102 protein-coding genes, 1 tRNA gene, 9 pseudogenes and 1 riboswitch (2 of these 113 running past the window's edge) are annotated in these 115,343 nt (G+C 66.3%); of the genes and pseudogenes, 57 read left to right on the top strand and 55 right to left on the bottom strand.

Translation table 11 applies throughout. From position 1 onward, the window contains the following. The 11 genes and pseudogenes from ACFQBT_RS04930 to rpmE all read right to left on the bottom strand — a co-directional run. Positions 1 to 430, bottom strand: partial view of a F0F1 ATP synthase subunit B gene (locus tag ACFQBT_RS04930; protein ID WP_377820828.1) — the 5' portion only. It extends 152 nt beyond the left edge of the window; the window shows 430 of its 582 coding nt (coding positions 1–430); the start codon lies at positions 428 to 430; its stop codon lies beyond the left edge, outside the window. Positions 431 to 479: 49 nt separating this feature from the next. After that, positions 480 to 689 carry an ATP synthase F0 subunit C gene (atpE, locus tag ACFQBT_RS04925; protein WP_109684011.1) on the bottom strand — a complete coding sequence of 70 codons (210 nt, stop codon included), beginning with the start codon at positions 687 to 689 and terminating at the stop codon, positions 480 to 482. A 70-nt stretch (positions 690 to 759) separates the two neighbouring features. After that, a pseudogene (gene atpB, locus ACFQBT_RS04920) lies at positions 760 to 1,436 on the bottom strand (F0F1 ATP synthase subunit A). 313 nt (positions 1,437 to 1,749) lie between these two features. After that, entirely contained in the window at positions 1,750 to 2,229 is a 480-nt protein-coding gene (locus tag ACFQBT_RS04915; protein WP_377820826.1) for a hypothetical protein, read from the bottom strand. 62 nt (positions 2,230 to 2,291) lie between these two features. Beyond that, positions 2,292 to 3,389 (bottom strand): glycosyltransferase family 4 protein, encoded by a 1,098-nt coding sequence (locus ACFQBT_RS04910; protein WP_377820824.1) that lies wholly within the window; start codon positions 3,387 to 3,389, stop codon positions 2,292 to 2,294. A gap of 20 nt (positions 3,390 to 3,409) precedes the next feature. Then, complete coding sequence (locus tag ACFQBT_RS04905; RefSeq protein WP_377820822.1) at positions 3,410 to 4,687, bottom strand: serine hydroxymethyltransferase; 1,278 nt, start codon at positions 4,685 to 4,687, stop codon at positions 3,410 to 3,412. Next, positions 4,684 to 5,568, bottom strand: a complete 885-nt coding sequence (locus tag ACFQBT_RS04900; RefSeq protein ID WP_377820820.1) for an L-threonylcarbamoyladenylate synthase — start codon at positions 5,566 to 5,568, stop codon at positions 4,684 to 4,686. Before ACFQBT_RS04900 ends, ACFQBT_RS04905 begins: the two co-directional genes overlap by 4 nt. Before the next feature lie 10 nt (positions 5,569 to 5,578). After that, on the bottom strand, positions 5,579 to 6,004 hold the full coding sequence (locus ACFQBT_RS04895; protein ID WP_377820818.1) for a class I SAM-dependent methyltransferase: 426 nt from the start codon (positions 6,002 to 6,004) through the stop codon (positions 5,579 to 5,581). Beyond that, positions 5,944 to 6,441: a N5-glutamine methyltransferase family protein gene (locus tag ACFQBT_RS04890; protein ID WP_377820816.1), complete on the bottom strand. Its 498-nt coding sequence runs from the start codon at positions 6,439 to 6,441 to the stop codon at positions 5,944 to 5,946. The genes ACFQBT_RS04895 and ACFQBT_RS04890 overlap by 61 nt, the downstream gene beginning before the upstream one ends. Next, a complete protein-coding gene (gene prfA, locus ACFQBT_RS04885) occupies positions 6,438 to 7,520 on the bottom strand; it encodes a peptide chain release factor 1 (protein WP_377820814.1) in 1,083 nt (360 codons plus the stop codon). Before prfA ends, ACFQBT_RS04890 begins: the two co-directional genes overlap by 4 nt. A 73-nt stretch (positions 7,521 to 7,593) precedes the next feature. Continuing rightward, entirely contained in the window at positions 7,594 to 7,812 is a 219-nt protein-coding gene (rpmE, locus tag ACFQBT_RS04880; RefSeq protein WP_377820812.1) for a 50S ribosomal protein L31, read from the bottom strand. A gap of 262 nt (positions 7,813 to 8,074) precedes the next feature. Here rpmE and ACFQBT_RS04875 point away from each other — a divergent pair, with 262 nt between their 5' ends. Together ACFQBT_RS04875 and ACFQBT_RS04870 are read left to right on the top strand one after the other, a co-directional pair. Further along, on the top strand, positions 8,075 to 9,976 hold the full coding sequence (locus ACFQBT_RS04875; protein WP_377820810.1) for an N-acetylmuramoyl-L-alanine amidase: 1,902 nt from the start codon (positions 8,075 to 8,077) through the stop codon (positions 9,974 to 9,976). 129 nt (positions 9,977 to 10,105) lie between these two features. Further along, a complete protein-coding gene (locus ACFQBT_RS04870; protein ID WP_377820808.1) occupies positions 10,106 to 10,552 on the top strand; it encodes a DUF4262 domain-containing protein in 447 nt (148 codons plus the stop codon). Positions 10,553 to 10,640: 88 nt separating this feature from the next. On the opposite strand, the gene rho is transcribed toward ACFQBT_RS04870, so the two are convergent. The 5 genes and pseudogenes from rho to lysA all read right to left on the bottom strand — a co-directional run bounded on the left by rho (position 10,641) and on the right by lysA (position 17,588). Further along, positions 10,641 to 12,635 (bottom strand): transcription termination factor Rho, encoded by a 1,995-nt coding sequence (gene rho / locus ACFQBT_RS04865; protein ID WP_377820806.1) that lies wholly within the window; start codon positions 12,633 to 12,635, stop codon positions 10,641 to 10,643. A 309-nt stretch (positions 12,636 to 12,944) separates the two neighbouring features. After that, complete coding sequence (gene thrB, locus ACFQBT_RS04860; RefSeq protein ID WP_377820804.1) at positions 12,945 to 13,850, bottom strand: homoserine kinase; 906 nt, start codon at positions 13,848 to 13,850, stop codon at positions 12,945 to 12,947. A gap of 1 nt (position 13,851) precedes the next feature. After that, positions 13,852 to 14,931: a threonine synthase gene (thrC, locus tag ACFQBT_RS04855; RefSeq protein ID WP_377825355.1), complete on the bottom strand. Its 1,080-nt coding sequence runs from the start codon at positions 14,929 to 14,931 to the stop codon at positions 13,852 to 13,854. A gap of 2 nt (positions 14,932 to 14,933) precedes the next feature. Next, a pseudogene (locus ACFQBT_RS04850) lies at positions 14,934 to 16,231 on the bottom strand (homoserine dehydrogenase). Next, complete coding sequence (gene lysA / locus ACFQBT_RS04845) at positions 16,152 to 17,588, bottom strand: diaminopimelate decarboxylase (RefSeq protein ID WP_377820803.1); 1,437 nt, start codon at positions 17,586 to 17,588, stop codon at positions 16,152 to 16,154. The pseudogene ACFQBT_RS04850 and the gene lysA overlap by 80 nt, the downstream one beginning before the upstream one ends. Before the next feature lie 134 nt (positions 17,589 to 17,722). On the opposite strand from lysA, the gene ACFQBT_RS04840 reads away from it, so the two are divergent. The 10 genes and pseudogenes from ACFQBT_RS04840 to ACFQBT_RS04795 all read left to right on the top strand — a co-directional run bounded on the left by ACFQBT_RS04840 (position 17,723) and on the right by ACFQBT_RS04795 (position 27,878). Then, positions 17,723 to 17,794, top strand: a tRNA-Arg gene (locus ACFQBT_RS04840). 137 nt (positions 17,795 to 17,931) lie between these two features. Then, complete coding sequence (locus ACFQBT_RS04835) at positions 17,932 to 18,204, top strand: acylphosphatase (RefSeq protein ID WP_377820801.1); 273 nt, start codon at positions 17,932 to 17,934, stop codon at positions 18,202 to 18,204. Between the two features lie 156 nt (positions 18,205 to 18,360). Next, positions 18,361 to 18,774: a phage holin family protein gene (locus tag ACFQBT_RS04830; protein WP_377820799.1), complete on the top strand. Its 414-nt coding sequence runs from the start codon at positions 18,361 to 18,363 to the stop codon at positions 18,772 to 18,774. A gap of 330 nt (positions 18,775 to 19,104) precedes the next feature. Then, a complete protein-coding gene (locus ACFQBT_RS04825; RefSeq protein WP_377825354.1) occupies positions 19,105 to 19,191 on the top strand; it encodes a potassium-transporting ATPase subunit F in 87 nt (28 codons plus the stop codon). Beyond that, positions 19,191 to 20,864, top strand: a complete 1,674-nt coding sequence (kdpA, locus tag ACFQBT_RS04820) for a potassium-transporting ATPase subunit KdpA (RefSeq protein ID WP_377820797.1) — start codon at positions 19,191 to 19,193, stop codon at positions 20,862 to 20,864. Before ACFQBT_RS04825 ends, kdpA begins: the two co-directional genes overlap by 1 nt. Position 20,865: 1 nt before the next feature. Next, positions 20,866 to 22,994: pseudogene (gene kdpB / locus ACFQBT_RS04815) on the top strand (potassium-transporting ATPase subunit KdpB). 14 nt (positions 22,995 to 23,008) lie between these two features. Continuing rightward, positions 23,009 to 23,608: a potassium-transporting ATPase subunit KdpC gene (kdpC, locus tag ACFQBT_RS04810; RefSeq protein WP_377820795.1), complete on the top strand. Its 600-nt coding sequence runs from the start codon at positions 23,009 to 23,011 to the stop codon at positions 23,606 to 23,608. A gap of 4 nt (positions 23,609 to 23,612) precedes the next feature. Continuing rightward, entirely contained in the window at positions 23,613 to 26,099 is a 2,487-nt protein-coding gene (locus ACFQBT_RS04805; protein ID WP_377820794.1) for a DUF4118 domain-containing protein, read from the top strand. Next, the gene (locus tag ACFQBT_RS04800; RefSeq protein WP_377820792.1) at positions 26,096 to 26,779 is read left to right on the top strand and encodes a response regulator; all 684 of its coding nucleotides are present in this window, start codon (positions 26,096 to 26,098) and stop codon (positions 26,777 to 26,779) included. Before ACFQBT_RS04805 ends, ACFQBT_RS04800 begins: the two co-directional genes overlap by 4 nt. Positions 26,780 to 26,978: 199 nt before the next feature. Continuing rightward, entirely contained in the window at positions 26,979 to 27,878 is a 900-nt protein-coding gene (locus ACFQBT_RS04795) for a hypothetical protein (protein ID WP_377820790.1), read from the top strand. A 125-nt stretch (positions 27,879 to 28,003) separates the two neighbouring features. Here ACFQBT_RS04795 and ACFQBT_RS04790 read toward each other — a convergent pair. The 3 genes and pseudogenes from ACFQBT_RS04790 to ACFQBT_RS04780 form a co-directional block, all read right to left on the bottom strand. Further along, positions 28,004 to 29,025 (bottom strand): annotated as a pseudogene (locus ACFQBT_RS04790) (hemolysin family protein). Beyond that, positions 29,022 to 30,050, bottom strand: coding sequence for a hemolysin family protein (locus tag ACFQBT_RS04785; protein WP_377820788.1), 1,029 nt, complete (start codon positions 30,048 to 30,050; stop codon positions 29,022 to 29,024). Before ACFQBT_RS04785 ends, ACFQBT_RS04790 begins: the two are co-directional and overlap by 4 nt. Then, a complete protein-coding gene (locus ACFQBT_RS04780; RefSeq protein WP_377820786.1) occupies positions 30,005 to 30,331 on the bottom strand; it encodes a CNNM domain-containing protein in 327 nt (108 codons plus the stop codon). The genes ACFQBT_RS04785 and ACFQBT_RS04780 overlap by 46 nt, the downstream gene beginning before the upstream one ends. Before the next feature lie 89 nt (positions 30,332 to 30,420). Here ACFQBT_RS04780 and ACFQBT_RS04775 point away from each other — a divergent pair, with 89 nt between their 5' ends. The 5 genes from ACFQBT_RS04775 to ACFQBT_RS04755 are packed head-to-tail and all read left to right on the top strand — an operon-like array spanning position 30,421 to position 33,559. Further along, complete coding sequence (locus ACFQBT_RS04775; protein ID WP_377820784.1) at positions 30,421 to 31,197, top strand: ABC transporter ATP-binding protein; 777 nt, start codon at positions 30,421 to 30,423, stop codon at positions 31,195 to 31,197. Then, entirely contained in the window at positions 31,194 to 31,349 is a 156-nt protein-coding gene (locus ACFQBT_RS04770) for a hypothetical protein (RefSeq protein ID WP_377820782.1), read from the top strand. Before ACFQBT_RS04775 ends, ACFQBT_RS04770 begins: the two co-directional genes overlap by 4 nt. Continuing rightward, positions 31,346 to 32,146 carry an ABC transporter permease gene (locus ACFQBT_RS04765; RefSeq protein ID WP_377820780.1) on the top strand — a complete coding sequence of 267 codons (801 nt, stop codon included), beginning with the start codon at positions 31,346 to 31,348 and terminating at the stop codon, positions 32,144 to 32,146. The genes ACFQBT_RS04770 and ACFQBT_RS04765 overlap by 4 nt, the downstream gene beginning before the upstream one ends. Then, entirely contained in the window at positions 32,136 to 32,798 is a 663-nt protein-coding gene (locus ACFQBT_RS04760) for a CYTH domain-containing protein (RefSeq protein WP_377820778.1), read from the top strand. Before ACFQBT_RS04765 ends, ACFQBT_RS04760 begins: the two co-directional genes overlap by 11 nt. Beyond that, entirely contained in the window at positions 32,777 to 33,559 is a 783-nt protein-coding gene (locus ACFQBT_RS04755; RefSeq protein ID WP_377820776.1) for a CHAD domain-containing protein, read from the top strand. The genes ACFQBT_RS04760 and ACFQBT_RS04755 overlap by 22 nt, the downstream gene beginning before the upstream one ends. Positions 33,560 to 33,587: 28 nt before the next feature. Here the strand turns inward: ACFQBT_RS04755 and ACFQBT_RS04750 are convergent, their stop codons facing one another. Beyond that, on the bottom strand, positions 33,588 to 34,889 hold the full coding sequence (locus tag ACFQBT_RS04750; RefSeq protein WP_377820775.1) for a hypothetical protein: 1,302 nt from the start codon (positions 34,887 to 34,889) through the stop codon (positions 33,588 to 33,590). Positions 34,890 to 35,153: 264 nt separating this feature from the next. Between ACFQBT_RS04750 and ACFQBT_RS04745 the strand changes: the two genes are divergently transcribed. The 3 genes from ACFQBT_RS04745 (at position 35,154) to ACFQBT_RS04735 (ending at position 39,995) form a co-directional block, all read left to right on the top strand. Further along, on the top strand, positions 35,154 to 39,086 hold the full coding sequence (locus ACFQBT_RS04745) for a multifunctional oxoglutarate decarboxylase/oxoglutarate dehydrogenase thiamine pyrophosphate-binding subunit/dihydrolipoyllysine-residue succinyltransferase subunit (protein WP_377820773.1): 3,933 nt from the start codon (positions 35,154 to 35,156) through the stop codon (positions 39,084 to 39,086). A gap of 66 nt (positions 39,087 to 39,152) precedes the next feature. Continuing rightward, positions 39,153 to 39,326: a DUF6104 family protein gene (locus ACFQBT_RS04740; protein ID WP_377820772.1), complete on the top strand. Its 174-nt coding sequence runs from the start codon at positions 39,153 to 39,155 to the stop codon at positions 39,324 to 39,326. A 99-nt stretch (positions 39,327 to 39,425) separates the two neighbouring features. Next, the gene (locus tag ACFQBT_RS04735) at positions 39,426 to 39,995 is read left to right on the top strand and encodes a GDSL-type esterase/lipase family protein (RefSeq protein WP_377825352.1); all 570 of its coding nucleotides are present in this window, start codon (positions 39,426 to 39,428) and stop codon (positions 39,993 to 39,995) included. Positions 39,996 to 40,007: 12 nt separating this feature from the next. Here the strand turns inward: ACFQBT_RS04735 and ACFQBT_RS04730 are convergent, their stop codons facing one another. The 5 genes from ACFQBT_RS04730 to rfbB all read right to left on the bottom strand — a co-directional run bounded on the left by ACFQBT_RS04730 (position 40,008) and on the right by rfbB (position 44,628). Then, positions 40,008 to 41,402 carry a sugar transferase gene (locus ACFQBT_RS04730; protein WP_377820771.1) on the bottom strand — a complete coding sequence of 465 codons (1,395 nt, stop codon included), beginning with the start codon at positions 41,400 to 41,402 and terminating at the stop codon, positions 40,008 to 40,010. 211 nt (positions 41,403 to 41,613) lie between these two features. Beyond that, positions 41,614 to 42,063 carry a glycosyltransferase gene (locus ACFQBT_RS04725; RefSeq protein ID WP_377820769.1) on the bottom strand — a complete coding sequence of 150 codons (450 nt, stop codon included), beginning with the start codon at positions 42,061 to 42,063 and terminating at the stop codon, positions 41,614 to 41,616. Between the two features lie 17 nt (positions 42,064 to 42,080). Continuing rightward, entirely contained in the window at positions 42,081 to 42,773 is a 693-nt protein-coding gene (locus ACFQBT_RS04720) for a DUF1972 domain-containing protein (RefSeq protein WP_377820768.1), read from the bottom strand. Then, positions 42,770 to 43,630 carry a dTDP-4-dehydrorhamnose reductase gene (rfbD, locus tag ACFQBT_RS04715; protein WP_377820766.1) on the bottom strand — a complete coding sequence of 287 codons (861 nt, stop codon included), beginning with the start codon at positions 43,628 to 43,630 and terminating at the stop codon, positions 42,770 to 42,772. Before rfbD ends, ACFQBT_RS04720 begins: the two co-directional genes overlap by 4 nt. After that, complete coding sequence (gene rfbB / locus ACFQBT_RS04710; RefSeq protein WP_377820764.1) at positions 43,630 to 44,628, bottom strand: dTDP-glucose 4,6-dehydratase; 999 nt, start codon at positions 44,626 to 44,628, stop codon at positions 43,630 to 43,632. The genes rfbD and rfbB overlap by 1 nt, the downstream gene beginning before the upstream one ends. Before the next feature lie 134 nt (positions 44,629 to 44,762). On the opposite strand from rfbB, the gene ACFQBT_RS04705 reads away from it, so the two are divergent. The 3 genes from ACFQBT_RS04705 to ACFQBT_RS04695 all read left to right on the top strand — a co-directional run bounded on the left by ACFQBT_RS04705 (position 44,763) and on the right by ACFQBT_RS04695 (position 48,789). Next, on the top strand, positions 44,763 to 45,365 hold the full coding sequence (locus tag ACFQBT_RS04705) for a glycosyltransferase family 2 protein (RefSeq protein WP_377820763.1): 603 nt from the start codon (positions 44,763 to 44,765) through the stop codon (positions 45,363 to 45,365). A gap of 398 nt (positions 45,366 to 45,763) precedes the next feature. Then, a complete protein-coding gene (locus tag ACFQBT_RS04700) occupies positions 45,764 to 47,104 on the top strand; it encodes an O-antigen ligase family protein (protein WP_377820762.1) in 1,341 nt (446 codons plus the stop codon). After that, a complete protein-coding gene (locus ACFQBT_RS04695; RefSeq protein ID WP_377820760.1) occupies positions 47,101 to 48,789 on the top strand; it encodes a lipopolysaccharide biosynthesis protein in 1,689 nt (562 codons plus the stop codon). The genes ACFQBT_RS04700 and ACFQBT_RS04695 overlap by 4 nt, the downstream gene beginning before the upstream one ends. A gap of 63 nt (positions 48,790 to 48,852) precedes the next feature. Here ACFQBT_RS04695 and ACFQBT_RS04690 read toward each other — a convergent pair. Beyond that, positions 48,853 to 49,494: pseudogene (locus tag ACFQBT_RS04690) on the bottom strand (glycosyltransferase); the annotation flags it as partial. Between the two features lie 193 nt (positions 49,495 to 49,687). Between ACFQBT_RS04690 and ACFQBT_RS04685 the strand changes: the two are divergent. The 8 genes from ACFQBT_RS04685 to ACFQBT_RS04650 all read left to right on the top strand — a co-directional run bounded on the left by ACFQBT_RS04685 (position 49,688) and on the right by ACFQBT_RS04650 (position 63,584). Continuing rightward, positions 49,688 to 50,167: a hypothetical protein gene (locus tag ACFQBT_RS04685; protein WP_377820758.1), complete on the top strand. Its 480-nt coding sequence runs from the start codon at positions 49,688 to 49,690 to the stop codon at positions 50,165 to 50,167. 596 nt (positions 50,168 to 50,763) lie between these two features. Then, positions 50,764 to 52,311: a tyrosine-protein kinase domain-containing protein gene (locus ACFQBT_RS04680; protein WP_377820757.1), complete on the top strand. Its 1,548-nt coding sequence runs from the start codon at positions 50,764 to 50,766 to the stop codon at positions 52,309 to 52,311. Positions 52,312 to 52,685: 374 nt separating this feature from the next. Next, complete coding sequence (locus ACFQBT_RS04675) at positions 52,686 to 53,030, top strand: hypothetical protein (protein WP_377820756.1); 345 nt, start codon at positions 52,686 to 52,688, stop codon at positions 53,028 to 53,030. Between the two features lie 317 nt (positions 53,031 to 53,347). Next, on the top strand, positions 53,348 to 58,492 hold the full coding sequence (locus ACFQBT_RS04670; RefSeq protein ID WP_377820755.1) for a PKD domain-containing protein: 5,145 nt from the start codon (positions 53,348 to 53,350) through the stop codon (positions 58,490 to 58,492). 391 nt (positions 58,493 to 58,883) lie between these two features. Further along, the gene (locus tag ACFQBT_RS04665) at positions 58,884 to 60,626 is read left to right on the top strand and encodes a right-handed parallel beta-helix repeat-containing protein (protein WP_377820754.1); all 1,743 of its coding nucleotides are present in this window, start codon (positions 58,884 to 58,886) and stop codon (positions 60,624 to 60,626) included. Continuing rightward, positions 60,623 to 61,219: a hypothetical protein gene (locus tag ACFQBT_RS04660; RefSeq protein WP_377820753.1), complete on the top strand. Its 597-nt coding sequence runs from the start codon at positions 60,623 to 60,625 to the stop codon at positions 61,217 to 61,219. Before ACFQBT_RS04665 ends, ACFQBT_RS04660 begins: the two co-directional genes overlap by 4 nt. A gap of 106 nt (positions 61,220 to 61,325) precedes the next feature. Next, positions 61,326 to 63,101: a right-handed parallel beta-helix repeat-containing protein gene (locus tag ACFQBT_RS04655; RefSeq protein ID WP_377820751.1), complete on the top strand. Its 1,776-nt coding sequence runs from the start codon at positions 61,326 to 61,328 to the stop codon at positions 63,099 to 63,101. Between the two features lie 51 nt (positions 63,102 to 63,152). Continuing rightward, positions 63,153 to 63,584 (top strand): FAD synthase family protein, encoded by a 432-nt coding sequence (locus ACFQBT_RS04650; protein WP_377820750.1) that lies wholly within the window; start codon positions 63,153 to 63,155, stop codon positions 63,582 to 63,584. Between the two features lie 5 nt (positions 63,585 to 63,589). On the opposite strand, the gene ACFQBT_RS04645 is transcribed toward ACFQBT_RS04650, so the two are convergent. Continuing rightward, positions 63,590 to 64,339 (bottom strand): CDP-alcohol phosphatidyltransferase family protein, encoded by a 750-nt coding sequence (locus tag ACFQBT_RS04645; protein ID WP_377820748.1) that lies wholly within the window; start codon positions 64,337 to 64,339, stop codon positions 63,590 to 63,592. Positions 64,340 to 64,516: 177 nt separating this feature from the next. Between ACFQBT_RS04645 and ACFQBT_RS04640 the strand changes: the two genes are divergently transcribed. The 3 genes and pseudogenes from ACFQBT_RS04640 to ACFQBT_RS04630 all read left to right on the top strand — a co-directional run bounded on the left by ACFQBT_RS04640 (position 64,517) and on the right by ACFQBT_RS04630 (position 67,225). Next, complete coding sequence (locus ACFQBT_RS04640; protein ID WP_377820747.1) at positions 64,517 to 65,704, top strand: glycosyltransferase family 4 protein; 1,188 nt, start codon at positions 64,517 to 64,519, stop codon at positions 65,702 to 65,704. Positions 65,705 to 65,745: 41 nt separating this feature from the next. After that, a complete protein-coding gene (rfbA, locus tag ACFQBT_RS04635) occupies positions 65,746 to 66,630 on the top strand; it encodes a glucose-1-phosphate thymidylyltransferase RfbA (protein ID WP_377820746.1) in 885 nt (294 codons plus the stop codon). Beyond that, a pseudogene (locus ACFQBT_RS04630) lies at positions 66,627 to 67,225 on the top strand (dTDP-4-dehydrorhamnose 3,5-epimerase family protein). Before rfbA ends, ACFQBT_RS04630 begins: the two are co-directional and overlap by 4 nt. On the opposite strand, the gene ACFQBT_RS04625 reads toward ACFQBT_RS04630, so the two are convergent. Genes ACFQBT_RS04625 through ACFQBT_RS04615 form a run of 3 tightly spaced genes read right to left on the bottom strand, consistent with a single transcriptional unit; the run spans position 67,211 to position 68,991 of the window. Further along, complete coding sequence (locus ACFQBT_RS04625; RefSeq protein ID WP_377820744.1) at positions 67,211 to 67,675, bottom strand: PTS sugar transporter subunit IIA; 465 nt, start codon at positions 67,673 to 67,675, stop codon at positions 67,211 to 67,213. The pseudogene ACFQBT_RS04630 and the gene ACFQBT_RS04625 sit on opposite strands and share 15 nt — an antisense overlap. Next, a complete protein-coding gene (locus tag ACFQBT_RS04620) occupies positions 67,672 to 67,902 on the bottom strand; it encodes a PTS sugar transporter subunit IIB (protein ID WP_377820742.1) in 231 nt (76 codons plus the stop codon). Before ACFQBT_RS04620 ends, ACFQBT_RS04625 begins: the two co-directional genes overlap by 4 nt. A 42-nt stretch (positions 67,903 to 67,944) precedes the next feature. After that, complete coding sequence (locus tag ACFQBT_RS04615; protein ID WP_377820740.1) at positions 67,945 to 68,991, bottom strand: SIS domain-containing protein; 1,047 nt, start codon at positions 68,989 to 68,991, stop codon at positions 67,945 to 67,947. A gap of 134 nt (positions 68,992 to 69,125) precedes the next feature. On the opposite strand from ACFQBT_RS04615, the gene ACFQBT_RS04610 reads away from it, so the two are divergent. Genes ACFQBT_RS04610 through nagA form a run of 3 tightly spaced genes read left to right on the top strand, consistent with a single transcriptional unit; the run spans position 69,126 to position 72,252 of the window. Further along, on the top strand, positions 69,126 to 69,872 hold the full coding sequence (locus tag ACFQBT_RS04610; protein ID WP_377820739.1) for a GntR family transcriptional regulator: 747 nt from the start codon (positions 69,126 to 69,128) through the stop codon (positions 69,870 to 69,872). After that, positions 69,872 to 71,134: a PTS transporter subunit EIIC gene (locus ACFQBT_RS04605; protein ID WP_377820737.1), complete on the top strand. Its 1,263-nt coding sequence runs from the start codon at positions 69,872 to 69,874 to the stop codon at positions 71,132 to 71,134. Before ACFQBT_RS04610 ends, ACFQBT_RS04605 begins: the two co-directional genes overlap by 1 nt. Next, positions 71,131 to 72,252, top strand: coding sequence for an N-acetylglucosamine-6-phosphate deacetylase (nagA, locus tag ACFQBT_RS04600; protein ID WP_377820736.1), 1,122 nt, complete (start codon positions 71,131 to 71,133; stop codon positions 72,250 to 72,252). The genes ACFQBT_RS04605 and nagA overlap by 4 nt, the downstream gene beginning before the upstream one ends. Before the next feature lie 66 nt (positions 72,253 to 72,318). On the opposite strand, the gene ACFQBT_RS04595 is transcribed toward nagA, so the two are convergent. From ACFQBT_RS04595 to ACFQBT_RS04575, 5 genes are all read right to left on the bottom strand, one after another. After that, entirely contained in the window at positions 72,319 to 73,089 is a 771-nt protein-coding gene (locus ACFQBT_RS04595; protein ID WP_377820735.1) for a class I SAM-dependent methyltransferase, read from the bottom strand. Positions 73,090 to 73,127: 38 nt separating this feature from the next. Continuing rightward, on the bottom strand, positions 73,128 to 74,357 hold the full coding sequence (locus ACFQBT_RS04590; RefSeq protein WP_377820733.1) for a polysaccharide biosynthesis protein: 1,230 nt from the start codon (positions 74,355 to 74,357) through the stop codon (positions 73,128 to 73,130). Positions 74,358 to 74,420: 63 nt separating this feature from the next. Further along, the gene (locus ACFQBT_RS04585; protein ID WP_377820731.1) at positions 74,421 to 75,614 is read right to left on the bottom strand and encodes an Nramp family divalent metal transporter; all 1,194 of its coding nucleotides are present in this window, start codon (positions 75,612 to 75,614) and stop codon (positions 74,421 to 74,423) included. Further along, positions 75,611 to 76,594 carry a ribonucleotide-diphosphate reductase subunit beta gene (locus ACFQBT_RS04580; RefSeq protein WP_377820730.1) on the bottom strand — a complete coding sequence of 328 codons (984 nt, stop codon included), beginning with the start codon at positions 76,592 to 76,594 and terminating at the stop codon, positions 75,611 to 75,613. Before ACFQBT_RS04580 ends, ACFQBT_RS04585 begins: the two co-directional genes overlap by 4 nt. A gap of 58 nt (positions 76,595 to 76,652) precedes the next feature. Further along, on the bottom strand, positions 76,653 to 79,124 hold the full coding sequence (locus tag ACFQBT_RS04575; protein ID WP_377820729.1) for a ribonucleoside-diphosphate reductase subunit alpha: 2,472 nt from the start codon (positions 79,122 to 79,124) through the stop codon (positions 76,653 to 76,655). 125 nt (positions 79,125 to 79,249) lie between these two features. Further along, positions 79,250 to 79,458: riboswitch (cobalamin riboswitch) on the bottom strand. A gap of 279 nt (positions 79,459 to 79,737) precedes the next feature. Between ACFQBT_RS04575 and ACFQBT_RS04570 the strand changes: the two genes are divergently transcribed. The 8 genes from ACFQBT_RS04570 to mctP all read left to right on the top strand — a co-directional run bounded on the left by ACFQBT_RS04570 (position 79,738) and on the right by mctP (position 86,527). Further along, positions 79,738 to 80,562 carry a DUF559 domain-containing protein gene (locus ACFQBT_RS04570; RefSeq protein WP_377820727.1) on the top strand — a complete coding sequence of 275 codons (825 nt, stop codon included), beginning with the start codon at positions 79,738 to 79,740 and terminating at the stop codon, positions 80,560 to 80,562. Between the two features lie 253 nt (positions 80,563 to 80,815). Continuing rightward, on the top strand, positions 80,816 to 81,736 hold the full coding sequence (locus ACFQBT_RS04565; RefSeq protein ID WP_377820725.1) for an ABC transporter substrate-binding protein: 921 nt from the start codon (positions 80,816 to 80,818) through the stop codon (positions 81,734 to 81,736). Between the two features lie 4 nt (positions 81,737 to 81,740). Continuing rightward, a complete protein-coding gene (locus ACFQBT_RS04560; RefSeq protein ID WP_377820723.1) occupies positions 81,741 to 82,682 on the top strand; it encodes an amino acid ABC transporter permease in 942 nt (313 codons plus the stop codon). Between the two features lies 1 nt (position 82,683). Then, a complete protein-coding gene (locus ACFQBT_RS04555; RefSeq protein ID WP_377820721.1) occupies positions 82,684 to 83,508 on the top strand; it encodes an amino acid ABC transporter ATP-binding protein in 825 nt (274 codons plus the stop codon). Continuing rightward, positions 83,505 to 83,819: a S24/S26 family peptidase gene (locus ACFQBT_RS04550; RefSeq protein WP_377820719.1), complete on the top strand. Its 315-nt coding sequence runs from the start codon at positions 83,505 to 83,507 to the stop codon at positions 83,817 to 83,819. The genes ACFQBT_RS04555 and ACFQBT_RS04550 overlap by 4 nt, the downstream gene beginning before the upstream one ends. A 110-nt stretch (positions 83,820 to 83,929) precedes the next feature. Beyond that, complete coding sequence (gene sodN / locus ACFQBT_RS04545; RefSeq protein ID WP_291520309.1) at positions 83,930 to 84,331, top strand: superoxide dismutase, Ni; 402 nt, start codon at positions 83,930 to 83,932, stop codon at positions 84,329 to 84,331. Positions 84,332 to 84,524: 193 nt separating this feature from the next. Further along, positions 84,525 to 84,836, top strand: coding sequence for a DUF3311 domain-containing protein (locus ACFQBT_RS04540; RefSeq protein ID WP_377820717.1), 312 nt, complete (start codon positions 84,525 to 84,527; stop codon positions 84,834 to 84,836). Then, positions 84,833 to 86,527, top strand: a complete 1,695-nt coding sequence (gene mctP, locus ACFQBT_RS04535; RefSeq protein WP_377820715.1) for a monocarboxylate uptake permease MctP — start codon at positions 84,833 to 84,835, stop codon at positions 86,525 to 86,527. The genes ACFQBT_RS04540 and mctP overlap by 4 nt, the downstream gene beginning before the upstream one ends. A gap of 31 nt (positions 86,528 to 86,558) precedes the next feature. Here mctP and ACFQBT_RS04530 read toward each other — a convergent pair whose 3' ends face one another. From ACFQBT_RS04530 to ACFQBT_RS04520, 3 genes and pseudogenes are all read right to left on the bottom strand, one after another. Further along, a complete protein-coding gene (locus ACFQBT_RS04530) occupies positions 86,559 to 87,836 on the bottom strand; it encodes an HD-GYP domain-containing protein (RefSeq protein WP_377820713.1) in 1,278 nt (425 codons plus the stop codon). A gap of 5 nt (positions 87,837 to 87,841) precedes the next feature. Beyond that, complete coding sequence (locus ACFQBT_RS04525) at positions 87,842 to 87,988, bottom strand: hypothetical protein (RefSeq protein WP_377825582.1); 147 nt, start codon at positions 87,986 to 87,988, stop codon at positions 87,842 to 87,844. An 84-nt stretch (positions 87,989 to 88,072) separates the two neighbouring features. Beyond that, positions 88,073 to 88,246, bottom strand: a pseudogene (locus ACFQBT_RS04520) (HD-GYP domain-containing protein); the annotation flags it as partial. Between the two features lie 1,411 nt (positions 88,247 to 89,657). Between ACFQBT_RS04520 and ACFQBT_RS04515 the strand changes: the two are divergent. After that, positions 89,658 to 89,732, top strand: a complete 75-nt coding sequence (locus ACFQBT_RS04515) for a 50S ribosomal protein bL37 (RefSeq protein WP_371327687.1) — start codon at positions 89,658 to 89,660, stop codon at positions 89,730 to 89,732. A 59-nt stretch (positions 89,733 to 89,791) separates the two neighbouring features. Here the strand turns inward: ACFQBT_RS04515 and rsrA are convergent, their stop codons facing one another. Together rsrA and ACFQBT_RS04505 are read right to left on the bottom strand one after the other, a co-directional pair. Continuing rightward, the gene (rsrA, locus tag ACFQBT_RS04510; protein ID WP_377820711.1) at positions 89,792 to 90,079 is read right to left on the bottom strand and encodes a mycothiol system anti-sigma-R factor; all 288 of its coding nucleotides are present in this window, start codon (positions 90,077 to 90,079) and stop codon (positions 89,792 to 89,794) included. Continuing rightward, the gene (locus ACFQBT_RS04505; RefSeq protein WP_377820710.1) at positions 90,076 to 90,816 is read right to left on the bottom strand and encodes a sigma-70 family RNA polymerase sigma factor; all 741 of its coding nucleotides are present in this window, start codon (positions 90,814 to 90,816) and stop codon (positions 90,076 to 90,078) included. The genes rsrA and ACFQBT_RS04505 overlap by 4 nt, the downstream gene beginning before the upstream one ends. A gap of 95 nt (positions 90,817 to 90,911) precedes the next feature. On the opposite strand from ACFQBT_RS04505, the gene ACFQBT_RS04500 reads away from it, so the two are divergent. Next, a complete protein-coding gene (locus tag ACFQBT_RS04500; protein WP_377820708.1) occupies positions 90,912 to 91,460 on the top strand; it encodes a ferritin in 549 nt (182 codons plus the stop codon). Here the strand turns inward: ACFQBT_RS04500 and ACFQBT_RS04495 are convergent. Further along, positions 91,428 to 92,054 carry an alpha/beta hydrolase family protein gene (locus tag ACFQBT_RS04495; protein ID WP_377820706.1) on the bottom strand — a complete coding sequence of 209 codons (627 nt, stop codon included), beginning with the start codon at positions 92,052 to 92,054 and terminating at the stop codon, positions 91,428 to 91,430. The two genes, ACFQBT_RS04500 and ACFQBT_RS04495, sit on opposite strands and share 33 nt — an antisense overlap. After that, the gene (locus ACFQBT_RS04490; RefSeq protein ID WP_377820704.1) at positions 92,051 to 92,869 is read right to left on the bottom strand and encodes an SOS response-associated peptidase; all 819 of its coding nucleotides are present in this window, start codon (positions 92,867 to 92,869) and stop codon (positions 92,051 to 92,053) included. The genes ACFQBT_RS04495 and ACFQBT_RS04490 overlap by 4 nt, the downstream gene beginning before the upstream one ends. Positions 92,870 to 92,914: 45 nt before the next feature. Here ACFQBT_RS04490 and aroA point away from each other — a divergent pair, with 45 nt between their 5' ends. From aroA to ACFQBT_RS04455, 7 genes and pseudogenes are all read left to right on the top strand, one after another. Then, on the top strand, positions 92,915 to 94,213 hold the full coding sequence (aroA, locus tag ACFQBT_RS04485) for a 3-phosphoshikimate 1-carboxyvinyltransferase (RefSeq protein WP_377820703.1): 1,299 nt from the start codon (positions 92,915 to 92,917) through the stop codon (positions 94,211 to 94,213). A gap of 4 nt (positions 94,214 to 94,217) precedes the next feature. Further along, positions 94,218 to 95,246 (top strand): ribosome small subunit-dependent GTPase A, encoded by a 1,029-nt coding sequence (rsgA, locus tag ACFQBT_RS04480; RefSeq protein ID WP_377820701.1) that lies wholly within the window; start codon positions 94,218 to 94,220, stop codon positions 95,244 to 95,246. A 3-nt stretch (positions 95,247 to 95,249) separates the two neighbouring features. Then, on the top strand, positions 95,250 to 96,983 hold the full coding sequence (locus ACFQBT_RS04475; protein ID WP_377820699.1) for an FUSC family protein: 1,734 nt from the start codon (positions 95,250 to 95,252) through the stop codon (positions 96,981 to 96,983). Positions 96,984 to 97,007: 24 nt separating this feature from the next. After that, positions 97,008 to 97,801, top strand: a pseudogene (locus ACFQBT_RS04470) (inositol monophosphatase family protein). 81 nt (positions 97,802 to 97,882) lie between these two features. Beyond that, positions 97,883 to 99,226 carry a 4-aminobutyrate--2-oxoglutarate transaminase gene (gene gabT / locus ACFQBT_RS04465; protein ID WP_377820697.1) on the top strand — a complete coding sequence of 448 codons (1,344 nt, stop codon included), beginning with the start codon at positions 97,883 to 97,885 and terminating at the stop codon, positions 99,224 to 99,226. A gap of 9 nt (positions 99,227 to 99,235) precedes the next feature. Continuing rightward, entirely contained in the window at positions 99,236 to 99,787 is a 552-nt protein-coding gene (locus tag ACFQBT_RS04460) for a phosphotransferase-like protein (protein ID WP_377820696.1), read from the top strand. A 143-nt stretch (positions 99,788 to 99,930) separates the two neighbouring features. After that, positions 99,931 to 101,499: an HNH endonuclease signature motif containing protein gene (locus ACFQBT_RS04455; protein ID WP_377820695.1), complete on the top strand. Its 1,569-nt coding sequence runs from the start codon at positions 99,931 to 99,933 to the stop codon at positions 101,497 to 101,499. Positions 101,500 to 101,554: 55 nt separating this feature from the next. On the opposite strand, the gene ACFQBT_RS04450 is transcribed toward ACFQBT_RS04455, so the two are convergent. The 3 genes from ACFQBT_RS04450 to ACFQBT_RS04440 all read right to left on the bottom strand — a co-directional run bounded on the left by ACFQBT_RS04450 (position 101,555) and on the right by ACFQBT_RS04440 (position 105,937). Next, positions 101,555 to 102,859 carry a M16 family metallopeptidase gene (locus ACFQBT_RS04450; protein ID WP_377820693.1) on the bottom strand — a complete coding sequence of 435 codons (1,305 nt, stop codon included), beginning with the start codon at positions 102,857 to 102,859 and terminating at the stop codon, positions 101,555 to 101,557. Further along, entirely contained in the window at positions 102,856 to 104,121 is a 1,266-nt protein-coding gene (locus ACFQBT_RS04445) for a M16 family metallopeptidase (RefSeq protein WP_377820692.1), read from the bottom strand. Before ACFQBT_RS04445 ends, ACFQBT_RS04450 begins: the two co-directional genes overlap by 4 nt. Positions 104,122 to 104,467: 346 nt before the next feature. Next, positions 104,468 to 105,937: an NAD(P)/FAD-dependent oxidoreductase gene (locus ACFQBT_RS04440; protein ID WP_377820690.1), complete on the bottom strand. Its 1,470-nt coding sequence runs from the start codon at positions 105,935 to 105,937 to the stop codon at positions 104,468 to 104,470. Positions 105,938 to 106,047: 110 nt separating this feature from the next. Here ACFQBT_RS04440 and ACFQBT_RS04435 point away from each other — a divergent pair, with 110 nt between their 5' ends. After that, positions 106,048 to 106,668, top strand: a complete 621-nt coding sequence (locus ACFQBT_RS04435) for an FHA domain-containing protein (RefSeq protein WP_377820689.1) — start codon at positions 106,048 to 106,050, stop codon at positions 106,666 to 106,668. Between the two features lie 5 nt (positions 106,669 to 106,673). Here ACFQBT_RS04435 and smpB read toward each other — a convergent pair whose 3' ends face one another. From smpB to ftsE, 4 genes and pseudogenes are all read right to left on the bottom strand, one after another. After that, the gene (gene smpB / locus ACFQBT_RS04430) at positions 106,674 to 107,159 is read right to left on the bottom strand and encodes an SsrA-binding protein SmpB (protein ID WP_377820688.1); all 486 of its coding nucleotides are present in this window, start codon (positions 107,157 to 107,159) and stop codon (positions 106,674 to 106,676) included. Between the two features lie 40 nt (positions 107,160 to 107,199). Next, a complete protein-coding gene (locus ACFQBT_RS04425; RefSeq protein ID WP_377820686.1) occupies positions 107,200 to 108,516 on the bottom strand; it encodes a peptidoglycan DD-metalloendopeptidase family protein in 1,317 nt (438 codons plus the stop codon). Next, positions 108,513 to 109,430 (bottom strand): permease-like cell division protein FtsX, encoded by a 918-nt coding sequence (ftsX, locus tag ACFQBT_RS04420; protein WP_377820684.1) that lies wholly within the window; start codon positions 109,428 to 109,430, stop codon positions 108,513 to 108,515. The genes ACFQBT_RS04425 and ftsX overlap by 4 nt, the downstream gene beginning before the upstream one ends. 124 nt (positions 109,431 to 109,554) lie before the next feature. Continuing rightward, positions 109,555 to 110,118: pseudogene (gene ftsE, locus ACFQBT_RS04415) on the bottom strand (cell division ATP-binding protein FtsE); the annotation flags it as partial. A gap of 166 nt (positions 110,119 to 110,284) precedes the next feature. Between ftsE and prfB the strand changes: the two are divergent. Both prfB and ACFQBT_RS04405 read left to right on the top strand, forming a co-directional pair. After that, positions 110,285 to 111,391, top strand: a complete 1,107-nt coding sequence (gene prfB, locus ACFQBT_RS04410) for a peptide chain release factor 2 (protein WP_377820682.1) — start codon at positions 110,285 to 110,287, stop codon at positions 111,389 to 111,391. A 16-nt stretch (positions 111,392 to 111,407) separates the two neighbouring features. Beyond that, on the top strand, positions 111,408 to 111,866 hold the full coding sequence (locus ACFQBT_RS04405) for a TspO/MBR family protein (RefSeq protein WP_377820681.1): 459 nt from the start codon (positions 111,408 to 111,410) through the stop codon (positions 111,864 to 111,866). Here ACFQBT_RS04405 and ACFQBT_RS04400 read toward each other — a convergent pair. The 6 genes in view from ACFQBT_RS04400 to ACFQBT_RS04375 are tightly spaced (at most 42 nt apart) and all read right to left on the bottom strand, a layout consistent with a single transcriptional unit that may run on beyond the window. Next, a complete protein-coding gene (locus ACFQBT_RS04400; RefSeq protein WP_377820679.1) occupies positions 111,863 to 113,143 on the bottom strand; it encodes an LCP family protein in 1,281 nt (426 codons plus the stop codon). The two genes, ACFQBT_RS04405 and ACFQBT_RS04400, sit on opposite strands and share 4 nt — an antisense overlap. Positions 113,144 to 113,174: 31 nt before the next feature. After that, the gene (locus ACFQBT_RS04395; protein ID WP_377820677.1) at positions 113,175 to 113,660 is read right to left on the bottom strand and encodes a pilus assembly protein TadG-related protein; all 486 of its coding nucleotides are present in this window, start codon (positions 113,658 to 113,660) and stop codon (positions 113,175 to 113,177) included. Next, on the bottom strand, positions 113,657 to 114,097 hold the full coding sequence (locus tag ACFQBT_RS04390; RefSeq protein WP_377820675.1) for a pilus assembly protein: 441 nt from the start codon (positions 114,095 to 114,097) through the stop codon (positions 113,657 to 113,659). Before ACFQBT_RS04390 ends, ACFQBT_RS04395 begins: the two co-directional genes overlap by 4 nt. Further along, entirely contained in the window at positions 114,094 to 114,480 is a 387-nt protein-coding gene (locus ACFQBT_RS04385) for a TadE family protein (RefSeq protein ID WP_377820674.1), read from the bottom strand. Before ACFQBT_RS04385 ends, ACFQBT_RS04390 begins: the two co-directional genes overlap by 4 nt. Further along, positions 114,473 to 114,685 (bottom strand): hypothetical protein, encoded by a 213-nt coding sequence (locus ACFQBT_RS04380; RefSeq protein WP_377825580.1) that lies wholly within the window; start codon positions 114,683 to 114,685, stop codon positions 114,473 to 114,475. The genes ACFQBT_RS04385 and ACFQBT_RS04380 overlap by 8 nt, the downstream gene beginning before the upstream one ends. A 42-nt stretch (positions 114,686 to 114,727) precedes the next feature. Beyond that, positions 114,728 to 115,343, bottom strand: partial view of a type II secretion system F family protein gene (locus ACFQBT_RS04375; RefSeq protein ID WP_377820673.1) — the 3' portion only. 308 nt of this gene lie beyond the right edge of the window; only the last 616 of its 924 coding nucleotides appear in the window; the start codon falls outside the window, past its right edge — the gene reads right to left on this strand; the stop codon is at positions 114,728 to 114,730.

Below are 115,343 nucleotides of genomic sequence, written 5' to 3'. Positions count from 1 at the left end.
CTTCACCGCGCAGCTGCACGCTGGCCTGCTGACGCTCGGCCTCGATCTGCTTGTGTGCCGAATCAATCAGACGGGCACCTTCCTCGTTGGCCCTGGCGCGCGCCTCTTCGACGATCTGCGCACCCTGACCGCGAGCTTCTTCACGGATCTGAGCCGCTTCGGCGCGCGCGTCCTGCAACTGGGCCTCGTACTTCGCCTTGGCCTCGTCGGCTTCGTGCTGCGCCTGGGCGGCGTGCTCGATGCCGCCTTCGATCGCGGCACGGCGCTTGTCGTACAGCGTCTCGAGGCGAGGCACGACGTACTTGGAGTAGACCCAGTAGAGGATGGCGAAGGACACCAGTCCGACGATCATCTCCATCGGGTGCGGCAGCAGCGGGAATCCCGAGGGGAAACCGACCTCGTCAGCGGCGGCTAGGGATGCAACCGTCACGGTGCTTCCTTATCTCTTGCAGGGAATGGGGTTTCGCGGAGGGGCTGGGTCAGCCCTTGAAGACGAACGCGAACACCAGACCCAGGATGGCGAGGGCCTCGGTGAGGGCCATACCGGTGAAGGCGATGGTCTGCAGCATGCCGCGGGTCTCCGGCTGGCGGGCGACACCGTTGATGTAGGCGGCGAAGATCAGGCCGATACCGATGCCGGGGCCGATGGCGGCGAGACCGTAGCCGAGGAATGCGATGGAGCCAGTCATTTTTAACTTTCCTTCTGTGTGTTCCCCGGTGCGGTCGCCCCAGGGGTCGTGCAATGGGCGGGTTTACAAATCAGTGGCCGTCGGAGACCGCGTCGGCGATGTAGAGAGCGGCCAGCAAGGTGAAGATGAAGGCCTGCAGGAACTGGATCAGCAGCTCGAAGAAGCTCATGACCACGGCGAAGAGCAGCGACAGGACACCGGCACCCTTGATGCCGAAGTTGTCCACGTGCAGCAGGAGGTACTGACCGCCCACGATGAACACCAGCAGCATCAGGTGGCCGGCCATCATGTTGCCGAAGAGTCGCAGGGCCAGCGTCAGCGGCCGGATGAAGAAGTAAGTCAGGAACTCCAACACCCACATGATGGGGACCAGCCAGCCGGGCAGACCGGGGGCGTCAGAGAACCGAGGTACTTGCCGAAGCCACCCTTATGCCGCACCGCCGTCACGTGGTAGACGAGGTAGACCACCAACGTCAGCACGATCGGGATTCCGATGCGGCTGGTCGAGGGGAACTGGATGAACGGGATGAAGCCGGCGAAGTTGTTCAGGAAGATCAGCGTGAACAGCGTGAACAGCAGCGGCAGGAACGGCTTGAAGTTCTTGGTACCGATGACGTCACGAGCGATGGTGTTGCGTACGAAGTCGTAGGACTGCTCCAGCAGGAACTGCCCCTTGCTCGGGACCAGCTTGAGGTTCTTGGTGCCGGCCAGGTAGACCCAGGCCAGCACCGCAACGGACACCAGCATGACCAGAGCCGGGCGGGTGAGTGCCCACGGGCTGTCGCTGTGGAACGGGATGATCGGCCACCAGAAGTCACCGGTGCCGGGCGACACGAATTCATCGCTGGGCAGGGCCGCAAGCAAACTCACACAAACTCCTCAGTCAACATCCAGTTTGACGGTCGAACCTGGGATCGGGCGCCCCTACCCATCACGCACCGCCGGGACAGAAAAGACTGTGCCGAGACTGCGGGGAAGGCACCGGATTCCGGTGAAGTCACTGCGAACTCTACCCGACAGAGGACGCTCTCCCGGCCACGGGACGAGCGCCGCAGGCGCCTCATGCCGCCTCATTCCGGTCCGTCCCGACGGTATCGGAGACCGCGGGGTCATAGATCGGTTGGCGGGAGCGACGGAAACCGATCACCTGGAACACCTGCCAGGCGATGACGACCACGACCACGGCGATCGCGGTTGCCGGACCGTCGAGCGATTCGATCTGTACGGCACCGGCCAGGATCAGTCCCAGCACGAGCACCTGGCCGAAGAACACCGCGAGTCCGGCGGCCATCAGCAGCGCCGGATCGAGATTGCGCAGACGCATCAGTACCAGCAGGCCGCTCATGAAGAAGGCCAGGGCCAGCGCCGCTCCGAACAGGCCCGACAGGCCGCCGGCAGGTCCGCGCGCGATCCACAACACGATCGCGGTGATCACTCCGCAGACGGCCGCGGGGACGAAGGCAGCTCGCAGAAGGGGCGCGAAAGGCGACTGCGCCAGCGGCACGGGTGTGCTCACCTCGGTGTCGCGTGAGTCGGTCATTGACTCTCTCCAGGCCGGTCGTGGGCGTCTTTCGGGCGTCGCGCGAGCGCTTGTGAAAACTATCACAAGCTCCGGGTGCGCCTCCACTTGGGCAGTCCCCAGGTGAGCGCCAGCGACGCGGTCAGCATGACCGCGAGCAGTGCGAGTGCCACCGCGGCGGGCAGATACGCAAGGGCGAGAATGCCCAGCGCACCAGCCGCCGACCACAGATAGAGCAGCAACACCGCTTCGCGATGCGGGTGGCCCATCTGCAGCATGCGGTGATGCAAGTGTTTCGAATCGGCGGCCCAGAACTTCCCGCGTCGTCGCACCACCGCCCACACCACGTCGATGATCGGCAGCGCCAGGATCAGCATCGGCAGCGCGATCGGCAGCCACGAGGCGTAGGTAGCCGACTGCCCCGTCGATCCGGCGGGGTCGAAGTTGCCGGTGAAGGAGATGGTCGCGGCCGACAGCAGCAGCCCCAGCAGCAATGCCCCCGCGTCCCCCATGAAGAGCCGGGCCGGGTGGAAGTTGTGCGGTAGGAACCCCAGGCAGACTCCCACCAGGGCCGCCGCGATGAAGGCGGCCGAGGAGAACACGCTGCGCGGTACGTCGCGTGAGGCCAACGAGTAGGTCCACAGGAAGAACGTCGTCCCGGCGATCGCGACGATCCCGGCCGCCAAACCGTCCAGACCGTCCACGAAGTTCACGGCAGTCGTCGTGGCCACCACGATCAGCACGGTGATCGCGGCCAGGATCGGCGTGGGCAGGATGGTCTGCCCGCCCAGCGGGATGTTGACCATCGTCACCCCGGCGTAGGCCATCACACCGGCCGCGATCATCTGCCCGGCGAATTTCGTGATCGGGTCCAACTCCCGGAAGTCGTCGATCGCGCCCAGTGCCGTGATGAGCGTCGCAGCGACCAGGACGCCGATCAGTTGGCCGAAATTCCCCGAAACCGTTTGGGACAGATAGGGCAGGTGGTCAGCGACGAGCAGCGCTGCCGCGAAACCCACCAGCATCCCGACACCACCGAGCCGGGGCACGGGGGTCGTGTGCACGTCGCGTCCGCGCACGGGTGTGAACGCCCCGAAGCGGATCGCCAGCCAACGCACCGCCGGGGTGATCACGAAGGTGATCACCCCGGCGATGACGGCGACTAGGACGTATTCGCGCACAGATCAGGCGATGGCGCGGATCAACGCGGGTAGGCCGGGAACTGCCCGACCAGCTCGTGCACCTGGGCGCGGACTTCCTTCGAGACCGCATTGTCCGGATCGGCGTCACCCTTGGTCACAGCCGTCGCGATGAGGTCGGCGATGGTCTTCATCTGCTCGGGCCCCATGCCCTGGGTGGTGACACTCGGCGTACCCACCCGGATGCCGGAGGCGATGTTCGGCTTGGCCGGGTCGAAGGGAATGGCGTTCTTGTTCAACACGATTCCCGCCGCGTCGGCGCGGGCCTCGGCGTCGGCGCCGGTGACGCCCACGGCCTGCAGGTCGTGCAGCGACAGGTGGGTGTCGGTGCCGCCGGTGGTCGGACGGATGCCGTGCGCATCGAGTCCGGCAGCCAGCGCCTGGGAGTTGACGATGACCTGCTTGACGTACGCCGCGTACTCGGGTGTCGCGCACTCCTTGAAGTTGACCGCCTTGGCGGCGATGGTGTGCATCTGCGGGCCGCCCTGCATCATCGGGAAGACCGCCTTGTCCAGCTTGGCGGCGTGCTCGGCCTTGCAGACCAGCGCCCCGGACCGGGGACCGCGCAGCACCTTGTGGGTGGTGAAGGTGACCACGTCGGCGTAGGGCACCGGCGACGGGATCGCCTTGCCGGCGACCAGGCCGATGAAGTGCGCCGCGTCGACCCAGAAGATCGCCCCGATCTCATCGGCCAGGTTGCGGAAGAACTCGAAGTCGATCAACCGCGGGATCGCCGAGCCGCCGGCCAGGATGACCTTCGGCTTGTGCTCCCGGGCCAGTTCGGCGACCTGGTCGTAATCGATGTCCTCGCTTCGCTTGTCCACGCCGTAGTGGACCGCGTTGAACCACTTGCCGGAGAAGGACACCTTGGTGCCGTGGGTGAGGTGCCCGCCCATCGGCAGCGCCATCCCCAGGATCGTGTCGCCCGGTGACATGAACGCGCCGTAGACGGCCTGGTTGGCGCTGGCGCCGGAATGCGGTTGCACGTTGGCGTGGTCGGCGCCGAACAGGTCCTTGCAACGTTCGATCGCGAGGTTCTCGGCCTTGTCGACCTCGGAGCAGCCGCCGTAGTAGCGCCGGCCGGGGTATCCCTCGGCGTACTTGTTGGACAGCGTCGAACCCAGCGCGGTCAGCACCGCCGGGGAGGACATGTTTTCGCTGGCGATCAGCTGCAGACCCCCGCGCAGACGCTCCAACTCCGAGAGCAGGACACCGGCGATGTCCGGGTCGAAGGCGGCGAGTGCGTCGTAGTCGGAGCCGTAGAAGGGGGTAGTGCTCACGGGTTCACCTCGGGTCGGTCGGTGGCGGCTTCATCGGTAACGGATGTGTTTTCGACGTCCCAGTGCTCACCGATCGACTCCGGCGCCGGTGGGGCGTCGGCGGAATCGAAGACGGTTTCGTCATCCGGGAGATGGGGCGGCGTCTGGTCCGGGTGCGGCTCCTCGTCACCGGGAGCGACGGCGAAAGTCTCGCCCATCGGCTCCGGATCGCCGGGGTCGACGCTGACGCCGAGTCCGGTGATCAACTCGACCGGGCCGAGAACCTCGCGCAACGCATCCAGGCTCACCGCACCTTCGCGCAGTACGACGGGGTCGGCCTTGGTGCAGTCCAGGATCGTAGAGGGTTGCGTGTCGGACCGGGTGCCGCCGTCGAGGAACACCTCGACGAAGCCGCCCAGAGCGAACCCGGCCTCGGTGATCGTGGTGGCCGCGGGCCGGCCCGTCTTGTTCGCCGAACTCACCGCAAGCGGCCCGGTCAACGACAACAGCTCACGGGCGATCTCGTCGTCGGGAACCCGCAGGCCGACGGTGCCGTTGGTGTCTCCCAGGTCCCAGGCCAACGACGGCTGCGACCGGAAGATCAGCGTCAGACCGCCGGGCCAGAACGCATCCATCAACCGGCCCGCGTAGGACGGAACGTCCATGGCCAGGCCCGGGACGGTGTCGCGGCCGGGGATCAGGACCGGTGGCGGCATCTCGCGGCCGCGGCCCTTGGCCGACAACAGTGTCTGGACGGCGACCGGGCTGAACGCGTCCGCGCCGATGCCGTAGACGGTGTCGGTCGGCAGCACGATGCATTCGCCGTTCTCGATGGCGGTGCGGGCTGCAGTCAGACCCTCGGAGCGCTGATCCGCGTCGGAGCAATCGAAGATCTCACTCACGCTCGCGATCCTATCGGTCGCAGCGCACGGCCCGGACCGCGCGCGGACGGCCGGTCAGGTCGACCTGGTCGACGACGTCGCGCCACCGACCGTCGTCTTGTAACGCAACCGGCAGTGAGTCGCCCTGGCTGTCGGCGTGCTCCATGATCAGCATTCCCCCGTCGCGCAAGAGCGCGGCGGCCCGGGCAGCGACGGCCAGCGGGATGCGCAGGCCATCCGCGCTCCCGCCGTAGAGGGCGATCCGGGGATCGTGGTCGCGCACCTCGGGGTCGACCGGCTCCATGCCGACCGGAATGTACGGCGGGTTGCTGACCACCACGTCGACCTCGCCGTCCAGCTCGGGAAGGGCCACGGTGGCGTCCGCGAGGCTCAGGTTCACCTCGAGGCCGAGGGTTTGCGCATTGCGGGCCGCCCAGGCGAACGCCAGCTCGTCCACTTCGACGGCCGACACCTGCAGGTCGGGTCGCTCCCCTTGATCGCAAGGGCGATGGCCCCGGATCCGGTGCACAGATCGACCACCGCGGCGTTCTGCCCCGCGGACTCGATGACCAGGTCGACGAGCATCTCGGTCTCGGGGCGCGGAATGAAAACCCCTGGCCCCACGGACAGTTCGAGGTGCCGGAAGGGTGCGCGGCCGGTGAGGTGCTGCAGCGGGACCCGGCGACTGCGTTCGCCGACGAGTTCGTCCAACGCCGCGAGTTGCTGCTGGTCCGGTTGCCGGCCCAGCAGCAGGTCACGTCGGGCCTCGGAGGGGCTACGACCCCAGACGTGGGCGACCAGAGCCAACCCATCGGCGTACGCCGAGGGCACGCCGGCCTGCGCCAGACGTTCGGTGACCGTCCGCAACAGGTCCGCACTCCGGGGCGCGCTCACTGCCCCGCGGCCGCCATCCGGGCTGCTTCGTCCATCGTCACGGCGGAGTCGATGACGGGGTCGAGGTCGCCGTTGAGCACGGCGTCGAGGTTGTAGGACTTGAACCCGGTGCGGTGGTCGGCGATCCGGTTCTCGGGGAAGTTGTAGGTGCGGATGCGTTCGCTCCGGTCCACGGTACGCACCTGCGAGCGCCGCGCCGCACTGGCCTCGGCGTCGCGCTCCTCCTGTTGCTGCTGACGCAGGCGTGCCTTGAGGACGCGCAGCGCAGCCTCTTTGTTCTGCAGCTGGGACTTCTCGTTCTGGCACGAGACGACCAGACCGGTCGGCAGGTGGGTGATGCGGACCGCCGAGTCGGTGGTGTTGACGCTCTGCCCGCCGGGGCCGGAGGACCGGTAGACGTCGATCTTCAGGTCGTTGGGCCCGAAGGTGATCTCCTCGTCGTCGCCGTCGTCGAGATCGGGCATGACCAGTACGCCGGCCGCGGACGTGTGGATGCGACCCTGGCTCTCGGTGACGGGTACCCGCTGCACGCGGTGCACCCCGCCCTCGTACTTCAGCCGCGCCCAGGGGGCGCTGCCGGGCTCGGGGGTTCCCTTGGCCCGCAACTGCAGCCGGACGTCCTTGTATCCACCCAGGTCGGACTCGGTGGCGTCGGTGATCTCCGCCTTCCAGTGATGCTTCTCGGCGTAGCGCAGGTACATCCGCACCAGGTCACCGGCGAACAACGCCGATTCCTCGCCGCCCTCACCCGCCTTGACCTCCAGGATCACGTCCCGGTCGTCGTCCTCGTCGCGGGGTAGCAGGAGCGTGCGCAACGTGCCTTCGGCGCGCTCGACGGCCTCCCGCAACGCGGGCAGCTCCGCCGCGAAGGCCGCGTCCTCCCCGGCCAGTTCCTCACCGGCCGCGAGATCCTCGGCGGCCTGCTTCAGCCCGTGGTAGGCGGCGACGGTCGGCGCCAACGCGGCGTACCGCTTGTTGAGTTTGCGGGACAGTTTCTGGTCGCCCAGCGTCGCGGGGTCGGCCAGTTGCCGCTCCAGATCGGCGTACTCCGCCACGATCGGTTCAGCGGACTCCAACATGCGGTTGCCTCCTGCGGCACAAAGAAACCGCCGCCCCGCACCCTGGTCAGGGTGCGGGGCGGCGGCGGGAAAGTTACTTGGCGTCGGCCTTCTTGCCGTAACGCTCCTGGAAGCGGGCCACGCGACCACCGGTGTCGAGGATCTTCTGCTTGCCCGTGTAGAACGGGTGGCATTGCGAGCAGACCTCGGCGTTGATCTTGCCGTCGGTCTTGGTGCTGCGGGTCTCGAACTGGGCGCCGCACGTGCACGTCACCAGGGTGTTGACGTACTCCGGGTGCAGGTTCTTCTTCACTGCGGGATCTCCTTGGTATCGAAGGGTCCGGGTCGCCTGCGCGGATGCAACGGGCGTGAACCGGAAGCCAGCAGCCAATTCTGCCAGATCCGCGACCTGAGACCGAATCGGCTGCACCAGCACCAACGCCCGCAGCCGTCCGCGCATTCCGGGCGGTGACGCAAATCCTGCGGAGAAAGTTTTACATTGCGTAAACACTTTTCGTTCCGCAGCTGTGACACGGTAACGATTGTCCGATTTCTGCTCACCCTCGGAGAGTCGTATGCCATCCGTTTCACGGCGCAACTTCCTCATCGCCTCCCTCACCGTGCCGCTCGCGGCGGCCGCCTCCCCGGCCCTCGCCGTCGAAAGCACCGACCAGTTCACCGCTGCCGCCCAGAAGTACGCCGTGCCGGTGGCCGTCCTCGCGGCCGTCTCCTACGGCCAGACCCGCTGGGAGGACCACGCCGGCCGCCCGTCAACCAGCGGCGGTTACGGCCCGATGCACCTCATCGACGGTGCCGCCGTGGCCGCCGTCCGCGCCAACCGCGCCGGCAAGCCGGACAGCGCGCCGGTCATCGACACACTGGGTCAGGCCGCGCAACTCAGCGGCTACTCCCCCAGCGCACTGAAGAACGACCCGGCCGCCAACATCATGGGTGCGGCCGCAATCCTGGCCAGCACGCAGAAGTCCCTGGGTCACCCGGTGGGCACCAGCACCGACCCGGCCACCTGGTACGAAGCGATCGCCGCCGTCAGCGGTCTCACGTCCGCCTCCGGCCAGCAGACCTTCGCCGACGGGGTGCTGGCCGACCTTCAGTCCGGTGCCGTGAAGGCAACCGCCGGAGGCACGCTGAGCATGAAGGCCCGCGCAGTGGGCTCGCCGGGTGCGCAACGGCAGGTCATCGCCGATCGCGTTGCCGTGGCCAAGGCGGCACGACCGCGCGGTCCCGTCGACGCTCCGGCCGGCCTGGACGTCGAGTGGATCCCCGCGCCGTACGAGCAGTACGGGCCCAACCCGGGTGATTACGGCAACCACGACCTCGGCTTCCGGCCGAAGTCGCCCGCCCTGAACCAGATCGTGATTCACGACATGGACGGCTATTACGACGCGTCCATCACCTTGGTAAAGGACCCGACCTACCTGGCCTGGAACTACTCGATCCGCTCGGCGGACGGCCACATCGCCCAGCACCTGGAGACCAAGGACATCGGCTGGCACGCCGGCAACTGGTACATCAACGGGCACGCGCTGGGTATCGAGCACGAAGGCTTCGCCGCCGACGGAAGTTGGTACACCGAGGTGATGTACCGCACCTCGGCCAAGCTGGTGAAGTACCTGGCCCGCAAGTACGACATTCCGGTGGACCGCAGCCACATCCTCGGCCACGACCAGGTGCCGGCGACGACCGCGGCCGGTATCCCGTCGATGCACTGGGATCCGGGTCCGTTCTGGGACTGGGAGCACTACTTCACGCTGCTGGGCGCCAACCTGCGCAAGGGCACGTCCACGGCGCGGCCCAAGTCCGGTCAGGTGGTGCGGATCCTGCCGGGGTTCGAGAACAACTTCCAGCCGCTGACCGGCTACCAGAACAGCTCGAGCACGCCGTACCCCGACCTGCCGACCAACTTCGTCACGCTGCGCACGCAGCCGGACTGGGGTGCCCCGGTCTACACCGACAAGGGTCTGCACCAGAACGGCACACCCGGCTCGACGTACGTCTCGGACATGGGTGCCCGCGCGGCCGCCGGCTGCGATTACGTCGTGGCCGAAGTGATCGGCGACTGGACGGCCATCTGGTTCCTCGGTGACAAGGTGTGGTTCTACAACCCGCGCAAGAACCCCACGGCCCGCGTGCTGCTGGGCGCCAGGGTGGTCACCCCGAAGGCCGGCAAGACCACCATCCCGGTCTACGGTCGAGCACTGCCGGAGCCGTCGGCGTACTCCGACCCGGCCGATGTGGTCGCCTGGGCGCCGCTGACCTATCAGCTGGGTTCGGCGCAGTCCTACGCGCTGGTCGACGAGAAGCCCCCGACGGACTACTACAAGGCCAACACGTACGACATCGACACCCCCGGCGATCACGTCGACATCAAGGGCAAGACGAAGTACTACATGATCAGCGTCGGCCACCGGATCGGTTTCGTCCTCGCCGACGACGTCCAGGCCTCACGCGCCTGGTGATCTGAGGTAGCGCTGCGCAGATCCCGTCGCCGGTCCGCCGGTGGCGGGATCTGCTGCCTCCCGCCGTTGTCCACAGGTGGGCCCGTCCGGTACGGCGCGTGGGCACCGGATCGTCCTACCGTGCCCGGCATGGCGAGGATGACACGTGAGTCGTGGCGCAGGCGGCGTGACTCGGACCTGCGAGCCAAGATCCGCACGTTCGGGTTTCACGGTGCTGCATATCGGTGGGGGTGCGATGATCCGACGTGCACCGAGCCGCATTCGCCGGTCCCGGAGCAGTTCGCGTACACGATCGGCCTGACCGAGCGAGGCCATCCGGAGTTGCTGGTCGTCGGACTGGTCTGCGGCGACAGTGTCGCCGTCTTGAACCACCTCGGACACGGCGTCGCGGCGCACGGCGATCGATTGGCCGCCGGCGAATTCATCGATCTCGGGGCATTCGGCACCGGCGCCCTCATCGATGTCGTGGATTCCTCGCAGCAACTGCGGGTGGCCAACGAGTTCTATCGCCTGCCGTATCTGCCGCCGGTCCGCGCACTGCAACTGGTCGTCGCAGGCTCTGATCGTTTCAACTAGGAACGCGTGCGGTGCAGCGGTTCTCGCCGTGGGCGCGGGTACGGGAAGGGCCGGGAGACATCGTCCCCCGGCCCTTCCCACTGACTGATCAGTCTTCGTCGTCCAGCTTGATCGAGCTGGTCTGCTGGACCTGCATCAGGAACTCGACGTTCGACTTGGTCTTCTTCAACCGGTCGAGCAGGAGTTCCAGGGACTGCTGCTGGTCCAGGGCGGCCAACACGCGGCGCAGCTTCCACATGATCTTCAACTCGTCGGCGCCCAGGAGGATCTCCTCACGGCGGGTACCCGAGGCGTTGACGTCGACCGCCGGGAAGATCCGGCGCTCGGCGAGCTGGCGCGAGAGACGCAGCTCCATGTTGCCGGTGCCCTTGAACTCCTCGAAGATGACCTCGTCCATCCGCGAGCCGGTCTCGATGAGGGCCGTCGCGAGGATGGTCAGCGAACCGCCGTGCTCGATGTTGCGCGCCGCACCGAAGAACTTCTTCGGCGGGTAGAGCGCGCTGGAGTCGACACCACCGGACATGATCCGGCCGCTGGCGGGGGCCGCCAGGTTGTAGGCGCGGCCCAGCTTGGTGATCGAATCCAGCAGGATCACGACGTCGGAGCCGGCCTCGACGAGTCGCTTGGCGCGCTCGACCGCGAGCTCGGCGACCGTGGTGTGGTCGTCGGCCGGCCGGTCGAAGGTGGAGGCGATGACCTCACCCTTGACCGCGCGCTGCATGTCGGTGACCTCCTCAGGGCGCTCGTCGACGAGCACGACCATGAGGTGGCATTCGGGGTTGTTAGTGCTGATCGCGTTGGCGATGGCCTGCATGATCATCGTCTTACCGGCCTTGGCCGGCGCCACGATCAGACCGCGCTGGCCCTTGCCGATCGGCGCGACCAGGTCGATCATCCGGGTCGTCAGCACGTTCGGCTCGGTCTCCAACCGCAGGCGCTCCTGCGGGTAGAGCGGCGTGAGCTTGCCGAATTCCGGACGCTGCTTGGCCTTCTCCGGGTCCAGCCCGTTGACCGTGTCCAGTCGCACCAGCGCGTTGAACTTCTGGCGGTTGGACTGTTGCTGCTGGTCGTTGTCACGCGGCGCCCGCACCGCGCCGGTGACCGCGTCACCCTTGCGCAGGCCGTTGCGCTTGATCATGCCCATCGGCACGTACACGTCGTTCGGGCCCGGCAGGTATCCGCTGGTGCGCACGAACGCGTAGTTGTCGAACACGTCAACAATCCCCGCGACGGGAATCAGGACGTCGTCCTCGCGGATCTGGGTGTCGACGTCACCGAAATCCTCGCGTCCACCCCGGCCGCGCTTGCGGTCGCGGCCCCGCTGGCGACGACGGGAGTTGGGACCCTCGTTGTTCCAGTTGTCGTTGTTGCGGTCGGTGTTGTTGCCGCGGTCGTTGTTGTTGCGGTCGTTGCTGCCCCGGTCGTTGGTGTTCTGCGACCGGTCGTTACCGCCCTGGGCGCGATCGCCCCGGTTGTTGTTCTGCTGGCGATTGCCGCGGTTGTTGCGGTTTCCGTCGCCCTGGTTGCCGTTGTTCTGGTTGCCGGTGTTCTGGCGGTCCCCAGTGTTGCGGTCCCGGCGCTGACCGCGCTCGGTGTTGCTGCGCTCGGTGTTGCTGCGGTCGTCGCCGTTGCTGCGGTCGTCGCCGTTGCCCCGGTCATCGCCGTTGCCCCGGTCATCGCCGTTGCTGCGGTCCTCGCCGTTGCCACGGTCCTCGCCGCGGGCGTCGGAGTGCCGCGCCGGAGTGGACTCGGAGCGCCGGTCGCGCTGCTGCGCGCCCGTCTCCGTGGTGCTCACCGCAGACTCGTTCGGCTGCTCGGCAGAGCGCTCGGACGCGGCCGGCGGCGCCTGAACGGCCGGGGCGCTCGGCGCCTGCGCAGCCGGCTCGGCGGCGGGAGCGGTGGTGGGGGCAGTCGCCCGGCGCGAGCCGCCGTCACGACCGGCACGAATGGCCTCGAGCAGATCGCTCTTGCGCATTTTGGAGGTGCCGCTGATGCCCATGGTCGACGCGAGTTGCTTGAGTTCGTCGAGCTTCAAAGTGCTCAGCGAACCGCGAGCCGTGACCCGCTCGGAGGTTTCAGTCACGAAGAATTTTTCCTTCCCCTCATCCAGCCGATCGGCTCTGCGAATGAGGCGTCCTTGTGAGGTACGACCCCGGCATACTGCCTGGAGTCACGACCGCCGTGCTGACCACCCGCGAGCAGGTAGAGCAAGAACAGTCAAAGGGTGGCACCGCTGGGCAGCCGTCGGGGGTTTCCGATCAAGCGTCAGGGAGAAATCGCTGAGCGAGTGATTCACAGAGCGCTTCCGTCGGCGCGGCCACCGAGATCTCGGTGCTGGGACAACCGTACACCGACGGCCCGCGAAAACGTGAAATCGGCGACATGTCGCGCGTCAGATCCGGTGTACGCCGATCGCGGCGATGCCAGGGCGGACCTGCTCCCACCCGGCGGGCGGGCTGAAGGTCGTCGCGGCGTCCGTGGCCAGCACCAGCACCGTCGGGCCGGCCCCGGAGATCACGGCGGCATGCCCACCGGCGCGCAGCGTGTCGACCAGTGCCATCGATTCCGGGTAGGCCGGGCGGCGCGCTTCCTGGTGCAGCCAGTCGCGGGTCGCCGGTAGCAACAGGTCCGGTCGCTGCGACAGAGCAAGTGTGAGGAGCGCTGTCCGGCCGGCCCCGCTGGCGGCATCGGCGAGCGGCACGGTCGGTGCGAGAGCGGCCCGCGCCTTCTGCGTCGACAACGTCGCCTCCGGGATGAAGATCACCGGAATCACGTTGTCGTGCAACGGGATCGACGCGGTGTCCCAGCCTTCGCGACCGGACGCGCGCCACGAAACGGTGGCACCGCCGTACACACTGGCCGATGCGTTGTCCGGGTGTCCCTCGAGGTCGCCGGCGACGTCGTTGACCAGGGCCAGAGCCTGCGGGTCGCTCAACGGCACACCGGTCAACGCAAGGGCAACCGCGACACCGGCGACGATGGCGGCGGCGGAGGACCCCACGCCGCGGGCGTGCGGGATCTCGTTGCGAGCATGAAGCCGCAGACCGGGCGGCGGCAGGACCCCGAGCCGCTTCCAGAGCGCATGCATCGATTGCACGACCAGGTGGCCCTCGTCGCGGCGTACGGAGTCCGAGCCTTCACCCTCGATATCGATGACCAGGTCAGCGTCGGTGACGGTTGCGGTGACCTCGTCGTAGATGCCCAGCGCCAGCCCCAGCGAGTCGAAACCGGGGCCGAGGTTGGCCGAGGACGCCGGAACCCGGACCGTGACCGACTCGCCGGGTACGAGCGACGTCATCTCAGCCCTCGAGGCCGAGGGCGCTGGCGACGGTGAAGGCATCGACCGGGACGCGCGTGGGGTTCACGCCCGAGCCGTCGGCTTCCTTCAGCGCCCAGTCGGGGTCCTTCAGGCCGTGGCCGGTGACGGTACACACGATGGTCGCGCCGGCCGGGATCGCGCCCCGCTCGTGCTGCTGCAGCAGACCCGCGATGGAGGCCGCGCTGCCCGGTTCGACGAAGATCCCCTCAGTGGACGACAGCAACCGGTGCGCAGCCAGGATTCGCTCGTCGGTGACCGAGTCGATGATGCCGCCGGATTCCTCACGGGCCGCGATCGCCTGCCTCCAGGAGGCGGGATTACCGATCCGGATCGCCGTGGCGACGGTCTCGGGCTGGTCGACCGGGTGGCCGAGCACGATCGGCGCGGCGCCGGCCGCCTGGAAGCCCCACATCGCGGGCCGTTTGGTGGCTATCGCGTCGGCGCCGTCGGCGGCCTCACGGTAGCCCTTCCAATACGCCGTGATGTTGCCGGCGTTGCCGACCGGCAAGCAGTGGATGTCCGGGGCGTCGCCCAGGACGTCGACGATCTCGAAGGACGCCGTCTTCTGACCCTCGATGCGGGCCGGGTTGACCGAGTTCACCAATTCCACCGGGTAGGCCTCGCCGAGTTTGCGAGCCAGGGTGAGACAGTCGTCGAAGTTGCCCTCCACCTGCAGCAGTTGGGCGCCGTGCGCGATCGCCTGGGACAGCTTGCTCATCGCGATCTTGCCGTCGGGCACCAGCACCCCGCAGGTCATCCCCGCCTTGGTCGCGTACGCCGCGGCCGAGGCCGAGGTGTTGCCGGTCGAGGCGCAGATGACCGCTTTGGCGCCGTTCTTGGCAGCCATCGAGATGGCAGTCGTCATGCCGCGATCCTTGAAAGAGCCGGTGGGGTTGAGGCCCTCGAACTTCACGTAGACGTTCGCGCCCACCAGGTCACTCAGCTTCTCCGCCGGGATCAGCGGGGTGCCGCCCTCGCCCAGGGTGATCACGGGGGCGCCGTCCAGCATCGGCAACCGATCGGCGTACTCGCGGATGACCCCGCGCCATTGGTGAGCCACGCTCACAGCCCTTCCACTCGCATGACGGAGTCGACCGAGTCGACTTCGTCCAGACCTTGCAATTGCTCGACCGTTTCAGCCAACGCGCCCTCCTGCGCCCGATGCGTGACCAGGTGCAAGGAGGCAAGCTCCGGGTCAGCGCGGTCCTTGTTCTGGCGCATACTCTCGATCGAAACACCCTGCGCCGCAAAGGCATTGGACACTGCAGCGAGGACACCGGGACGGTCCCTTACGCGCAGGCGGATGAAGTACGCCGTGTGCGCCGCTGCGATGGTCTGAACCGGGAGCGCGGCGTAGGCCAGCTCCCCGGGCCGGCCCGTCCGACCAGCCGGTTGCGGGCGGCCTGGACCAGGTCGCCCAGCACCGCCGAGGCCGTCGGCTCGCCACCGGCGCCACGACCGTAGAACATCAACTCACCGGCCAACTGAGTCTCCACGAAGACCGCGTTGAACGCCTCGCGGACGCTGGCCAGCGGATGCGAGCGCGGCAGCAGAGCGGGGTGGACCCGGGCACTGATGGCCGCGCCGCCCTCTTCGTCGGTGACCCGCTCACAGATCGCCAGCAGCTTGATGACCATGCCGGCCTTGCGCGCCGCGCGGATGTCGTCGGCCGTAATGGCGGAGATGCCCTGACAGTAGACCTCCGCCGAAGAGACTCGGGTGTGAAAGGCCAGCGAGGCCAGGATCGCCGCCTTGGCGCGGGCGTCGTATCCCTCGACGTCGGCGGTCGGGTCGGCCTCGGCGTACCCCAACTCCTGGGCCTCGGCCAGCACGCTGGCGAAGTCGGCGCCGGTGCGGTCCATCTTGTCGAGGATGAAGTTGGTGGTGCCGTTGACGATGCCCATGACCCGGTGCACATCGTCACCGGCCAGCGAGACCCGCAACGGGCGGATCAGCGGAATGGCACCGGCGACCGCGGCTTCGAAGGAGAAATCGACGTTCGCCTCGGCCGCGGCAGCGTAGAGCGAAGGGCCGTCCTCGCCCAGGAGCGCCTTGTTGGCGGTGACGACGCTGGCGCCGTGTTCGATTGCCCCGAGGAGCAGGGTGCGGGCCGGTTCGATGCCGCCCATCAACTCCACGACGACGTCGGCCCGAGTGACCAGGTCGTCGGCGTTGTCGGTGAAAAGCTCTGCGGGAACGCCGGATTCGGGCCGGGGCTTGGAAACGTCGCGTACGGCGACCCCCACCAGCTCGAGCCGGTCACCCACTCGCTCGGCCAACTCATCGGAGTGCTCCATCAGCCGCTTCGCAACCGCCGAACCGACCACGCCGCAGCCCAACAGGGCAATTCGCACGCTCATTCCTCCCCTCCAGGGCCAGTAGATCGCCGATGGTCTCCCGCCGGATCCACACGCTGCTGCCGCCGTCGCGCAGGGCGATCACCGGCGGCCGCGGCACGTGGTTGTACTGGGAGGACAGCGAACGACAGTAGGCACCGGTCGCCGGCACGGCCAGCAGGTCACCGGCCCGGACGTCACCGGGAAGTTGCACGTCGCGGACGACGATATCGCCGCTCTCGCAGTGCTTCCCGACGACGCGGGCGGTGACGGGTGCCGCCTCGCTCGCGCGACCTGCCAGCTGCGCGGTGTAGTCGGCTTCGTACAGCGCCGGGCGCGGGTTGTCGCTCATGCCGCCGTCGACCGAGACGTAGTAGCGGGTCAGTTCATCTCTTACCTGCACCGGCTTGACCGTCCCCACCTCGTAGAGCGTGACGCCCGAGGGCCCGACGATCGCGCGGCCGGGCTCAATGCTGATGTGTGGGACCGGGTGGCCCACCGCGTCACAGGCGCGCTGCACGATCTGCGCCAGTTGCCCGGCCATCTGAGGTGCGGACAGCGGGGTGTCCCGATCGGTGTAGGCGATGCCGAAACCACCGCCGAGATCGAGCTCGGGCAGCACGATGCCGTGCTCGCGGGCCACCTGCAACTGCACGTTGATGAGCCGCTCGGCGGCGACGGCGAAGCCCTCGGACTCGAAGATCTGCGAGCCGATGTGCGAGTGAAATCCCAACAGGCGCAGGGAATCCGGGTGTTCCAAGATCCGCCCGACGGCGTCCATCAACTGCCCGTCGGCCAGGCTGAAACCGAACTTCTGGTCCTCGTGCGCGGTGGCGATGAACTCGTGGGTGTGTGCCTCGACACCGGTCTTCACCCGCAGCATCACCCCCTGGACGACGCCGTGCGCCGCCGCCACATGGGCCACCCGCTCGATCTCCTCGAAGGAGTCGACGATCAGCCGCCCCACGCCGTACGTGATCGCATCCTCGATCTCCGCCACCGACTTGTTGTTGCCGTGCATCCCGATCCTGTCGCCGGGGAAACCCGCTTTGCGGGCGACCGCCAGCTCACCGCCGGTGCAGACGTCCAGACTCAGTCCTTCATCGAGCAGGAGGCGGGCCATCGGCGTACACAGGAACGCTTTGCCCGCGTAGAAGACGTCGGCCTGGGTGCCGATCGCGCCGAAGGCCTCGGTGAACGCCTCTTTGAAGGCGCGTGCCCGGGTCCGGATGTCCGCCTCGTCCAAGAGGTACGCCGGGGTGCCGTACTGCGCGGCGACATCCCGCAGGTCGTGTCCGGCGACCCGCAGGGCGCCATCCGGGGTGCGCTCGGCGCCCATCGGCCAGACGGCGGACAGGGTGGCGGCAGGTGAGGCGTCCATCACCGGCCAAAATACCGGCGTCCCGGTGATCGCAGCGCATCCCGTCTGGTCCGTGGACGCCGGGCGGTGGTCGGGAGCATCACCCGGTCGGTGTTAGCCTTGCGTGTCGCAGTCACCGCTCGCGGTGCATGCGCGCCCCCGTAGCTCAGGGGATAGAGCACCGCCCTCCGGAGGCGGGAGCGCAGGTTCGAATCCTGCCGGGGGCACCGTTGTGATGTCTCGGGACATCGGAATAGTCCGAACCTACGATTTGTAGGTTCGGACTATTCGTTTCTACGGTTCGGACTGCCTGGCAGCCGCACGCGGACCGGCTCGGCGCGATGGTCTGGGGCACGATGGATCCATGCGTCGGGTTGGAGTGGTCGTGACCGGAATGGTCCAAGGAGTCGGCTTCCGATGGAGCACGCGGACCCTCGCCGACAAGTACGACCTCTCCGGCTGGGTCCGCAACCGTAGCGACGGAGCGGTCGAGGCGGAGCTGGAAGGCACTCCGCACGCGGTGGATTCGATGCTCGCGTGGCTGCGCAAGGGGCCGCCGTCGGCGTCGGTCAGCCACGTGGAGGTCGTGGAACTGCCGGCCACCGGCGAGACCGGCTTCGAAGTCGAGCCGCGCTGACGCCGGTCGGTCGATCGGCCTCAGCGCAGCGGGTGACCGGACTCGGGGTGCGCTGCGTGAACTTTCCATAACGCCCGCGCGATCTGCGCAACGCGAGTGGCACCTGTGAGTAGGTTGACATCAAGTCACAACGCGTCGTTCGAGTGGAGGCAGCTCATGGTCCGGTTTCTGTGGAATGTCGGCGTTTCGCTGGTGTCGTCCGCGATCGCGTTCTTGGTGGCCTCGTTGTTGTTGAGCGATTTCCACCTGTCCTGGGGCGGCTTCATCGTCGCGGTGGTCGTCTTCGTGCTGGCCCAGGCGCTCCTTTCTCCCTTCGTCTTCAACGTTGCCCGCAAATACGCCTCGCCGGTACTCGGCGGCATCGGCATCGTCTCGACGTTGTTGGCCCTGTGGGTGGCCACGCTGTTCAGCGATGGAATCCGGATCAACGGCGCGGGCACGTGGGTGCTCGCGGCGCTGATCGTGTGGGTCATCACCGCGCTCGGCGGTTGGCTGCTGTTGTGGTTGATCAGCAAGAAGTACGTCAGCGCTCGCCGGCGCAGCAACGAGCCGTTGGACGGCATCGTCTGAGGTTTCTGGCGACCACGAGCCACCACTCGACGAGAAAAAGACCGCCAGCCGGTCCTTTCGGTGACCGTTAGCCACCACTCGACGAAGAACGGACGCCGGGCACACCGTTAGGGAGCCGTACGGAAACCGTTAGGGCGTTAGGACCCCACGTGCTCACCGGAGTCTGATCGGAAACGGCCCGCAGACGCGCGGCCCCCGCACCTGCCGACGACGGCGGTCGGGTAACTGCTCAGACGTGGGGTTCTTCGTGCTTGACGTGGCTTACATCGCCTTGATGATCGCGGTCTTCGCGCTCGTCGCGGTGATTGCGTGGGGGGTCGAGAAGCTGTGATGGTTTTCAACGCCATCGCCGCCGTCCTCGGCGTGCTGGCGATCGTCTACCTGGTGATCGCCCTAGTGAAACCGGAGCGGTTCTGATGACCGCGTGGCTCGCGGTCGCCCAGGCCGCGGTGCTGATCCTGATGCTGGCGGTCTGCTACCGCCCGCTCGGGGACTACATGGCCCGGGTGTTCACGACCGACAAGGACTGGCGGGTCGAGAAGGCGACCTACAAGGTCCTTGGTGTCGACAGCAAACGGGAACAGACCTGGCAGGCCTACCTGCGTAGCGTCCTGGCCTTCTCGTTGAGCAGCGTGGCCTTCCTCTACCTGCTGCAGCGCATCCAGCACTGGCTGCCCTACAGCCTCGGATTGCCGAACGTGCCTCAGGGCCTGTCCTTCAACACGGCTGCATCCTTCGTGTCGAACACCAACTGGCAGAGCTACTCGCCTGAGGCCACCATGGGCTTCACCGTGCAAGCTGCCGGGCTGGCGGTGCAGAACTTCGTGTCCGCCGCCGTGGGCATCGCCGTCGCGATCGCCCTGGTGCGCGGACTGGCCCGGCGCAAGACCGGGATGCTCGGCAATTTCTGGGTCGACCTGATCCGGACCTGCCTGCGAATCCTGCTGCCCATCAGTGTGATCGGCGCGACTGTCCTCATCGCGACGGGGGTCATCCAGAACCTGCACGGTCTCACCGACATCACGACGCTGGCCGGCGGGGTGCAAAACCTGCCGGGAGGCCCGGTCGCCAGCCAGGAGGTCATCAAACTCCTGGGCACCAACGGCGGTGGCTTCTTCAACGCCAACTCGGCGCACCCGTTCGAGAACCCGAACGCCCTCAGCAACATCTTCGAGATCTTCCTGCTGCTGGTGATCCCGTTCTCCCTCCCCCGCACCTTCGGCAAGATGGTCGGCTCGCACAAGCAGGGTTACGCGATCCTCGCGGCGATGAGCACCCTGGCGATCCTGTCCCTGATCGGGCTGACCTGGATCGAGGCCAAGGGCTGGGGCAGCGCCACCCAACTGGCCGGTGCGGCCATGGAGGGCAAGGAGCAGCGCTTCGGCATCAACGGGTCGACCCTGTTCGGCACGGCCAGCACACTGACCTCCACCGGTGCGGTGAACTCCATGCACGACTCGTTCACTGCCTTGGGCGGGATCTTCCCGATGCTCAACATGATGATCGGCGAGGTCGCTCCCGGCGGTGTCGGTTCCGGCCTCTACGGCATGTTGATCCTGGCGATCATCACCGTCTTCATCGCCGGCCTGCTGGTCGGCCGTACCCCGGAGTACCTGGGCAAGAAGATCGGCCCGCGCGAGATCAAGCTGGCCAGTCTCTACATCCTGGTCACTCCGACCCTGGTGTTGGCCGGGACGGCGCTCAGCTTCGCGATCCCGGGCGTGCGTGCCTCCGTGACCGGCACCTCGATCCTGAACCCGGGCGTGCACGGCCTGTCCGAGGTGCTGTACGCCTTCACCTCGGCCGCGAACAACAACGGGTCGGCGTTTGCCGGCCTCACCGCCAACACACCCTGGTTCAACACCGCACTGGGCCTGGCGATGCTGCTCGGCCGGTTCATCCCGATGGTGTTCGTCCTCGCCCTGGCCGGCTCGCTGGCGGGGCAGGACAAGGTCCCCGAGACCGCCGGCACCCTCCCCACCTACCGCCCGCAGTTCGTCGGGTTGCTCGGTGGCGTGACGATCGTCCTGGTCGCCATGACATATCTGCCCGCGCTCGCGCTGGGCCCGCTCGCTGAAGGACTGCACTGACATGTCGACCATGACCGACGAACCCATCGTCGAGCAGAAACACGAATACGCCCCGAAGACATCGGCATTCGGGCCGCGCCAGTTGATCAACGCCCTCCCCGAAGCGCTGCGCAAACTGGACCCCCGCCAGATGTGGCACAACCCGGTGATGTTCATCGTCGAGGTCGGTGCCGTGCTGATCACGGCCATCGCCATCGCCGAGATCTTCACCGGTGCGCAGAAGTCCGGCGGAGCGACCGTGCCCGGGATCTTCTCGTGGACCATCGCCATCTGGTTGTGGTTGACGGTGATCTTCGCCAACCTCGCCGAGGCCGTCGCCGAGGGCCGCGGCAAGGCGCAGGCGGACAGCCTGCGCAAGACCCGCACCGAGACGACCGCCCGGGTGATCCTCGGGTACGCCGAGGGTCGACTCCCAGCGACAGCGACGAGACGCACGTGGTCAGCTCCGCGGACCTGCGGCTCGGGGACTACGTCGACGTGGTCGCCGGTGAGGTCATCCCCGGCGACGGCGACATCGTGTGGGGTATCGGTTCAGTCGACGAATCGGCCATCACCGGTGAATCCGCCCCGGTGGTGCGGGAATCCGGTGGTGACCGCAGCGCGGTGACCGGCGGCACGCGACTGCTGTCGGACCGGATCGTCGTGCGGATCACCTCCAAACCGGGTGAGACGTTCGTGGACCGGATGATCGCCCTGGTCGAGGGCGCCTCGCGACAGAAGACGCCCAACGAGATCGCCCTGAACATCCTGCTGGCGAGCCTGTCGATCGTCTTCGTGGTCGTGGTGCTCACGATCAACCCGATCGCGTCGTACGCCGGCGCCGCGGTCAGCGTTCCCGTCCTGGTCGCGCTGCTGGTCTGCCTGATCCCCACCACCATCGGAGCACTGCTCTCAGCGATCGGTATCGCGGGTATGGACCGGCTCGTCCAACGCAACGTCTTGGCGGTGTCCGGGCGTGCGGTCGAAGCGGCCGGGGACGTCACGACGCTCCTGATGGACAAGACAGGAACGATCACCTACGGCAACCGACGTGCAACCGAGTTCTACCCCTTGAAAGGGGTGGACCAGGACGAACTGGCCCGTGCCGCAGCGCTTTCCAGCGCAGGAGACGCGACCCCGGAAGGAACGTCCATCGTCGATCTGGCCCTGGAACGGGGCATCCACGAGGAAGCCCGCGATGGCGACGTCGTCGTGCCGTTCACCGCTCAGACGCGGATGAGCGGCGTGGACCGCGCGGACGGGACGCAGATCCGCAAAGGTGCCGGCTCCGCCGTACGTGCCTGGCTGACGGGGGCCCACGGCACCGACGAGCTGACCCGCATCGTCGAGGACATCTCGACCAAGGGCGGTACTCCCCTGGTGGTAGCGGCCAAGGACACACACGGGCACGGCAAGGTGCTCGGGGTCGTCTACCTCAAGGACGTCGTCAAGGACGGCCTGGTCGAGCGGTTCGCCCAACTGCGCTCGATGGGTATCCGCACGGTGATGATCACCGGTGACAACCCGTTGACCGCCAGGGCGATTGCCGACGAGGCAGGCGTCGATGACTTCCTGGCGGAAGCGACTCCGGAGGACAAGCTGGCGCTGATCCGCCGCGAGCAGGACGGCGGTCGCCTGGTGGCCATGACCGGCGACGGCACCAACGACGCACCGGCCCTCGCACAAGCCGACGTGGGAGTGGCGATGAACACCGGCACCTCGGCCGCCAAGGAGGCCGGCAACATGGTCGACCTCGACTCCGACCCGACGAAACTCATCGAGATCGTCGCCATCGGCAAACAGTTGCTGATCACCCGGGGCGCGCTGACGACGTTCTCGATCGCCAACGACATCGCCAAGTACTTCGCGATCATCCCGGCGATGTTCGCGGGGGTCTTCCCGGCCCTGCAGGCGCTGAACATCATGCACCTGCACAGTCCGAGCTCGGCGGTCGTCTCGGCGATCATCTTCAACGCGGTCGTCATCATCGCGTTGATCCCGCTGTCCCTCAAGGGCGTGAAATACCGCGCCGCGTCGGCCAGCCAGATCCTGTCGCGCAACCTGCTGATCTATGGCCTCGGCGGCGTGATCGTCCCCTTCGTGGGTATCAAGCTGATCGACCTGCTGGTCAGCCTGATCCCGGGATTCTAGGAAGAACAACAGACATGACTCTCGTAGCAAAGCAATACGGTGTCGCCCTCCGCGCACTGCTGGTCCTCACCGTGATCCTGGGCATCGCCTACCCGCTGGCCATGACCGGTGTCGGGCAGCTCGCGTTCGGCGCCCAGGCGAACGGCTCAGTGGTGAAGGTCGGCGACAAGACCGTCGGATCGAGCCTGATCGGGCAGAACTTCGCCGACGCCAAGGGAAATCCGCTTCCGCAGTACTTCCAGCCCCGGCCCTCGGCCGCCGGTGACGGGTACGACGCGAACGCTTCCTCCGGTTCCAACCTGGGGCCGAACAACCCCGATCTGATCAAGGCGATCAAGGACCGCCGCGCACAGGTGGCTGCGTTCAACCACGTGGCGCCCAGCGCCGTGCCGGCCGATGCCCTGACCGCCTCCGGATCGGGTCTGGACCCGGACATCAGCGTGGCCTACGCCGACCTCCAGGTACGTCGCGTGGCACAGGCCCGGGGCCTGTCCCCTGCCACCGTGCAGCACCTGGTGGAGACTATGACGAAGGGACGCACGCTCGGGGTTCTCGGTGAACCGCGGGTCGACGTCCTGGAACTCAACGTGGCGTTGAACGCACTGAAGGGGTGAGCCGGTGAGCCGAGGCAGGCTGCGCGTCTTCCTCGGCGCCGCACCGGGGGTCGGCAAGACCTACGCGATGCTCGAGGAGGGTCAGCGCCTCGCCGGCCTCGGCGCGGATGTGGTCGTGGCCTGGGTGGACACCCACGGCCGGGCGGCGACCGCGGCCATGGCGGCACCGCTGGAGCAGATCCCCCGCCGCACGATGCACCACCGCGGCGTCGAGTTGTCCGAGCTGGACCTCGACGCCGTGCTGGCGCGTCACCCGGACGTGGCACTGGTCGATGAGCTGGCGCACAGCAATGCACCGGGCAGTGCACACACCAAGCGGTGGCAGGACGTCGAAGCGCTGCTCGACGCCGGCATCGACGTCATGTCGACGGTCAACATCCAGCACATCGCCTCGCTGAACGACGTGGTCGAGAGGATCACGAAAGTTCCTCAGCGAGAGACGGTTCCGGACGAGGTGCTGCGAGCGGCCGATCAGATCGAACTGGTCGACCTCACCCCGCAGGCGTTGCGCAACCGGCTCTCGGACGGCCACGTCTACCCCGCCGAACGGATCGACGCGGCACTGTCGCACTACTTCCGGCTCGGCAACCTCACGGCCCTGCGAGAGTTGGCGCTGCTGTGGCTGGCCGACGAAGTGGACTCTGCGCTGCAGAACTACCGGGCCCAGCAGGGCATCGACGGCACCTGGGAAGCGCGCGAGCGCGTCGTCGTGGCGCTCACCGGCGGCACCGAGGGTGAGACACTGCTGCGGCGTGGCGCCCGGATCGCCTCCCGTAGCTCCGGCGGCGACCTGCTCGCGGTCCACGTCAGCTCCCCCGATGGGTTGTCGGCGACCAACCAACAGAACCTCGCGGCGCAGCGTGCGCTGGTCGAGGAACTCGGCGGCACGTTCCACGAGATCGTCGGGCAGGACGTCCCCGCCTCGCTGATCTCCTTCGCCAAAGGGGTCAACGCGACCCAGTTGGTGATCGGCGTCAGCCGGCGCAGCTGGTTGCAGACCCTGCTCACCGGCCCGGGCATCGGCAACGGGGTGGTTCGCCAGTCCGGCACGATCGACGTACACATCGTCACGCACGCCGAGGCCGGGCGCCGGTTCACGCTGCCGTCGGTCTCCGGCGGCCTGACCGCTCGTCGCCGGATCATCGGCTTCGCGCTGGCCCTCGTGCTCGGACCGCTGTTGACGTTGCTGCTCAAGACGATTCGCTCCGACGACGCCATGACCGCGAATGTCCTTGCCTACCAACTGCTGGTCATCGTGGTTGCGTTGGTCGGCGGGTTCGGACCCGCGTTGTTCACTGCTCTGATGTCCGGGCTGACCCTGGACTACTTCTTCATCTCGCCGTACTACACGATCACCATCAACCAACCGCTGCACGCCCTGGGCCTTGGCCTGTACGTGGTGAACGCCCTCCTGGTGTCGTACGTCGTGGACCAGGCCGCACGGCGTACCCGCATGGCACAGCGCTCGGCGGCCGAGTCCGAACTGCTGGCCACTGTCGCCGGCAGCGTGCTGCGCGGTCAGGATGCGCTGGCCGCATTGCTCTCGCGGACCCGGGAAGCATTCGGGTTCAATGCCGTTCGCGTCGTGTCCGACGGCGCTGAGGTGGCGCACGACGGTACGCCGAGCGGCGAGCCTTCCGTGCACCTGCCGGTGGGTCCGACAGCCGGGTTGGAGGCCTTCGGGCCCGCGGTCGATGCTTCCGAGCGCCGGCTGCTGGAGGTCATCGCCACCCAGGTTGCCGCCGCTCTGGAGCACTCGGCGCTGGAGAAGACCGCAGCCACCGCCGGCCCGCTCGCGGTCAGCGACAGGGTCCGCAGCGCGTTGCTGTCGGCGGTCAGCCACGATCTACGCAGACCGCTGGCGGCGGCCATGGCATCCGTCGGTGCGCTGAGGTCGATGCCGGAGGATCTGTCCGCCCAGGACCGTTCGGAGCTGTTGGCGACGGCGGATGAAAGCCTGCAGACACTGTCCTCGTTGGTGACCGATCTGCTCGATGCAAGTCGCCTGGAGGCGGGCATCCTGGCGGTCGCGGCCCGGCCGGTGTCGGCGGCCGAGGTCGTCCTGCCGGCGCTGGACGAGTTGGGGCTCGGCCCCTCACGCGTCACCCTCGACCTTCCGACCGACGTACCGCCGATGCAGGCCGATCCCGTTCTGCTGCAACGGGTTCTGGTCAACCTGCTGACCAACGCCACCCGCTTCAACCCGGCCGGGATCCCCGTTCGGCTGGCTGCCTCCAGCCTCGGCGACGTCGTGGAGCTGCGGGTCGTCGATCACGGCCCCGGGGTGCCGGACGACCGGAAAGAGCTGATCTTCACCCCGTTCCAGCGGCTCGGGGACACCGACAACGACCGGGGCATCGGCCTCGGACTCGCGCTCTCGAAAGGATTCACCGAAGGTATGTCCGGGACACTCACGGCCGAGGACACTCCCGGCGGCGGCCTGACCATGGTGGTTTCGCTGCCGACCGCGCGGTCGCTGGTGTCGGCATGAAGATCCTGATCGCCGACGATGACCCGCAGATCGTCCGGGCGCTGCGTATCACTCTGCGGGCCAGCGGATATGAGGTGATCGCTGCCGCGGACGGCGCCACCGCGATCCAGGCCGCGATCGAGCAGAAGCCCGACCTGTACATGATCGATCTGGGGATGCCGAATCTCGACGGCGTGGAGGTCATCACCGCCGTCCGGGGCTGGTCGACGGCGCCGATCCTGGTGGTCTCGGGGCGCACCGGTTCCGCCGACAAGGTCGAGGCGCTAGATGCCGGGGCCGATGACTACGTGACCAAGCCGTTCGCGATCGATGAACTGCTGGCCCGGATCCGCGCTCTCGGCCGCCGCGGCGCACCGCTGGAAGCAAGCACCGGTGAGTCCGCGGTCGTCGACTTCGGCCCGGTCACCGTCGACCTGGTCGCCCACACCGTCCGGCGCGATGGCGTGCCGGTGCACCTGACGCCGACCGAGTGGCAGCTGCTGGAGATCCTGATCCGCAACGCCGGTCGTCTCGTCACCCGACAGACGATCCTGACGCAGGTGTGGGGCTCCGAACACGTCACGGACACCGGCTACCTGAGGCTGTACATGTCGCAACTGCGCAAGAAGCTCGAGGACGACCCGGCACACCCCGAACACCTGCTGACAGAGCAAGGCATGGGCTACCGCTTCGAGCCCTGAACGACGCGGCCGCAGCAATTCGCGATCACTCGACACCAAACGGCCGCGCCCACGCCCCCACCCACAGCAATTCGTGATCATTCGACATTAAACGGCCGCGCCCACGCCCCCACCCGCAGCAATTCGCGATCACTCGACACCAACCAGACCCTGTGGACAGGTTCTGCGGCCTCGTCCCGGATATCGCCACACTCGCTGGATGCCACCACGCTTCTTCACCAGACAAGAACTCCTGGCCGCAGGCGTACCGGCTAATCAACTTCGGCCGGGTGGCACCTTCCAGCGCGTTCTGCACAACTTGTACGTCCGCGAAGATCGGACGGACTTCTACACGCTCGTCGACGCGGCACTGCACCTCGCCCCTGCCGATGCAATTGTCTCGCATCACACAGCGGCGATGCTGTGGGGTGGGATCGTCCCTTCCAGCAGCACGATTCACCTGACGGTCGGACCCGCGACCCTCCTTCGAATGGCCGGTGTCACCGCCCACCGCGTGAAGGACCGCACACACGTCATGCTGAACCGACGACGCGTCACCGCACCCATGCGAACCTTCGTCGATCTCGCGGTCAACCTGGAGTTGGTGGATCTGGTCATCTTCGGCGACACCTTGGTCCACAAGAATCAGGTGACGGTCGAGCAGCTGCGCGCCGCTGCGGCAGTCGCTACCGGTCGGGGCGCGCGTCGAGCCCGGATGGCCGCAGAACTTGTTCGCGCCGGCAGCGAGTCCGTGCGGGAGACCCGAACCCGGTTGCTCATCGTCCTCGCCGGCCTACCTGAACCGGTGCGGCAACTCCGGATCCGCGATGAAACCGGAGCGGTCCGTACACGACCTGATCTGGCGTATCCCGAATGGAAAATCGCCATCTACTACGACGGCGACACGCACTTCGACTCGACCCAGCAGCGGCAGAAGGACAACGTCCAACGCGAGTGGCTGGCCCGGAACGGCTGGCAATGCGTGACGATCTACGCCAGGGATCTCTTCAACGATCCCACCGGCGTTCTGGCGAGGATCGAAGCGGCTATCCGGGCGAACGGCGGATCTGCGCGCGTCAAGAGCATCGCTTGGCAGCGACATTTCCTGGTCATGAAATGACCACCACCACCGCGACGCCGCAATACGCGAACACTCGACACGAGATGACCGCCAGCACGGCCCCAGCCGCCGCAATTCGTGATCACTCGACACGAGATGACCACCACCCGCCGCGCCGGGACAAGCTACGCCTGCGTCGCGTCCGCCACTTCGCCGACCAGTTCCTCCAACACGTCCTCCAGGAACACCACACCGGTCGTCTCCCCGGTCGACGAGACGACCCGCGCCAGGTGCAGACCGGTCCGCTGCATGGTGAGCAGCACGTCCTCGACCTCGGCGGACGGCGTGACCGTGGCCAGGCTGCGGATCCGCTTGGGGGCACCGGCTCGTCGTACGCCTCATCGGTGGCGTAGAGCACGTCCTTCAGGTGCAGATAGCCCACCAGCAAACCGTCGCTGCCGACCACGGGGTAGCGCGAGAAACCGTACTCCGCCACCAACCGCTCGACGTCAGCCGGCGTGGCGCCCAAGGGCACCGTCACCAGTTCCGACACGGGCACTGCCACGTCCGAAGCCACGTGATCGCTGAATTCCAGTGCGTCGACGAAGCGTTCGTGTTCGGCCGACTGCAGCAGACCCTCGCGCGTCGACTCCTCCACGATCGTGCCGACTTCCTCGGCAGAGAAGGTCGAGGCCACCTCGTCCTTGGGTTCCACTCCGAGCCGCCGCACGAAGAACTTGGCGATCCACTCGACCAGAGCAATGACCGGACGAAGGAGCCGCGTGATCCACAGCAGCGGCGGTGCGAGCAGCAACGCCGCCCGGTCCGGTCCGGCGATGGCCAGGTTCTTGGGGACCATCTCACCGAGCACGACGTGCAGGTACATCACGAGAAGCAACGCCAGCAGCAACGCGATGCCACTGGCCCACGCATCCCCGAGACCGAGGGCATGCAACGGGGCTTCCAGCCAGTGGTGGATCGCATCCTCGGCCACAGCACCCAACAACACCGAGCAGATGGTGATCCCCAGCTGGGCGCACGTGAGCATCGAGGCGACGTTCTCGAACGCCTCCAGCGCCATCTTCGCCCGCGCGGAGCCCGCCGCAGCGAGGGGCTCGATCTGCGAGCGCCGGGCCGCCATGACCGCGAACTCGGCCCCGACGAAGAATGCGTTGCCGGCCAGGAAGAGCAGCGATAGCCAGATCATGACGGCGCACCCGAGGACGACTGCGACACCTGCACCCGGTCAACCCGACGGTGATCCATCGACAGCACCCGGACCGTCCATCCGTCGACGGAGACCTCATCGCCCACCCGCGGCACCCGGCCCACCGAAGCCATCACGAATCCGCCGACCGTCTCGTAGTTGGGACCTTCAGGGATGGGCGCTCCGATGCGATCGACCACCTCGTCGGGGCGCCACAAGCCGGACACCGTCCAGGTCCCGTCGGGCAGCATCCGGCCGGCGTCGCGCAGATGGTCGTGCTCATCGACGACTTCACCGACGATCTCCTCGATGACGTCCTCCAGGGTGACGACCCCGCTGGTGCCTGAGTATTCATCGACCACGATCGCCAGCTGCAGGCCGGAGGCGCGCAGCAACAGCAGCAGGGGATCCAGGCCGACCGTTTCCGGCACCATCACCGGCGGGATCATCAGGTCCGTCACCGGCACCGAGGCTCGTTCCTCAGGAGGTACGGCGATCGCGCGCTTGACGTGCACCACCCCGACCACGTCGTCCCAGTCCTGCCCCAGCACGGGGAACCGGGAATGGCCCGAGTGCCGGGCGGTGGCGACCACGTCGGCCGCGGACGCCGTACGTTCGATCGCCGTGCACCGCACCCGGGGGCTCATCACGTCGGCGGCCGATCGCTCACCGAAGTCCAGCGATCGCGCGAGCAGCCGGGCGGTGCCCTCCTCCAGGGTTCCGGCCTCGGCCGAGCGGCGTACCAGCGAAGCCAGTTCCTGCGGTGTGCGGGCACCGGAGAGTTCCTCCTGCGGTTCGACGCCCAGAGCGCGCAGGACCAGATTGGCCGAGCCGTTGAGAACGCTGATGACCGGCCGCACCATCGTGGCGAACAGGCGCACCGGCGGCGCGACGACCTTGGCAACCCGCAGCGGGGTCGAAATCCCCAGGAACTGCGGCACGAGTTCTCCGAAGATCATCGAGAAGAGGGTGGCGATGATCAGCGCCAGCAACGTCGACAGCGCCACCACCGACGTGTCGGACATTCCGAGGAGTGCAGCGGTGCTTCCAGCAGTTTGCCCAGCGACGGTTGGACCAGATAACCCAGGACCAGCGTGGTCAGTGTGATGCCGACCTGGGCGGCGGACAGTTGGGTCGACAGCGTTTTCAGCGACGGCAGGACGGTGCCGGCGCGCAGATCGCCGCCGTCGATGGCGCGTTGCACGGTCGGCCGGTCGAGGGCGACGAGGGAGAACTCCGCACTCACGAAGAGTGCGGTGCCAGCGGTCAGCGCCACCCCGGCGAGGACGAGAAGCCATTCGATCATCGCCGCCCATCGTCCCAGACCCGCAGGGATGTCGAGGCGGATGGTTGGATGGACAGGTCAGCAACCCCCACCTGCGAGAGGTGTCGCGTATGACCGACGACGCCGTCCCCGGACGCATCGTCGTTTCGGGGCTGGGCAAGACCTTCGGACGTTTCGAGGCGGTGAAGGATCTGAGCTTCACCGTCGAACCGGGCCGGATCACCGGCTTCCTGGGCCCGAACGGTGCCGGCAAGACGACGACGTTGCGGATGCTGCTGGGGTTGGTGCATCCCACCCATGGCACGGCGACCATCGGCGGATCCCGGTACGTCGATCTGCCGCACCCCACCCGGACCGTCGGCGCGTCACTGGAGGCCAACTTCCACCCCGGGCGGACCGGACGTAACCACCTGCGCGTCCTGGCGGCCGCCGGCGGCATCCCGGATTCACGGGTCGATGAGATGTTGCACCTTGTCGGTATCCCCGCTGCCGCCGACAAAGTGGCCGGCGGTTACTCGATGGGGATGCGCCAGCGCCTCGGCCTGGCCGGTGCCATGCTGGGCGATCCACAGGTCCTCGTCCTCGACGAACCCGCCAACGGCCTTGACCCCGAAGGCATCCGGTGGTTGCGGCAGTTCCTGCGCCACCTCGCGGGCGAGGGCCGCACCATCCTGATCTCCAGCCACCTTCTGTCCGAGGTCGAGCACACCGTCGACGACGTCGTCATCATCGCCAACGGCAAGGCGGTGCGCTCCGGTCCGATGGAGGAGATCCGCGGTGAGCCCAAGGTGCTGGTGCGTACGCCGGATCCCGGACCCTCGTCGAGGCGTTGGCCGCTCGTGGGGTCCAGTCGGCGACGGACCCCGACGGCACGATCCATGCGGTGACCGCCGATCTCGCCCTCATCGGCGACACCGCTCTGGCGGCGGGGGTTGCGGTGCACGAACTTCACAGGGAGCAGGCCGACCTCGAAGCCTTGTTCTTCGAACTGACCGAGGCTCCCGAGAACGCCAACCGCAATCTGGGGGCGGCATCGTGAACGCCCTGAAGTCGGAGATCCTGAAGATCTTCACGACCAAGTTGTGGTGGGGTCTGCTGATCGGCGCCATCATCGTCGCCGGCGGCATCTCGGCCCTGTTCGCGGCGCAGATCGGCACCGACCAGATGCGCGACACCGGCAGCGAGCTGAGCCGGATCAGCCCGGCGGCCGCCCAGAGCGTCTACTCCGCCGGTTTCCAAGCCACGTTGCTGCAACTGTTCCCGCTGGCTCTCGGCGTCTTGATCGTCACCGCCGAGTTCCGCCACAAGACCTGGACCGCAACGGTTCTGGCCACTCCCAGGCGCTGGCAGATCTCCGTCGCGAAGATGGGGGCGGCCGTGGTCGTGGGCGTCGTCTACGGCGTCGCCTGCGACATCGCCGCCGTCGTCGGCGGCGGCCTGGTCATGAAGCTGGCCAAGAACGGTTCCTTCTATCTCCACTCCGGCGACGTGTGGCAGACCCTGGCGTTGATGTTGCTCGTCTTCGTCATCTGGGTGCTGCTGGGCATGGGTTTCGGTCTGCTGTTGCGCAACCAGATCGCCGCGGTGTTCGTCGCGATCGGCCTGGCTTTCATCGGCGACATCGTGTTCAACGTGATCTTCCGGTTGCTGCACTGGGAAGGCGCCACGGCCTACCTACCGTCCTCGCTGACCAGCGCCACCCTGAACCCCCATCTGGCCGACATGCCGGAGCAACACTTCCTGTCCTGGTGGGCCGCCGCGATCGTGTTGACCGCCTACGGTCTCGGGTTGGCCGTGATCGGCTCGATCATCAACCAGCGTAAAGATGTCCTCTAAGCCGCGGCTGACGAAGCTCACCGAGATCGAACGCAAGTTCTCGGTCGCTTCGCCGGGCGCTGAACCGTCCTTCGAAGGCCTGGCCGGCATCGCGCGCGCCGAGCGCGACGAACCGGTCACGTTGGAGGCGAAGTACTTCGACACACCCGACCTGGATCTGCTGCAGCATCGGATCACGTTGCGCCGCAGGGCCGGCGGCGCCGACGAGGGGTGGCACCTCAAGCTGCCGGTAGCAACCGATTCTCGCTCGGAAGTCCACGCACCGCTCTCCCAGGAGCTTCCGGCACAGCTGCGTTCCCTGGTCGCCGCGATCGTGCGCGACCGCGAGGTGACGCCGCTGGCGACATTGCGGACCAGCCGCAGCATCACCCGCATCGTCGACGACAACGATGCCGTGGTTGCCGAGTTCGCCGATGACGAGGTCAAGGGCATCGATCTGCGCACCGCTCCCGACGCCGAAATACTGTGGCACGAATGGGAACTCGAGCTCGTGGGCACCAGCGACCAGGATCTGCTGGACCGGCTGTGCCGGCGCCTCATCGATGCCGGCGCCGAGCCGTCCACCTACCCGGCCAAGCTGGTGCACGTGGTGGGCCCCCACCGCACCGATCGACGTACGCCGATCCGACCGTGCGCGCGCTCGTCCGGTTGACCGACGACCTGGTCGAACGGGACAGGTGGGTGCGGGAGCACCGGCCGGACGGCGTACACCAGATGCGGGTGACCAGTCGGCGGATACGGTCCCTGCTGCGCAGCCACCCGGCGTTGCTCGCGCTACCCGGCGGTGAGCATCTGGAACGCGAATTGCGAGAGTTGGCAGCGACTCTCGGGGTCGCCAGGGACGCAGAGGTGCTGACGAAGCGATACCGGAAGGCGCTCGAGGACCTGCCCGAGGAATTGATCCGCGGTCGCGCCCACGACCGGTTGATCTCGAACACCGAAGCGGCGTACACCCGTGGGCTGCGCCGGGTGATCCTGGCCCTCGACAGCGAGCGATACTTCCGGCTGCTCGACGGCCTGGACGACTTGGCCGCCGCGGCGGTCGACGGCGACTTCAGCGCGGCCGCATCCGTGGCCCACGCCCGGCACACACTGCGCAAGGCCGCGAGGAAGGCTCGCCGCGAACCGTCCGATGAGCATTTCCATTCGGTGCGCAAGAAGGCCAAGCAGTTGCGCTACGTCGCGGAGGCCGCGGGCAAACACAAGGTGGCCAAGCGGGCCAAGGCCGTCCAGACCGTGCTCGGGGACCATCAGGACAGCGTCGTCAGCCGCGCTCACCTGCTGCAGGTGGCCGACAAAGCGGCCGCGGCCGGGGAGGACACCTTCACCTACGGCCTCCTGTGGCAGCGTGATCAGTTGGAAGCCGAACGCCTGGAGCACCGACTGCCGCACGTCATGCGTGGTCTGAAGTAGGTCTGCGGCCGAGGTTGTCGACCGCCGGTCAGGGCAGGACGCCGAGGCGGGACATCTCCTGCTGGAACCCGGTGATGACCGTGCGCAGCTCGTCCACCGGTTGCGGCCACAACCGGGCCGCCTCCCGCACTGCCTGGTCGACGTCGCCGCCGGTGTCGTCCAGCAGCGTGAGGATCGCCAGGCCCACCCCGTTCAACCGCATCGGTGAGGTCGAGCCACGCTCGGAGAGGCGCAACACGAACGACTCGTCGTCCGTCGCCGGCTCGTAGACCGCCCAGCGCTCACCCGGGGGTGAAGCGGTCGGCGTCGACCGCGACTCGGCGTGTGACGAGGAAGCCGGGTACGCAGGCACCGGCACCTGGTCCACGGCCCGCGCGGGGACCTTCGGATCGGCGCTGAGGTCCGGGTTCGGCGTACGACGAGCCGCCAGCCACCCCGTGCTCGCGACGTGGCGCACTGCGTGCGGCACGCGGGAGGCTGCGCGCACCAGGCGCTGCACGTACGCCTTCGCCGTGGGCAGGGCAGCGTCGGCGACCTGCGGATAGTCGATCAGAAGGTCCTCGCGCGAGGGCAGCACTGCCCGGTAGATCAACCGGAGCCGGTCGAGGCCGCGAGCTTCCGCGATGGCCACCAGCCAGCCCTCGGCGTTGGTGGGCCCGGAGTTGATCCTCCAGAGCACGAACTGCGCGGAGGGTTGCGCGGGGACCTCGATCTGCCAGCCCAGCGGATTCAACACCTCGGCCACCACCTCCGAGGCACCCGTGCGGCGGATCAACTCCCTGGTCGAAGCCCGATCGGCCTCGGACATGGCCGCGAACCGGTCGGTCGAACGGGCGACCTCCTCGGCGTTCTTGGACAGGTCGGGCGAGCGCAGCCCGTGCAGCAGGACGATCAGGGCGTGGGCCGGGTAGTCCGGTGCCCACAGCCCGACGCCTGCGACGTGGTGGCGTTCGCGATGCTGCCATAGGGCCTCGAAGACCGTGTCCGGGTCGGCGAAGAATCCCGGGAAACTCGTGTGTATGTCGATGTCGCAGGGCCACTCGGGATGCAGCAACGTCGTCGAGTGGGTGACGAACCGGGCGTGCGCCGCGGACTCCGGGCGGGGCTGCCAGCCGCGTGCCGCGAGCCCCGCGATCAGCTCCGGCGCCCGGTCGGCGGTGCACAGCACGTCCACGTCGCCGGGCACGTAGTCCTCGGCCCGCAGCCCTTGCGAGACCGCGACGACCCCTTTGATGAACAGGGCCGGCAACTGGAGTTCCTCGGCGACGTCGGCGACGAGGGCATGACCCAGTGACACCGCTGCCGCCAGGGGCAAGGTTGTCGTCGTCAAGCAGGTCACCTCGGTGGAAACGGGCCGCGGAAACCCCGGAATCGCAGCGTCGCCGATAACCGGCTCAGGCTAGCAGCGCGACCAGCCATTCATCGGTTGTCCGGACACTGGACGTCGCGGAACACCGGGGGCCTGCCTGTGCGTTGCCCGTATAGCACACCCGCACGTGGTGTGTGACCCTCCGGCGCCCAACCGCTAGGGTGGGGAAGGCAGTTGTCGGGCTCGAACCCGCACGAATTCACATGATGGAAGAGGCGCATTCGCGTGTCATCACAGTCCTCTGACCCCCTCGCCGCATTCGCAGGCAACGAGTGGCTGGTCGATGAGCTGTACGAGCAGTACAAAGAAGACAAGAACTCCGTGGACAAGGCGTGGTGGGGATTCTTCGCCGACTACACCCCGGGTGCCGGCGGCACGAACACCGCGGGCGGCGGCAGCACCAACGGGCACGCGACGAGCACCAACGGGCACGCGACGAGCACCAACGGAAGTAGCAACGGCCACGGCAACGCCGCAGGGCGCACCGCCACTGCAACCCCCGCGCCCGATGCCGCGGTGAAGACCCCGGAGCCGGTCGAGGTCGTGGAGAAGACGACGCCGGATGAAGATCTGGACCCCTCGGTCCAGCCCGTCGACGGCACCGAGGACGACCCTCGCGAGACCGAACAGCGTGCCGACGCGGTCAGCACGCAGGTTCTCGACCCCTCCGAGGCCGAGATCAGCACGGAACTTCCCGTCGCCCGCGACGGGATCGCCTCCCCTGAGGAGATCGAGCCGGCCGCCGACGAGCGGGTGCCGTTGCGTGGCGTTGCCGCGCGCATCGTCAGCAACATGGAGGCCAGCCTCGAGGTCCCGACGGCCACCAGTGTGCGCGCGGTGCCGGCGAAGCTGCTGATCGACAATCGCATCGTCATCAACAACCACCTGTCCCGCAGTCGCGGCGGGAAGGTGTCCTTCACCCACCTCATCGGCTACGCCATCGTCAAGGCCCTCAAGGTCGTGCCGGACATGAACTCCGCGCTGGGCGAGGACGACAAGGGCAAGCCGATCCTGGTCAAGCCGGGCCACGTGAACTTCGGCCTGGCCATCGATCTGACCAAGGACGACGGCTCCCGGACCCTCGTCGTACCCAACATCAAGGGCGCGGACGAAATGGACTTCGCTCAGTTCTGGGCGTCCTACGAAGCGATGGTCAAGCGGGCCCGGGACAACAAGCTCACGCTCGACGACTACGCCGGGACCACGATCTCGCTGACCAACCCCGGCGGGATCGGCACGGTGCACTCGGTGCCGCGGCTGATGAAGGGTGCCGGCGCGATCATCGGTGTGGGGGCGTTGGAGTACCCCGCCGAATGGGCGGGGGCGTCGGCCAACACGCTGAACAAGAATGGCGTGAGCAAGATCCTGACGCTGACCTCGACCTACGACCACCGCATCATCCAGGGCGCGGTGTCCGGTGAGTTCCTGCGCGTGGTCAGCGACTTGCTCCTCGGCGCGGAGGACTTCTACGACGAGATCTTCGCCGCTCTCAAGATCCCCTACGAACCCATCCGCTGGGTCCGCGACATCGACACCAGCCACGACGACGACATCTCCAAGGTCGCGCGGGTGCAGGAAGTCATCCACGCCTACCGCGTGCGCGGTCACCTGATGGCCGACACCGACCCGCTGGAGTACAAGCAGCGCCGGCACCCCGACCTGGACATCACCCAGCACGGCCTGACCCTGTGGGATCTGGACCGGGCCTTCCCGACCGGCGGATTCGGCGGTAAGCCGTTCCTGAAGCTGCGCGAGATCCTGGGCATCCTGCGCGATGCCTACTGCCGCAGCGTCGGCATCGAATACATGCACATCCAGGACCCCGAGCAGCGAGCCTGGATCCAGGCCAAGGTCGAGCGCGGCTACGAGAAGCAGTCTCCTGACGAGCAGCTGCGGATCCTGCGCAAGCTGAACGCCGCCGAGGCCTTCGAGACCTTCCTGCAGACCAAGTACGTCGGGCAGAAGCGGTTCTCCCTCGAGGGCGGCGAGACCGCCATCGCGCTCTTGGACCGCGTGCTGTCGGCCGCGGCCGATGACGGCATGGACGAGGTGTGCATCGGCATGCCGCACCGTGGCCGCCTCAACGTACTGGCCAACATCGCGGGCAAGTCGTACAAGCAGATCTTCCAGGAGTTCGACGGCACCCAGGACCCCAAGTCGGTCCAGGGCTCTGGTGACGTGAAGTACCACCTGGGCACCGAGGGTGAGTTCGTCTCCGACGCCGGCAGCAAGACCAAGGTCTACCTGGCGGCCAACCCCTCGCACCTGGAGGCGGTCAACCCCGTCCTGGAGGGCATCGCGCGGGCCAAGCAGGACCGCATCAACCTGGCCGGTACGGCGTTCACGGTGCTGCCCGTGCTGATGCACGGCGACGCAGCATTCGCCGGCCAGGGCGTCGTGGCCGAGACCCTGAACCTGTCCCAGCTGCGCGGCTACCGCACCGGCGGCACGATCCACATCATCGTGAACAACCAGGTCGGCTTCACGACCGCACCGAGCCAGTCGCGGTCCTCGACCTACTCCAGTGACGTGGCCCGGATGATCCAGGCGCCCATCTTCCACGTCAACGGCGATGACCCCGAAGCGTGCGTGTCGGTGGCCGAGCTGGCCTATGAGTTCCGGCAGAAGTTCCACAAGGACGTCGTCATCGACATGGTCTGCTACCGCCGCCGCGGTCACAACGAGGGTGATGACCCCTCGATGACGCAGCCGATGATGTACGAACTCATCGAGGCCAAGCGCAGTGTGCGCAAGCTGTACACCGAGGCCCTCGTGGGCCGCGGTGACATCACCAAGGAGGAAGCCGACGAGGCGCTGCGCGACTACCAGCAGCAGCTGGAGCGGGTATTCGCCGAGACCAAGGCGGCCAAGGCGGAACTGGCCGCGGCCCCGTCCGACAGCTCCCAGTCGACCGACGCGGCCGGGCACGGCGGCCTCGAACGTCCGCGCGCCCAGCAGGAGGACGACGCCCGCGAGGACCAGAGCGGTCGTTCGACCGCGATCAGCGTCGAGGCGTTGAAGAAGCTCGGTGACACGTGGGTCAACCCGCCGGAAGGCTTCACCATCCACCCCAAGCTGCAGAAGCTGATGGAGCGTCGTTCGGCGATGGTCTCCCAGGGCGGGATCGACTGGGCCATGGGCGAACTCATGGCGCTGGGCTCCTTGCTGATGGACGGCACGCCCGTGCGGTTGGCCGGTCAGGACAGCCGTCGCGGCACGTTCGTGCAGCGGCACGCGGTCCTGATCGACCACGAGAACGGCAACGAGTGGACCCCGCTGCGTTACCTGACCGATGACCAGGCGTGGTTGTGGATCTACGACTCGCTGCTGAGCGAGTACGCCGCCATGGGCTTCGAATACGGCTACTCCGTGGAGCGCCCGGACGCGCTCGTGTTGTGGGAGGCCCAGTTCGGTGACTTCGCCAACGGCGCTCAGTCGATCGTCGATGAGTTCATCTCCTCCTCCGAGCAGAAGTGGGCGCAACGCTCCTCCGTGGTGTTGCTGCTCCCCCACGGTTACGAGGGCCAGGGACCGGACCACAGCTCGGCGCGCATCGAGCGCTACCTGCAGATGTTCGCCGAGAACAACATGACGATTGCGCACCCGAGCACTCCCGCGTCGTACTTCCACCTGTTGCGTCGTCAGGCCTCGGCCCGGCCGCGCAAGCCGCTGATCGTGTTCACGCCCAAGCAACTGCTGCGGTTGAAGGCGGCGACGTCCAACCCCGAGGACTTCACCAAGGGCCGCTTCGAGCCGGTGCTACGGGACCAGAAGAAGCTGGACGCCGGCAAGGTGACCCGGGTGCTGATCGCCTCCAGCCGGATCGTCTACGACCTCGAGGCCGAGCGTGAGAACCGCGGTGACGACACCACCGCCATCATCCGCCTGGAGCAGCTGGCGCCGATCCCCGCCAAGGAGATCGCGGCGGCCCTGGAGGAGTACCCGCACGCGGAGATCGTCTGGGTGCAGGACGAGCCGAAGAACCAGGGGGCCTGGCCCTTCCTGGCGCTGAACCTGCCCGAGCAGTTGGAGCCGCTGGGTCAGTCCCGGCCGATCCGGGTGGTGTCCCGTCCCGCGGCGGCCTCACCGGCGACGGGCTCCGGCGCGAAACACCGCGCCCAGTTGGCCGAGCTGCTCAAGCAGGCGTTCGACCGCTGATTTCCGTACGGCGCGTGGCCGGCTTCCCTGCGGGGAGGCCGGCCACTCTCGCGATAGGTTCAGAGCATGTACTTCACGGACCGTGGCATCGAGGAACTTGCTGCCCGCCGTGGCGAGGACGAAGTGAGCCTGGAGTGGCTCGCGGACCAGTTGCGCACGTTCGTCGACCTCAACCCCGAATTCGAGGTACCCGTCGAACGCCTCGCATCCTGGCTCGCCCGACTCGACGACGACGAATGAACACTCGGAGGACCCTTCCGTGACTGACACCACTCACGAACCCGATTTCGCTCCCTCGCAGCATTTCGAGGTTTCCGGCGAGGATCGCCGCGCCACGATCTGCTTCGTCGGCGACTCGTTGGTCGCCGGTTACGCCGACCCCAAGGCACTCGGCTGGGTCGGCCGGGTCCTGGCTCGCACCCGCACTCCGGCGTCGACCTGCACGCCTACAACCTCGGCGTGGCCGGGGAGAACTCGACCGACGTGTTGGGCCGGTGGCAGGGTGAGGCCGCGGTTCGCTGGCGCGATTCCAACGAACGACGCCTGGTGATCGGTGTAGGCCTGAACGACCTTCGGGCCGGTTTGTCAACGGCACGCTCGCGCCTGAACCTGGCCAACATCCTCGACGACGCATCGAGCAGCGCGATCTCGACCTTTGTGGTGGGGCCGCCGCCCACGGTCGACGCCGAGACCAACGCGCGCCTGCAGACGCTGGTCGACGCCCAGGCCGATGTCTGCTCACGCCGACGGGTGACCTACGTCGACTGTTTCCGGCCGCTGCTGCAGCATGAGCAATGGAACGCCGATCTGGCTGCCACCGACGGCATCCACCCCGGCCAAGCGGGCTACGGCCTGATTGCCTGGTTGGTGCTGCACGCCGGGTGGCAGCATTGGCTGCACCTCGACTGAGCCTGTGGCCGCCTAGTAGGCGCCGTCGCGCATCAGCACCGCGCGAACGGTCTTGATCAGGATGAGGATGTCCCCGGCCAGCGACCAGTTCTCGACGTAGTACAGATCCTTGCGGACCGTTTCTTCCCACGTCAGGTTCGAGCGGCCACCCACCTGCCACGGCCCGGTGATACCCGGCTTGACGTTGAGTCGGCGTTTGACGTGCGCCTCGTAGGACTCGACCTCGGACGGCAGCGGCGGCCGCGGGCCCACCAGGGACATGTCACCGGATACGACGTTGAAGAGCTGGGGAAGTTCGTCCAGTGAGTACTTCCGCAGGAAGGCCCCGACCCGGGTGATCCGCGGGTCGTCGCGCAGTTTGAACAGCGCGCCGTGACCCTCGTTGAGATCCTGGAGATCGGCGAGACGTTCCTCTGCGTCGACCACCATCGAGCGGAATTTGACCATCTGGAAGAAGCTCTCATTGACCCCGACGCGGGTCTGCCGGAAGAAGACGGGGCCGGGGCTGTCCAATCTGATGATCAGAGCGATCAGCAGCATCAGGGGCGACAGGATGAGCAGGCCGATGACCGAGGCCACCAGGTCGAAGGCTCGCTTCGCGGCGAACCGCACCCCGCTGTAACGCGGCATCTCCACACTCATCAGCGGCAGACCCTCGATGGGACGCCAGTGGATCCGCGGGCCGGCAACGTCGGTCATCCGGCTCGCGAGCGCCAGGCTGATCCCGCTGCCCTCCATGCTCCAGGACAGTTGCCGCAACGAGTCGCGGTCCACCCGCGACTGGCCGGCGACGATGATCCCGCTGGCCCCCAGGCGCTTGGCGGAAGCAAGTGCTGTATCCATTGCGCCGACCTCGGGCACGATCTCACCGGTACTCAGCTCGAATCGGTCGGCGTCCTCCGCGCCAGTGGCCACTCCCGCCACCCGATAACCGGCGGCCGGGTGGCCGCCTACACGCGAGGCGACGTACCGCACCTCCTGCGGTGCACCGATGACCAGCACCGGATCGACGAACCGACCGCGCCCGCGTTGCCGGTTCAGCAACATCCGGGCGGTCGCGCGGCCGACCAGCAGCAGACAGAGCCCGAGGGGGAAGGCGACCGCGAGGAAGCTGCGCGAAATATCCAACTTGAAAACCATGGAGACAATGGCGAACAGCCCGAAGACCGAGAAGGTTGCGCGGATGACGCGACGGAATTCCTCCGAACCGAGCGCGAGGTACTCGGCTCGGTAGGTCTGGGCGCCCCACAGGCCCACCATCCAGCACACGATCAGCGCGACCGAGACCCATAGGTAGTCCAGCGTGCTGGCGGCGGCGACCGTCGGCTGACCGAACCGCAGCACGAAGGCGCAGGCGACGGCCACGGAGACAAGCACCAGGTCCAATGCCACGAGGCGGCTGCGCACCACGGAACGCCACGGGCTCGGGGCCTTCACTCTGCTGGTAGTAAATGCCCCGGCAACCGCGGCGGTGGACACTTGTGCCTCCACGACAGTCCTTTCCCCGACTTGGTTACGCAATCGTAAGTCCCCGTTCATCGCTACACCTAGAACTTGACCGAATAGAGCGCCTCTCCCAAGGAGCCGCAGGGGGACGCTGCCGGACATCGGCCAGTGACTAGGCGAACTCCGTAACGGACTCCTCCACTGATTCTTGACTGAGCTCTACCCGCAGGAGATCTTCGTACTGGGCCAGCACCGGTCCCCAACTGTAGAAGTCGTTGGCCCGCTCGCGGGCCTGCTTGGACATCTGCGCACGCAGTTCGGGTTCGGACAACACGGCGGTGATCTCTTGCGCGATCGCCGTCGCGTCCGGTGCCACGAAATGTCCCTCCGGGCCGAGCACTTCCCGGTTGAAGACCGAGTTGCGCGCCACGATGACCGCACCGCAGGACATGGCTTGGACCAGCGACGGATTGGTTCCGCCCACCGAGTGCCCGTGGAAGTAGACGCCCGCATTGGCCCAGAGCCAATTCAGGAAGTTGTCGTTCTTGACCTGACCGAGAAGGTGTACGTGGGGGCGCTCTGCCCGCAAAGCGAGCGCCGCGTTCCACAGCGGGTTGGTCACATCTCCACCGCCCACGATCACGACGTGCGCCTCGGGGGCAGCTCCCGGACCGCTTGCAGGAACAGATCGATCGAGTTCTCGGGCACCAACCGAGCTGCGACCATCACAAAGTTGCCGGGTTGCAGGCCTTCCACCGCGGCAGCCGGCGCGCTGTCGAGCGACGACATGTCGCATTCACCGCCATAAGGGATGAAGGTGGACTCCCGCTCGAACACCCGCTTCCAGTACGCCGCGATGTTGGTGGAGTCCGCAATCAACTGGTCGGCCCACCGGGCCGACGCCCGGGCACCGGCGAGGAACACCCGCTTGGCCTTGGGTCCCCATTTCTCGCGTTCCCATTCCAGGCCGTCGACGTTCATCACCACGGGGACGCCGCGGGCTTTGAGCGCGGGCAGGAAGAACCCGTTCGCGACGTTCATCACCAGGGCGACATCCGGTTTGCGAGCTGCGGCCGCCGCCGTGGCGGTCATGCCGTAGGAGAGGGTGCTGAGTGAGGTGGTCTCCACCCCCGGGGTGAAGCGGACGGTGATGCGCGGGTCTGCCTCGGCGGGGACAGTCTGACCCGGGCGCGAGTACACCTCGACATCCCAACCGCGCTCCCACAGGTACGGCGCGAGGTGACGCACCAGCGTCTCGAACCCGCCGTAGTAGCTGGGGTAGCCGCGAGTGCCGATGATGGCCACTTTCGGGCGGCGCTCGGCGGCGCTCATCGTGTCGCCGCGAGGTCGACGTGGGCCAGAAAGCGCGTGAGCGCGTCCTCCCAGGTCGGCAACGGAGCCAGATCGGTTACGGTCCACCGGTCGTGCGACAGCACGCTGTACGACGGTCGCGCCGTTGCGCTTGCATACTCGGCGAGCGTGGTCGGCCGGACCCGGGCCGGATCGTGCCCGAGTTTGTTGAAAATGGCGCGGGCGAATTCCCACACGGTCGTCTCTCCACTGGACGTGCCGTGCCACACGCCGTACGGCGCATCGGCGTCCACCAGCCGGACGATCGCCTGGGCCAGGTCAATCGTCCACGTCGGTTGGATCCATTGGTCATTCACAACCTGTACAGTGTCGCGCTCCCGCGCCAGCCGTGCCATCGTCTTGACCAAATTGGGTCCGTGCTCGCCGTAGAGGTAGGCGGTTCGCACGACGTAGTGCTGGGTGCAGCAGGCGCGGACCGCCCACTCCCCTGCCGCCTTCGTCCGCCCGTACGCCGTTCGTGGCGCGATCGGCGCATCGACGGGTGCGGGCGTGTGGCAGGACCCGTCCAGGACGTAGTCGGTCGAGACCTGCACCAGTGTGCTGCCGGACGCTTCGCAGGCTGTCGCGAGATTCGCGGCTCCGACCGCGTTGATCGTGAACGCTTCTGCCTCATGGGTTTCCGCCGCGTCGACCGCCGTCCATGCAGCCGCGTTGACGACGACGTCGAATCCGGTTACCCGGTCCATGACCTGCTGGTGATCGGTGATGTCCAGGTCGGCGTGCGACCAGGCGGTGACGTCGTGCGGAGAATCCTTCAACGTCGTGACGAGGTCGGTGCCCAGCATCCCGCTGGCGCCGACCACGAGCCAATGTGCCATCAGATCGCGCCCGCCGTCGCATACCGGTACTCGGTGGCGTCCTTCTCAGGTCGCCACCACGCCTCGTTGGAGCGGTACCAGTCGATGGTGGCGGCCAGTCCCGACTCGAAGTCGGAGTACTGAGGACGCCAGCCCAGCTCGGTGCGCAGCCGTGTCGAATCGATGGCGTAACGCCGGTCGTGGCCCGGGCGGTCCACCACATGGTCGAAGTCCTGCGGATCCTTGCCCATGCCGGCCAGGATCAACCGCACGACATCGAGGTTGTTCTTCTCGCCGTCGGCACCGATCAGGTAGGTCTGCCCGATCTGGCCGCGCTCGATAATGGTCCACACCGCACTGTTGTGGTCATCGACGTGGATCCAGTCGCGCACGTTCAGTCCGTCGCCGTAGAGCTTGGGCCGCTGGCCGTCGATCACATTGGTGATCTGGCGCGGGATGAACTTTTCCACGTGCTGGCGGGGGCCGTAGTTGTTCGAGCAGTTGGAGATAGTGGCGCGTACGCCGAACGACCGCACCCAAGCACGCACCAGCAAGTCACTGGCGCCTTTGGTGGATGAGTACGGGCTCGAGGGGTTGTAGGCCGTGGTCTCGGTGAAGCGAGCAGGGTCGTCAAGCTCCAGGTCGCCGTACACCTCGTCAGTGGAGATGTGGTGATAGCGCACGTCGTGGTCCCGGACGGCCTCCAACAAATTGAAGGTGCCCACGATGTTGGTGGCGACGAAGGGCCAGGGTTCACGGAGTGAGTTGTCGTTGTGCGACTCCGCTGCGAAATGCACGACCACGTCGTGCTCACCGACCAGACGGTTGACCAGTTCGCGGTCCGCGATATCGCCCTTGACGAAGCGGATGTCGTCCTCGACGCCCTGGAGGGACCGCAGCGTTCCCGCGTAGGTGAGGGCATCAAGGACGGTCAGACGAACCTCAGGGAACATCTGCCGGGTCAGATGGACGAAGTTGCTGCCGATGAACCCGGCACCGCCGGTGACGAGCAGGCGCATGCACATAACTCCTGGTGGATTTTTTGGGGCCCCGCAAGAATACGTCACCCTGACTCGGCAACCTCCCGGTTCCGTGTGATATGGCCACAGTCACGCCGTCGTACCGGCCTTGTCGCCGTAAACTGCCCCACGACATGTCTGCCGAATCTCCCCTGATCCTCTCGATCAGCGTGCTCACCTTCCGGCGCCCGGAGCAACTGACCGAGCTGCTCCCCTTGCTGTTCGAGCAGGCAGAACGGCTGGAAGCCGCCTACCCGGGGCGTTTCGAAATCGGCGTTCTCGTGGTCGACAACGACCCGGACGCCTCGGCCGGGCCGGTCGCCGATGCCTACGCGGATCGCTCCGACTTCCGCTACGTCGTGGAACCGCGACCGGGCATCTCCGCGGCCCGGAACCGGGCGCTGAGTGAGAGCGCGCAATCCGACCTTCTGATCTTCATCGACGACGACGAGCGCCCCAGCACCGATTGGCTGCCGCTCATGGTGCGCACCTGGCTCGAGAGCGGGTCGGCAGCGGTCGCCGGGGCGGTGCAATCCACCTTCGACCCGCCGCTGGATCCCTGGATCGAGGCAGGCGGGTTCTTTACTCGCCGCCGCCTGCCCACTGGCACCATCGTCGAGGTGGCTGCCACCAACAATCTGCTGCTGGACCTGCGCCGAGTGCGAGACCTGGGACTGACCTTCGATGAAAAATTTGGGCTGACGGGGGTGAGGACACCTTGTTCACCCGCGCACTGACGGCTTCGGGTTCCACGATTGCGTGGTGTAACGAGGCGATGGTGACCGACGTCGTACCCACCGACCGCGCCACCCGGCGGTGGGTACTCCTGCGTGCGATGAGCCTTGGTAATTCGTTGGGTCGCGTTCAGGTGTACCAATCCTCAAGCTGGCTAGAGCGTTCGAAGGCCCGCGCTGTTGCAGGTACGTCAGGCCTCATCCGCGTCGCCGGCGGTCTGGCCACTGCTGCGGCCGGGGTGTGCTCGGGCTCGGTGCGCCAGCGAGCCGGGGGATTGCGCACCGCGGCGCGGGGCGTTGGATTGGTCAGCGCAGCGGCGGGTTACGTCTACCAAGAATACCGACGCTAAGCAGCCGTCTCACGGCGTGTGGCGGACACTTAAAGAACACCGACCGGGCAGATGAAGGAAGCAACCGTGCAGAATCACGTCGAGGACGATTTGGGGTGGCTGCGGTCTCGACGCTTCTTAACCCTGGCCTTGTTCTTCACGGTCAGTGCGTGGTTCTTCGTACCGCGGTTCATTCAGACCCTACAGGCAGCCAAGACCCGCAACATGCTGGGCGAGTCGAACCTGGTGATCACGCCGCTCACCGACCTCAGCCAGCGAGCACTCTTCTATGCCACCATTTTGGTCTGTCTATGGGTGATCGCATTCCGCTGGACCGCGTCGCCCGCCTCGCGCGGCACCGCTCTCGTGTTGTCTCTCGCGCCAGGCGCCTACATGTTGATCCAAGGTGAATACGTTGGGGTGGGGGTGGATAACGCCGCGTTCGCGGTGCCATTGACAATCATTGCGCTCTGGGTTCTCCGCCCGCGGATCCAGGACCTGGCTATCCTCGGATACCTGGTCGGGGTGGTTTGTATGGTCAGCGTCATCCTCGGATTCGTACTACCCGATCACGCCATCCTCCGGTCGAGTTACACGAATAACGCGATCGTGAGCGACAAAGAGATACTCCCTTGGGGCCTATTGGTGGGCATCTTTACCGACAGCAACAACTTCGGTCAGTTCATCGCCACAGGATTGCCATCGGTCTTACTCATCCGGCGGCGGCGGACCAGATGGTTCGTGCTCGCGGTCAGTTTGTTCGCGTTGGTTTGGACGGCGTCTCGCGGATCAATGGAGGCAGTGGTGGTGAGTGCCGCACTGACCGCCGTAGTTGCACGATGTCACCAAAAGCGGAAGGCGGCGGTCGCGACCACCGGCTGCATTTTGCTGTTTGTGTTCGGTGCGATACTGCCCTTTCTAGTACACGAGCCAACGGCATTCACCAACCGCGGGGTGATCTGGATGCAGTCCATTGATGCCTGGCAATCAGCTCCGCTTTTCGGGCTTGGAGCAAACTGGTTCACCGTCATCGGGTCATCAACCGCGTCCCTAGGTCCCAACGTCTTTCACGCGCACAACCAGTTCCTTCAACTCTTGGTCACCGGCGGAATTATCTACGCGGTTTTGGTCGGCATGATGCTGGTTGCGGCATGTGTATGCGCTGGGCGCCTCGCCGGCCATGGCAGCCTGTCACCCACCGGGTTTTTAGCGGCCCTTGCGGGTGTGTGCGTTTTCGAAGTGTCATTGGTCATTGTGGATAACCGGCTACTTTTCCCAGTCGTGGTTCTGCCGTTGGCGACAATTCTCTTTACGAGAGACCTCGATACCCCGCTCGCTACCACGGCAACGGCAGGGACTTCCCCAATGCCTGTGCGCGCTCAGTACAGAACGTCGCTGGAGCCGAAGCGATGAGCCTCGCGACGGTGGCTGTCCGTGGTGCCGGCGTCTCCTTGGCGGGACAACTGGTGCGACTCCTGTTACAGGTGGGCTCCCTGACTGTTCTAGCTCGCCTCCTCTCCCCGGAGGACTTTGGCTTGGTGGCGATGGTGACGGCCATTACCGGCGTCGCGGAGCTGCTTAGGGACTTCGGCCTGTCTTCGGCTGCAATTCAAGCCAAAGAACTCAGCGACGATGAGCGCACGAATCTGCTGTGGATCAACACAGGCATAGGGTTAGTTTGCGCGATTATCGCGGCAAGCTCGGCTCCGTTATTTGTCTCCCTCTATGGGAACGAGAAGGTCGGGCCGATCGTCCTTGTGCTCTCCAGCTTGTTTGTCGTCAGCGCCTTCAATACGCAGTTCTGGGCAAATCTAAGTCGTAGTCTTCGGTTTAACGCGCTAGCGGTAACGGGGGTCACCGCTCAAGCCGTTGCCGTGGCGACGTCGATCACAATGGCTGTGCTGGGTTTCGGATATTGGTCGATTGTCGGCCAGCAAGCGGCTCTCGTGATTACGACCTGCGTGATGAACGTACTCCAATCTGGATGGTGGCCCGGCCGATACCGTCGCTCGGTGTCAGTTCGGCGTTTTTTCCGTTTCGGCGGTGGGGTTCTTGGTGTTCAACTGCTCGGCTACGCCACCAACAACGTCGACAACATTGCTTTGGGTGCTGTGTGGGGAGCGCAGCCCGTGGGTCTATATAGTCGAGCCTTTCAATTGATGATGGTGCCGATGCAGCAGATCAACGATACAATGGCTCGAGTCACTCTGCCTGTTTTGTCGCGTGTCCATGAGGACCAGCGCACATACGTTCGATACGTTCAGGGGTCTCAGCTCATTGGCTGCTATTTCCTTGCAACTTGCTTCGCCATGGCCGCAGGAATGGCTCACCCCTTGGTCCTTACGTTATTTGGTAAACCCTGGGAGGCGGTTACCCCCATCTTTATTGCGATCGCAATAGGCGGGATGTTTCGTGGAATCGGACAAGTTTCTTACTGGATGTTTTTATCACGCGGCAAGACCGGTGAGCAGCTGCGACTCTTCTTGGTAACGGGACCGCTCATGATCGTCATGCTGATCGCGGGGCTTCCGTGGGGTCCGATCGGAGTGGCAATCGGACACTCTGTCGGCCACTTGACCTATTGGCTCCTGTCGCTCTGGCGAGCGGGGAAGGTCGTCGGCGTTCCCCGTGCTCCGTTGTTCTGGCAAGCCACCCGTTCGATTTTCGTCGTATCCGGGCCGGCTGGCCTGGCCGCGGCGGCCGGTCAGTTGATCGTCCACACGCCTCTCGCTCAAATCGGGCTTGGGCTGGCGTTCACCGCGGCGTACCTCTTGATCATTACGCGACTGCTACCGACGGAGCACCGCAACGTCATGATGATCCTCGACCGGCTGGGCATCCGACGCCGGCTACGTCGATCGAGCGCGACTGACCCTACGCATGAAACGTCGCCCGGGGGCTCGTTGGTACTCCTGGATTCGCAACCCCCAGAGGCCACTCAAGAGTCCAACACCTCGAGCAGCTTCGCACTGAGCATGTACCCGCAGGACGAAGTCCTTGGCGACCGCCGCCCGAGCGGCACTTACCCCGGCTCGCAGCAGGATGCCCACAGCCCTGGAACTAAGCGTCAGGCGCACAACAGACCGAACGAGCGCTGAGCCCGCCATATCCAAATGAATTCGACCCCACGTGTTCGCCGCGCTTCGTATTCTACGCCGTACCCACATGGGGGTCGCCCGATCGGCAGGGACAAACTCTGTAACTTCCGCGCCATCTTCCCAGCGAATCTGTTCACCTCTACGGACGAGCTCATACGTAAGTCTCGTATCCTCACCGAGAGTTAGATCAAACGTTCCGGTACTGAACTTCAGATTCAGCCGCCGCAGCACCCTTAAATCGAGCAGGAGGTTATTCGTCGCCGCACCGCGCATAATCTCCCCGCTAGGCAGATGACGACGATCAAAATGCCCAGACGCGCGAACCCATGGGCTGACCGGGGCTTCAAAATGTGACACCACGGGACCGGTGACCGCGGCGCAACGGTAAGCATCCCACGCCCTGAGGAGGGCTACCAGCCAATCTTCCCCCGGAACCTCATCATCATCGATGAACACCAGAAGGTCGGCATCGTGTGCAGCGGCGAGCGCACGATTTCGGGCGGCGGCTATGCCCGGTTGCGGCTCATGCACATACCGCACTAGGGGAGATGGCCACGCAGCGACGGCCAATCGAGCGGACGCACCAGGATCATTGTCGATGACCAATACGCTGGCGTTATGACTCGCACCCCGAACCTGTTCCACCACGGGAGGAAGCACTCGGGCGAGGCCGTCGGGACGCTGATACGTCAGGACCGCGACCACAAAACGTTCAGCAATCACATTGGAGTCGGCCAACGCGACTCTCGGGTCCGACACGGGCAGAAACTCCTCCTCAGCTGGTAACGCACGGGCAAGTCTCTCACGGCGCCAGCCGCCTTGCCCGCTGACCGTCGACAGACTTCTGCGCTCCCCATTCCGCAAGCTCGCGCATGCCGTCTCCGGTAGACTCTCGACGGTGAAGGCGAATGAGATTGGTCAGAACCCGTGGACGCGCGAGCAGATGACCGCGGACGTTCAAGAATTCGCTGAGTTGTACTCAAAGCGACCGTTGCAGCAAAATACCGGTGGCATGGGCGCTCCTCATATGTTCGCAACATGGTTCATCGCTCGTCGACTTGCGCCAGAATTCATCGTTGAGAGCGGCATTTGGCGTGGCCAGAGCACGTGGCTGCTCGAGCAGGCGTGTCCGGACGCAGAAATTCATTCTATCGATCTCTATCTCGACAAACGAATATACATCTCCCCCAGAGTTCATTACCACGACTCAGACTTTACTGAGATAGACTGGACTGATATTGCGGGCCCTCGTGCACTGGTGTTCTTCGACGACCATCAAGACGCCTACAACCGACTGATGCAATCTTACTGGTTCGGGTTCGAACATGTTATTTTCGAAGATAATTACCCCCTCGGCAAGGCGATTTCTACTCGCTAAAGAAGGCATTCGCGGGAAGTGGTTTCGGAAAAACGTCCGCCGAGGACGCAAGTAGGCGCTACAGCAGTCTTCCAGCCCGCCTTGTCCGTAAAGCTGGCGTCATTGCTCAACGATTCGGCGCCACTGAACTATCGGTGATTCCGCAGTACTCACGCAAGAGCGTTGCCCCGAATGATATTGACTCGAAGTACCTACGTCAGCGACTACAGACCTACCTTGAATTCCCACCGCTGTTCGACACGGGAGCCGACACGGTAGAGCCCCTCTTTGACGAGTCGTGGGCTGCTCGATTTCCTGAGCTCTACCAGGAGCGAACACAATACAATTATCTGTGTTACGCCCGACTGAACCGCAGTTAGTTTACGTTGCCCTCTCAGCTGTCTCAACGAACGTGAGGGCTGATGGACTCGCGGCGCGCCCCACCCCAAGGGTGGCTCCCCGCTGGTCACGCCTAGCTGGACCTACTGGCTCGCGAGGGCGAGCGGCTCGCGCTCACGGGTGGGCCGACGAGGGCCGGTAGGCAACCGCCGCCGCAGCAAGTAGACGGAGCTCTTCCCAGGGCCGAAATCGGGTCTGCGCCTTGTGATGATTCGGTCGTGGTGAGGATCACCACGACCGAAGCGCTGACGGGCGGTATCATCAACAGGATTTTCCACGCTCGTGTCGTCGCCGACTCGGTCGAGACCGACTCGGTCGAACGTGCCGCCATAACCAGGAATGGGTGTTTCGTGAAGCTTCCAGCTGTACTCCGTAGTATACGGAAGCGCTGGCTTGCAGTGGTTGCTCTGGCTTTCCTCGGCGTCGTTCTCGCGGCGATCGTCACCTCCCGCATCCCCGCCCAGTATGCGAGCCGGGTCACGTTTTTCGTGTCGACGCCCGTTTCTTCGACATCGCAATTGTTCAACGCCAGCCAGTTCGGCGCAGACCGTGTCAATTCCTACGTGAAATTGGTCGGTAGCGACGAGCTGGCGCGCAGAATCGTCAAGGCTCAGCATCTCGGCGACGACCCCCACCACGTCGCTTCTCAGCTGTCGGCGACCGCTGATCTGAACACCGTCCTCCTCACCGCCACTGCCACCGGTCCCACCCCAAGCATGGCTGAGTCGTTGGCACGTGGAATCCAGACCCAGTTGGGTCCGCTCGTCCAAGAACTGGACGTCACTCCCGCATCGAAAACACCAGCCGTCGAGCTGAGTGTGGTGACAGGACCGACAGAAGCCGTTCAGACAGATCCCAAGCGCAAGCTCAATCTGTCTGTTGGGCTCCTTCTTGGGCTGCTGGCGGGACTGGCGTGGGCGCTGCTGCGAGAAATGACCGACACGTCCGTCAAGGCTGTGGACCAGCTGGGAGACGTCTCGGGCCAGCCGGTGCTGGGAACGGCGAGCCTCGCGTCGCGAGGCTCGAACCCGTTGATGCCGCGCGATGACGGCTACAACCCGCTCGCCGAGGAGATCCGGCAGATCCGGACTAATCTGCAGTTCGTCAATGTCGACCGGCCACCCAAGGTTATTGCGGTCTCGTCAGCCGTCAGCGGCGACGGCAAGACGACCATGTCTATTGATCTTGCAGCAGCATTCTCTGAGGGCGGACAACAGGTTCTGCTCGTAGACGCCGACCTTCGCCGTGGACAGGTTGCGCGCTACCTGGATCTCGATGGCACGGTCGGGCTTTCTGACATCCTGGCCAACCGGGTCGAACTCGACGATGTGATCATCGAGAAGCAGCCCCACTTGTGGGTGATCCCGTCGGGCACCGTGCCGCCCAACCCCGTCGAGCTGCTGGACAGTAGGCACATGAGCACGTTGCTCAATGAGATGTCGGAGCGCTTCGACATCGTCATCGTGGACACCCCGCCGGTGCTCCCGGTGACCGACGGCGCTGTGGTTGCCAGTAAATCGGATGGGGTGATTCTGGTAGCCCGTCACGGAGTGACCAAACGCGCCCAGGTCGAGGAGGCGACGGCCGCTGTCAACGCAGTGAGGGCGCAATGCCTGGGCTGGATCCTGAACCAGGTCCCGCGTACCCGCCGGGATCGAAGCTACTACTCCTACCAATCTGCAGCCTCGCCGTCCACGATGGGATCTTCCGTGAAGACTGACGACTCCCTCGCGGAAGCGTCGAAGACCGGTTCCAGAAAGAAGTAAACGGACGGTAAGCGTGTCGCTCGCCGCTTACAGTTGCGTTCATGGTTCTGCGCACGTTCCGCCACCGTCGCTCGTCGTATGAGGCCGTGCTGGCGGGAGTCATTGCAGTGGCCCTCAGCGGCTTAGCCGCTTGCTCGTCGGGTGGCGACGGCACCTCCTCGCCGACGTCCCCGGCAGCGACCGTTTCAAACCCGACCTCGAGCACGTCGAGCGGGGACCCGGCAACGAACGTTGGGGGCACCTCAGGGCCGACGGCTTCCCCGACGAGCACCTCGCCATCTAGCGAGCCGACCAGCGTGCCGGCGCCATCTGGCACGCAGCCTGCCAGCGGCCCGACCGTACCGATCACCAGCGTCGCTACATTCGACGGCAAGGTGACCGGCCAGATCGACAAAATTGCTGACGTCACCGCGTCGGGCACTGGTGCCGGTCAGACCAAGGGGCCGGGCTTAGCGCTAACGATCACCATCAAGAACGCATCTTCAGCGCCGATCGACCTCAGTTCCGCGGTGGTCAACCTCGCCATCGGTGCGGCAAAGACCCCTGGGGATCCGGCTGACGGACCTCCCGCAAGACCCTTCAAAGGTTCCGTGAAGTCCGGCGAGTCTGCCACGGCGGTCTATGTGTTCCGGGTCGACCAAACCCACGGCGCCCTCCTGGTGACCGTCAGCTACTCCCCGGTTGCCCCAGCGGTGACCTTCACCGGATCGAAGGCCTGATCTTTCTGCCCGAAGCACGGTGTTGCACGACGGGCTCGGCGCCGCAACACCTCCCTATATCGTCCTTCCGGTCGCCGTTCAAGGAACTGGCCCAATCACTTTCCACCAATTTCGCCAATTTGGTCGGATCGGCCCACGCGACGTCCTAAACTCGCCCTTGGCAACTCCTTACCATTGCCATGCGCTGTCTTTACTCTTCCTTGAACCAGGGGGCCCTCGTGCTTCGTTCGTTCGGTGTCCCCGGACCTGCAACCAAGTCTGCTAGCTCTTCCAGTCACACCGTCCGACGCACTCTCGCGCGTATCGCGGCGCTGACCGTGGCAATCCTGGTGGCTGCGCTGCTCACGCCGTTAACGGCGGCCCGCGCTGATACGTCTCCGATCGCCGACCGTCCCACGGGCTTGGTCACCGCCGACTCACTTCCCACGGCCCAGATCAACGGGATCGCCTGGGCGCAGGCGGTCTCAGGGGACACAGTGTTCGTCGGCGGCAAGTTCACCAGTGCGCGACCAGCAGGCGCGGCTGCCGGCACGAATGAAACTTCCCGGAACAATCTGATGGCCTACTCCATCAGCACTGGCGTTATGACCTCCTGGAACCCCAACGCCAACGGCCAAATCCTTGCCATGGCGCTGTCTCCCGATGGCAGCCGACTTTACGTGGCGGGCAGCTTTACGACGATCGGCGGCCGAACCGCCAATCGGATCGCCGCACTTGATCCGGCCACCGGTGCTCTCATCTCCTCGTTCAACGTCACAGCGGATTCCCAGGTGACCTCTCTGGCTGTTACCAACTCAGCGGTCTACTTCGGTGGGATCTTCTCGACGGTCAATAACACGGCGCGCAGCCGGGTTGCCGCGGTGTCCGCGACCACCGGCGCACTTCTGCCCTGGAATCCGGGCGCAGACGCCAAGGTCTACTCGATGACGATGAACCCGAGCAAGAGCCTGGTCATCGTGGGCGGCTCGTTCGACCAGATTGGCGGCCAAAGCGCGACCGGCTTGGGAGCCCTGGACCCGACCACCGGTGCTCGGGTGTACTGGGCAGCGACTGACACCGTGACCGCCTGGGGTGTGACCTCTCAGGGTGGCGCGGCGATCTACAGCCTGAGCACCGACGGCTCGAATGTCTACGGCACGGCTTACAACTACTACGGGTACGGCAATCTCGAAGGAACGTTCTCTGCTGACGGCAACACTGGTGCTATCAACTGGGTGGAGGACTGCCACGGTGACACCTACGGGGTGTTTGCCAACGATGCGGCCGTCTATACGGTGAGCCACGCCCACTACTGCGCCAATATCGGCGGCTTCCCGCAGAGCGACCCCTGGTCGACCAACATGCGCCACGCGCTGGCGTTCACCAAGCAAGCGACCGGAACGATCGCCCACGACACGATGGGCTACCACGACTGGTACGGAACCGCCTCGCCGTCGCTGATCAACTGGTTCCCGGACATCGCTGTGGGGACACTGTCGGGCCAAAGCCAGGCCGCTTGGGCAATCAACGGCAACTCAAACTACGTTGTGGTCGGGGGCGAGTTCCCCACCATCAACGGCGGAGCCCAGGCCGGTCTAGGTCGATTTGCCGTGCCCTCCAAGTCCACCAACAAGCAGGGCCCCCGGCTTGGCGGAACAAATTGGGTCCCTACGGTGACAGCGTTGTCCAACACCGTAGGCCGTGTGTCAATCCCGGCTAACTGGGATCGCGACAATTCCAACCTGACCTACTCCGTGGTTCGCGGAGGCAAGGTCGTCTACACGACCACGGCTACGTCGCAATTCTGGAACACGCCGACCATCAGCTTCATGGACACCGGTCTCACCGCCGGCCAGACGTACAACTACTACGTCAAAGCCACGGATGCAGACGGAAACGCCAACTACTCTCAAACCGTTTCTGTCACGATGCCGACCAATCTGGCCACCAGTGCTTACCTAATGGATGTCCTGAACGACGGCGCATCCAACTACTGGCGCTTGGGCGAGACCAGCGGCACGACCGCTACGGACATTGCTGGCTCCTCGCCCATGACCGCCAGCGGTGCAACCCAGGGCGCGGCGGGCGCTCTGTTGAACGACAGCAACACGGCCTACAGCTTCGCCGGATCAAGCAGCTCGTTCGCCTCAACACAGACGCCGGTCGTCGGACCGAACCTGTTCACCTCCGAGGTCTGGTTCCAAACGACGAGTACCAGCGGCGGAAAGATCCTCGGCTTCGGCAGCTCGAACACGGGCAACAGCAGTAGCTACGACCGTCATCTCTACATGACCCCAAGTGGTCAAGTGGTCTTCGGTGTGTATAACAACGCGGTGTCGACGGTGACCTCACCGAAGACCTACAACGACGGCAAATGGCACTACGCGGTCGCATCGCTGTCGTCTGCAGGAATGGTCCTGTACCTGGACGGCAAGAAGGTCGGTACCAACACCACGGCGACCGCCGGCCAGCCCTTCTCGGGCTACTGGCGTCTCGGTGGCGACAACCTCGGTGGCTGGCCGGGTAGCAGCAACGGCTACTTCGCCGGCGCCATCGACGAGGCGGCCATCTATCCGACCGCGCTGACTCCGACGCAGATCCAGCAGCACTACACCGACAGTGGTCGCACGGTCCCGACCGTCACCGCGCCGGCCGACGCCTACGGCAAGGCTGTGTTCAACGATCAACCGGATGTCTACTACCGAATGACGGACACAACCACCAAGGCGACGGACGTCTCCGGCAACGGGAACGACGGCCTGTACAGCGGCGGCTACACTCAGGGCGCCGCTGGCTCCCCCACCGGCGGCGGTTCTGGCGTCACGTTCGATGGTTCGAGTGGCACGTTGGGCTCCGCCGGCCCGGTCGTCGGTCCTTCGACGTACACCGAGGAGTCATGGTTCAAGACCACCACCACTGCCGGTGGCAAGATCATGGGCTTCGGCGACCAGCAGACCGGTAACAGTGGCAACTACGACCGCCACGTCTACATGCTGCCCTCGGGCCAGCTCGTCTTCGGCACCTGGACCGGCCAAACCAACTTGGCTACCAGCAGCGCGGCCTACAACGACGGGAACTGGCACTACGTCGTCGCGACCCAGGGTTCGGACGGGATGACCCTGTATGTCGACGGTGTTGTGGTCGCTACGAACGCGCAGACGAGCCAGCAGGCCTACAACGGATACTGGCGCGTCGGGGGTGACTCCTCCTGGGCCGGCAGCAACTACTTCGCCGGCACCATCGATGAGGCTGCTTTCTACAGCAGCGAGTTGAGCCCGCGGCAGATCGCTGCTCATTACAACGCGGCCACCGTGAACCACGCCCCGACGGCTTCCTTCACGGCGACGGCCAGCGGTCTGACAGCTTCTGTCGACGGCTCGGCATCCTCGGATCCCGACACCGGTGACTCGGTAGCGTCCTACGTCTGGGACTTCGGAGACGGCTCGCAGCCGGTGACCACCACCACCCCGACGACGTCCCACACCTACAGTGCGGGCGGGAGCTACACGATCACGCTGACGGTCAAGGACAGCTCGGGTACGGCTTCCACCGCCACCACCCACGCTGTGACGGTGGCCGCACCGCCGGCGAACGTGCCCCCCGTAGCGGCGTTCACCTCCAGCGTGGCGCACAACGTCGCGAGCTTCGACGGCTCGGGTTCGAGCGACAGCGACGGCACCGTAGCTTCCTACGACTGGGACTTCGGAGACGGCAGCACCCACGCCACCACCGCCAAGCCCAACCACACCTACACGTCGGCCGGCAGCTACAACGTCACGCTGACCGTCACCGACAACCAGGGCGCGACGAACTCGGTGACCAAGTCGATCACCGTCGGCGGCTCCAACCAGGCACCGGCAGCAGCGTTCACCTCGAGCGTGGCCGGCCGCGTGGCGTCCTTCGACGGCACGGGGTCGAGCGACAGCGACGGCACCGTAGCTTCCTACGACTGGGACTTCGGAGACGGCAGCACCCACGCCACCACCGCCAAGCCCAACCACACCTACACGTCGGCCGGCAGCTACAACGTCACGCTGACCGTCACCGACAACGATGGTGCGACCGGTTCGGTCACGCACTCGGTGACGGTGGTGAACCAGCCCCCGACAGCGGCGTTCACCTCCAGCGTGGCGCACAACGTCGCGAGCTTCGACGGCACGGGGTCGAGCGACAGCGACGGCACCGTGGCTTCCTACGACTGGGACTTCGGAGACGGAAGCACCCACGCCACCACCGCCAAGCCCAACCACACCTACACGTCGGCCGGCAGCTACAACGTCACGCTGACCGTCACCGACAACGACGGTGGCACCAACGCCCTGACCAAAACGGTCACGGTGGGCGGAGCCAACCAACCGCCGACGGTCGTCTGGTCTTCGAGTGTGAGTGGCCTCGTTGCCACGTTCTCGTCGGCCGGAACAACCGACGCGGATGGAACAGTGGCCGGTCTGTCCTGGGACTTCGGGGATGGTTCGGGAACGAGCACGTCGGCGAACCCGTCGTACACCTACACCCGCAGCGGTACGTACCAGGTCACGCTCACGGCAACCGACAACGACGGCGCGAAGACCTCGGTCACCCACGCCGTCACCATCGCCAACCAGCCGCCGACGGCCTCGTTCAAGGCCACGGCGAACCAGTTGGCCGTGGCGTTCGATTCCTCGGCTTCCAGTGACCCGGAGAACGACTCGCTCACGTACGCGTGGGACTTCGGAGACGGGTCGGGTACGAGCACGGCCGCTAACCCGAACTACACGTACGGGACGGCGGGCACCTACACCGTGAAGCTCACAGTGAACGACGGGCATGGGAACTCGGCGTCGACGTCGCGGCAGCTCACCGTGAGCGCGGTTCCCGCCGACATCGCCACGGACACGTTCACGCGGACCACCACGAATGGTTGGGGAACGGCGGACAAGGGCGGTGCCTGGACGTTGTCCGGAACTGCATCCAAGTTCGCCACCAACGGCAACATCGGCACTATGACCGCGACGGGTCCCGGAAATGGTCAGACTGCCTACTTGAACGGGGTGTCCGCGGCCGACATCAACTGGGTCTTGGATACTTCGGTGCCCACGGTGGCAACCGGCGGCGGTTATTACATAACTCTTATGGGACGCCACACGAGCACCGGCGAGTACCGGCTGAAGCTGCTGTACCAGAGCACGGGCTCGGTTCAGCTGCTGTTGACCAAGGTCGTGTCCGGCACGGAGACATCGATCAAGACAGTGTCGGTGGCCGGTTTGACCTACACCGGTGGAGACGTGCTGCGCATCCGGTTCACCATCAAGGGCTCTGCTTTGACTGGGACAGTATGGAAAGCGACGGGCACCGAGCCGACGTCACCGCAACTGACCGCCAGCGATTCCACTGCGGCGCTGCAGCCGGCCGGCTCCATCGCGCTGCAGTCTTATCTGTCAGGCTCAGTAACCAACGCGCCAGTGATGTTCAGTTACGACAACCTGTCCGTCAAACCCAACTAGGTTAGTACCTGTAGATAAACACCCCGCTGAATGCGCGGCCGGTATATCCGGCCGCGCATTCACGTTTGGGTCGGAACGTCGCAGGCAGTGACTGCTGACCGTGCGAGAGCGCATAGCCGCGCCCGACCACCTACGAGGCATTGGTGTGCGTCGAACATCACACAGGCCGCTCCTCACAATCGGCCCCGTCGGGTCTACTAGCCTGGGCAAACCACCGCGGGCACAACAGCAATTCATCTCGGGGGATGAGCTTCCGCGAACGGTCGGTCGTAGGATGCGCCGGCCGGGTTTCCCCGAGGAAAGAACGATTGTCTTGACCGCGACGCCGGCCGCCCCTTCCCGCTCAACTGCACGTGCGCGAGCACGAAGGCTCCTTGCAATGGTGCTGTTCATGATGTTGGCACCCTTCTCACCATTGGTCGTACCGCCAGCGGAAGCAACCTTGGATTCGGCGGGCACTGCCGGGTCGGTTTCGGTGGGGTCGGCGGCGTATGCAGCTCCGGCGGGCGCGTTGTTCGTCTCGCCTGGTGGCAATGACCAAGCCTCTGGCCTGGTCGCAGCGCCTTTACGGACAGTGACTGCGGCCGTCAACCGGGCGACCGCTGGCCAGACCATCGTGCTACGTGCCGGCACCTACCACGAGTCGGTGACCATCCCTGCTGCGAAAAACGGGGTCACTATCCAGGCCTATCCCCATGAGACGGTCTGGTTCGATGGCACCAGCGCAGTCACCGGCTGGGCCCAGCAAGGCAGCGTCTACGTTCGCTCGAACTGGACCGCCCTGTTCAGCCACAACGCGAGCTTTATCAGCGGCCAGTATCCGAGCGGTCAGTCTCCGTTCGTCGGATCACAAAACCCCATGGCTGCTTGGCCCGACGCAGTATGGATCGACGACGTCCAGCAACGCCAAGTTGCCACCAAAGCACAAGTCGTACCCGGCACCTTTTTCGTGGACTACACCACTAAACAACTTGTTCTGGGCACCAACCCCTCCGGGCACTCCGTCCGCGCCAGTGACCTGCAGCAAGCCATCATCAGTCTCGCACCGTCTGTGAAACTCCAGGGCTTCGGCGTACGCCGTTACGCCACAACGCTGGACCAATTGGGAACAGTCCGAATCCAAGGAACCGGTTCCTCCCTACGTGACCTGGTCATCACCGAGAACTCCACGCAAGGCCTGAGCATCATCACCAGCAAGGTCCTCCTTGAACGCATCAGCTCCACGAATAACGGCATGACCGGGATCCACGGCAACAACGCCGACGGCTTGATCGTGCGCGACTGCCTTGCCCAAGGCAACAATGCCCAACAATTCAACCCTTCACCCTCCGCCGCAGGCATGAAGATCGGGCGAACCCGCGGAGTCACCGTCGAAAACAGCGAGTTCACTGCCAATCAAGCCAACGGCCTCTGGTTCGACGAGGCAGTCGTCGGCTTCACCGTTGTCGACAGCCGGTTCACCGGAAACACCGTCGGAGCCGAACTCGAACTCTCCGACACCGGGATCTTCGCGAATAACGCGATCACCGGCGGCAAGCAAGCGCTGTACATCTACAACACCGGCAACGTACAGGTCTACAACAACTCCTTCGCCAACTACACCGTCGGCGGAGTATTCATGTCCCAAGACCACCGACGCCAAGCCAACCCCGACGACCCCGGACACGACCCCCGATACCCCGCCGGTGACCCCACCAACCCCTGGCTGACCCGCAACATCACCGTAGCCAACAACACCTTCGGCGCCAGCCAGGGACTGTTCCAGGTCTACGCCCTGGACAAAGAAACAAAAATCCCCGCCGACAAAATGAACCTCACCATCAACGGCAACCAATTCGCACCCACCCCCACCATGGTCGGCTGGGGCGGCTCCGACAACGTCACCGTCACCAAATACACCACCCCAGCAGCCCTGGCCACCGCCAAGAACACCACCTGGCGCAACACCCAGGTCAACCCCCTACCACCAGCCCCACCACCGCAGGCAACGCCGCCGCTATCCCCCTCCCCGCCACCATCGCCACCACCATCGGCGCCACCACCGGCACCAAACAAGTCGGCCCCTACCTCAGCGGCGCATCCGAACAAACTGTGGCTCCCGTCGTCATCGCGAAAGACACGTTCACTCGGGTGACCAAGAGCGGATGGGGCAATGCCGACAAGGGCGGCGCGTGGACGTTGTCGGGAGTGAACACGCAGTTCGCAACAAACGGTTCGGTCGGCGCGATGACTGCCACCGGACCAGGCAACGGAAGTGCCTCCTACCTGCCTGGGGTTTCGGCCAAGGACATCAACTATTCGCTGGAGGTCACCGTTCCCAGGCAGTCCAGTGGTAGCGGGTACTACGCCACGCTCATAGGCCGACACACGACCAGCGGTGATTACCGGCTCAAGCTGATTTTTGGCAGCGCTGGCACCATCCGCCTTCAGGTCTCAAAGCTCGTCGCCAATTCAGAGACGGCTCTGCAGACGGTCGCTGTCAATGGTGTCAACTACACAGGCGGAAGCGCTCTGCGAGCGAGATTCGTGCTTAACGGTGCCACTCTCAGCGGCTCAGTGTGGTCTACCTCAGGCGCCGAGCCACGCTCGCCGCAGCTCTCGACGACGGACAACACACCAGCCCTTCAGTCACCGGGATCAGTGGGCCTTCAGTCGTATGTGTCCAGCGCTGCGAACAGTGGCGCGGTGACCTTCACCTACAACGACCTGCTTGTGCAGCCGGCCTGACGCAAACCCCGGACAAGCGGTGCCTGGCGATGGCAGGATCGACCAGACACGCGGTGGATCAGGTTGAACGTCGAGGGGGCAATGGCCGGTGTCGGGTTCGCAACCCATGGGCTTTCCGACCAAGACGGTCGCCGCCGCAGTTCTCGGCGCGGCCATCTGCACACTGATGCTGGTGATGCTCCCACGGACCAGTGACTCCTCGTACACGGGGTCGGTTTCGGTGGGGTCGGCGGCGTATGCAGCTCCGGCGGGCGCGTTGTTCGTCTCGCCTGGTGGCAATGACCAAGCCTCTGGCCTGGTCGCAGCGCCTTTACGGACAGTGACTGCGGCCGTCAACCGGGCGACCGCTGGCCAGACCATCGTGCTACGTGCCGGCACCTACCACGAGTCGGTGACCATCCCTGCTGCGAAAAACGGGGTCACTATCCAGGCCTATCCCCATGAGACGGTCTGGTTCGATGGCACCAGCGCAGTCACCGGCTGGGCCCAGCAAGGCAGCGTCTACGTTCGCTCGAACTGGACCGCCCTGTTCAGCCACAACGCGAGCTTTATCAGCGGCCAGTATCCGAGCGGTCAGTCTCCGTTCGTCGGATCACAAAACCCCATGGCTGCTTGGCCCGACGCAGTATGGATCGACGACGTCCAGCAACGCCAAGTTGCCACCAAAGCACAAGTCGTACCCGGCACCTTTTTCGTGGACTACACCACTAAACAACTTGTTCTGGGCACCAACCCCTCCGGGCACTCCGTCCGCGCCAGTGACCTGCAGCAAGCCATCATCAGTCTCGCACCGTCTGTGAAACTCCAGGGCTTCGGCGTACGCCGTTACGCCACAACGCTGGACCAATTGGGAACAGTCCGAATCCAAGGAACCGGTTCCTCCCTACGTGACCTGGTCATCACCGAGAACTCCACGCAAGGCCTGAGCATCATCACCAGCAAGGTCCTCCTTGAACGCATCAGCTCCACGAATAACGGCATGACCGGGATCCACGGCAACAACGCCGACGGCTTGATCGTGCGCGACTGCCTTGCCCAAGGCAACAATGCCCAACAATTCAACCCTTCACCCTCCGCCGCAGGCATGAAGATCGGGCGAACCCGCGGAGTCACCGTCGAAAACAGCGAGTTCACTGCCAATCAAGCCAACGGCCTCTGGTTCGACGAGGCAGTCGTCGGCTTCACCGTTGTCGACAGCCGGTTCACCGGAAACACCGTCGGAGCCGAACTCGAACTCTCCGACACCGGGATCTTCGCGAATAACGCGATCACCGGCGGCAAGCAAGCGCTGTACATCTACAACACCGGCAACGTACAGGTCTACAACAACTCCTTCGCCAACTACACCGTCGGCGGAGTATTCATGTCCCAAGACCACCGACGCCAAGCCAACCCCGACGACCCCGGACACGACCCCCGATACCCCGCCGGTGACCCCACCAACCCCTGGCTGACCCGCAACATCACCGTAGCCAACAACACCTTCGGCGCCAGCCAGGGACTGTTCCAGGTCTACGCCCTGGACAAAGAAACAAAAATCCCCGCCGACAAAATGAACCTCACCATCAACGGCAACCAATTCGCACCCACCCCCACCATGGTCGGCTGGGGCGGCTCCGACAACGTCACCGTCACCAAATACACCACCCCAGCAGCCCTGGCCACCGCCAAGAACACCACCTGGCGCAACACCCAGGTCAACCCCCTACCACCAGCCCCACCACCGCAGGCAACGCCGCCGCTATCCCCCTCCCCGCCACCATCGCCACCACCATCGGCGCCACCACCGGCACCAAACAAGTCGGCCCCTACCTCAGCGGCGCATCAGACAGCTGGAACAAGTAGACCTAAGGTGAGTAAACTCCAGGTCAAGAAACTCTAAAGGAAAGCGCGTCGTCGTCGCCGCGCGGATCGACTAGTGAGGTCGACGACAATGACCAAACCGCTCGTGGGATACCTACCCGGCGTGTTCGACATGTTCCACATCGGACATCTCAACGTGCTGCGGAACGCCAGGCTCAGCTGCGACTACCTCATCGCTGGCGTCGTCAGCGACGAGCGATCGCTGACTGCCAAGGGCAAAACCCCCGTCGTGCCGTTGATCGAGCGACTCGAAATCGTCCAAAGCATTCGCTACGTCGACGAGGCCGTTGTCGAAGACGTCCCGGAGAAGTTGCAGATGTGGGAGCGGCTGAAGTTCGACGTCATCATCAAGGGCGACGACTGGCGAGGAACCGACAAGGGCCGCAAGCTCGAAGCGGACTTCGCCAGCGTGGGCGTTCAGGTGGTCTACCTGCCTTACACCATGGTCACCTCGAGCACCATGCTGCGCCAGGCATTGCACTCCCGGCTCGCCGGCGAATAGCCGTCCTACAGAGCGGACATTTCTCGGTACCACCGGGCACACCCAAGCAAGAAGTAAGCAAGGTTGGCCAGCATCACCAGGGTGTACACGACCACGAATACTGGCGGTGCAGCGAGTAGCAACATGACTACGCAAAGTAGTCCGTAGTCGACAGGCAACACCAGCAGCGATGCGAGGACCGGCGCATGCTCATGAGGGTTCACCAGCGGCGTCGCTACCGCCGACTGTCCAGCTTTTGCAGCCGTCACCCTACGCAGTTGATCGGTGAGCGTGAGAGCGAAGTACGACGAGGCCTGCACCACACCGAACACCAAGGGCACCAGTAGCAGCGCTTCGCGAGGCAGGTCGAAGAACCGATACCACGAGATCAGTACGGCGGCATGCAGGCTCGAGACCTTAACGGCGTCCACCACGTGGTCCAGCCACTCACCGCCGGCCGATCCGCCGCCGCGCAGACGGGCCAGTTGCCCGTCAGCGGAATCCAGCGCGTAACCCAACGCCAAAAGCACCGCTACCGCCACGGCCATGCCAATTCCGGGATGCACCAACGCCAAAACCAGGATCCCGGCCGCACTACACAGCGCACTGAGCGCCGTCACCCTGTTCGGCGTCCACCCCCACACATAGGCCAGAGCCGCCAACTGGCGCCCGACCGGGCGGTTGACCCAGCGCGAGTAGCCACCGGCACCTCGGGCACTCTTCTGGGCTGACGCGAGCCGCTGCACAGCCTGCTGCCGATTCTCCATGGTGGACATCGTCTCTGGAAGGCCTCTCACCGTCTCCTAGGAACCAAGCGGAAAGCCAACCTTACGGAAATCTGGCGTTCAGCATGCAATTCCGTGACGAACTGCTAGCCTTCCCTAGACGTTTTATTTACCTTCCGTTGGGTTGACATCGGGGTCGCTCGCAGGTATTAGGAGCTCAAAACACACATGTCCACACAACGGCGGCGACTGCTGTTCATTCACTCCTCCGATGAGTTGTACGGCGCGGACCGCGTCCTGCTCGATCAGATCCTTGCGATTCCGGCAGGCGTCGACGTCGAGGTGTGGCTACCCGACGATCTTGAGCACGGAAGCTTTCCGTTGTGTCACCGCCTGGAACAGCTCGGGGTGACCGTGCGTCACCTTCCGCTGCCCATCATGCGACGCGCCTATCAGACCCCGACCGGTTTTCTGGGCCTCGGCGGCCGCAGCGTCAGTCTGGTACGTCGCCTGCGCGCCCACCAGCCGGACGTTGTCTACTGCACGACCAGCGCCACCTTCCTCGCCGCGCCCGCCGCACAACTCGCACAGGTGCCCCACGTCATCGGTCACGTCCACGAGATCTGGAGTGGCACTGACCGCCGGATCCTCGGCCCGCTGGCCCGCGGCTGCGATCAGCTCCTTGCGATCTCCAACGCGGTCGTCGACAGCCTGCCGGACGCACTTCGCAGCCGCACGGCCATCGTGCCCAACGGCACCAGCGATCCGGGACGGTCCCAGCCGCTGGACGAGCGCAGCGGCGGTTTGACCTATCTCGTCGCGAGCCGATGGAACGCCTGGAAAGGCCACGGCACGCTTCTGGAGGCCTGGCGTCATGTGTCTGACGCCCGCCTCATCGTGCTCGGCGCAGCCCCGCCGAGCGGTGTAGCCACCGACGTGCGGGCTCTGGCTGCGCAGGTCGACCATCCCGACACCATCGAGATCGTCGGCGAGGTCGAGGACATCTCCCCCTACCTGGAGCGTGCCGATGTCATGATCGTGCCCTCGGAGCAGCCGGAGCCGTTCGGATTGGTCGCCATCGAGGCGTTCGCCCGATCACGACCGGTTCTTGCTTCCGCCGCCGGCGGCCTGCTGGACATCGTCACCGCTGAGCACGACGGTTGGTTCTTCCCGCCCGGCGACGCCGCTGCCCTGGCCGATCTACTCAAGCGCATCGACCGGGCCGAAGTGACTCGCGCCAGCGCGGCCGCACGCTCGACCTTCGAGACTCGCTTCACCAGTGAGCGGTACGCCACTAATTGGTGGAACCTGGTCAACGACGCCAGCCACCTGGTGGCCCCGCAGCCCGCGTCACGGGCGTTCGCACGCAACATCCCCACCCCGGTGGGCGCTCAGCGGCATGCCACGGCCAGCTGAAGCGCTCATCGACCACTCGCCGTACCCGTAGGCTCGGGGCCATGAAAGGGATCATCCTGGCCGGTGGTTCGGGGACGCGACTGCACCCGATCACCCGCGGCATCAGCAAGCAGCTCATGCCGATCTACGACAAACCGATGATCTACTACCCGCTGTCCACGCTGCTGACCGCGGGGATCCGCGAAGTGCTGGTCATCACCACGCCGCACGACGCCGACCAGTTCCGCCGACTGCTCGGCGACGGGGCCGAGTGGGGTATCGACCTGCAGTACGCGGTGCAGGCCTCGCCCGACGGTCTCGGCCAGGCGTTCCTCATCGGCGAGGACTTCATCGGGTCCGACAGCGTGGCCCTGGTGCTGGGCGACAACATCTTCTATGGCCCCGGCCTGGGTACGGCGTTGACGGCAAACCGTTCCGTCACGGGCGGCAACATCTTCGCCTACCGGGTGGCCGACCCCTCGGCGTACGGCGTGGTGGAGTTCGACCCGGACGGCAAGGTGCTCTCGATCGAGGAAAAGCCGGCCGAGCCGCGCAGCCGGTACGCGGTGCCCGGACTGTACTTCTATGACAACGACGTGGTCTCGATCGCCAAGTCTCTTCGGCCTTCGGAACGCGGCGAACTGGAGATCACCGGTGTCAACGAGACCTACCTGCAGCGCGGCGATCTGACCGTCACTGTGCTTCCGCGCGGCACCGCGTGGTTCGACACCGGGACATTCCAGGGCATGATGGCAGCCGCCCAGTTCGTGCAGGCGATCGAGGAACGCCAGGGCGACAAGATCGGCTGCGTCGAAGAAGTCTGCTGGCGCAACGGCTGGTTGTCCGACGAGCAGTTGGCCGACCTCGCGCGACCGCTGGTCAAGAGTGGGTACGGCCAGTACCTGCTGCAACTACTGGAAGAGGAATACGAAGTGGTGCGATCGTGAAGTTCGAACCACTGCCGATCGAGGGTGCCTTCGTCGTCACCCCGCGACAATTCCCCGACGATCGAGGCGTCTTCCTCGAGGGATTCCGGGGCGACCTGCTCGGCGAGCACCTCGGCCATCGCCCGGACATCGTGCAAACCAACATCTCGGTGTCCGGCCGCGGCACCGTGCGCGGGATCCACTTCGCCGACCTGCCCCCGGGCAGGCCAAGTACGTCACCGCGGTGTCCGGCTCCCTGATCGACTACATCGTCGACATCCGCACGGGCTCGCCGACGTTCGGTCAATGGGCCGCCGTGCAGCTGGACACCGTCGACCGCCGGGCGGTGTACGTCGGTGAGGGCCTCGGGCATGCCTTCTGCGCTCTCGAGGACGACACGACCGCCGTCTACCTGTGCACTGCCGCCTATAACCCCGAACGCGAGCACGGTGTCCACCCGCTGGATCCGCGGCTGGCCCTCACCTTCCCCGAAGACATCGAGCCGCTCCTGTCGCCCAAAGACGCGGCGGCCCCGACGCTCAGCGAGGCCGAGTCATCGGGGCTGTTGCCGACGTACGAGCAGTACCTGTCCCTGCAGGCCTCACTCGCCACCTGAGTCGAACAACGTGTCCCCGGCGTGCACCTCGCGCGCCGGACCCGCATCCACCGAACCGGCCGGTCGGTCCAGCAGGACGACGGGGACGGTGCGCAACATACCTGCCGTCTCGCCCTCGCCGGTGATGTCGGCCGGGTTCCACCGGACCATCTGATCCCCCGCTTCGACGTAGTCACCCTGGGCCGCCAGCACTTCGAAGCCCTTTCCCTCCAGCTTCACCGTGTTGATCCCGAGGTGGACGAGAACCCCGAGCTTGTCCTGCTCGTTCAGGACCACGAACGCGTGGGGATGGACCTTGACGACCTTTCCGGCGATCGGTGATACCACCGTGGCCGGCTCGAGGAGCGGCTCGATGGCCACGCCCGGCCCCACCATCTCGCCGGCGAAGACGGGGTCCTCGACCTCGGTGATGGGAATGACCCGACCCGCGCAGGGTGCGAGCAGCTTCACATCAGGTCCTCGATGTCGTCGGCCAGGGTGTCGGCCTCCGGCCCGACGACGACCTGCACGACGTTGCCGGACACGACGACCCCGTGCGCTCCAGCCGCCTTCAGCGCGGCTTCGTCGACCAGCGAACCGTCCTCGACCTCCGTGCGCAGACGCGTGATGCACGGCTCGATCTCGACGATGTTGTCGGCGCCACCGAGGCCGGCCAGGATGTCTTCAGCTTTTCCCATGATGTGCTCCTTCTCGGTCAAATCCCGGGTTCGTAGTGGGGATCAGTCTGGATCCGTGGCGGTCACTTTGGCCAGACCTCGCGGATTGTCCGGATCCAGCCCCAGCGACAGGGCCAGCGACTCCACGATCAACTGGGCCGGAACGATCGATGCGATCGGCGAAAGCGCTTCGGTCAACCGCGGGCCCGCGACCGCTACGTCGACGGCGTCGGCGAATTGCGCGTTGCCTCCGATACCGACGGTCGTCGCACCGCGGGCGTCCAGGTCCTGCGCCAACTCGATCATCGGCGTACTCATCGGACCGTCGGCAGCGGACACCAGCACCGCCGACATACCGCCGGTCACCACCGAGATCGGACCGTGCCGCAGATCGGCGTAGGAGTAGCCGCGCACCGGGCGTAGGCAGGTCTCCTCCAGTTTGAGCGCCGTCTCCAGCGCCGTGCCCATCAGCAACCCCCTACCGCTGACCACGGCGTACGCCGAGTCCCTCAGTGCCGCAACGGCTTCGGGGACCCCGGCCCGCTCGGCCAGCAACCGCTGGATCTCATCGGGGATGGTCGCCAGCTCATCGTCGTACGCCGATGGGTCGCCTGATAGCGCGGTGCCCAGCACCGCCATGGCCACCGTCTGGGAGACGTAGGTCTTGGTAGCCGGAACGGCAAGCTCCGGGCCGGCCTGCGTCAGCAGACCGAGGTCGGCGGCGGCCAGCAACGGTGAGTCCGGCACGTTGGCCACGGCGATCGTCGCCGCACCGCAATCCTTGGCCCACTGCTGGGTCTGCACGATCTCCTCGGTCTGTCCCGACTGGGAGACGCTCACCACCAGCGCATCGGACAGGTCGAGCTTGGCGCCGTAGTGGGTGGCCACACTCGGCGACACGAGGCCGGCCAGCACACCGGAGTGGGTCTCCAGCAGGTAGCGACCGTAGATGGCGGCGTTGTCACTGCTGCCCCGGGCTACGAAGAGCACCTGCCGGCGCCCGGCATACGTCGCAGCAATTCGGTCCCGCAGCGGGATGAGCGCATCCAGCGTGTCCCGAACCGCCTGCGGCTGTTGAGCGATCTCCCGCCCCATCTGTGTCTCTCGCACATCTTCCACGTCAGGTGGCCTCCGATCGTTCCTTGACGCATTCCGTCGCTCGCAGCATGATATGCGAACTGGTCCGGACCAGACCGTACCAGTTCAACACCGCCTGAGACCAGCGTCAGGAGAGGGAGGATTCCGTGCCCATACGCCACATCACCGACGGGCCGGAGCCGAAATACGCGCAGCTGCGCGAAGCCCTCACGGTCATGGCCACTCGCGAGCTCCAGCCGGACGACGCCCTTCCCTCCGAGCGGGAGTTGATGCGCCGGTACGGCGTGTCCCGGGCGACCGTGCGCCGCGCCATCGAGAGCCTGACCGCGGACGGATTGCTGCACCGCATCCATGGAAAGGGCACGTTCGTCGCACGGCCCCGGTTGGAGTCCGACCTGCACCTGGCCTCGTTCAGCCAGGACATGGCCCGACGCGGATTCGCACCCTCGACAGCCATCCTCACTCTCGAAATCGGCACTCCCCCGCCGGAAGTCGCCCAACAACTCGAACTGCCGCGCCGGGGCCGTGCCTGGCGGCTCGAGCGCATCCGGTTCGCCGATGAGGTGCCCATCGCCTTGGAGGATGGCTGGTACCCGGCCCATCTGTTGCCCGATCTCGACCAACGCGATCTGACCGGGTCGCTGTACAAGGTGCTCGCCCAGGAGTACGGCCTGGTGATCGACCGCGCCGAGCAGACCCTGTGGGGCGAAACCGCCGATCCACAGACCGCGCGTCGCCTGAAGACCCCCGCCAACGCCGCCCTGCTGGTATTCCAGCGTCTCAGCACGGCACGCGGCGTCCCCGTCGAGTACGTCGTATCCCGCTACCGCGGCGACCGCTACTCGATCCACATGAGCCTCGACCAACCCCAACCCACCCCGAAGGAGCACTGATGAGTACCGCAGACGTGCCGGCGAGTTCGCCACCCGCCACCAACAAGAAACGCTTCAACCTGGCCCCCATCCAGAAGTTCGGCCGCAGTCTGATGCTGCCGATCGCCGCTTTGCCGGTGGCCGGTCTGATGCTGCGCCTCGGCCAGCCCGACCTCCTCGGCAAGGACGGTCTGGGCTGGGACAAGGTGGCGGCGGTCGTCGGCGCTGCCGGTAGCGCCCTGTTCAACAACCTGCCGCTGCTGTTCGCCGTCGGTATCGCCATCGGCATGGCCAAAAAGGCCGACGGCTCAACGGCTTTGGCCGCTGTCGTGGGCTACCTGGTCTTCAAGAGTGTCGGCGATGCGATGTCGCCCTACATCCTCGGCGAACCCAAAGAGGGAGCCACCCAGGACCTGATCAATTTCGGTGTGCTCGGCGGCATCATCGCGGGTCTGGTCTCGGCCTTCCTATGGCAGAAGTACCACCGGATCAAACTGCCTCCGTATCTCGCGTTCTTCGGCGGACGGCGGTTCGTGCCGATCATTACGGCGTTCGCGATGCTGATCATCTCGGTGCTGATGTCCTTCATCTACCAGCCGTTCAACACCGGCCTCACCGACCTGGGCAACTGGGTAGCGCACAACGACGTCATCGGCGGATTCGTCTACGGCACCGCGAACCGGTTGCTCATCCCGCTGGGCCTGCACCACATCCTCAACAACCCGCCGTGGTTCATCTTCGGCACCTACACCCCCGCCGGCGGCCAGCCGGTCCACGGTGACATCGCGCGGTTCCTGTCCGGCGACCCGACGGCAGGTGCCTTCATGACCGGCTTCTTCCCGATCATGATGTTCGCCCTCCCGGCCGCCGCCCTGGCGATCTACCAGGAGGCCAAGTTCAAGCACAAGAAGGCCGTCGGTGGCGTCATGCTCTCGGTCGCGCTGACCGCCTTCCTCACCGGTGTCACCGAGCCGCTGGAGTTCGCCTTCATGTTCGTCGCGTGGCCGCTCTACGTCATCCACGCTGTCCTGACCGGTACTTCGTTGGCACTGGTCAACGCGTTGGGCATCAAGGACGGGTTCTCTTTCAGCGCAGGACTTTTCGACTACGTGCTCAACTTCAACATCGCAACGAAGCCGCTGCTGTTGATACCCATCGGCCTGGGCTACGCAGTCGTGTACTACTTCCTGTTCCGCTTCGTCATCCGCAAGATGAACCTGAAGACCCCTGGTCGCGAGGACGACGACGAAGCCTCGATGGCGGAAGCAGACACCAGCGCGTGATCATCACCGCACCGCAGGTGCTCACCCCGGCGCGGACCCTCGCGCCGGGGTGGGTCGAGGTCTCCGGCGACTCGATCGTCGCGATCGGTGAGGGTACGCCGGCCGGCCGGGTCGACGTACCCCTCACCGGCACACTCGTGCCCGGCTTCGTGGACACCCACGTGCACGGTGGCGGCGGCGCCTCCTTCGACGCCGGCACAGCGGAGGCTGCCGAGACGGTCACGTCCGCGCACCTGGCCCACGGCACGACCTCGATGATCGCTTCGCTGGTCACGATGTCCCACGAGGACATGGACCGGGCGGTGCGCGAGCTGGCGTTGCTCACGAGCGACGGACGCCTTGCGGGCATCCATCTGGAAGGTCCGTGGCTGTCACCGCTGCATCGCGGAGCGCACGACCCGACGCTGCTGGAAAACCCCACACCGCAACGTATTTCGCGGGTTCTTGAACTCGGCGACACAGCGATCCGGATGGTCACGGTCGCCCCCGAACTGCCCGGTGGTTTGGAAGCCGTCGCGCACCTGGCGTCCTCGGGGGTCGTCGCCGCCGTCGGACACACCGACGCGACGTACGAGCAGGCAGCTCTGGCACTGACGTCCGGGGCGACGGCAGGCACCCACCTGTTCAATGCGATGACTCCGCTGAACCACCGCGCACCGGGTGCCGTTGGCGCGCTGCTGGATTCGGATGCGGTCGTGGAGTTGATCTGCGACGGGGTGCACCTGCACCCGGCCACGATCCGCATCGCCGCCGACGTCGCGCAGGAACGGTTCGTGCTGGTCACCGACGCGATGGCGGCGGCAGCGAGCGCCGATGGGGACTACCGCCTCGGCCCGCTCGATGTCTTCGTGCGCGACGGGGTCGCGCGACTGGCCGACGGCACGATCGCCGGTTCGACCCTGACAATGGCTCGAGCAGTGCAGTTCTGCGTTTCCGTCGTCGGGTTGCCGCTGGACGTCGTGCTACCCGCCGCGACCTCGAGGCCGGCGGAACACCTGGGGCTGGAGAGGGTGGGTTCGCTCGCGCCCGGCAACTTTGCCGACCTGGTGGAGTTGGACGAAACCCTTGAGGTCGCACGGGTGATGCGGCATGGATCCTGGTTGACGCCAATGCGTTGACCCCTTGGAGGGACCAGCCCTCGACCCTTCTGCGGATCACGCCCGAATCGACTCCCGGCGGAAGGACTAGCTAAGCCTTTGATACGCCTTCGTGATGAGTGCGCTGCGTTCGGCAAGGCCTCGCATGTTCTTGGGACGTGTAGCAATGGAGACCACCGGAGAGGACACAAACTCCTGCTCACGCACCAACCACCGCCGTCGCGGGGTGGCGCGCTCGAGCAGCCTTGCGTAGTACTCCTGGGCGGCGGGCTCCCGCGCGAGCAGCACCTTGTTGAAGGCGATCGCAAATGGACGAAGGCCGGAACCATCGGCCAGATAGGAAAGAGTCCCCTCGGCGACTCCGGGCCACGAGCCGTTGAACACGTCGTCGGCGATGACGATACCGCGCTCCGTGCACGCCGCCTCGGCCAACTTCAGGTCCGAATGCACGATCTCTTTGGTGTGGCCACCGTCGACACTGAACAGGCGAGCTCCCGCAGGTAAATCGGCAGCGAGTTGGTCGCGGGTGATCGTGGTGGAATCAGCCTCACGGACAACGAGGGTCTGCGGCATGCCCCACCGCTTCACGTTCGCGACGAACCGTTCGCGGTCCCCCGAACCCGACCGATCGATGTTGAGATCCTGAGCACCGAAGACATCCACTGCCAGGGATGGACCCGTGGGCGACAACAGTTGCAGTGCGATGAAGAGCTTTCCGTGGTGAACGCCGATCTCCGCCACGCCACCGCCATCCGCGGGTTCTCCGTCCAGCACCATCGCGAGGACGTCGAGGGCGTGAGGAGCTAACCAGCCTCGGACTGAACGAATCCCTACGAATCGGTAAGTTGCGAAGGACATGGACGCATCGTAGGGGGTTGAACTCCGCTTGCGGCGCCTCAGTATCGGGTTTCCACAGCAGAGGGTGCGCGCCGGGCCGAGCGCCGCAGCCAGCACCACTGAATCACGACCCCGACCGCCTCCGCAGCTGCTTCGATTGCGACAGCCCCGCTGGGGCCGAATCGCAGCGCCGCGAAACCAATGGTCGACAAGACAATGACGGCCGCCGGAACGATCGCGGCGGTCAGGTAGTTGGCTTGCCCGGTCGCGACCATGCTCAATCCCAGACCCATCGAGGTGCAGATGATGGCCAGAAGCAGTCCCGACCATGCGGCGACCGGGTACGGGATGTCCACCGCGCCGGAGAACATCAGTCGGCTGACGCTGGGGGCCAGTGCGGCGTAGAGCAGACCGCTGACCACGCCCATCAGCAGGCAGAGTCGCTGGGCGGTCCGGATTCGGTGCGCGCGCTCAACGGCGGGGGCACCGCCGATCCAGCTCTGCAACCGCGCGGGCACCGAGTACAACACGAGGACGCCCATCCGCATCAGTCGCTCGGTTGCCGCGAAAACCGCCGTTGATCCGGGGGCGACCAGTTGAACCAGCGTGACGGGCAGGCCGGTGTAGATGGCGCTGATGGCCCGGCCGGACCCCATGATCAGCTGCCCGCGCGCCGCAGCAGGACCGGCCAGCCAGTCCGCTCTGGTCAGTCGCGAGCTCGGACCGATGATGCGTCCGGCAATGACCAGCGTGGCCGGCATGGACAGCCACATCAGCAGGCTGTAAGCAATGAACGGAGCGCCGTGTGAGATAGCCACCGCAGCGACGACTGAGATCACGATCCTCGGCAGCGATTCCGACCACAACACTGCCACCGGCCGGCCGACGCCCACGAAGTACCACTGCGGTGTCATCGCCTGTGCCGCCGCCGCTCCCGCCAGCACCGCTGCCGGACCGGCGTAGTCACCAACCAGCAGCCAGGTCAGGGCACTGGCCAGGATCACTCCGGGGATGACAGTGATGGGTCGCGACGTCAGTGAGAGCCGGTACTGCTCGTCGGCATCGTGCCGGGACATCCCCGCCACTCGCTGAGGGCCGACCACTCCCCAACCCATCTCCGTCGCGACGGCAATGGCGCCGCCGAGCGACTGGGCCAACGCCATTGCGGTCCAGCCTGAGGCGCCGAACCGGGCGGTGACGGCGGGGATGACGAGCAGCGGCGACAGGAACCCTGCTGCCGGAATCAGGAGATAGAGCACCATCTCGCGCGCCTGGCGCCTGCGACCCATAGCGCAGATGATTGTGCCGCAGGTCCTATCCCCACGCAGCGCCTCTCCCGCATGCTGCCTTGTTTACGATCCGAAGGTTACGGCCACCAGGACGACGTTGAGCGTTCCGACCGCCGCCGCGACGCCCCACGCGAAGACCTTCATCGCCGGCCCGTTCACCCGGTCCCCCATCAGCCGCCGGTCCGACGTCAGCCGCACCAACGGGATCAGCGCGGCCAGGATCCCCAGGGACAGAACCACCTGGGAGCACAACAGACCGGTGACCGGTGAGACACCCAGGACGATCAGGGCGACAGCCGGGACGAGGGTCACCGCTCGTCGTAGATAGGGCGAGATCCGTTTGCGAAGGAGCCCCGTCATGATGATCTCGCCAGCGGCCGTGCCCACCGCGGTCGAGGTCAGTCCCGAGAGCAGCAGAGCCACGAGGAACGCCCACATCGCACCCCGCCCGACCCGGTCGGAGACGGCCGCGGCGATACTGCCGAAGTCACCGTCCTGCTGCCCGTGCAGAGCACCCGCACCGAAGAGCAGCATCGACACGTTCACGCCACCGGCGAGAACCATCGCCTTGGCGACCTGGCTGCGTTGCGTGCTCGGCGACTCCCGCTGCCGGGCGCTCAGGCCGGAATGCAGATAGATCGCGTGCGGCATGATCGTCGCGCCGACGATAGCGGCCGCGATCAGCACCTCGTCGGTTTGCTGAAGACGCGGCACCAACCCCTCCATCGCGGACCCGACCGACGGTGGCGCGGCGGCCATCCCGAGGACGAACGCGCCGCCGATGATCAGCATCGAAAGGACCGCGAGCCGCTCCAGGGATGCCGGGCCCTGCCGGTCACGTACGGCGAGGATCACCAGTCCCAGACCGCCGGCGAGGACCGCCGCGGGGAGCATGGGCAGCCCGAAGAGCAGATGCAGCGCTACGGCAGCTCCGATGACCTCGGCGAGATCCGTTGCCATCGCTACCATTTCGGCCTGCGCCCAATAAGCTCCCCGGCCGGTGCGACCGAGCCGGTCGCGCATCAACTCCGGCAGGGAGTGCCCGGTGACGCTGCCCAGCTTCCCCGATAGATACTGCATCGGCGCAGCGACCGCGCTCGCGCAGACGACAACCCACAGCAGGGCGTACCCGAACCGAGCCCCCGCGGAGGTGTTGGCTGCGATGTTGCCCGGATCGACGTACGCAATGGCGGCGACGAACGCCGGTCCGAGGGTGAGGCTGCCCCTGCGCGGAAGGCGCAGGGGCAGCACGGTCATGAGCCGACCTTCGCGTCCACCTCGTAGCTGGTGTTGATCGACTCGAAGAAGTTGACCAACTGCAGCGTGTCGTTCGCCGTTGCCATCCATTTGGCCGGATTGCTGACGCCCCAATGGGGTTCGAAGCCCAGCTCCTCCAACCGCCGGTCGGCGAGGTACTGCACGTAGGTGTTGATGTAGTCGGCGTTCAGCCCGAGGATGCCGCGCGGCAACAGGTCCCGGTTGTAGGCCGACTCCATCTCGACCCCGTCCAGGATCATCTGGCGGATCTCCTCGGCGAACTCCTCGGTCTGCAGGTCCGGGTTCTCATCCAGCACGGTCAGGATGAGATTGATCCCGAACTTCAGGTGCAGGGACTCATCCCGCACGATCCAGTCGATCAACGAACCGAAATTGCGCAGCAGGTTGCGCTGCCGGAAGCTCAGCGCCACCATGAACCCGCTGTAGAACCAGATCCCCTCCAGCACAACGTTGTACGCCACCAGGTTGCGCACGAAGTCCCGCTTGCCCTCGGTGGTCGTGATGTCCAGCTGCGTCGAGGCCATCCGCTCGATGAACTTCACCTCGAAGGCCTCCTTCGCGGCCATCGACGGGATGTCCACGTGAGCGGCATACGCCTCGTCGCGATCGATGGGGAACGTCTCCAGCACGTACTCGAACGCCATGCAGTGGTTGGCCTCCTCCCACATCTGTTTGGCCAGGTAGAGGTGACCCTCCGGCGCATTGATGTAGGGGTAGACCCCGAAGGCCAGCGCCTTGTTGACCAGCAGCTCGTTGGGGTTGAAGTAGCTCATTAAGAAGGTGACCGCGTGACGCTCCTCGGCGGTCATCCGCTCGAAGTCGGCCAGGTCCTCCCCCAGCTGGACCTCATGCGGGAACCACGTGTTGGCGACCGCCTGGTTGTACAGGTCGTAGGCCCACTGATAGCGGATCGGCTTGAGTAGCAAGCCGTCCTGGATACCGGTTCCAAGAATTGTCATTGGCATGCCTCGCAGTTCAAGAGTTCTTGCGGGTCGGTCGGGCAGACCAACCCTTCGATCAATTCGGGTGCGTCGATCGCCGGCTCGTCGGCCACCGCCACCACCGCGGGGGCGGGTCCAGGACGACGGCGGCCGGGGCCGCGGGGCTCGCGGCGCTTCGCTTGGCGAAGCCGAAGCCGCCGCCGGTGCGCCCTGTGCTCTCGGCCTTATTGACCTTCACGGTCGACTGCTCGGCGGTGTGCCGCGGCTTCATGTGCAGGTAGTAGGTGGTCTTCACACCCTTGCGCCACGCGTCGAGGTAGAGGTCGGCCATCACCCCGATATCCCGCGACTCGAGGTAGATGTTGCGGCTGATGGCCTGGTCAATCCATTTCTGCGCTCGCGAGGCGATGACCAGGTAGGCGTCCGGCGGCAGCTGGAACGACGTCTGATAGGTTTCTAACAGATCCTCCGGGATACCGGGTACGGCGGCCAGGTCGCCCTGGGCGCGCAGCAACTCCTCACGAACCTGCTCCCACAGACCGCGCTCCTGCAGGGCGGCCACCAGGTTGCGGTTGACCTCCAGGAACTTCCCGGCCGACGTGGCCCGCGAGAACAATTGAGAGAACTGCGGGTCAAGACCGGGAGTCGTGCCGGCGACCAGACCAATGGATGCAGTCGGTGCGATGGCCATCAAGGTGGCGTTGCGGATGCCGCCTTTCACTTTGCTGCGCAGGGCGTCCCAGTCCAGGCGCGCCGTACGGTCGACCTCGACCTCAACCCCGCGACGCTGCTCGAGGACCGCAAGGGTGTCGAACGGCACCAGTCCTTTCGACCAACCGGAGCCTTCGAAGTTGGCGTAGGCACCGCGCTCGGCGGCCAGGTCGCAGGAGGCGTCGATGGCGTGCCAGGAGATGAACTCGGTCACCTCGTCGATCAGCTCGGCCGCCTGCGGTGACGCGTAGGACAGCCCCAGCCGCTCCACCACGTCGGTAAAGCCCATCAGACCCAGGCCGATCGCGCGGTTCTGGCTGTTGGAGTGTTCCGACTGCGACACAGAGGATTTGGTGATGTCGATCAGGTTGTCCAACTGCCGCACGGCTAGTCGCGTCGACTCGGCGAGCCGGTCCCAATCCCACTCACCGTCGATGAGGTGCCGCGACAGGTTGATCGAGGCCAGGTTGCACACGGACACGTTGTCCCGGTCCTGCGGCAAGGTGATCTCGGTGCACAGGTTGCTCAGGTGGATGGTGCCGGTGTTGTCATTCAGGGCGCGCTGGTTGATGGTGTCCTTCCACGTCAGCCACGGGTGGGAGGTCGTCTGCAGAGACACCAGGATGGCCTTCCACTGCTCCTTCGCACGGATCTTGCGGAAGGATCGCAGGCCGCCTCGCTCGGCGAGAGCCACGTACTCGGCGTACCGACGGGAGAAGTCATCGCCGACCAACTCGACCAGATCAGGGGTCTCCAACGGGTCGAAGAGATACCAATCGTCATCGGCGACAACGCGTTTCATGAACTCATCACTGATCCAGACCGCGGTGTTGGCGGTGCGCGTGCGCCGGTAGGGGTCGCCGGCGTTCTGTCGTAGATCGAGGAACTGCGGGAAGTCCAGGTGCCAGTTCTCCATGTAAAAGCACAGTGCGCCGAACTTCTTGCCGCCACGGGACACCGCACGCAGGATCGAATCAATGGTGTGCATGAAGGGGATAGGCCCGGTGGACGCGGTGTTGTTGGACCGGATCGGACTACCTTCGGAGCGCAGCTTTGTGACCGAAAGACCAATGCCACCAGTACCTTTGGTCAGCCACATCACGTCACGCATCGACGTGGCGATGTGCTCGATGTCGTCGTCCATCTGCATCACGAAGCAGTTGCTCAGCTGCGGGGTCTGCGTACCTGCGTTCACCAGCGTCGATCCGGCGGCCAAGTAATCCAGTGAGGCCATCTTGCGGTAGAAGCCGATGGCCGCCTTGGTGGGTTCGGCTTCGTTCACCGACAGACCCATGGCCACGCGCATCCAGAAGTAGGCCGGCACCTCCATCGGGCTGCGGCGCGCGTCGGTGGCCATGTAACGGTTGCGAAGAGTCACGATGCCGATGTAACGCAGGCCCTCATCGAGGCTCGGGTCCAGCGCTGCGGCAAGGGATTCCAGGTCGTAGGTGCTGGCGAGGCGCTTGTCGAACAGACCGTCCTCGACCCCTTCCCGGATATAGCCCGGGAAACGCGCCTGGTGCAGGAGGGCCAGCTCCGTACCGGTCTCGAAGTCGCCGAGCACCTTCTTGTAGATCGTCTTCAGCAGCAGCCGGCTCGCGATCACGTCGAAGTCGGGATCGTCCTTGACGTTCTGCACCGCCACGTTGATGGCAGCCTCGTCCAGCTGCTGGGTGGTGATGCCGTCGAAGAGCGTGATCGCCAGCTCCGAGGCGATCTGCATGGTCTTGGCCATCGCGTCGGGCAGCCCATCGGCCGCCCGCTCGATCGCCCGGTTGATGCGATCGGCGTCGTACGGCTCGCGTGTGCCGTCGCGTTTGGTGACGTGAAGTGTCACAGGCTGGATCCCTTCCCTCGAAGTCACTCACCGGCGCACAGGGAGAGGGGAAGGTACGGCGACACCCAGGGCATCGGCGTACCTCACCGGCTCGTCCCACGAGAGCCGCGAGCACCCCACCGCAGGCTGCGGCAAGGGCAATGGCAGGTCTTCGGACTTGTGACTGTGCTCTTGACAGAGCGCCTACCGGCCGTCGCTTCCCAGGTCCTGGACCCAGTGCTGATGACGGCTTTCGTCCTCACTCACCGCTGCGGGGCAGTGCCGGAATCACACCGGCTTCCCTCTTGCCCCTCCCCGGTGTTCGCCGGGGAGGACCACTGCGTGCGCCACACTATCTAGGGGTTACAGCGCTGGCAACCCCTAGATGCTGTGTTTCGGCGTGTCGAATGACATGAATGTCATTTGCGCAGGTCACAGCCCCAAGCCCGCCCTTGCCCGCCTGCCCACCGATTCTGAGGTGATGGAGGTTGCTGAGGTGGTGTAGGGGAAAAGGGACCTCAGAACGCGCGATTGCCTCAGAATCGGTCGTCGTGAACCTGGCCGTGCGGGAGATATCCACAGCGCGCCGTCCCTGCGCGAGCTCCATCACGGCCGAAGCCGCGATGGTGAACCCATGCACGTGCGCGAAGAGATCTATCGACACGGCGGCATCCTGCCCACCCGCGCGTTGCGGGCGGCCGGCTTCAGCGATCACGCCATCCGCCGCGCATTGGCCGACCACCAGATCTACCGGGTTCGCAAGGGCTGGGTCGCGCTGCCCGAGGTCGATCGCGCCGTGGTCGTTGCCGTCCGGGCGCACGGTGTCCTCACCTGCATCAGCGAAGCTGCGCGTCGCGGGCTGTGGGTGATGTCCGATGGCCGGGTGCACGTTGCCGCTGCTCCGCACGCCGGCGGGATTCGATCCGACGGCTGCGTCGTCCATTGGGGTGCAGCCGCGCTGCCGCGTCATCCCGATGCTGCTGTGGACTCCCTGGAGAACAGTCTGCTGTTGATCGCAGGGTGCCAGACCCACGAAAATGCCGTCGCTGCCTGGGAATCCGCGATCCGGAAGGGTCTGACCACTCCAGAGGTCATGAGCCGCCTGCCGATGACTGCGCGGACTCGGGCCATCCTGGATGTCGTCCGGCCGTGGTCCGACTCAGGCCTCGAGTCGTTTGCGATGAGTCGCCTGCGGTTCCTGAGGGTGGCCGTACGGCAGCAGATCGTGATCGCGGGCAAACCCGTCGACTTCCTCATCGGGGACCGGCTGGTATTCCAGATCGATGGAGGCCATCACGTCGGTGATCAACGCAGCAGGGACATCGCGCACGATGCTCTGCTCACGACGATGGGTTACACCGTCATCCGCGTCAGTTACGACCAGATGGTCAACGACTGGCCGGCGGTGCAGCACCGAATCATGCGGGCCATCGCACAGCGGCTCCATCTCGCCGCTTGACCTGCGCCACCGTTGTGAAGGAGAGGTTTCTGAGGAGATCGCGGATTCTGAGGGATCCACGCCCGGGCCAGGTCCTCCACAATGTCGAATTCCTCAGAATCGTCGGTGGGAGGCTGGGACAAGGATGGGAAGTCGCCGGGAAGGTGTTACGGGCAGATCACAAACCAGCGCGGCGACCCTCCACCGGCACGGCAGGATGTCAGGATCGGGGAACGACCGTCACGGTCGATGTGCCGATAGTCAAGGAGCAGCAATGCGCAGCATCACCAAAGCCTCGGGCCTAGGGGCCGTTACCGCGGTCGCACTCATGACCGCGCTGTCCGCGTGTGGGTCCGACAGCCTGAACACCGGCTCGACCGGCACCAACTCGCCGACGGCCAGCGTGACCACCGGCGGCGCTGACGCGAGCCTGGCCTCGATGGTCCCCGCCGACATCAAGGCCAAGGGCACGCTGACCGTGGGTTCGGACGCCAGCTACGCCCCGAACGAGTACCTCCAGGGCGGCACCACCGTCGTCGGGATGGATGTCGACCTCTTCAACGCCGCCCTGGCCAAGCTGGGCCTGAAAGCCAACTGGCAGAACGGCAACTTCGACACGCTGATCCTGGGCGTCACGTCCGGCAAGTACGACGCCGCGGCCTCGTCCTTCACCATCAACGCCGACCGGATGAAGCAGGTCAACATGATCAGCTATTTCACCGCCGGCAGCCAGTGGGTCACCACCAAGGGCAACCCCAACAAGGTCGACCCGGACAACGCCTGCGGTCTGACCGTGGGTGTACAGAAGGGCACGGTGCAGGTCGATGACCTGACCGCCCGCAGCAAGAAGTGCCGGGAGTCGGGCAAGGAGGTCATCACCCAGGTCGTCGAGCAGGACCAGTCCAAGGTGACCGCGGACCTGGTCAGCGGCAAGGTGCAGGCGATGGTGGCCGACTCCCCTGTCGCGCTCTATGCGGTGAAGCAGACCGGCGACAAGCTGGAAGCAGTCGGCAAGATCTACGACTCCGCGCCCTACGGCATCGTGGTGAAGAAGGACGCCACGGACTTCGCCAAGGCGATCGCCGCGGCCTTCACCGCGATGGAGAAGGACGGCAGCTACAAGCAGATCCTGGCCAAGTGGGGCCAGGAGTCCGGTGCGATCACCACCTTCGAGGTCAACCCCAGTGTCAGTTGACCCTGTGAACACCACCGACCGGCCGGGCGAGATCAACGCCCGGCCGGTCCGGCATCCGTGGCGCTGGGTGGCGCTCGCCGTCATCGCCGTGCTGGTGGCGATGATGATCTCCTCCTTCGTCACCAACCCCGCCTGGGACTGGGGATTCGTCGCCACGGTGATGAACTACCGTCCCGTCTTGCAGGGCCTGCTGCGCGGAACCATCGTCGGCACGATCGGCGCCATGATCCTGGGCATCGTCGGCGGGGTGCTGCTGGCGATCATGCGACTGTCGGACAACCCGGTGCTGCGCGGCGTCGCCTTCGTCTATACCTGGTTCTTCCGGGCCATCCCCCGCCTGGTGCTCCTGGTGATGCTGGGTAGTGGACTGGCAGTCCTCTATCCGCATCTGGACATCGGCTTCCCGTTCGCCCAGCAGCTGTTCGGCACCGACAACCCGTTGATGGTCGGGACCATCCAGGTCAACAAGATCTCCAACACCATCATCATCGGCATCATCGGTCTGGGCCTCTCCGAGGCGGCGTACATGGCCGAGATCGCTCGTGCCGGGATCCAGTCGGTCGACCCCGGCCAAGCGGAGGCCGCCAAAGCGATCGGCATGAGCAACGCAAAGACCATGCGCCGGATCACCCTGCCGCAGGCGATGCGGGTCATCGTGCCGCCGACCGGCAACGAGACCATCGCCATGGTGAAGGACACCTCGCTGTTGTCGGCGGTGCCGATCATCGTCGAGTTGTGGTTCCAGGTCACCCAGGTGGCCAGTAACACCTACCGGATCATGCCGGCGTACGTCGCGGGCGTCATCTGGTACCTCATCGTCTGCTCGATCCTGATGATCGGCCAGTCCTACCTGGAGCGCTACTTCGGCCGGGGCTTCGGCACCGGCCCAGCGGCTGGGGCCACCAAGAGCCGCTTGCGGTTGAACTTCATCGGAGGCGACCACTGAGATGACGACGACGACCGACGCACCGCTGGTGAAAGCGCTCAATGTCACCAAGTCGTTCCACCACACCGAAGTGCTCAAGGGCATCGACATGGACGTGCACTCCGGCGAGGTGGTCTGCTTGCTCGGCCCGTCCGGGTCGGGCAAGACCACCTTCCTGCGGTGCATCAACCAGCTGGAGACCATCAACGGCGGACGCATCTGGGTCGACGGCGAACTCATGGGGTACGACGACCGCGACGGCACGCTGTTCCGCTTGAACGACAAGCGGATTGCCCAGCAGCGCGGCGAGATCGGGATGGTCTTCCAACGCTTCAACCTCTTCCCGCACAAGACGGCGTTGCAGAACGTCGCGGAGGGGCCGATCCACGTGCAGAAGCGGCCGAAGGCCGAAGCGCTCAAGGAAGCCCGTGAGTTGCTGGATCGCGTCGGGCTCGCCGACCGCGCCGACCACTACCCCGCGCAACTGTCCGGCGGCCAGCAGCAGCGGGTCGCGATCGCGCGAGCACTGGCGATGAAGCCCAAGCTCATGCTTTTCGACGAACCCACCTCGGCCCTCGACCCCGAGTTGGTCGGCGAAGTGCTGGACGTGATGCGCGAGCTGGCCGACGCCGGGATGACGATGATCGTGGTCACCCACGAGATCTCGTTCGCCCGCGACGTCGCCGACCGGGTTGTCTTCATGGACGGTGGTGTGGTCGTCGAGGAAGGACCGTCCAAGGAGGTCATCGCCCGTCCGCAGCATGAGCGGACCAAGACCTTCCTGCGCCGGATCCTGGCCGAGCAGCACGAGACCCCCGTGCCGGTGGCCGACCCCGCCGACGGGTGAGCCTGCCGTTCGGCATCGCCGTCGTGCGCGGCACCTCCATGGAGCCGACGTACGTCGAGGGCGACCGTCTGGTGGTGCACTACGGCCAGCGGGTGCACCCTGGCCGGCCCCACGTCGTACGCCTGCCGGAGGGCCCGGACGGGCCGCGCCCTGTCGCAGTCAAACGGATCACCCGGCGGGAGCCGGACGGACGGTGGTGGCTGAGCGCGGACAATCCGGCCGGCACCGACTCCCGGCAGTTCGGTGCGGTACCGGCCGGATCGGTGATCGGTGTGGTGCTAGGACGCCTGCCGCGACGCCGTCGCATCTGACGCCCGGGTGTAGGTGCGCCTTACGAAGCTCGCGGGCGCGGGGGTAGTTTCGACGTAGCGGACCCGCTCAACGCGGGGTCCGGCAACCCGAGCCAACGAAAGGACGCCACATGCTTCGCAAGCTGTTCGCCCCCACCATCGAGGTCAGTGCGCACTGCGACCTGCCGTGCGGGGTGTACGACCCGGCCCAGGCCAAGATCGAGGCCGAGTCCATCAAGGGCATCTGCGAGAAGGTCGCCGGCAACGACGACCCCGACTTCCGCACCCGCGCCCTGATCATCAAGGAGCAGCGCTCCGAGTTGGTCAAGCACCACCTGTGGGTGCTGTGGACCGACTACTTCAAGCCGCCGCACTTCGAGAAGTACCCCCAGCTGCACACCCTGGTCAACGAGGCCACCAAGCTGGCCGGCGCCACCGGCACCAAGGGCGCGCTGGACGTCGAGACGGCCGACAAGTTGCTGGCCAAAATCGACGAGATCGCCGACATCTTCTGGGAGACCAAGAAGGCCTGACGCAGTCGCTTCGAAACCGCCGCCGATCCCGTGGATCGGCGGCGGTTTTTCATCGTTCGCACCATCCTTCGGCACGCTATCTAACACGCCGATCGAGTTGAACCACGTGACGGCGGTCACGCGCTACGTTGATCGATGGCCGCGGACGTCAGCGCGGCCGAGAGCCAGCATCGATGTCGGAGGGTGCCCATTCATGTCTGAATCCGAACCATTGACAACCACACCGGATCCGAATGCCGCACCACCGGCCCGGCGCGATCTGCAGATCCTGATGGCCATCTTCCTGATCATCCCGTTGCTCGCCCTCATCCCCGTGGGCTGGTACTCGCGGGAGGATCCCAAACTCGGCAGCTTCCCGTTCTTCTTCTGGTACCAGATGCTCTGGGTCTTCCTGACCGCCATCTGCACCTCGATCGCCTACGTGTTGTCCAAGAAGGCGAGACCGCGGCAGCCGATCGCCGAACGCACCCTGGGCGCGGACGACCACCAGGCGGGTGAGCTGTGAACACCCTTGTCGCAGCAGCGAATCCGTCTGCACCAAACACCGGAGTCAACGGTGTTGCCCTGGCCATCCTGATCATCTTCTTCCTGATCGTGACCGTGCTGGGCTTCCTGGCCGCACGCTGGCGGCGCGGTGACCACCTGGACTCCCTGGACGAATGGGGCCTGGGCGGAAGGTCGTTCGGCACCTGGATCACGTGGTTCCTGATCGGCGGAGACATCTACACGGCGTACACCTTCATCGCGGTCCCGGCCGCCATGTTCGCCACGGGCGTCGTCGGCGGCTTCTTCTCGATCCCGTACACGATCGTCCTCTACCCGATGATCTTCTGGTTCATGTCGCGACTGTGGTCGGTCAGCCACCGCCACGGTTACGTCACCTCCGCCGACTTCGTCCGCGGACGTTACGGATCGCGCGGGTTGTCGCTGGCGATCGCCATCACCGGGTTCGTGGCGACCATGCCCTACATCGCGCTGCAACTGGTCGGCATCCAGGCGGTCCTGGAGGTCCTCGGTGTCGGCGGCGGCGGCAACTGGTTCGTGCGGGACCTGCCGTTGTTCATCGCCTTCATCGTGCTGGCGGCATACACCTACTCCAGCGGTCTGCGAGCGCCGGCGATCATCGCGTTCGTCAAGGACATCCTGATCTACCTGGTCGTGATCGTCGCGATCATCTGGTTGCCCAGCAAGATCGGCGGCTGGGACCACATCTTCTCCTCAGCCGAGACCAAGATGAACGCTCCGAGCAAGGCGGACCCGAGCAAACCCACCGGAACGTTCCTGGTGCCACCGGCGCAGAACTGGGCCTACGTGACGCTGGCCTTCGGCTCGGCGATGGCGCTGTTCATGTACCCCCACTCGGTCACCGCTGCGCTGTCTTCCAAGAGCCGCAACACGATTCGAAAGAACGCGGCGATCCTGCCGGCGTACTCCTTCGTGCTGGCGCTACTGGCGCTGCTCGGCTGGGTTGCCATCGCGGCCAAGACCAAGCCGATCGGCCTGGACGGCAAGGCCAACCCGCAGTTGGCGATCCCCCAGCTGTTCGAGGACCAGTTCCCCAGCTGGTTCGCCGGAGTCGCCTTCGCCGCCATCGCTATCGGCGCGCTGGTGCCCGCGGCGATCATGTCGATCGCCGCCGCCAACACCTTCACCCGCAACATCTACAAGGAGTGGATCAAACCCGACGCCACGGCCGTACAGGAGGCGAAGGTATCCAAGCTGGTGTCGCTGATCGTCAAGGTCTTCGCGGTGGCCTTCGTCCTGGGCATGGACAAGCAGAACGCGATCAACCTGCAGCTGTTGGGCGGTATCTGGATCCTGCAGACCTTCCCGACCATCGTGGCCGGACTGTTCACCCGGTGGTTCCATCGGTGGGCGCTACTGGCCGGCTGGGCCGTCGGGATGATCTACGGCACGTGGAAGGCGTACGGCGTGGCGAGCGCGGCTACCTCCCACTTCGGCGGGTCGACCGCGATCATGCCGATCATCGGCAAACTGGGCTACATCGGGATGACCGCGATCGTTCTGAACTTCGTGGTCGCAGCCGTACTCACGCTCATCTTCCGCGCTACCAACGTGCCTGACGGTAAGGACTCGACGGTGCCGGCGGACTACTTCGCCGACAGCGACGATCCCAAGGTGCGCGCCTACAACCCGGACCCGTTCGCCGACGAAGCCGAACCCGACCGGGCCTGACCTGAGGTGGGTACGCCACGGCGTACCCACCTCAGTTCTTCGACACCTCGCCGCCGAGTTCGGCCATCAACGCGTCGATGACCCGGGGGTCGTACTCATACCCCAGCCCGAGGTAGAGCCGCTCGACAGCCAGCGAGTGTCGACCGGGCTCCCCCGCCAGGTGATCGACGTAGGCGTTGCAGACCTTGATGATCCGGCTGCCCAGCGGGATCTGCGCGCCTTCGATCACTTCCATGTGGTACGGCGTGGCCTGGGCGTCCAGGAGGGTCGCCACCGACTCCATCCGGCCTGTGCGCCGGACGATGCCAGCGCCGGCTTCGGCGATCGCACGTTGGTCAAGCGGCGCTGCTTCGGTGGTCGCACCGTCCGGAATGGGCCGGTCCAGCGACACCTGACCTATGTCGTGCAGGAGGGCCGCGTCTTCGAGGACGCTCAGCTGCCGGGGGCTCAGGTCCAATCGCATCCCGACCGATCGGCACAGTTGCGCGACCTGTCGCGAATGGCCGGGGCGGGTGTAGCCGGCGACTTCGGTCAGCCGGGCCAGTGCCGCGACGGTCTGCCGGCGGGTGGTTCGTTGGCGTTCCTGCTGGTGGATGGCAAAGCGCATGAGCACCAGGGGAAAGGCGATCAGCGGCACCGCGAGCACGCCCAGCGCGCTGGTGCCGAGCGCGATGGCTACCGCGGAGCCGATACACGCGGCACCGACGGGCACCTGCACCAGCACCGTTTCCGTCAGCACCATCGTCGCCTGGGTCGGCAGGGCGTTCAGCAGCAACACCACCAGCCACAGAAGGCCCGGGGCAGCTGCGCAGCCGAGCATGATCAGCATCGTCTGCCACGTGTAGGTGCCGTGATGCGGGACCGCGTTGAACAACAGCGCCGTGATCGCCGCCGAGATCAGGATCGCGCAGCGCACGGGCCAGCGCACCCGCACGACACCCGCCGCACGAGCCAGCAGACCACCGGCTGCGAGGCCGATCGCAACCGTCAACAGGATCACACCGTTGCCGAATCCGACCTGGTAGAACGTCGCGTGCTCGAGCGGACCGAGGGATGGCCAGGTGACCACCATCCCCATGGCCAACGCCACGGCGATGCTCGCCGGTGCCACCACGACGCCGGCTCCCGGCAGTCGTACGTCGAGCAGACTGCTGAGCGTCATCCAGAGGGCGAACCCGCCCAGCAGTTCCAGGTCGGTCACCGAGAGAGCTTCGATGTGGTGCATGGCCGAGATCACCGACCACACCAGAATCACCGCGACCGCGGTGAGCAGGACTGCCCTCAGGGCGAGGTCCCGCGATCGCACCATACGCCTCATCGTCCGAGCGGCTCCGATCCCTCACGCGGCCGATGCGCGGCGCGGTCCTGGGCGGCGGCGATGGCGTCGGAGGCGGCCGGCAGATCGTGGTCGAATCCGGATTGGACCACGATGCGGCCCTCGACCGTCGGCAACGTGCTCACCACCGACTCGAAGGCGTGCACACAGGCCGGGTCGAGCTGGGACCCGGCGTGCTCCCACAAGACGGGTACCGCTGCTGCCGGCTCGCCGCCCAACTCCACGGATACGGCATAACCGGTCGCGGCGACCGCGACGATACGGGCGAGCAGCGGGATCGCCGCACCCGCCAACCGGTCGGGATACCCGCGACCGTCCCACCGTTCGTGGTGATGCAGGATCGCCGTCGCCGACCGGTTGAGGAAGTCGATTCCCTCCACCATCCGCACCCCCGCTCGGGGTGGGACAGCAACCGCTCCATATCCGAGCCGGCCAGGTCGATGCCCCCCGCACCGACCACGAAGCGGTGTGGCGCGGGCCTGACCTGATCGGGACTGGCCAGTCCGACATCGTGCAACCAGGCTGCGAACCGCAGCGACTCGAGCTCTTCGTCGGATAGTCCGAAACTCTCGCCCATGGCGATGGCGATGGCGGCGATCTGTGCGCCGCGGCCCTCCAGCACCGGATCGCGCGCTTCGAGCGCCGCCACCAGCGTCTCCACCGTTCGCTGCTGGGTACTCTGCTCGGCCGCTTGCTCCCGGAACGACCATTGGGCCAGCAGGAGTGGTGCCGCCATCAAAACGACCGTCGCGCCCCCGAGCCTCACCGGCGCCCAGAGCACCGCAATCACGAAGCCGACCAGGCCGTAACCCAGGTAACGCAACCACGACCCGCGAATCATGTCCGTCAGCGTGCGACGCAGGTTGGCCGGCGAGGTCAGGACGATCATCCCCGCCACGAGCGCCACGTTGAAGACGAAGAGCACGACGATGGCCACGATGAGCGGCCCAAGGCCGTGCACCAGGAGCCACAAGGGCGACTGCTGTTGACTGACCAGAATCCGGCCCCCGACGAGGCCGTAGGCACACGCCGCGATCACGCTGGCCAATCCCGTCGAGCCCCCGTTGAACGCCCGGGCGATCGGACGCCAGTGCACCGGGCTGAGCAGGGTGCCCAGGCCGCCGACGACCAGCGCGCCCCACGGACCGAGCAGCGCGATCGCAGCAGCGATGAGGATGGACGTCACCGAGATGGTCGATGCGCTGCGCCATTTGGACGTGTTCCATTGCGCCAGCAGGGCCAGCGCCAGGAAGGTGATGGTGGGCAGCGGATCGGGCGGATCGATACGGCCGACCGCCAAGACGGCCACGACAGCGGCAAGGGTCAGGTAGATCCCGGTGACGTAGGTGCGCCGGGGCGTGAAAAGGGCACGGACCAGCCCGAAGGACTGGTCCGTGCGGCTGAGGTTTTACCCGATGTCAGGGCAGTCCTCAGGCGTCAGGGTCCCACGTGATCACGTGCGGGCTCACGGTCGCTGCGCCACCGCCGAACCATCCGGACCAAATTGAGAACCACGAGGCGAGATTCCGACCCATATCGATCTTCCTTCCTTGCTACTCGAGGCGGCGCCCCCAGCACCGGCCTACCCGCGAATCGCGGGTTCGATGTCCGCGCGGACTGCGAACACCACTACGCCTATAGTGACAGAACTTGACCCTTTGCGGGTGTGGTCACTACAGGAAAGTTCACCCCCTATACCAAGATTCCACTATCATCCGCCCAAACCGGCCCGATTCGGCTCAGACGCCACCCCTATGTCACGATGGTGGATCAGAACCTTTGAAGGAGACCGGTATGAGCAAGCGCGCCCGCAAGCGTCGCAGCCGCAAGGGCAAGGCCGCCAACCACGGCCACAAGCCCAACGCCTGAGACCCAGCAGCAGAAAGAAGCCCCCGGCCGTGGCCGGGGCTTCTTTCTGTCATCAGCTCTTACTCGACGTCGGTGACCGTCGTGACCGTAGTCGCCCGTAACGACTGACCGTCGGTTGCGAAGGTGCTGATCCGGGTGAGGATCTGGGCCCGGAGCGTGCTGGGCGCCTGCTCGCACTGGCACGATCGACGTACCAGAGCCTTCAGCAGCGCATCGCGCTCGTACTCACTCAGGCAGGACGGGCATTGCACCAGGTGTGATTTGAGACGCTCGCACTCGCCCGCGGACAGCTCGCCGTCCACGTAGGCGTCGAGCAATTCGTACAGCTCTGCGCACTCTCGGCTCACGACCCAGCCTCCTCGTCGCGCACGAAGCCGCGCTCGCGCGCGTAATCCTCCAGTAGTTCGCGCAACTGACGCCGGCCACGGTGCAACCGGGACATCACCGTGCCGATCGGGGTGTCCATGATCTCGGCGATCTCCTTGTAGGAGAAGCCTTCGACGTCGGCGAGGTAGACCGCCAAACGGAAGTCCTCAGGCACCTGCTGCAGCGCCGCCTTCACGTCGCTGTCCGGGAGGTGGTCCAGAGCCTCGGTCTCGGCCGAGCGCAATCCGGACGAGGAGTGCGACGCGGCACGGTGCAGCTGGTAGTCCTCCACCTCCGAGGCATCGGACTGCTGCGGCTCACGCTGCTTCTTGCGGTAGGTGTTGATGTAGGTGTTGGTCAGGATCCGGTAGAGCCAGGCCTTGAGGTTCGTGCCCGGCTTGTACTGGTGGAACGCGGCGAACGCCTTGGCGAACGTCTCCTGCACCAGGTCCTCGGCGTCGGTGGGGTTGCGCGTCGTGCGCAAGGCGGCGCTGTAAAGCTGGTCCAGGTAGGGCATCGCATCGCGTTCGAACCGCTCGATGCGCTCTGCGGGGGTCTCCGCGGCAACGTCCAGCCCGGCCGGGTCGCGCACGACGGCCTCGTCCGGTACATCCTCCTGCGGCGCTTGCGCCGGCTGCTGATCCGTGTGAGTCATTACCTTCCAGGGTAGTCGGGTCCCTCGACGGGCCAACTCGGGCGTTCGGGTGGCAACCAGCATGTGAGGGGTAACGCCCGGCGGCGGGCCTGCATTCCGCGCCGTAGCCGCTGCGTTCAGGAGTGCAGCAGCCCACCCCTACGGATACTCTCGCCGCTATGACCTCTGAGACGACCTCCCGTTTCCGCGACCTGCTGACCGAACAGATCCGCCATGAATTCACCGCCAGCCAGCAGTACGTCGCGATCGCCGTCTGGTTCGACGACAAGGACCTGCCCCGCCTGGCGGCCCACTTCTACGCGCAGTCGGTCGAGGAACGCAACCACGCGATGATGATCGTGCAGTACGTGCTCGACCGTGACTGGCCGGTCAGCATCCCCGGTGTCGATGAGGTCCGGAACGACTTCACCTCGATCACCGAGCCCATCGCGCTGGCCCTGGCCCAGGAGAAGACGGTCACCGACCAGATCGAGGCGATCTTTCGCGCGGCACGCGACGCAGGTGACGTACTCGGCGAGCAGTTCATGCTGTGGTTCCTCAAGGAGCAGGTCGAAGAGGTCGCTTCGATGAACACGCTGCTGACCGTCGCCGAGCGCTGCAAGGACGAATCCGACTGGTTCCAGATCGAAGAACACCTCGCGCGCGAGACCGTCGGTGACGGCGGCGGGGACGCCTCAGCGCCCGAGGCCGCCGGGGGCGCACTCTAACCAGTCCCGCACAGCGGCCACCACGTCCTGCGGGTCCTTGGTGAAGCCGTGGTCGCCGCGGGCGGGGCGGACCGTCGCGGTGGGTACCGCCGCGCTCACCTCCTGCGGTGTGCCGAACGGATCACGCTGCCCCTGTACGACCAACAGCGGCACGCCGACCTGCCGCCCTTCGTCGGCCCTTGACTTCTCGGGGTGGCCGGGTGGATGCAGCGGGAACGCGAGCGCCAGCACACCGTCCGCGCCGACGGCGGCCGCGGTGCGACACGCGACCCGCGCTCCCGCCGACCGGCCTCCGGTGATCCACGGCCCGGTGAGACGCCGCCGGCCGTCGTACAGTGCGGCGATGATCGGGATCCACGCTGCATCAAGGGTTTTCGGCGCGGGAGCGATCTTCTTACCGGCGACGCGCCACGGTTGTTCGACCAGCACGTAGTTCCAGCCGTCGCCGACCAGGGCCGTCAACGCGACCAGATCGGGTGCGTCGATGCCACCGCCGGCGCCGTGGCTGAGGACCACCGTGCCGCGCGGATCCGCCGCCCGCCGGATGTGCGCCCGGGCCGGTCCGACCGGAGTCTCGATCCGGGTGAGGCTCACGCCAGGATCTCCCCGGTCTCCGGGTCCACGACGCCGTGCAGTTCAGAGCGCGGAACCGGGTCCAGCAAGCCGGGCCCGTTGCTGCGGGATGAGGACACCGCGGTGCTCACCGGCCACGCCTCGAACCGGCCGGCGGGCTGGGCGGTGAGCACTCGGCGTACGTCATCGGGATCGGTCACCGCAGGATCCAGCCAGGTGCTCCAGTCGGCGCGATCCAGCACTACGGGCTGGCGGTCGTGGATCCGGTCCAGGCCGGGCTCGGCGGCGGTGGTGATGATCGTGAAGGTGACCAGCCACGCGTCGGGGTCGTCGTCGGCCAGGGTGCGGTCCCGCCAGAACTCGTAGAGCCCGGCGAAGGCCAGCAGGTCCTCATCGGCCCGGCGCGTATAGAACGGCTGCTTACGCGGTTTGCCCTTGGCGTCGGTCTGCGTCGGACTTGCCTGCCACTCATACCAACCCGAGGCGGGCACCAGACACCGGCGCGCGCCGGCCGCTTTGGCGTAGGCACCCTTGTCGAAGAGCGTCTCGGCCCGGGCGTTGATCATCCGGTAGGCGGTCTTGGTGTCCTTGGCCCAGCTCGGCACCAACCCCCACGTGAGCATCCGCAGCTGCCGCAAGGGCTCCTGCTCGACCCGGCGGGTCAGGACGACGGCCGCCTGCTTGGTCGGGGCCATGTTGTAGTCGGGCGCGCCCACCGGTGGCTCCTGCGGGCGGCTGAGGATGGAACGAGTGTGCTCGGCACTGAGATCGGCCTCGATCTCCATCCGCTCCACCAGATCCTCGGGATGGAAACTCGCCGCATAGCGCCCGCACATAGGACAAGAATGCCGCTGTCGGCGCACGCGACTACCGTGGGGCGGGTGAACGCGACGGATCTGCTCACCGACGGTGACTGGGCCGCGCCGCGCGCCGGCGGCCCGTTGGACGCGCGGGTGCGGGTGCCCGGCAGCAAATCCCTCACCAACCGTTTCCTGGTGCTGGCCGCCCTGGCCGGTGACGAGTCGGTGCTGCGGCACCCGTTGCGCTCCCGGGACACCGTGCTGATGGTCGACGCGCTGCGTTCGCTCGGTGCGCACATCACCGACGCCCCCGAGGACTACGGCCACGACGCGTGGCTGGTGCAGCCGGGTCCGATCACCGGCGCGACTCAGATCGACTGCGGGCTGGCCGGCACCGTGATGCGGTTCGTGCCACCGGTCGCCGCGCTGGCCGACGGGACGGTGCGCTTCGATGGGGACGAGGCTGCCCGACGCCGCCCGATGCGTCCTGTCGTGCAGGCGCTGCGCGACCTCGGTGTCGACGTCGAGGGCGACAATCTGCCGATCACGTTGCACGGCAGGGGTGCTGTGCGTGGCGGGACCGTGCGCATCGACGCCTCCGGCTCGTCGCAATTCGTGTCCGCGCTGCTGCTGGCGGGCGCCCGTTACGACGAGGGCATCACCGTGGTGCACGAGGGCAAACCGCTGCCGTCGCTGCCGCACATCGCGATGACCGTCGAGGTGCTGCGCGACGCCGGCGTGCTGGTCGATGACAGCGACGCCAACACGTGGCGGATCGAACCCACCGAGATCAGTGCGCTCGACGTCGAGATCGAGCCGGACCTGTCCAACGCGGCGCCGTTCCTCGCGGCCGCGATGGTGGCCGGTGGCAGCGTGACCATCCCGGGCTGGCCGCACGTGACGACCCAGGGCGGGGACCACCTGCGCGACATCCTGGACATGATGGGCGCCGAGGTGCAACACACCCGTGAGGGACTCACCGTCGCCGGCACCGGCGAGATCCTGGGGGTCGACCTCGACCTGCACGATGCCAGCGAGCTGACCCCGGTCATCGCCGCACTCGCGACCTTGGCCGACTCCCCCACCCACCTGCGCGGGGTCGCCCACATCCGGGGGCACGAGACCGACCGGCTGGCGGCGTTGAGCACCGAGATCAACCGCCTCGGCGGCAGCGCCACCGAGACCGAGGACGGCCTGGTCATCCGGCCGACTCCGTTGCACGGCGGCCTGTTTCGCACGTACGCCGATCACCGGATGGTCATGGCAGCCGCCGTGATCGGTCTGGCGGTGCCCGGTGTGGTGGTCGAGAACATCGCCACCGTCGGTAAGACGATGCCGGAGTTCCCGGCCCTGTGGACGCAGATGCTCGGGGTGGCCTGAGCCGGTGCCGGCGCGCTACGACTACGACGAGAGCGACATCCGTGTGCGCCCCGGGCGCCGCGGAAGCCGGCCGCGCACCAAGGATCGGCCGGCCCACCTCGATGCAGTGATCGCGATGGTCGTGGGCGTCGACCGCGGCCGTTGGACCTGTCTGTACGACGACCGCACCGTCATCGCGATGCGCGCTCGCGAACTGGGCCGCACCAGCATCGTCGTCGGCGACCGGGTCGCCCTCGTCGGTGACACCAGCGGCGATCCGGGGACCCTGGCACGCATCGTGCGGGTCGAACCCCGCACCACGATGCTGCGCCGCACCGCCGACGACACCGACCCGGTGGAGCGGGCCATCGTCGCGAATGCCGATCAGTTGGCCATCGTGACGGCGATCGCGGACCCGACCCCACGGCCACGGATGATCGACCGTTGTCTGGTCGCGGCGTACGACGCGGGGATGGATCCGTTGCTCGTGCTTACCAAGGCCGACCTGGGCGACCCGACCGCATTCCTGCAGGAGTACGTCGCCCTGGATGTCCCGTACGTCGTGACCAACCTGCGCTCGGACCCTCCGGCCGGGCTCGATCAGTTGCGTTCTCGCCTCGGCGGCCGGATGACCGTGCTGGTCGGCCACTCCGGCGTGGGGAAGTCAACTCTGGTGAATGACCTCGTGCCGCAGGCCGATCGGGCCACCGGCCACGTCAACGAGGTCACCGGTCGCGGCCGGCACACCTCCACGTCGACGTCCGCGCTGCCGTTGCCCGGCGGGGGTTGGGTCATCGACACCCCGGGCGTGCGGTCCTTCGGGTTGGCGCACGTCGACCCCGCCCGGATCATCGAACACTTCCCCGATCTGGCCGCCGGCACCGCCGAGTGTCCGCGCGGCTGCACGCACGACGAACCCGACTGCGCCCTGGACGCCTGGGTCGCCGACGGTCACGCGGGGCCTTCCGGTCCAGCCCGGTTGAGATCCTTGCGGCGGTTGCTCAGGTCCCGTCTCGGCACGCCGGATCCCGACGACGCGCCGGCGGAGAACTGACCGATGCCCTGGGCGCTTCCCGACGGCGTCAGCCGGAACCTGATGACCTTCACCCAGGTGAAGAAGGCACCTGGGCGCTGGAAGTTCGCGCTGTCGGCGACCATCTGCACCGCGGTCGCGGTGCTCACGGTCTCGAGTTTCGCCGGGCTCAAGGTGGGTCTGCTCGGCACGACCGGCGCCTTCATCGGGCTGGTCGCACCCGACCGCCCGCCCCGCGCCCGCATCCCGATCCTGACCGGCATGATCGCCTTCTACATCGTCGCGATCGCCATCGGAGCGCTCACCGGCGGGATGCCGGTCCTGCTGACGATCAGCCTGACGGTGATCGCCATGATCGCCGTCCTGGGCTACAACACGCTGGTCGCCGACCCGCCCGGTGCGATGTTCCTGATCCTCGGACCGGCCATCGCGTCGTACGTCGGGCAGCGCCTGCCCCTGCACGAAATCGTGCTCGTGTGCGGTTGCGCCGCAGTGGTGGCCTGCGTGGTGTCCTTGCTGATCACGGTGATTCGCGGTGTCCACCCCGAACGGGACGCCGTCGAGGTGGCGCAGGAGTCCGTCGATGCGTATCTCGCGGCCGGTCCCGAGACCAGCGCTCGCGAGCTGGGGGCGCTGCGGGACGAGGCGTATACCGCGGTGATCAGTGGGGGCATCGTCTTGGAGGATGCGGTGGGGCGCGAACCGCGTCGCAAGGAATGGCGCCGCCTGAACGCGCGACTGCGCCGACTGCACGTGGCCCTGGTCCGCCAGATCCTGCAACGCTCCATCCCGCACGCGAAGGTCGCGGTCCGCACCATGGAGCAGCGTCGCTATCTCGGGCGCCCCAAGACGCAGTACCTGGTGCGATGGGGCTTCTCCCGCTCATCGCTGCCATGGCTGGCTGCTCGGCGCATCGGGGCCGCCATCCTGCTGACCTGCGTCATCGCGTACGGCCTGCAGGTGGAGCAGCCCTACTGGGCGGTGATGACGACCGCCCTGGTGATGTCGCTGAACACCGACCGGCTGTCCCTGACCCACCGCGCTGCCCAGCGTCTGGCCGGCACGATCGTCGGCATCCTGCTCTTCTTCGCGGTGCATTCACTGCATCCGAACGAATACGTCACCTTCGCGATCGTGATGTTGTGCGTCTTCCTGGTCCAGTGGACCGCGGCGATCAACTACGCGATCGCGGCCATGTTCGTGACACCGATGGCGCTGCTGATCACCAGCACGTCCCGGCCGACCGCGAATATCGACACCCTGGTCCGTGACCGGATCGTGGACACCGCGATCGGCGCCTTCGCCTCGATCGTGATCATCTGGCTGACCGGACGGCGCGCGCCGATCATGTTGGCGCGCAGGCAGTTCCGGCGTGGTCTGCGCTCGCTCGAGCGGGTGCTGGTGCTGGCCGCCTCAGGCCGGTGGGCCACCGACGCCGGCTTCGAGGCCCGGCGTGATCTGGCCTTCGAGCAGTTGCAGTGCGCGCACATCCTGTCCCTGGCGCAGACCGACCTGCCCACCCAGATGAAGGACTGGGACCTGGTGGAGCGGCAGTTCAACGAAGCGACCTATCTGGTGCTCGCCGCGTGCTGGACCGACGACCCGCGCCGGTACCTGCGCCTGGAACGGATGGCGGCCGCGCTCCAGCAGATCTTCGCCGACCTCCCGCCGATCAACACCCGCCAGATCGACGCCGTGGCGCTCGCGGACCGGTTGCGGGCAATGTTGCGGATCGGCCTGTCCCGGCCCGCGCGGTGAGGTGCGGGCCGCTACGGTCGGTGCGTGACGACGTACGACGATGATCTGCGCCTGGCCCACGTCCTCGCCGACGCGGTCGAGCCCATCACGCTGGACAGGTTCCGCGCGCAGGACCTGAAGGTCGAGACCAAACCCGACCTGTCGCCGGTCAGCGACGCCGACCTGGAGGTCGAACGGGTGATCCGCGCCCAACTCGGGCGGGTGCGCGGTCGCGACTCCGTCCGCGGCGAGGAGTTCGGCACCGAGGGAGCGCCGCGCGGCAGTGGATCATCGACCCGATCGACGGCACCAAGAACTACGTGCGCGGGGTGCCGGTATGGGCCACGCTGATCGCGCTGGTCGAGGACGGCGTGCCGGTGGTGGGCGTGGTCGCCGCTCCGGCTCTCGGCTCCCGCTGGTGGGCGGCGGCAGGCACCGGCGCGCGGGCCGGACGCTCACTGTCCTCCTCCCGGCCCATCCACGTATCCGAGGTCTCGTCGCTGACCGACGCATCCTTGTCCTACTCGAGCCTGCACGGCTGGGCCCAGCTGGGCCGCCAGGACCAGTTCGCGGACCTGATGGACGTGTGCTGGCGCACCCGCGGGTACGGCGACTTCTGGTCCTACATGTTGGTCGCCGAGGGTGCGGCCGACGTCGCCGCCGAGCCGGAACTGGCGGTGCACGACATGGCCGCCCTCGTGCCGATCGTGCGCGAGGCCGGCGGCCGGTTCACCGGACTGGACGGGGTCGACGGGTGTTGGAGCGGCAATGCGGTCGCGAGCAACGGGCTGTTGCACGACGAAGTGCTGCGGACCCTGGGCACGGAGGTTACGAGCTAGTTCGAAATCGAAATGGCTCCGGTGGCAGACTGGTAGCACCCCGACCATCCCGGGCCCGGATCTGGCACGACAGGAGCCGCCATGAGCACGACCGTCAGCACCGACCTGCCCCAGCGTTGCGAATTGCGTACGACGCTGCCCGGCCCACGCTCGCTGGAGCTGGCGCAGCGCCGTACTGCGGCCGTTGCCGCCGGCGTGAGTTCGACCATGCCGGTATTCGTCGCCCGGGCGGGCGGCGGAGTGATCGAGGACGTCGACGGCAACCTGCTGATCGACCTCGGCTCGGGCATCGCGGTCACCACCGTGGGCAACAGCGACCCCCGGGTGGTCGCCGGTGTCCAGCAACAGGTGGCTGACTTCACCCATACCTGCTTCATGATCAGCCCCTACGAGGGGTACGTCGCGGTCGCGGAGAAACTGGCCGAACTGACTCCGGGCGACCACGCCAAGAAGTCGGCGCTGTTCAACTCCGGCGCTGAAGCCGTCGAGAACGCGATCAAGATCGCCCGGCACGCCACCGGGCGCACCGCGGTGGTCGCGGCCGATCACGCCTACCACGGCCGTACCAACCTGACGATGGCCCTGACCGCGAAGGCCATGCCCTACAAGAAGGGCTTCGGGCCGTTCGCCTCCGATATCTACCGGGTGCCCGCCTCCTACCCGCTACGCGACCCCGATGGGATGACCGGGGCCGAGGCTGCCGCCCGCAGTATCGCGATCGCGGAGAAGACGGTCGGTGCGGACCAGATCGCTGCGTTCATCATCGAGCCGCTGCAAGGCGAGGGCGGGTTCATCGTGCCGGCACCGGGTTACCTGGCGGCGATGGCTGCGTGGTGCAAGGACAACGGGATCGTCTTCATCGCCGATGAGGTGCAGAGCGGATTCGCCCGCACCGGAACCTGGTTCATGAGCGAGCAGGAGGGCGTCGTCCCGGACCTGGTGACGACCGCCAAGGGAATCGCCGGCGGCTTGCCCCTGGCCGCGGTGACCGGACGCGCGGAGATGATGGACGCCGTACACGCCGGTGGACTCGGTGGTACGTACGGTGGTAACCCGGTCGCGTGCGCAGCTGCTCTGGGCGCGATCGAGACGATGGCGGCCGACGGATTACTGGAGCGGGCCGCACACATCGAGGACATCGCCACCGCACGGTTGCGCGAGATCCAGTCGGCGCACCCGCAGCTCGGCGACATCCGCGGCCGCGGCGCGATGCTGGCGATCGAGATCGTGCAGCCGGGCGGGATCGAGCCGGATGCTGCGCTCACCGGTGCGGTCGCGAAGTACTGCCACGAGCGCGGCGTCGTGGTGTTGACCTGTGGCACGTTCGGCAACGTCATCCGGTTGCTGCCGCCGCTGGTGATCGGCGACGAGCTGCTGCTGGAGGGCCTCGGCGTTCTGGCTGAAGCGTTCGACGAGCTCGCCTGAGCCGCGAGGGTGCTCGAGACCGGGGCCACGGGCCCGAGCGCCATTGTTCTCAACGGTGGGTCGAGCTCGGGCAAGTCGTCTTTGGCGTTAGCCCTGCAGTCGGAGCTGCCGGGCTCGTGGTTACGCCTGGGGATCGATGACTTCATCGACGCGCTTCCGCCCCGGCTCGTCGGCGCCGGCGGGTTCGAGGTCGAAGCCGACGGTGCGGTCACGATCGGCCCGGCGTTCACGGCCCTGGAGCAGCAGTGGCAGGCTGGTGTCGGTGCGATGGCCCGGCATGGCGCGCACCTCATCATCGAGGACAACTTCGTGAGCGGCGTTGCGGCGCAGAAGCGTTGGCGGAAAGCGTTGGAGGGTGTGACGACCGCGTGGATCGGCGTGCGCTGCACGCCGGTCGTCGCGGCCGAGCGCGAGGCGCGCCGCGGCGACCGTATCGCCGGAATGGCCGCGCGGCAGGCGCTTATCGTCCATGAGGGTATTGAGTACGACTTCACCGTCGACACCACCAACGCCGACCCGACTACGTTGGCGCGGTCCATCGCGCACCGACTCGCGCGCTGACCCCGGCTTCGGGTTATCCCCAGGGTCCCATCGAGTTCGCGGCACGGGAGTCGCAGTGCGGCTAGCGTCATTGACATCGGTTGGAGCGGTCTGCGAGGGGCGGGCTGCTCGGCCGGTTCGGGCGCTTCGGGGAGGGGGCGGGGGTGAGTCTGACGCTGACGGACGCGGCGGCGTCCAGTTCCCTCCCCGAAACGGACCTGGTCGAAGGAGTGACCGCGCTCCACACGGCCCTTGACGGCCTGACCGCCTCCCGCAGCACCGATGCGGCGATCAGTGACGAACGGCTGCGCGCGGTGTCCGCGGCGTTGGCGCGGGCCAAGGCGCGCATCGATGCGGTGCTGATGGTGATCGCCCGGGACCTGAGCGAGCGGGATGCGGCGAGGGCTGCGGGAGCGGTGAGCACCGGGCAGCTGCTGGCCACCGACTTCGGTGGGGATCGCGCGGATACGAGCCGATTGGTGACCACCGCTCGGCAGATCACCAACACCCCGATGATCGAGGAGGCGTTGGCCAGCGGGTCCATCAACCGCGACCAGGCGGCGATCATCACCCGGGCGATGAACAACCTGCCGGCGGCGGTTCCGCAGGTCGAGCGACAGGAGGCCCAGCGGTCGCTGCTGACGATCGCCGGCGAGGCGAGCATCCAGGATCTGGGTAGGGCCGCGACGCGCGCTGCAGAGGCATTCAAGACCCGGGCGCAGGCCGATGCGCACGAAGAAGATCAGCTACAGGCCAGAGAGCGCAGGGCGCGGCGGTCCAGTTCGTTCTGGATGCGTGACAACCGGGATGGGACCTGGCGCGGGTACTTCACCGTCCCCGATCTGGAAGCTGAGTCACTGCGGACGGCTGTGGAGGCGCTGGCCGCGCCCCGGCGCTATCACCTGGACGAGTCAGCCGACCACGTCGATGAGGCCGAGCCTGATTGGTGGCCGATGGACAAACGGCACCGGGACGGGCGGGCGTTCGCCGCGGTTTGTACCCACCTACCCATTGACGCTCTGCCCAACGCGGGCGGGATCAGCTCATTGCTCACCGTGAACGTCGACTATGAGGCCACGCGCGCGGCAGTGGCCCGCCTGGCGGCAGGGGCTCAGACCGCCCCGAGCACGGAGACCGACTCCGGTGGGAGCGCTGTCTCGACCGAGGGCCAAGACCCCGGCGGACCGGACGGGTCGACCGGAACCGGACACGCCCCAGGGTTCCTGGTCGGCCTCGGCCACGGCACCCTGCCGTCGGGGACGCGCATCAGCGCCGCGCAGGTCCGGCTACTGGCCTGTAGTGCCGGCGTCCTGCCGCAGGTGTTGGGCGGCGCGTCGCTGCCGTTGGACCTCGGTACTACGCAGCGGTTGTTCAACGCCACCCAACGCCGAGCACTGGCCGTCCGCGACCGAGGTTGCTGCTATCCAGGCTGTGATCGGCCGCCGGCCTGGTGCGAGGGACATCACTGGCGCGACGCCTGGAAACCTCGACGTCTTGGCGGTCCCCACGGGCCCACGGACATCGCCAACGGCTGTTTGTTGTGCGCCTATCACCATCACCTGGTCCACGAACGCGACATCGAGATCCGGGAACGTGACGGGCACCTTGAGTTCCTCGTCCCACCGCAGCACCTGCAGGGCACTCGCACCGCCTACGGCGGGGACCTGTTTGCGCCGGACAACCCACCCGGTGAGCTGCAATGGCAACGCAACTATCACTGGGCTGCCGCCTGACGCGGAGCGACGCTGAAACAAGCACGATCAGCCGACTACGCTCAGCCGACCACGCTCACGTCACCGTGACCGAGCGCGCGGACCGCATCCGCGTGCTCGGCGGCATCCCCCACCAGCACGATGCTGCGGGGGTGTCGCGCCACAGCGACCACGCCTGACTCACGTCGTCCGCGGTCAGCGTGGGCAACTGCGCCAGGTATTCGGTCACGTAGTCCGTGCCGAGACCGAACAGGGCAAGGCCGGCAGCCTCGTCGGCCACGACGTCGGCGGTGGCGTAGCGGCCGGGGGCGGTACGAGCAACGTAGTCGGCCCCGTTGCGGACCTCCTCGGACGTGAATTCCGTTGCGCCATCGAGGATTGTGAGTAGCAGGTCGAGTGCAGGAGCGGTCACGTCGGCCCGCACCGACCCGGACACCAGGAAGGTGCCGTCGTCCTTGCGGGGACGGAATCCGGCCCGGATGCCGTAGGTGTAGCCCTTCTCCTCCCGCAGCACCGCATCGATACGTGCAGTCGGAGCGCCGCCCAGGACGAAACCGAGGACCGGGTAGGGCGCCCAGTCGACGCGGCGTGCGGGGCCCGCCTGACCGACGTACAACTCGGTCTGGACCGAGCCTGGGCGGTCGACGAACACGATGCGCGCGCGGTCGTCGGCCAATTCATCGTGGGTCGACGGCGCGGGTGTCGTCACCGGGGACCACGCTCCCAACGTCCCGGCCAAGGCCTCACGAGGGTCGTCGAAATCACCGGCGACAATCAGCGTCGAATGTCGAGGTGACAGGTACCCGTAGAAGTCGCGGCAGTCGTCCGGGGTGATGGCGGCGACCGTATCCGCGCTGCCCGCGGTCGGACGAGAGGCGCGACTGCCCGGGGTGTAGTAGGTCTTCACCCATTCCACGGCCGCCCGGCTCCCCGGGTTGGCCAGCTGGTGGTCGATCTCGGAAAGGCGCTGCCGTACGTGGCGATCCACCTCCGTCTCATCGAAGGCCGGTCGACCCAAGAACTCCGCTAGCAACTCCCAGCCGACGTTCAACCCACGAGCCGTCGACTCGGTGTCCAATGTCAGGCCGTTCTGCCCGAAGGAAGCGCCGTAGGCAATGCCGTGCCGTTCGAGGAGCTCAGCCGTCTCGTCCGCCGAGCGCGACAACGTGCCCTCGTCAAGGGTTCGACTCACGATGGTCGCCACGCCTTCGACAGCCCGCGGCTCCGCCGACAACGGCACGGGAACGACAAGCCGCGTCGAGATCACTTTCTGCCCGGGGCGTCGGTAGAGCAACACCTGCATACCGTTGGGCAGCCGGAAACTGTCCGGGACCGGGAACGTCCATGGCTGCGGCGGCGCCACCGCCGGCCTGGCGCTCACGGCTTCACCTCGTAGGTCACGACCGCCCGGGAGTCCGGATGCAGCCATCGCCTCGCGACCCGGGCGATGTCGGCGGAGGTCACCTGCGCCACGCTATCCAGATAGGTGTTGATGAACTCCGGGTCGTCGTACAGCAAGGTGTAGTGGCTCAGCAGATCGGCCCGCTCGTCCTGGGCAGCGAGGGACTGCAGCCACCACCGCTCGGTGTCGGCCAGTACAACCTCCATCTCCACCTCGGTCGGAGGTCGCTCCGCCAGGCCGGTCAGCTCCGCCACCAGGGCCTCCTCCAGCGCGGCCACCGATACACCGTCGGCCGCGTCGAAAAGGAAGTAGCCGAGAGAAACCCCCGCGGCCAGGCCCATCACGCTGCGGCCGACGTGGGTGGCCTGCTGGCTGCCGCGGACCAGACGCCGGTAGAGGCGGGAGGTCGCGCCACCGGCCAGGACATCGAACGCCAACTCGGCGGCCAGGAAATCCGGGTCATCGGCGGCGGGCAGCCGGAACGCGACATAGAGCCGGTCCTCGGGCACGTCCTCGACCCGTTCCAACCGCACCGGCGCTTGGAGGGGTCCGAGCGCCGGGACCGGACGATCCGCCAGATCCACCGGCTCCAATGCGCCGAAGTACCGGTCCGCCGCTGCGAAACCGTCCTCCTCGCTCAGGTCTCCGACCAGGGTCAGCACGGTGTTGTTGGGGGCGTAATGCGCTCGGAAGAAGTCGTGCACATCCTGCAGGGACGCCGCGTCCAGGTCGGCCATCGAGCCGATCGTGGGGTGCTGGTAGGGGTGGCCGTCCGGGAACACCGCCGCGTAGATGTCGACCAGCGCGTTGCCGTAGGGCCGGTTGTCGTATCGCTGCCGCTTCTCTTCCTTCACCACGTCCCGCTGGTTGTCCAGGCACTCCTGGGTGACGGCGTCCAGCAGGCCGCCGTGCCGGTCAGCTTCCAGCCAGAGCGCCAACTCATAGGCCCCGGTCGGGACCGTCTCGAAGTAGTTGGTGCGGTCGAACCACGTGGTCGCGTTCAGTCGCGCGCCCTGGGCCAGCAGCGTCGCGAAGTGTTCTCCCTCGGCGACATTGCGCGAACCCTGGAACATCAAGTGCTCGAAAAGATGGGCGAACCCGGTGTGCCCCGGCTCCTCGTGGCGGGAACCGACCCCCACCCACAGGTTGACGGACACGGTGGGTACGGACCGGTCGGAGCTCACGACGACGCGCAGCCCGTTAGCCAGTTCGCGTACGGCGATCGGATAGTCCAGCGGCATGCGGACACCTTAGGCACGCCGACACGCCACACGACATTCAGGCATGGTTCAGCTACCTACGCCACGGTGCGCACCAGCGTCGGAACCTCCGACGCTCACCTGATAAGGAGCACTCCGATGGCTGTATCCGTGGACCTCACCAAGGCCCTTGACAAGGCGTACGAGGACAAGACGCTCGAAGAAATCCTCGACGCCCCGGTCGACGCGCTCGCGGGCCTGACCCCCAGCACGCCGAGGCGTTGCAGGAACTGCTCGGCATCAAGTCCATCCGCGACCTGGGATCCAACAAGTACTTCGCGACGGCAGGAGTCTTGGTCGCCCTCGCGGGCCGCGCCGGCTGACCCGGTCAGACCCCCGGACGGGCGCCGTACGACCGGGGTACGACGTCGTCCGGGGCGTCCGGATCGACCAGCGGTTGACCGTCCCCGGTCGTCGCCCGGCGGGGCAGATCCGCCGACGGGGTGAAACTGTCACCCAGTTTGTGGATCGCCAGGCGTCCGTAGATCTGCTGCTCGGTGCTGGTCCGCTCGCCGCGGGCCCGCCCCAGGAACGACACCAGCCAGTGGAAGAACGTCGTGAACTGGCTCTTGAAGCCGATGATGTAGAACAGGTGGACGGCCAACCACATCAACCAGGCCAGGAACCCCGACAGCCGTAGCTTGCCGACCGAGGCAACCGCGCTGAACCGGGAGATGGTCGCCATCGAACCCTTGTCCTTGTAGTGGAACTGCGGGTCGGTCGGTTTGCCGTGCAACCGGTTCTTCACCTGCTTGGCGGCGAAGTGACCGCCCTGGATGGCTACCTGCGCCACACCGGGCAACTTGTCCAGGGACATCATGTCGCCGACCACGAAGATCTCCGGGTGACCGGGCAGCGTCAGATCGGGGTTGACCGAGATGCGGCCCGCCCGATCGACCTCGGCCCCCGTCTGATCGCCCAGGATCTTGCCCAACGGGCTGGCCTGCACACCGGCCGCCCACACCTTGCACAGCGCGATGATCCTGCGCCGGTTGCCATCCGAGTCCTCGACGTTGATCCCGTTGGCGTCCACGTCGATGACCTTCGCGCCCAACTGCACATCGACGCCGAGCTGCTCCAGCTTCTTCTGCGCCTTGCCGCCGAGGCGGTCACCGAACGCCGGGAGTACCTGCGACGCCGCATCCAGCAGGATCACCTTGGTGTCCTTGGGATTGATGTACCGGAAGTCCTTGGAGATCGTGCGCCGCGACAGTTCGGCGATCTGCCCGGCCATCTCCACCCCGGTCGGACCGGCACCGACGACCACGAAGGTCATCAGGCGCGGTACGTCGTCGTGATAGCCCCCGCTGGCCGCCAGCTCCGCCAGTTCGAAGGAGCCGAAGATCCGGCCCCGCAGCTCGAGGGCGTCGTCGATGCTCTTCATGCCCGGTGCGAACCGGGAGAACTCGTCGTGGCCGAAGTAGGACTGTCCCGCACCGGCTGCGACGATCAGCGTGTCGTAGTCGTAGCTGTTGGTCGTGTCCAGTGCGTCGGCGGTGACGACCTTTTTCTCGACATCGATGTCCCGCACGTGACCGAAGAGGACGGTGACGTTGCGCTTGCGCGACAGGACGTCCCGGGTCGAGGGCGCGATGACTCCCTCGGACAGGATGCCGGTGGCCACCTGGTAGAGCAACGGCTGGAACAGGTGGTGCGTCGTGCTGGAGATCAGCAGGACATCGACATCGAGGCGAGCCAGCTTGCGGGCGGCGAACAGCCCCCGAAGCCGGATCCGATGATGACGACTCGGTGGCGGCCGTTGTGGGTCGGGCCAATCTGATCGGGCATGGTTCCTCAACACTCCGGTCCGGCGACAATGGGCGGAGAGACTAGTCTGCCGTACGGCCACCGCGACCGTAACCGTCACTAGAGTGGCCAGCACTGTGACGATTCCCGCATGGAGCACCGATGAATCAGCCTGAAGTCCGTCCTGCGACGCCGATCTCGTGGGGGGATGCATCGGCATCGGCCGACCAGCCTGCCTGGCAGGGCCCGCCCGCCCGCCGGTCCGGGTCGGCCACCCCCGAACCCAGGCACGCGGCGTACGTCGAGTCGCCGGCGCCCGCCTACGACCCGGCCCTCGACGAACCCGCCCCCGCTCCGGATGCGCCCTCGGCTGACTACGCGCAGCCGTGGGTGCAAGGCGGCACCGCGCACACCGCCGAGGAGGTCCACCAGGTGTGGGCCGAGCACCACACCAGCCCCGAGGCACTGTCCGGTGAGCCGGAACCGGCGATGGCGGCACCTGCCCCGGCTGCGCCGCCCGAGCCCGCCGCCGACGACGACGACAGCCTCACGCTGGGCCGCGCCCGCTCCAATTCGATCGTGCTGGACGACATGCTCGTGTCTCGCCATCATGCGCGCATCAGCGCGGACGACCAGGGCCTGATCATCGAGGACCTCGGCAGCCGCAACGGGACCTTCGTCAACGGACGCCGGGTGCAGACCACGCGTCTGCACGAGGGCGACCGGATCGGTATCGGCGCCTCGACCTTCGAGGTGCGCGATGGGTGGCTCGTCAGCGCCTGAGCGCCTCAGCCGGCGCCCGCGCCGCGCTTCAGCCGCACCGACATGGCCCGTTGGGCCTCCCGGTTGTCCTGCCGCTCGCGCAGCGTCTGGCGCTTGTCGTGCAGCTTCTTACCCTTGGCGACCGCAAGTTCGACCTTGGCCCGGCCGTCGACGAAGTACAGCGCGAGCGGGATCAACGTGTGACCCGACTCCCGCGACGCGACGACCAGCTTGTCGATCTGGTGCCGGTGCAGCAGCAGCTTGCGCCGCCGCCGGGCCGCGTGATTGGTCCAGGTGCCTTGCAGGTACTCCGGGATGTAGACGTTCTCCAGCCACAGTTCGCCGTCGCGCTCGCTGGCGAATCCGTCGACCAGCGACGCGCGGCCCATCCGCAGACTCTTGACCTCGGTGCCGGTCAGAACCAGACCCGCCTCGACGGTGCCCTCGATGAGGAAGTCGTGACGGGCCTTCTTGTTCTGTGCGATCACTTTGCGACCGGTCTCTTTGGCCATACCGGCCAGTCTACGAACCGGCCGCAAATTCATATCCCGGTCAGGTCAGCCAGGTCAGCGGATTGACCGCGCGCCCGTCCTCCATCACGGCGAAGTGCAAGTGGCATCCGGTGGAGCGGCCCGTCGTACCGGAGTAGCCGATCAGCTGACCCTTTTTCACGGAGGTGCCGGGTTTGGTTGCGAACCGGGACAGGTGGGCATACCACGTGCCCAGGTCGACGCTGCCGACCAGACCGTGATCGATGACGACGTGGTTGCCCGCCACCGGGTCGTAAGAGGTGCTGATGACGGTCCCGGCCGCTGCGGCGTACACCGGGGTGCCGCACGGGAAGGGGAAGTCGTCACCTTCGTGCATGAGCCAGATGTGCAGCACGGGATTCAGCCGCATGCCGAAGCCGGAGCGGATGGTGCTGACCGGCATGGGCGGGGTCAGGAAGAGCCCCGAGGTGTCGCCACTGCTCTGCGCAGCCGCCTGCTGCCGGGCGTTCGCGGCCGCCTTCGCGCGCAGGGCCGCGTTCTTGGCCGCAGCGGCCTTCGCAGCCGCCGCTCGCTGCGCCAGCACCTTCGACAGCCGGGCGGATTCAGCCTGCTCCTTCTTGAGGTTGGCCAGTTCGGCGGACTTCTGCTTCTCCAGGTCCGCCTTCTGCTGGGACTGCGTCTTCTGCAACGCCACCAGGTCGTTGCGGGCCTTCGTCGCCGCGTCGCGGGCCACGTTGGCCCGGGTGAGCGCGTTGTCCGCGTCGATCTTGAGCTGGGCGACCCGGCGCTTGGCGGCGCTGACCCGGTCCTGCGCCGCTTGCTGGGCCGCGCGCTGGCTGGTCAGGTTCGACAGCACCGAACCCTGTTGGCGCATGACGACATCGGCCACCGTGAGGTCGGTGTTGTCGTTGGACGTCAACAGGTTCAGGGTCAGTCCCAGCGAACCGAGGCCGCCGGACATGTAACTCTGGCGAGCGATCCCGCCGACCAGAGCACGGGTCTTGGTCTGGGCCGCGGCGTTGGCGGACAGATCGGCCTTGCCCTGCGCTTCATTGGCGTCGGCGATCTGCAGCTGTGCAGCAATGTCGCGTTGGTGGTTCTGGGCCGAGATCACTTCAGCCTGTTTGTCCTGCAACGTCTTGGTCGCCGCGGCCACCTTCGCGTTCGTGGCGTTCAGCTTGTTGTTGGCGGCGATCAGTGCGGCGCTGGTGTCGTCCAGATCGTCCTGCAGCTGCGAGATGTGCTGGTCGACCTTGTGCTTCTGCGCGTCAGGGTCGTCAGCGTACGCGTGCGTGCCCAGGGCGAGCGTGCCCAACAGCGTCACGGTCACCAGACCTGTTCGCACCGCCCGCATCCGGAAGACTCCCTTGCCTCTCATACCTGCACCTGCCGTCGCAACGTGATCCACGACGTCACCAAAGCCAGTATGAGCGCTCCGCCCACCAACCACGGTGCAATCACCCAGACGTCGCGCGTCGTGATGATGCTGATGATCGTCCCGTCGGTCGGGGACGACACCAGTTGGCTCACCCCGAAATGCACCATCGCCCAAAGCAATCCGACTGCGAGCGCCGCACCGACGAGGGCAGCGGTCGTCGTCTCGATGATGAACGGCAAGGAGATCGTCGCCTTGGAAGCACCCACCATCCGCATGATGTTCACCTGCCGTCGACGGGTGAACGCGACCTGGCGGATGGTGGTGCTGATCAACAGGATCGAACACAACACCATGACGACCGCCAGGACCGCAGCGCCGATGCTGATCACGTTCAGCAACTTGAAGAACGAGTCCAGCACCTTGGTCTGATCACTGACCGCCTCCACGCCGGCCGTCCCGTCGAAGGCCTGGACGACGTCGTCGTAGCGCGCCGGGTCGGAGAGTTTGACCCGGAACGAACTGGGCATCGAGTCAACCGTCACCTGGGACAGGTAGGGCGACCCGGCGAACTGTTCTTTGAACCGCGCGTAGGCGTCCTGGGCGCTCTCGTAGTACACCTGCTCGACCAGTGGCTTCATGGACTCCAACTGGTGCTTGATCGCCTCCTGCTGCGCGGGCGTCACCGCGCCGCCGGAGCAGGAAGGAACGTCGCTGGATTGCGCGGTGCACATGAACACCGAGACCTGGACCTTGTCGTACCAGTACCCCTTGGCCAGGTTCACCTCGCGCTGGGCAAGCAGCCCGGCGCCGAGGAAGAACAACGAGACCATCGCGACCAGAACGACCGAGACGAACATCGAGGCGTTGCGCCGCAGGCCGCTGCCCACTTCGCCCAGGATGAATCGCAACCGCATCAGCGATCGGCCTCCCCGGCTGACTCGCGTCGTACGCGCCCTCCTGCTCGTCACGGACCAGGACCCCGTCGCGCAACTCGATGACCCGCTTACGGGACTCATCGACGATGCCGCGCTCGTGGGTGGCCACCACGACGGTGGTGCCGGTCTTGTTGATCCGTTGCAGTAGCCGCATGATCTCCTGGCTGGTTTCCGGATCGAGGTTGCCGGTGGGCTCGTCGGCCAACAGGATCGGCGGCTCCTTGACCACCGCCCGCGCGATCGCGACACGCTGCTGCTCGCCACCGGACAGTTCGTGCGGCAACCGCTTGGCCTTGTCGGCCAGGCCCACCAGTTCCAGAGCCTCGGGCACCTGTTGTTTGATCCGGCGCCGTTTGGCACCCAGCACCTGCAGCACGAAGGCGACGTTCTGCTGGACCGTCTTGCCCTCGAGCAGCCGGAAGTCCTGGAACACCACACCGACCTCCCGGCGCAGCGCCGGGATACGCCGCTCGGGCATGTCCGCCAAGTTGTGACCGGCCACCTGGATCCGGCCGTGGGTCGGCGCGACCTCCCGGGTCACCAGTCGCAACAAGGTCGACTTACCCGACCCGGAGGCGCCGACGACGAACGCGAACTCACCGCGCTCGATCTCCACGCTGACGTCATCGAGCGCTGGAGCAGAGGAGGTGTCGTACCGCTTGGTCACATGGTCGAGCAGAATCACGGTGTGTAGGAGTGCTCCGGGTCGCGATGGCGGACAGGTCCGGGTCGAACCTACGTTCCCCGCGGCCGCGGATTGACACGGCACGCCGGGAGTCGACGAACTCCCGCGATTCCGCCGGACCCGGCCCGGCGAAGTAACCTGGACAATCGTGGCTGTCGACTTCCCCGAAGAGATCAAGAAACTGCGCACCACGATGGACTCGGTCCGCGAGGTGACGGATCTGGACTCGCTGCGCGCCCGGATCAGCGATCTGGAGGCCAAGTCCGGGGCGCCGGACCTGTGGGACGACCCCGAGCACGCCCAGGAAGTGACCTCGGCCCTGTCGCGCGCCAACTCCGAGCTCGAACGCGTCGAGTCGATGGACAGCCGCATCGACGACCTGGAGGTCCTGGTCGAGATGGGTCAGGAGGAGGGTGACGCCGACACGCTGGCTGAGGCCGAGGCGGATCTGATGACCTTGACCAAGGACGTCGGCGAACTCGAGGTCCGCACCCTGCTGTCCGGTGAGTACGACGAGCGGGCAGCCGTGATCACCATCCGGTCCGGCGCCGGCGGCGTCGACGCGGCCGACTTCGCCGAGATGCTGATGCGGATGTACCTGCGCTGGGCCGAGCGGCACGGCTATCCGACGAAGGTCATGGACACGTCGTACGCCGAGGAGGCGGGCCTGAAGAGTGCCACCTTCGAGGTCAACGTGCCCTACGCCTACGGGAACCTACAGGTGGAGGCGGGTACGCACCGGTTGGTGCGGATCAGCCCGTTCGACAACCAGGGCCGGCGACAGACCAGCTTCGCGGCGGTGGAGGTTGTGCCGCTGATCGAGTCCACCGACTCGATCGAGATCCCCGAGAACGAGATCAAGGTCGATGTGTTCCGCTCCTCCGGCCCCGGCGGTCAGAGCGTCAACACCACCGACTCCGCGGTCCGGATGACGCACATACCCACCGGCATCGTGGTCTCGATGCAGAACGAGAAGAGCCAGATCCAGAACCGCGCCGCGGCCCTGCGCGTGCTGCAGTCGCGCCTGCTGTTGCTGCGCAAGGAGCAGGAGGCGGCCGAGAAGAAGGAACTGGCCGGAGACATCAAGGCCAGCTGGGGTGACCAGATGCGGTCCTACGTGCTGAACCCGTACCAGATGGTCAAGGATCTGCGCACCGAGCACGAGGTCGGCAATCCCACCGCCGTGTTCGACGGCGACATCGACGGGTTCATCGAAGCGGGTATCCGTTGGAAGCTTTCTGCCGACAAGGACTGATGCCAGCATCGGACCCATGCGCTACCTGAAGTGGACCGCTCCCGCCGTCGCCGCCTGTGCCGCGCTCGGGACACTGGGAACCAAGCCTGACTCACCGTGGTACCAGGGCCTGAAGAAGCCCTCCTGGCAGCCGCCCGCCTGGCTGTTCGCCCCGGCGTGGACCACCATCTACTCGTTGACCGCGCTGGCCTCGGCCCGGACCCTGGAACGGCTACCCAGCGACAAGGAACGCCGCGACTACGCCGTGGCGCTGGGCGCGAACCTGGCCCTGAACACCGCATTCACCTGGGTGTACTTCGTCGGTGAGCAGGTCAAGACCTCCGTGGCCGTTCAGGCGGTGCTGGAGGTCAGCACCCTGGACCTGATCCGGCGCAGCGCCACGGTGGACCGTGCCTCGGCGCTGATGCTGACGCCGTACGCCGCGTGGGGTGCCTTCGCGCTCGCGCTGAACGCCGACATCGCCCGCCGCAACTAGTTGGCTGAGTCCGGCACGTCCTGGGCCAGCTCGTAGGCGCGGATGGGGGTCATCGGCACCCCATGCAATGACACCGTGCGGTAGGTGCTGACCTGCGCGCAGCCGGTAGCCGCGTCCGCCGTCGTCGCGTAGTCCGGCGCCGGCGAACTGGACGATACGCTGGGAGTGGGGGTCGGCGTACGGGAGGCAGAGGAGGAGGCGGAGGTCGACGGGCTCTTGGCGGTCGACGTCTTTTTCTGCGACAACGCCTGGTCGCCGGCGATCTTGGCGAACAGCGCCGCGGCGTTGGGCGCCACGATCAGTTCGTTCTTGTTCGCCGGGTTGTAGTCGGTCGGCGTGGTCACGAAGGTGATCCGGCTGCTTGGGACGTCCTTGATCTCCAGAAGCAAGCTACTCAGCGCGGTCACGGAGCCGAGGTCGTCATCGACGGTCACTGCCTTGGTCGCGGCGTCGGCCAGGTTGTAGACCTTCACCGGGTTCGCCAGGGTCGAGGCGGATTCGACCTGGCGGATCATCGAGGACAGGAACAAGTGCTGGGCGACGGTCCGGCCGACGTCTCCGCCGTCTCCGAAGCCGTGCCGGGTCCGCAGGAACTCCAGCGCCGCTTTGCCTTCCAGCGTGTGCGTGCCCTTGGCCAGCTTCAGGTGCGAGTAGGTGTCGTAGACGTTGTTGTCAACGCACACCTGCACTCCCCCGACGGCATCGGACATGGTCACGACTCCGGCGAAGTCGATAACCACGAAGTGGTTGATGGTGATCCCGGTCAGCTGACCGACGGTTTGCGCGGTACAGGAGGGTCCGCCCATCAGGCTGGCGTTGATCCGGTCGGTGCGCGCCGGGATGGTCTTGCCGTCGTTGGTGCAGGCGGGGATCTTGACCACGGTGTCGCGCGGAATGCTCAGCACCGAGGCGTTCGACCGGTCGGCGGCGACGTGGACCACCATGATCACATCGGCGTTCGCGCCATCGGACTCGGCGGCGGCGTTCGACGTGGTCGTCTCTTTCGCACACGCTCCGCCCAGGGCGCAGTTGGCCTGCCCGTCGCGGGTGTCCGAACCCATCACCAGGATGTTGATCGGACCCGATTTCTTCTCCTTGGCGGTGCCGACGCCCACCAGGTTCTGGGTGCGGATGTTGCCGTTCAGGTGGTGAAGGAGCAGTCCACCGGTGACACCGGCCGCGACCAGGACCACCAGGACGGCGGCCAGGATGCGGCGGCGGAGAACAGCGGTGCGAGCGCGGCTGCGAGCCGCGGAGCGGGAAACGGGTTCGGGCACCGGCTGACGATAGTCGGCCCGGCTGTGCAAGTCATGGGCGGGGCCCGGTTACCAACTCGGTGTCGGATCGGGCGTCCGATTGCACCGTGATGGTGACGTCCTTGCCGATCAACGCGAGCAACCCGCCCGACAGCGGCGGATGCACGGTGCCACGCAGGACCACTCGCGCGGTGCGTCCATCGGAGCTGCCCGTCCCGTCGATCACCGCCCAGCCGGTCACCTGGCCGGGCCGGTGTTGCCGGCCGAGGCTCGCGGCGGCATCGGTGCGCACGCTCCGGTCGGAAAGAGCCACCTGCTGACCCACTCCGCTGCGATAGATCGCACCAGGGTCCACTGCGTCGGCCGCATCCAGCGCGGCCGCGTCGGCTGCGTCGATCATCTGCACCCGCGCCAGCTGGATGGCGGTGACGTCGATCCCGCCCATCACCAGCAGGCCGAGGAGCGCGAACAGGCCGGCGCCCAGGAGCAGCACTCTGCCTCGCTCGCCGTCCGCCCGCAGCCGCTGGAACCGGTTCACCGTTTGAACCGATCGACCGCTTCGGTGTGCGTCGCGGACACCGAGATGCTGGATGGCACGACTCCTCGCAGGAAGTCGGGAATCAGCGGCAGGTCGACGCTCAGGTCGGCCCGGGTCGTCACGGTGCTTCCCCGGGCCAGGCACACCCCTGCGCAGCGCGCGACCAGGTTTCCCGCGGCGCCGAAGCCCTGGTCCTGGAAGGCTAGGCGGGCGGCCGCCCTCGCCCGCTGGCTCGCGACCGCAGGGGTGTCCGCCGCGACGAACGTGCGCGCACTCTCCCGCGCGGCCGCCGTCACCGCATAGGTGCCCGCTTGCAGCCGGGCCAGAGTGATGACCAGGTAGAACACCGGCAGCGCGAGCAGGATCCCCACGACGAGGAACTCGATCACCGCCGACCCGCGATCGCCGTCTCCGAGGCGTCGCCGCAGCGTGATCACTGGGCCTCCTGGTAGGCGCGGCCGCTGACGATGAGAGTTTGCGACGGACCGAATGGACCCACGACCGGCAGCGGCGCAACGACGGTTACGCGTACGACGCGTGCCCCGCCCTCGTCCACCACATCCGCGCGCACGTCCCGGGCGAAGCGTCCCGCGAGCCCGCGGGTGATCAACTCCCGGGCGCGGCTGGCCCCGGCATCCGCCGTGGCGTCGGCGCGAGCCCCGAAACGGGCGCCCTCCGTGGCGTCGGAGATCAGCGTGTTGCGCACGAAGAGCGCAAAGCCGACCTGGAAGGCCGCGAGGAACATCAGGATGAGCAGCGCGCCCACCATCACGAATTCTGCTGCTGCAGAACCTCTTTCGCGATGTATTCGGTCAGCCACCCGTGACACTGTGGATCGCCGTACTGAACATGCCGGTCAGTGCGGGACCGGCGAACTTCCACAGCGCGGTCACCAGACCCGCCGTCATGATGGTGATGAGCACCCATCCCGGAACGTCGCCTCGCTCCCGGTCCTCGGCCGGCAGGTGGGTTCGGACCACCATGGCGCGCAGGATGCGCTCGTTCAGCTGTCGTGCGGTTTTCATGTCTTCCTCCGGTTGTTTCTTCGGTGTGGTGATGAGACGGGTTCACATGTTGAGGTCCAGGATGGAAAGGCCCGGGTAGATGGCGAACAGGATCGTCACCGGCAGCACCAGGAAAACCACGGGGATCATCATGTAAATCTCCCGGCGGCCCCCCGACTCGATCAGTTGCTGCTTGCTGGCGTCCCGCGCGTCCTGGGCCTGGGCGCGCATGACGTCTGCCAATGGCGTGCCACGCTCGACGGCGACGACGATGCCGTCGACGAACCGGGCGAGCCCGGGCAGCCCCGTGCGGTCCGAGAGCCCCTGCAACGCCTCCGGCAGCGATGCCCCGGCGCGGGCATCCACCAGGCAGCGCTGCAGTTCCGCGGACAGGTGCCCGCTGGACAGGTTGGCGATGCGCTCCAACGCGGCGGCCGCCCCTTCTCCGGCAGTGATTGCGAGCGCCAACATCTCTGCGATTGCTGGGAATTCGCCCAGGATGGCTCGCTCGCGCGACTCCGCCGACCGACTCAGCATCTGGTCGCGCAGGACCACTCCGCCGGCCACGGCGATCGGGATGAGGATGACGTCGGTGATCGACGTCCCGCCGTTCAGGAGTTGGAGCGTCGCGTAGCCGGCGGCAGCCACCCCCGCGACCAGACCCCACATCGCCTGTTGC

This window comes from Branchiibius cervicis, assembly GCF_042661605.1.
GTDB lineage: Bacteria > Actinomycetota > Actinomycetes > Actinomycetales > Dermatophilaceae > Branchiibius > Branchiibius cervicis.
This window is presented reverse-complemented; position numbering and strand designations above follow the sequence as displayed.

Coding starts and splice junctions, on each gene's coding strand:
- ACFQBT_RS04795 (WP_377820790.1), top strand. CDS start 26,979: ATGCCACCACGCTTCTTCACCAGACAAGAACTCCTGGCCGCAGGCGTA.
- ACFQBT_RS04830 (WP_377820799.1), top strand. CDS start 18,361: ATGGTCCGGTTTCTGTGGAATGTCGGCGTTTCGCTGGTGTCGTCCGCG.
- ACFQBT_RS04445 (WP_377820692.1), bottom strand. CDS start 104,121: ATGCCGCTGGACTATCCGATCGCCGTACGCGAACTGGCTAACGGGCTG.
- ACFQBT_RS04500 (WP_377820708.1), top strand. CDS start 90,912: ATGACCTCTGAGACGACCTCCCGTTTCCGCGACCTGCTGACCGAACAG.
- ACFQBT_RS04785 (WP_377820788.1), bottom strand. CDS start 30,050: ATGTCCGACACGTCGGTGGTGGCGCTGTCGACGTTGCTGGCGCTGATC.
- ACFQBT_RS04490 (WP_377820704.1), bottom strand. CDS start 92,869: ATGTGCGGGCGCTATGCGGCGAGTTTCCATCCCGAGGATCTGGTGGAG.
- prfA (WP_377820814.1), bottom strand. CDS start 7,520: ATGTTGGAGTCCGCTGAACCGATCGTGGCGGAGTACGCCGATCTGGAG.
- ACFQBT_RS04595 (WP_377820735.1), bottom strand. CDS start 73,089: ATGTCCTTCGCAACTTACCGATTCGTAGGGATTCGTTCAGTCCGAGGC.
- gabT (WP_377820697.1), top strand. CDS start 97,883: ATGAGCACGACCGTCAGCACCGACCTGCCCCAGCGTTGCGAATTGCGT.
- ACFQBT_RS04665 (WP_377820754.1), top strand. CDS start 58,884: ATGATGTTGGCACCCTTCTCACCATTGGTCGTACCGCCAGCGGAAGCA.
- ACFQBT_RS04475 (WP_377820699.1), top strand. CDS start 95,250: ATGCCCTGGGCGCTTCCCGACGGCGTCAGCCGGAACCTGATGACCTTC.
- ACFQBT_RS04740 (WP_377820772.1), top strand. CDS start 39,153: ATGTACTTCACGGACCGTGGCATCGAGGAACTTGCTGCCCGCCGTGGC.
- ACFQBT_RS04775 (WP_377820784.1), top strand. CDS start 30,421: ATGACCGACGACGCCGTCCCCGGACGCATCGTCGTTTCGGGGCTGGGC.
- ACFQBT_RS04705 (WP_377820763.1), top strand. CDS start 44,763: ATGTCTGCCGAATCTCCCCTGATCCTCTCGATCAGCGTGCTCACCTTC.
- ACFQBT_RS04405 (WP_377820681.1), top strand. CDS start 111,408: ATGCGCTACCTGAAGTGGACCGCTCCCGCCGTCGCCGCCTGTGCCGCG.
- ACFQBT_RS04835 (WP_377820801.1), top strand. CDS start 17,932: ATGCGTCGGGTTGGAGTGGTCGTGACCGGAATGGTCCAAGGAGTCGGC.
- ACFQBT_RS04620 (WP_377820742.1), bottom strand. CDS start 67,902: ATGGGAAAAGCTGAAGACATCCTGGCCGGCCTCGGTGGCGCCGACAAC.
- smpB (WP_377820688.1), bottom strand. CDS start 107,159: ATGGCCAAAGAGACCGGTCGCAAAGTGATCGCACAGAACAAGAAGGCC.
- ACFQBT_RS04825 (WP_377825354.1), top strand. CDS start 19,105: ATGGTTTTCAACGCCATCGCCGCCGTCCTCGGCGTGCTGGCGATCGTC.
- ACFQBT_RS04915 (WP_377820826.1), bottom strand. CDS start 2,229: ATGACCGACTCACGCGACACCGAGGTGAGCACACCCGTGCCGCTGGCG.
- ACFQBT_RS04570 (WP_377820727.1), top strand. CDS start 79,738: ATGCACGTGCGCGAAGAGATCTATCGACACGGCGGCATCCTGCCCACC.
- ACFQBT_RS04720 (WP_377820768.1), bottom strand. CDS start 42,773: ATGAGCGCCGCCGAGCGCCGCCCGAAAGTGGCCATCATCGGCACTCGC.
- ACFQBT_RS04800 (WP_377820792.1), top strand. CDS start 26,096: ATGAAGATCCTGATCGCCGACGATGACCCGCAGATCGTCCGGGCGCTG.
- ACFQBT_RS04695 (WP_377820760.1), top strand. CDS start 47,101: ATGAGCCTCGCGACGGTGGCTGTCCGTGGTGCCGGCGTCTCCTTGGCG.
- lysA (WP_377820803.1), bottom strand. CDS start 17,588: ATGGACGCCTCACCTGCCGCCACCCTGTCCGCCGTCTGGCCGATGGGC.
- ACFQBT_RS04700 (WP_377820762.1), top strand. CDS start 45,764: ATGAAGGAAGCAACCGTGCAGAATCACGTCGAGGACGATTTGGGGTGG.
- ACFQBT_RS04565 (WP_377820725.1), top strand. CDS start 80,816: ATGCGCAGCATCACCAAAGCCTCGGGCCTAGGGGCCGTTACCGCGGTC.
- ACFQBT_RS04590 (WP_377820733.1), bottom strand. CDS start 74,357: ATGGGTCGCAGGCGCCAGGCGCGCGAGATGGTGCTCTATCTCCTGATT.
- ACFQBT_RS04870 (WP_377820808.1), top strand. CDS start 10,106: ATGGCGAGGATGACACGTGAGTCGTGGCGCAGGCGGCGTGACTCGGAC.
- kdpA (WP_377820797.1), top strand. CDS start 19,191: ATGACCGCGTGGCTCGCGGTCGCCCAGGCCGCGGTGCTGATCCTGATG.
- ACFQBT_RS04640 (WP_377820747.1), top strand. CDS start 64,517: ATGTCCACACAACGGCGGCGACTGCTGTTCATTCACTCCTCCGATGAG.
- ACFQBT_RS04655 (WP_377820751.1), top strand. CDS start 61,326: ATGGGCTTTCCGACCAAGACGGTCGCCGCCGCAGTTCTCGGCGCGGCC.
- rfbA (WP_377820746.1), top strand. CDS start 65,746: ATGAAAGGGATCATCCTGGCCGGTGGTTCGGGGACGCGACTGCACCCG.
- ACFQBT_RS04505 (WP_377820710.1), bottom strand. CDS start 90,816: ATGCTGGTTGCCACCCGAACGCCCGAGTTGGCCCGTCGAGGGACCCGA.
- kdpC (WP_377820795.1), top strand. CDS start 23,009: ATGACTCTCGTAGCAAAGCAATACGGTGTCGCCCTCCGCGCACTGCTG.
- ACFQBT_RS04425 (WP_377820686.1), bottom strand. CDS start 108,516: ATGAGAGGCAAGGGAGTCTTCCGGATGCGGGCGGTGCGAACAGGTCTG.
- ACFQBT_RS04760 (WP_377820778.1), top strand. CDS start 32,136: ATGTCCTCTAAGCCGCGGCTGACGAAGCTCACCGAGATCGAACGCAAG.
- rfbB (WP_377820764.1), bottom strand. CDS start 44,628: ATGCGCCTGCTCGTCACCGGCGGTGCCGGGTTCATCGGCAGCAACTTC.
- thrB (WP_377820804.1), bottom strand. CDS start 13,850: ATGACGTCGCTCGTACCCGGCGAGTCGGTCACGGTCCGGGTTCCGGCG.
- ACFQBT_RS04605 (WP_377820737.1), top strand. CDS start 69,872: ATGAGTACCGCAGACGTGCCGGCGAGTTCGCCACCCGCCACCAACAAG.
- ACFQBT_RS04580 (WP_377820730.1), bottom strand. CDS start 76,594: ATGACAATTCTTGGAACCGGTATCCAGGACGGCTTGCTACTCAAGCCG.
- ACFQBT_RS04875 (WP_377820810.1), top strand. CDS start 8,075: ATGCCATCCGTTTCACGGCGCAACTTCCTCATCGCCTCCCTCACCGTG.
- ACFQBT_RS04435 (WP_377820689.1), top strand. CDS start 106,048: ATGAATCAGCCTGAAGTCCGTCCTGCGACGCCGATCTCGTGGGGGGAT.
- ACFQBT_RS04540 (WP_377820717.1), top strand. CDS start 84,525: ATGTCTGAATCCGAACCATTGACAACCACACCGGATCCGAATGCCGCA.
- rfbD (WP_377820766.1), bottom strand. CDS start 43,630: ATGGCACATTGGCTCGTGGTCGGCGCCAGCGGGATGCTGGGCACCGAC.
- ACFQBT_RS04650 (WP_377820750.1), top strand. CDS start 63,153: ATGACCAAACCGCTCGTGGGATACCTACCCGGCGTGTTCGACATGTTC.
- ACFQBT_RS04380 (WP_377825580.1), bottom strand. CDS start 114,685: ATGAAAACCGCACGACAGCTGAACGAGCGCATCCTGCGCGCCATGGTG.
- ACFQBT_RS04585 (WP_377820731.1), bottom strand. CDS start 75,614: ATGACCGTGCTGCCCCTGCGCCTTCCGCGCAGGGGCAGCCTCACCCTC.
- ACFQBT_RS04780 (WP_377820786.1), bottom strand. CDS start 30,331: ATGATCGAATGGCTTCTCGTCCTCGCCGGGGTGGCGCTGACCGCTGGC.
- sodN (WP_291520309.1), top strand. CDS start 83,930: ATGCTTCGCAAGCTGTTCGCCCCCACCATCGAGGTCAGTGCGCACTGC.
- ACFQBT_RS04530 (WP_377820713.1), bottom strand. CDS start 87,836: ATGGTGCGATCGCGGGACCTCGCCCTGAGGGCAGTCCTGCTCACCGCG.
- ACFQBT_RS04555 (WP_377820721.1), top strand. CDS start 82,684: ATGACGACGACGACCGACGCACCGCTGGTGAAAGCGCTCAATGTCACC.
- ftsX (WP_377820684.1), bottom strand. CDS start 109,430: ATGCGGTTGCGATTCATCCTGGGCGAAGTGGGCAGCGGCCTGCGGCGC.
- ACFQBT_RS04645 (WP_377820748.1), bottom strand. CDS start 64,339: ATGTCCACCATGGAGAATCGGCAGCAGGCTGTGCAGCGGCTCGCGTCA.
- atpE (WP_109684011.1), bottom strand. CDS start 689: ATGACTGGCTCCATCGCATTCCTCGGCTACGGTCTCGCCGCCATCGGC.